The organism is Erwinia sp. MYb416 (assembly GCF_037479575.1).
In the GTDB taxonomy this organism is placed as follows: domain Bacteria; phylum Pseudomonadota; class Gammaproteobacteria; order Enterobacterales; family Enterobacteriaceae; genus Erwinia; species Erwinia rhapontici.
Genome location: NZ_JBBGYT010000438.1, coordinates 1,374,735 through 1,490,077 on the forward strand (window position 1 = coordinate 1,374,735; position 115,343 = coordinate 1,490,077).

89 protein-coding genes, 1 other RNA gene, 19 pseudogenes and 1 other annotated feature (2 of these 110 cut by a window edge) are annotated in these 115,343 nt (G+C 54.0%); of the genes and pseudogenes, 57 read left to right on the forward strand and 52 right to left on the reverse strand.

Annotated features, from left to right (window positions below; all coding sequences use genetic code 11):
- The 9 genes and pseudogenes from WH277_RS15970 to WH277_RS16010 all read right to left on the reverse strand — a co-directional run.
- A protein-coding gene (locus tag WH277_RS15970) for a hypothetical protein (protein WP_339505938.1) crosses the window boundary here: on the reverse strand, positions 1-1,615 show its 5' portion. The gene continues 878 nt to the left of window position 1, outside the view; the window shows 1,615 of its 2,493 coding nt (coding positions 1-1,615); it begins with the start codon at positions 1,613-1,615; the stop codon falls past the left edge of the window.
- Between the two features lie 125 nt (positions 1,616-1,740).
- Complete coding sequence (locus WH277_RS15975; protein ID WP_339505939.1) at positions 1,741-2,820, reverse strand: hypothetical protein; 1,080 nt, start codon at positions 2,818-2,820, stop codon at positions 1,741-1,743.
- Positions 2,820-3,119 (reverse strand): GPW/gp25 family protein, encoded by a 300-nt coding sequence (locus WH277_RS15980; protein WP_339505940.1) that lies wholly within the window; start codon positions 3,117-3,119, stop codon positions 2,820-2,822. The genes WH277_RS15975 and WH277_RS15980 overlap by 1 nt, the downstream gene beginning before the upstream one ends.
- 50 nt (positions 3,120-3,169) lie before the next feature.
- Positions 3,170-3,310 (reverse strand): annotated as a pseudogene (locus tag WH277_RS15985) (PAAR domain-containing protein); the annotation flags it as partial.
- A complete protein-coding gene (vgrG, locus tag WH277_RS15990; RefSeq protein WP_339505941.1) occupies positions 3,250-5,082 on the reverse strand; it encodes a type VI secretion system tip protein VgrG in 1,833 nt (610 codons plus the stop codon). The pseudogene WH277_RS15985 and the gene vgrG, both read right to left, overlap by 61 nt.
- Positions 5,083-5,096: 14 nt before the next feature.
- Entirely contained in the window at positions 5,097-5,750 is a 654-nt protein-coding gene (locus tag WH277_RS15995) for a CIS tube protein (RefSeq protein WP_339505942.1), read from the reverse strand.
- 25 nt (positions 5,751-5,775) lie between these two features.
- Positions 5,776-5,946: a hypothetical protein gene (locus WH277_RS16000; RefSeq protein ID WP_171148647.1), complete on the reverse strand. Its 171-nt coding sequence runs from the start codon at positions 5,944-5,946 to the stop codon at positions 5,776-5,778.
- Between the two features lie 77 nt (positions 5,947-6,023).
- Entirely contained in the window at positions 6,024-7,691 is a 1,668-nt protein-coding gene (locus WH277_RS16005; RefSeq protein WP_339505943.1) for a phage tail protein, read from the reverse strand.
- Between the two features lie 854 nt (positions 7,692-8,545).
- Complete coding sequence (locus WH277_RS16010) at positions 8,546-8,926, reverse strand: hypothetical protein (RefSeq protein ID WP_339505944.1); 381 nt, start codon at positions 8,924-8,926, stop codon at positions 8,546-8,548.
- A 387-nt stretch (positions 8,927-9,313) separates the two neighbouring features.
- Between WH277_RS16010 and WH277_RS16015 the strand changes: the two genes are divergently transcribed.
- Both WH277_RS16015 and WH277_RS16020 read left to right on the forward strand, forming a co-directional pair.
- On the forward strand, positions 9,314-9,778 hold the full coding sequence (locus WH277_RS16015) for a hypothetical protein (RefSeq protein ID WP_339505945.1): 465 nt from the start codon (positions 9,314-9,316) through the stop codon (positions 9,776-9,778).
- A 182-nt stretch (positions 9,779-9,960) separates the two neighbouring features.
- Positions 9,961-10,221: pseudogene (locus tag WH277_RS16020) on the forward strand (hypothetical protein); the annotation flags it as partial.
- A gap of 335 nt (positions 10,222-10,556) precedes the next feature.
- Here the strand turns inward: WH277_RS16020 and ychF are convergent.
- Entirely contained in the window at positions 10,557-11,648 is a 1,092-nt protein-coding gene (ychF, locus tag WH277_RS16025) for a redox-regulated ATPase YchF (RefSeq protein WP_133845438.1), read from the reverse strand.
- A gap of 351 nt (positions 11,649-11,999) precedes the next feature.
- On the opposite strand from ychF, the gene WH277_RS16030 reads away from it, so the two are divergent.
- Together WH277_RS16030 and WH277_RS16035 are read left to right on the forward strand one after the other, a co-directional pair.
- Entirely contained in the window at positions 12,000-13,481 is a 1,482-nt protein-coding gene (locus WH277_RS16030) for a SulP family inorganic anion transporter (RefSeq protein WP_159337253.1), read from the forward strand.
- Between the two features lie 137 nt (positions 13,482-13,618).
- Positions 13,619-14,299, forward strand: a complete 681-nt coding sequence (locus WH277_RS16035; RefSeq protein ID WP_133845434.1) for an EAL domain-containing protein — start codon at positions 13,619-13,621, stop codon at positions 14,297-14,299.
- Positions 14,300-14,347: 48 nt separating this feature from the next.
- On the opposite strand, the gene pth is transcribed toward WH277_RS16035, so the two are convergent.
- A complete protein-coding gene (gene pth / locus WH277_RS16040; RefSeq protein ID WP_339505946.1) occupies positions 14,348-14,875 on the reverse strand; it encodes an aminoacyl-tRNA hydrolase in 528 nt (175 codons plus the stop codon).
- Positions 14,876-15,004: 129 nt separating this feature from the next.
- On the opposite strand from pth, the gene ychH reads away from it, so the two are divergent.
- On the forward strand, positions 15,005-15,316 hold the full coding sequence (gene ychH / locus WH277_RS16045) for a stress-induced protein YchH (protein WP_339505947.1): 312 nt from the start codon (positions 15,005-15,007) through the stop codon (positions 15,314-15,316).
- Here ychH and WH277_RS16050 read toward each other — a convergent pair.
- Both WH277_RS16050 and WH277_RS16055 read right to left on the reverse strand, forming a co-directional pair.
- Entirely contained in the window at positions 15,311-16,300 is a 990-nt protein-coding gene (locus tag WH277_RS16050) for a GGDEF domain-containing protein (RefSeq protein ID WP_339505948.1), read from the reverse strand. The genes ychH and WH277_RS16050 overlap by 6 nt on opposite strands.
- A gap of 100 nt (positions 16,301-16,400) precedes the next feature.
- Positions 16,401-17,858 (reverse strand): MFS transporter, encoded by a 1,458-nt coding sequence (locus WH277_RS16055; RefSeq protein WP_339505949.1) that lies wholly within the window; start codon positions 17,856-17,858, stop codon positions 16,401-16,403.
- 110 nt (positions 17,859-17,968) lie between these two features.
- Here WH277_RS16055 and WH277_RS16060 point away from each other — a divergent pair, with 110 nt between their 5' ends.
- Positions 17,969-18,859: a LysR family transcriptional regulator gene (locus WH277_RS16060; RefSeq protein WP_339506377.1), complete on the forward strand. Its 891-nt coding sequence runs from the start codon at positions 17,969-17,971 to the stop codon at positions 18,857-18,859.
- A 120-nt stretch (positions 18,860-18,979) separates the two neighbouring features.
- On the opposite strand, the gene prs is transcribed toward WH277_RS16060, so the two are convergent.
- The 3 genes from prs to lolB all read right to left on the reverse strand — a co-directional run bounded on the left by prs (position 18,980) and on the right by lolB (position 21,671).
- A complete protein-coding gene (gene prs / locus WH277_RS16065) occupies positions 18,980-19,927 on the reverse strand; it encodes a ribose-phosphate diphosphokinase (RefSeq protein WP_085939527.1) in 948 nt (315 codons plus the stop codon).
- Between the two features lie 263 nt (positions 19,928-20,190).
- Entirely contained in the window at positions 20,191-21,048 is an 858-nt protein-coding gene (ispE, locus tag WH277_RS16070; protein WP_133845424.1) for a 4-(cytidine 5'-diphospho)-2-C-methyl-D-erythritol kinase, read from the reverse strand.
- On the reverse strand, positions 21,045-21,671 hold the full coding sequence (gene lolB, locus WH277_RS16075) for a lipoprotein insertase outer membrane protein LolB (RefSeq protein WP_339505950.1): 627 nt from the start codon (positions 21,669-21,671) through the stop codon (positions 21,045-21,047). Before lolB ends, ispE begins: the two co-directional genes overlap by 4 nt.
- Before the next feature lie 212 nt (positions 21,672-21,883).
- On the opposite strand from lolB, the gene hemA reads away from it, so the two are divergent.
- The 7 genes and pseudogenes from hemA to WH277_RS16110 all read left to right on the forward strand — a co-directional run bounded on the left by hemA (position 21,884) and on the right by WH277_RS16110 (position 27,724).
- Positions 21,884-23,140 carry a glutamyl-tRNA reductase gene (gene hemA, locus WH277_RS16080; protein WP_133845481.1) on the forward strand — a complete coding sequence of 419 codons (1,257 nt, stop codon included), beginning with the start codon at positions 21,884-21,886 and terminating at the stop codon, positions 23,138-23,140.
- A 39-nt stretch (positions 23,141-23,179) separates the two neighbouring features.
- Positions 23,180-24,261 (forward strand): annotated as a pseudogene (prfA, locus tag WH277_RS16085) (peptide chain release factor 1).
- Complete coding sequence (gene prmC / locus WH277_RS16090) at positions 24,261-25,094, forward strand: peptide chain release factor N(5)-glutamine methyltransferase (protein WP_339505951.1); 834 nt, start codon at positions 24,261-24,263, stop codon at positions 25,092-25,094. The pseudogene prfA and the gene prmC overlap by 1 nt, the downstream one beginning before the upstream one ends.
- 12 nt (positions 25,095-25,106) lie before the next feature.
- The gene (locus WH277_RS16095) at positions 25,107-25,505 is read left to right on the forward strand and encodes a SirB2 family protein (RefSeq protein ID WP_133845416.1); all 399 of its coding nucleotides are present in this window, start codon (positions 25,107-25,109) and stop codon (positions 25,503-25,505) included.
- Positions 25,502-26,311 carry an invasion regulator SirB1 gene (gene sirB1, locus WH277_RS16100; RefSeq protein WP_133845414.1) on the forward strand — a complete coding sequence of 270 codons (810 nt, stop codon included), beginning with the start codon at positions 25,502-25,504 and terminating at the stop codon, positions 26,309-26,311. The genes WH277_RS16095 and sirB1 overlap by 4 nt, the downstream gene beginning before the upstream one ends.
- A gap of 28 nt (positions 26,312-26,339) precedes the next feature.
- Positions 26,340-27,194, forward strand: coding sequence for a 3-deoxy-8-phosphooctulonate synthase (kdsA, locus tag WH277_RS16105; protein ID WP_133845412.1), 855 nt, complete (start codon positions 26,340-26,342; stop codon positions 27,192-27,194).
- Positions 27,195-27,316: 122 nt separating this feature from the next.
- Complete coding sequence (locus tag WH277_RS16110; protein ID WP_339505952.1) at positions 27,317-27,724, forward strand: META domain-containing protein; 408 nt, start codon at positions 27,317-27,319, stop codon at positions 27,722-27,724.
- A 141-nt stretch (positions 27,725-27,865) separates the two neighbouring features.
- Here the strand turns inward: WH277_RS16110 and chaA are convergent, their stop codons facing one another.
- The gene (gene chaA, locus WH277_RS16115) at positions 27,866-28,957 is read right to left on the reverse strand and encodes a sodium-potassium/proton antiporter ChaA (protein WP_133845408.1); all 1,092 of its coding nucleotides are present in this window, start codon (positions 28,955-28,957) and stop codon (positions 27,866-27,868) included.
- 156 nt (positions 28,958-29,113) lie between these two features.
- Here chaA and chaB point away from each other — a divergent pair, with 156 nt between their 5' ends.
- Positions 29,114-29,341, forward strand: coding sequence for a putative cation transport regulator ChaB (chaB, locus tag WH277_RS16120; protein WP_159337243.1), 228 nt, complete (start codon positions 29,114-29,116; stop codon positions 29,339-29,341).
- Between the two features lie 42 nt (positions 29,342-29,383).
- Here the strand turns inward: chaB and WH277_RS16125 are convergent, their stop codons facing one another.
- From WH277_RS16125 to WH277_RS16145, 5 genes and pseudogenes are all read right to left on the reverse strand, one after another.
- Positions 29,384-30,403 (reverse strand): substrate-binding domain-containing protein, encoded by a 1,020-nt coding sequence (locus tag WH277_RS16125; protein ID WP_133845405.1) that lies wholly within the window; start codon positions 30,401-30,403, stop codon positions 29,384-29,386.
- Between the two features lie 28 nt (positions 30,404-30,431).
- Entirely contained in the window at positions 30,432-31,841 is a 1,410-nt protein-coding gene (locus WH277_RS16130) for a sucrose-6-phosphate hydrolase (RefSeq protein WP_339505953.1), read from the reverse strand.
- Complete coding sequence (locus WH277_RS16135; RefSeq protein WP_133845479.1) at positions 31,838-33,211, reverse strand: sucrose-specific PTS transporter subunit IIBC; 1,374 nt, start codon at positions 33,209-33,211, stop codon at positions 31,838-31,840. The genes WH277_RS16130 and WH277_RS16135 overlap by 4 nt, the downstream gene beginning before the upstream one ends.
- 32 nt (positions 33,212-33,243) lie before the next feature.
- Complete coding sequence (locus WH277_RS16140; RefSeq protein WP_339505954.1) at positions 33,244-34,773, reverse strand: carbohydrate porin; 1,530 nt, start codon at positions 34,771-34,773, stop codon at positions 33,244-33,246.
- A gap of 804 nt (positions 34,774-35,577) precedes the next feature.
- Positions 35,578-36,421, reverse strand: a pseudogene (locus tag WH277_RS16145) (aminoimidazole riboside kinase); the annotation flags it as partial.
- A gap of 236 nt (positions 36,422-36,657) precedes the next feature.
- On the opposite strand from WH277_RS16145, the pseudogene WH277_RS16150 reads away from it, so the two are divergent.
- Positions 36,658-37,164: pseudogene (locus WH277_RS16150) on the forward strand (gamma-glutamylcyclotransferase); the annotation flags it as partial.
- Between the two features lie 68 nt (positions 37,165-37,232).
- Here the strand turns inward: WH277_RS16150 and WH277_RS16155 are convergent.
- From WH277_RS16155 to WH277_RS16190, 8 genes and pseudogenes are all read right to left on the reverse strand, one after another.
- Positions 37,233-38,511: pseudogene (locus WH277_RS16155) on the reverse strand (serine/threonine protein kinase).
- A gap of 34 nt (positions 38,512-38,545) precedes the next feature.
- Positions 38,546-39,496 (reverse strand): hypothetical protein, encoded by a 951-nt coding sequence (locus tag WH277_RS16160; RefSeq protein ID WP_159337239.1) that lies wholly within the window; start codon positions 39,494-39,496, stop codon positions 38,546-38,548.
- Positions 39,497-39,510: 14 nt separating this feature from the next.
- On the reverse strand, positions 39,511-40,287 hold the full coding sequence (locus tag WH277_RS16165; protein WP_159337238.1) for a PP2C family protein-serine/threonine phosphatase: 777 nt from the start codon (positions 40,285-40,287) through the stop codon (positions 39,511-39,513).
- The gene (tagH, locus tag WH277_RS16170) at positions 40,284-41,456 is read right to left on the reverse strand and encodes a type VI secretion system-associated FHA domain protein TagH (RefSeq protein ID WP_133845388.1); all 1,173 of its coding nucleotides are present in this window, start codon (positions 41,454-41,456) and stop codon (positions 40,284-40,286) included. The genes WH277_RS16165 and tagH overlap by 4 nt, the downstream gene beginning before the upstream one ends.
- A gap of 38 nt (positions 41,457-41,494) precedes the next feature.
- Positions 41,495-42,095 (reverse strand): annotated as a pseudogene (gene tagF / locus WH277_RS16175) (type VI secretion system-associated protein TagF).
- A gap of 28 nt (positions 42,096-42,123) precedes the next feature.
- Positions 42,124-44,125: pseudogene (gene tssM / locus WH277_RS16180) on the reverse strand (type VI secretion system membrane subunit TssM); the annotation flags it as partial.
- A pseudogene (icmH, locus tag WH277_RS16185) lies at positions 44,125-44,925 on the reverse strand (type IVB secretion system protein IcmH/DotU). The pseudogenes icmH and tssM, both read right to left, overlap by 1 nt.
- A gap of 116 nt (positions 44,926-45,041) precedes the next feature.
- Positions 45,042-45,554: an SH3 domain-containing protein gene (locus WH277_RS16190; RefSeq protein WP_339505955.1), complete on the reverse strand. Its 513-nt coding sequence runs from the start codon at positions 45,552-45,554 to the stop codon at positions 45,042-45,044.
- A gap of 358 nt (positions 45,555-45,912) precedes the next feature.
- Here WH277_RS16190 and WH277_RS16195 point away from each other — a divergent pair, with 358 nt between their 5' ends.
- The 3 genes and pseudogenes from WH277_RS16195 to cobA all read left to right on the forward strand — a co-directional run bounded on the left by WH277_RS16195 (position 45,913) and on the right by cobA (position 50,605).
- The gene (locus WH277_RS16195; RefSeq protein WP_339505956.1) at positions 45,913-46,584 is read left to right on the forward strand and encodes an ANTAR domain-containing response regulator; all 672 of its coding nucleotides are present in this window, start codon (positions 45,913-45,915) and stop codon (positions 46,582-46,584) included.
- A gap of 359 nt (positions 46,585-46,943) precedes the next feature.
- Positions 46,944-49,754, forward strand: a pseudogene (nirB, locus tag WH277_RS16200) (nitrite reductase large subunit NirB); the annotation flags it as partial.
- A gap of 8 nt (positions 49,755-49,762) precedes the next feature.
- A complete protein-coding gene (gene cobA / locus WH277_RS16205; protein ID WP_159337234.1) occupies positions 49,763-50,605 on the forward strand; it encodes a uroporphyrinogen-III C-methyltransferase in 843 nt (280 codons plus the stop codon).
- Here cobA and WH277_RS16210 read toward each other — a convergent pair.
- Positions 50,548-51,339, reverse strand: a complete 792-nt coding sequence (locus WH277_RS16210) for a DeoR/GlpR family DNA-binding transcription regulator (protein ID WP_159337233.1) — start codon at positions 51,337-51,339, stop codon at positions 50,548-50,550. The genes cobA and WH277_RS16210 overlap by 58 nt on opposite strands.
- A gap of 379 nt (positions 51,340-51,718) precedes the next feature.
- On the opposite strand from WH277_RS16210, the gene WH277_RS16215 reads away from it, so the two are divergent.
- The 12 genes from WH277_RS16215 to WH277_RS16270 all read left to right on the forward strand — a co-directional run bounded on the left by WH277_RS16215 (position 51,719) and on the right by WH277_RS16270 (position 65,029).
- Positions 51,719-52,522 carry a transketolase gene (locus WH277_RS16215; RefSeq protein WP_133845475.1) on the forward strand — a complete coding sequence of 268 codons (804 nt, stop codon included), beginning with the start codon at positions 51,719-51,721 and terminating at the stop codon, positions 52,520-52,522.
- 2 nt (positions 52,523-52,524) lie between these two features.
- Positions 52,525-53,439: a transketolase family protein gene (locus WH277_RS16220; RefSeq protein WP_133845372.1), complete on the forward strand. Its 915-nt coding sequence runs from the start codon at positions 52,525-52,527 to the stop codon at positions 53,437-53,439.
- A 13-nt stretch (positions 53,440-53,452) separates the two neighbouring features.
- On the forward strand, positions 53,453-54,250 hold the full coding sequence (locus tag WH277_RS16225) for a GolD/DthD family dehydrogenase (protein WP_167864585.1): 798 nt from the start codon (positions 53,453-53,455) through the stop codon (positions 54,248-54,250).
- 148 nt (positions 54,251-54,398) lie between these two features.
- On the forward strand, positions 54,399-55,334 hold the full coding sequence (locus WH277_RS16230) for a D-ribose ABC transporter substrate-binding protein (RefSeq protein WP_339505957.1): 936 nt from the start codon (positions 54,399-54,401) through the stop codon (positions 55,332-55,334).
- A 55-nt stretch (positions 55,335-55,389) separates the two neighbouring features.
- The gene (locus tag WH277_RS16235) at positions 55,390-56,001 is read left to right on the forward strand and encodes a DUF2291 family protein (protein WP_159337231.1); all 612 of its coding nucleotides are present in this window, start codon (positions 55,390-55,392) and stop codon (positions 55,999-56,001) included.
- Between the two features lie 10 nt (positions 56,002-56,011).
- Positions 56,012-57,562, forward strand: coding sequence for a sugar ABC transporter ATP-binding protein (locus WH277_RS16240; protein WP_374760127.1), 1,551 nt, complete (start codon positions 56,012-56,014; stop codon positions 57,560-57,562).
- 20 nt (positions 57,563-57,582) lie between these two features.
- Positions 57,583-58,650, forward strand: coding sequence for an ABC transporter permease (locus WH277_RS16245; protein WP_133845363.1), 1,068 nt, complete (start codon positions 57,583-57,585; stop codon positions 58,648-58,650).
- Entirely contained in the window at positions 58,643-60,148 is a 1,506-nt protein-coding gene (locus WH277_RS16250) for an FGGY family carbohydrate kinase (protein ID WP_339505958.1), read from the forward strand. The genes WH277_RS16245 and WH277_RS16250 overlap by 8 nt, the downstream gene beginning before the upstream one ends.
- A gap of 395 nt (positions 60,149-60,543) precedes the next feature.
- Positions 60,544-61,341, forward strand: coding sequence for an SDR family oxidoreductase (locus WH277_RS16255; RefSeq protein WP_339505959.1), 798 nt, complete (start codon positions 60,544-60,546; stop codon positions 61,339-61,341).
- 181 nt (positions 61,342-61,522) lie between these two features.
- A complete protein-coding gene (gene lpxO / locus WH277_RS16260) occupies positions 61,523-62,407 on the forward strand; it encodes a lipid A hydroxylase LpxO (protein ID WP_339505960.1) in 885 nt (294 codons plus the stop codon).
- 127 nt (positions 62,408-62,534) lie between these two features.
- Positions 62,535-63,977 carry a YchO/YchP family invasin gene (locus tag WH277_RS16265; RefSeq protein WP_445235321.1) on the forward strand — a complete coding sequence of 481 codons (1,443 nt, stop codon included), beginning with the start codon at positions 62,535-62,537 and terminating at the stop codon, positions 63,975-63,977.
- 146 nt (positions 63,978-64,123) lie between these two features.
- Positions 64,124-65,029: a bestrophin family protein gene (locus WH277_RS16270; RefSeq protein WP_339505962.1), complete on the forward strand. Its 906-nt coding sequence runs from the start codon at positions 64,124-64,126 to the stop codon at positions 65,027-65,029.
- A gap of 199 nt (positions 65,030-65,228) precedes the next feature.
- Here WH277_RS16270 and WH277_RS16275 read toward each other — a convergent pair.
- A pseudogene (locus tag WH277_RS16275) lies at positions 65,229-65,723 on the reverse strand (porin); the annotation flags it as partial.
- Between the two features lie 506 nt (positions 65,724-66,229).
- Between WH277_RS16275 and WH277_RS16280 the strand changes: the two are divergent.
- The 6 genes from WH277_RS16280 (at position 66,230) to spy (ending at position 73,176) form a co-directional block, all read left to right on the forward strand.
- Positions 66,230-67,450, forward strand: coding sequence for an aspartate aminotransferase family protein (locus tag WH277_RS16280; protein WP_133845473.1), 1,221 nt, complete (start codon positions 66,230-66,232; stop codon positions 67,448-67,450).
- The gene (astA, locus tag WH277_RS16285) at positions 67,447-68,481 is read left to right on the forward strand and encodes an arginine N-succinyltransferase (RefSeq protein WP_339505963.1); all 1,035 of its coding nucleotides are present in this window, start codon (positions 67,447-67,449) and stop codon (positions 68,479-68,481) included. Before WH277_RS16280 ends, astA begins: the two co-directional genes overlap by 4 nt.
- The gene (gene astD / locus WH277_RS16290; protein ID WP_339505964.1) at positions 68,478-69,944 is read left to right on the forward strand and encodes a succinylglutamate-semialdehyde dehydrogenase; all 1,467 of its coding nucleotides are present in this window, start codon (positions 68,478-68,480) and stop codon (positions 69,942-69,944) included. Before astA ends, astD begins: the two co-directional genes overlap by 4 nt.
- On the forward strand, positions 69,941-71,269 hold the full coding sequence (gene astB / locus WH277_RS16295; RefSeq protein ID WP_159337227.1) for an N-succinylarginine dihydrolase: 1,329 nt from the start codon (positions 69,941-69,943) through the stop codon (positions 71,267-71,269). Before astD ends, astB begins: the two co-directional genes overlap by 4 nt.
- A gap of 72 nt (positions 71,270-71,341) precedes the next feature.
- Positions 71,342-72,346: a succinylglutamate desuccinylase gene (astE, locus tag WH277_RS16300; RefSeq protein ID WP_159337226.1), complete on the forward strand. Its 1,005-nt coding sequence runs from the start codon at positions 71,342-71,344 to the stop codon at positions 72,344-72,346.
- Positions 72,347-72,687: 341 nt separating this feature from the next.
- Positions 72,688-73,176: an ATP-independent periplasmic protein-refolding chaperone Spy gene (spy, locus tag WH277_RS16305; protein ID WP_159337225.1), complete on the forward strand. Its 489-nt coding sequence runs from the start codon at positions 72,688-72,690 to the stop codon at positions 73,174-73,176.
- A 40-nt stretch (positions 73,177-73,216) separates the two neighbouring features.
- Here the strand turns inward: spy and cho are convergent.
- From cho to WH277_RS16325, 4 genes and pseudogenes are all read right to left on the reverse strand, one after another.
- Positions 73,217-73,917, reverse strand: a pseudogene (cho, locus tag WH277_RS16310) (excinuclease Cho); the annotation flags it as partial.
- Positions 73,918-74,009: 92 nt separating this feature from the next.
- Positions 74,010-74,837 (reverse strand): ammonia-dependent NAD(+) synthetase, encoded by an 828-nt coding sequence (nadE, locus tag WH277_RS16315; RefSeq protein ID WP_133845336.1) that lies wholly within the window; start codon positions 74,835-74,837, stop codon positions 74,010-74,012.
- Between the two features lie 115 nt (positions 74,838-74,952).
- Positions 74,953-75,945 (reverse strand): annotated as a pseudogene (locus tag WH277_RS16320) (Bcr/CflA family efflux MFS transporter); the annotation flags it as partial.
- A pseudogene (locus WH277_RS16325) lies at positions 75,935-76,464 on the reverse strand (TetR/AcrR family transcriptional regulator). The pseudogenes WH277_RS16320 and WH277_RS16325, both read right to left, overlap by 11 nt.
- A 201-nt stretch (positions 76,465-76,665) precedes the next feature.
- Between WH277_RS16325 and osmE the strand changes: the two are divergent.
- A complete protein-coding gene (gene osmE, locus WH277_RS16330; RefSeq protein ID WP_133845331.1) occupies positions 76,666-77,001 on the forward strand; it encodes an osmotically-inducible lipoprotein OsmE in 336 nt (111 codons plus the stop codon).
- 66 nt (positions 77,002-77,067) lie between these two features.
- On the opposite strand, the pseudogene katE reads toward osmE, so the two are convergent.
- The 5 genes and pseudogenes from katE to hxpB all read right to left on the reverse strand — a co-directional run.
- A pseudogene (gene katE, locus WH277_RS16335) lies at positions 77,068-79,197 on the reverse strand (catalase HPII); the annotation flags it as partial.
- Between the two features lie 145 nt (positions 79,198-79,342).
- On the reverse strand, positions 79,343-80,584 hold the full coding sequence (locus WH277_RS16340; RefSeq protein ID WP_339505965.1) for an L-cystine transporter: 1,242 nt from the start codon (positions 80,582-80,584) through the stop codon (positions 79,343-79,345).
- 165 nt (positions 80,585-80,749) lie between these two features.
- On the reverse strand, positions 80,750-81,340 hold the full coding sequence (locus WH277_RS16345; protein WP_133845325.1) for a metal-dependent hydrolase: 591 nt from the start codon (positions 81,338-81,340) through the stop codon (positions 80,750-80,752).
- A 149-nt stretch (positions 81,341-81,489) separates the two neighbouring features.
- Positions 81,490-82,251, reverse strand: coding sequence for a 2-dehydro-3-deoxy-D-gluconate 5-dehydrogenase KduD (gene kduD / locus WH277_RS16350; RefSeq protein ID WP_133845323.1), 762 nt, complete (start codon positions 82,249-82,251; stop codon positions 81,490-81,492).
- 189 nt (positions 82,252-82,440) lie between these two features.
- Positions 82,441-83,112: a hexitol phosphatase HxpB gene (hxpB, locus tag WH277_RS16355; protein WP_133845321.1), complete on the reverse strand. Its 672-nt coding sequence runs from the start codon at positions 83,110-83,112 to the stop codon at positions 82,441-82,443.
- A 170-nt stretch (positions 83,113-83,282) separates the two neighbouring features.
- Here hxpB and WH277_RS16360 point away from each other — a divergent pair, with 170 nt between their 5' ends.
- Positions 83,283-83,822: a YniB family protein gene (locus tag WH277_RS16360; protein ID WP_159337223.1), complete on the forward strand. Its 540-nt coding sequence runs from the start codon at positions 83,283-83,285 to the stop codon at positions 83,820-83,822.
- 33 nt (positions 83,823-83,855) lie between these two features.
- On the opposite strand, the gene WH277_RS16365 is transcribed toward WH277_RS16360, so the two are convergent.
- Complete coding sequence (locus tag WH277_RS16365; protein ID WP_339505966.1) at positions 83,856-84,668, reverse strand: fructosamine kinase family protein; 813 nt, start codon at positions 84,666-84,668, stop codon at positions 83,856-83,858.
- A 99-nt stretch (positions 84,669-84,767) separates the two neighbouring features.
- On the reverse strand, positions 84,768-85,058 hold the full coding sequence (gene ghoS / locus WH277_RS16370) for a type V toxin-antitoxin system endoribonuclease antitoxin GhoS (protein WP_133845471.1): 291 nt from the start codon (positions 85,056-85,058) through the stop codon (positions 84,768-84,770).
- Positions 85,059-85,510: 452 nt separating this feature from the next.
- On the opposite strand from ghoS, the gene WH277_RS16375 reads away from it, so the two are divergent.
- From WH277_RS16375 to WH277_RS16440, 14 genes and pseudogenes are all read left to right on the forward strand, one after another.
- Positions 85,511-86,266 carry a DUF481 domain-containing protein gene (locus WH277_RS16375; RefSeq protein WP_133845315.1) on the forward strand — a complete coding sequence of 252 codons (756 nt, stop codon included), beginning with the start codon at positions 85,511-85,513 and terminating at the stop codon, positions 86,264-86,266.
- Between the two features lie 334 nt (positions 86,267-86,600).
- Positions 86,601-88,529, forward strand: coding sequence for a threonine--tRNA ligase (thrS, locus tag WH277_RS16380; RefSeq protein WP_133845313.1), 1,929 nt, complete (start codon positions 86,601-86,603; stop codon positions 88,527-88,529).
- A 3-nt stretch (positions 88,530-88,532) separates the two neighbouring features.
- The gene (gene infC / locus WH277_RS16385) at positions 88,533-89,084 is read left to right on the forward strand and encodes a translation initiation factor IF-3 (RefSeq protein ID WP_072277407.1); all 552 of its coding nucleotides are present in this window, start codon (positions 88,533-88,535) and stop codon (positions 89,082-89,084) included.
- Between the two features lie 134 nt (positions 89,085-89,218).
- Positions 89,219-89,368: pseudogene (locus WH277_RS16390) on the forward strand (50S ribosomal protein L20); the annotation flags it as partial.
- 109 nt (positions 89,369-89,477) lie between these two features.
- Positions 89,478-89,603: a sequence feature (Phe leader region), on the forward strand.
- On the forward strand, positions 89,484-89,528 hold the full coding sequence (gene pheM, locus WH277_RS16395; protein WP_133845469.1) for a pheST operon leader peptide PheM: 45 nt from the start codon (positions 89,484-89,486) through the stop codon (positions 89,526-89,528). (Overlaps the previous feature by 45 nt.)
- 84 nt (positions 89,604-89,687) lie before the next feature.
- Complete coding sequence (pheS, locus tag WH277_RS16400) at positions 89,688-90,671, forward strand: phenylalanine--tRNA ligase subunit alpha (protein ID WP_133845311.1); 984 nt, start codon at positions 89,688-89,690, stop codon at positions 90,669-90,671.
- 15 nt (positions 90,672-90,686) lie between these two features.
- Complete coding sequence (gene pheT / locus WH277_RS16405) at positions 90,687-93,074, forward strand: phenylalanine--tRNA ligase subunit beta (RefSeq protein WP_339505967.1); 2,388 nt, start codon at positions 90,687-90,689, stop codon at positions 93,072-93,074.
- A 4-nt stretch (positions 93,075-93,078) separates the two neighbouring features.
- The gene (ihfA, locus tag WH277_RS16410) at positions 93,079-93,378 is read left to right on the forward strand and encodes an integration host factor subunit alpha (RefSeq protein WP_017802142.1); all 300 of its coding nucleotides are present in this window, start codon (positions 93,079-93,081) and stop codon (positions 93,376-93,378) included.
- Between the two features lie 269 nt (positions 93,379-93,647).
- Positions 93,648-94,431: pseudogene (locus tag WH277_RS16415) on the forward strand (iron chelate uptake ABC transporter family permease subunit); the annotation flags it as partial.
- 57 nt (positions 94,432-94,488) lie between these two features.
- Positions 94,489-95,031 (forward strand): glutathione peroxidase, encoded by a 543-nt coding sequence (locus WH277_RS16420; RefSeq protein WP_133845306.1) that lies wholly within the window; start codon positions 94,489-94,491, stop codon positions 95,029-95,031.
- Between the two features lie 3 nt (positions 95,032-95,034).
- Complete coding sequence (btuD, locus tag WH277_RS16425) at positions 95,035-95,775, forward strand: vitamin B12 ABC transporter ATP-binding protein BtuD (RefSeq protein ID WP_171148623.1); 741 nt, start codon at positions 95,035-95,037, stop codon at positions 95,773-95,775.
- A gap of 72 nt (positions 95,776-95,847) precedes the next feature.
- Positions 95,848-96,306, forward strand: coding sequence for an NlpC/P60 family protein (locus WH277_RS16430; protein WP_133845302.1), 459 nt, complete (start codon positions 95,848-95,850; stop codon positions 96,304-96,306).
- A gap of 365 nt (positions 96,307-96,671) precedes the next feature.
- A complete protein-coding gene (locus tag WH277_RS16435) occupies positions 96,672-97,415 on the forward strand; it encodes an EAL domain-containing protein (RefSeq protein ID WP_133845301.1) in 744 nt (247 codons plus the stop codon).
- A 90-nt stretch (positions 97,416-97,505) separates the two neighbouring features.
- Positions 97,506-98,945, forward strand: a complete 1,440-nt coding sequence (locus tag WH277_RS16440) for a protein adenylyltransferase SelO (protein ID WP_339505968.1) — start codon at positions 97,506-97,508, stop codon at positions 98,943-98,945.
- Here WH277_RS16440 and WH277_RS16445 read toward each other — a convergent pair.
- From WH277_RS16445 to ppsR, 6 genes and pseudogenes are all read right to left on the reverse strand, one after another.
- Positions 98,942-99,718 carry a heme ABC transporter ATP-binding protein gene (locus tag WH277_RS16445; protein ID WP_339505969.1) on the reverse strand — a complete coding sequence of 259 codons (777 nt, stop codon included), beginning with the start codon at positions 99,716-99,718 and terminating at the stop codon, positions 98,942-98,944. The genes WH277_RS16440 and WH277_RS16445 overlap by 4 nt on opposite strands.
- Positions 99,711-100,549: pseudogene (locus WH277_RS16450) on the reverse strand (FecCD family ABC transporter permease). The gene WH277_RS16445 and the pseudogene WH277_RS16450 overlap by 8 nt, the downstream one beginning before the upstream one ends.
- Positions 100,550-100,584: 35 nt before the next feature.
- Positions 100,585-101,354: pseudogene (locus WH277_RS16455) on the reverse strand (heme/hemin ABC transporter substrate-binding protein).
- Complete coding sequence (locus WH277_RS16460; protein ID WP_133845296.1) at positions 101,351-102,382, reverse strand: hemin-degrading factor; 1,032 nt, start codon at positions 102,380-102,382, stop codon at positions 101,351-101,353. The pseudogene WH277_RS16455 and the gene WH277_RS16460 overlap by 4 nt, the downstream one beginning before the upstream one ends.
- Before the next feature lie 248 nt (positions 102,383-102,630).
- Entirely contained in the window at positions 102,631-103,677 is a 1,047-nt protein-coding gene (locus WH277_RS16465) for a 3-deoxy-7-phosphoheptulonate synthase (RefSeq protein ID WP_133845295.1), read from the reverse strand.
- A 147-nt stretch (positions 103,678-103,824) separates the two neighbouring features.
- Positions 103,825-104,658 (reverse strand): posphoenolpyruvate synthetase regulatory kinase/phosphorylase PpsR, encoded by an 834-nt coding sequence (gene ppsR / locus WH277_RS16470; protein ID WP_167864599.1) that lies wholly within the window; start codon positions 104,656-104,658, stop codon positions 103,825-103,827.
- 473 nt (positions 104,659-105,131) lie between these two features.
- Here ppsR and ppsA point away from each other — a divergent pair, with 473 nt between their 5' ends.
- Positions 105,132-107,510 (forward strand): phosphoenolpyruvate synthase, encoded by a 2,379-nt coding sequence (gene ppsA, locus WH277_RS16475; protein ID WP_133845291.1) that lies wholly within the window; start codon positions 105,132-105,134, stop codon positions 107,508-107,510.
- A gap of 137 nt (positions 107,511-107,647) precedes the next feature.
- On the opposite strand, the gene rprA is transcribed toward ppsA, so the two are convergent.
- Both rprA and ydiK read right to left on the reverse strand, forming a co-directional pair.
- Positions 107,648-107,751: antisense sRNA RprA (gene rprA, locus WH277_RS16480), an RNA gene on the reverse strand.
- A 264-nt stretch (positions 107,752-108,015) separates the two neighbouring features.
- Complete coding sequence (gene ydiK, locus WH277_RS16485; protein WP_339505970.1) at positions 108,016-109,140, reverse strand: AI-2E family transporter YdiK; 1,125 nt, start codon at positions 109,138-109,140, stop codon at positions 108,016-108,018.
- A gap of 241 nt (positions 109,141-109,381) precedes the next feature.
- On the opposite strand from ydiK, the gene ydiJ reads away from it, so the two are divergent.
- Together ydiJ and WH277_RS16495 are read left to right on the forward strand one after the other, a co-directional pair.
- Positions 109,382-112,438 carry a D-2-hydroxyglutarate dehydrogenase YdiJ gene (gene ydiJ, locus WH277_RS16490; protein ID WP_339505971.1) on the forward strand — a complete coding sequence of 1,019 codons (3,057 nt, stop codon included), beginning with the start codon at positions 109,382-109,384 and terminating at the stop codon, positions 112,436-112,438.
- Positions 112,438-112,851 carry a hotdog fold thioesterase gene (locus WH277_RS16495; RefSeq protein ID WP_133845285.1) on the forward strand — a complete coding sequence of 138 codons (414 nt, stop codon included), beginning with the start codon at positions 112,438-112,440 and terminating at the stop codon, positions 112,849-112,851. The genes ydiJ and WH277_RS16495 overlap by 1 nt, the downstream gene beginning before the upstream one ends.
- Before the next feature lie 63 nt (positions 112,852-112,914).
- Here WH277_RS16495 and WH277_RS16500 read toward each other — a convergent pair whose 3' ends face one another.
- Entirely contained in the window at positions 112,915-113,319 is a 405-nt protein-coding gene (locus tag WH277_RS16500) for a hypothetical protein (RefSeq protein ID WP_133845283.1), read from the reverse strand.
- A gap of 391 nt (positions 113,320-113,710) precedes the next feature.
- On the opposite strand from WH277_RS16500, the gene sufA reads away from it, so the two are divergent.
- Together sufA and sufB are read left to right on the forward strand one after the other, a co-directional pair.
- Entirely contained in the window at positions 113,711-114,085 is a 375-nt protein-coding gene (gene sufA / locus WH277_RS16505; RefSeq protein ID WP_133845281.1) for a Fe-S cluster assembly scaffold SufA, read from the forward strand.
- 5 nt (positions 114,086-114,090) lie between these two features.
- Positions 114,091-115,343 carry the 5' portion of a Fe-S cluster assembly protein SufB gene (sufB, locus tag WH277_RS16510; RefSeq protein ID WP_133845279.1) on the forward strand. The gene runs 241 nt beyond the window's last position, so 1,253 of the gene's 1,494 nt are visible here — the first part of the coding sequence; it begins with the start codon at positions 114,091-114,093; its stop codon lies off the right edge, out of view.

Below are 115,343 nucleotides of genomic sequence, written 5' to 3' on the forward strand. Positions count from 1 at the left end.
GGGTAATGCCATCGTCGGCAAGGGGCGCGCCTTTACCCGTGACTTCTACGACATGCGTGGCGACATGCAGACAGTCAGGATAATGGTCTATTCCCTTACTGGTACTCACGCGCAGCCAAAACAGGCCCGAAGGCATCACGGTGTGGTCCGTGTTGATTTCATCCGGCAGGTCTAAGGTGACAATACCGGTCGTGAGAAAGTTGAGGGTTGTGTCATGAATAATCTGGTGCGGGTTGAGTGCCTGCCATTCATTATACACCAGGTAATACCAGCAATAAGCGGTAGACGGGTAGGGCATCAGCAGTCGGGAGTTACCGTCAAATACAAAGAAAATATTTAAATATCCCGATAGTTCCGTCGCAGTGATACCGATAAAGCAGTGGCTATCCTCTTGGTAATTTGGGAAGAATCGCGGTCTGTGGCGCTGGTGAGTTTGCTTTGGCGGATAAATGATGTTTTCGCCAAAAGGGTGCAAGTGAACGATTTCACTCTGGTTATGACGGTCGGTACTTAATAAATCGATGGTTGATTCCGCTGAATAGTCGATGGCAATACGGGTAACTAACGGCGTATAGGGCTGATCAGGCAAGGTTCTTTTATGCTTTTTGGCCACGTTATACGTCAGGGTATCGCTCAGTAAAGGGGCATAATCTTTGTGACCAAATGCCGGTTCCGGGCCTGTGAGCATCAGCTTAAACAGCCCGTTTCGTAAGCCAGACTGGTTGCTATGGGGCACCCTGGGCCAGGGCTGCGTCACTGGCGTGTAGCCGTTTTTCATATTGGGAAAATGAAGGTGTCTGTTATGGTGAAGCGCACCACTGGCTGGCGTAAATAACGGTATATCAGCGGGGCCGAACTCAACCCACTGCCCATTATTGAGCACTTCTGCGTGAATTCTAAAACTGGTATTGGTGTATCGGTAAGGATAGTGAGCATAGTGCTGCCTGAAGCCATCTGAACCTCGCGGCAGGTTCCCCCAGTCAAGGTGCAATGACAATTGGTTAAGGGATTTGCGGGCAATCTCTTCGTTAGCTATCACCATATAAGCATCAAGATAAGGCTGAGAGCCAAATATGAAGAAGGGCTGTGAGGAGTCTACTTGCCCCTCGGGGTTAAATAATTGCATTTGAGTTACGCCGCTCACCTGCGACGACATCGCCAGCTTTGATAATTCAAAATCGCGGAAAATCGCATACGGGAAGCAGTTACTTTGCCGCTTCAGCGTGATCCTTAGCGATGCACTGTGCGGGAGATGCGCATGGCGAGGGATGATGGGCGCAAAGCCGGTATCCACATGACATTTTACCTTGAATCCTATTTGGCACTCATGGGCGGCGCAGGGATAAAGTTCCACGTTATCAAGCTCCTCCCAACCATTTTCAGTGGAGGCTTCAATATGGAAAACGCCCTGGAACAGTTGATAAAAAGCCGCCGTAGCGGAGTGGCTGAGCAGCTCTTTGATTGTGGTGTAAGCCGTTGCCTCTTGCGCAATCATCGGTGTTAAACGGGCAAGGACTGCCGCAATATCTGATTCGGTTAACCATGGCGCTGTGTAAAGGCAGCGTCGGCTGACGATCTGACCGATGACACGAAACAGAAGGTGTCCATAGGGCATCCCTTCATCCGGGGTAGAGCCGATAAACTGCAGTATTTGCAGATAAAATAATTTATAGGCTGCCCAAACACGCAGTGATGGTTTGAGACGTCGAAACTGGCCGAGTTGCTCCGGCGTGATCGGTTCTACCAGCTTGCTATAGTAAATTGCTGCTCTTTCGGGAAATCATCCCCAGCTGCGCTGGTCGATATCATCCGGCGCTGTCCGCTGACACCGCAGACCAAGCCCGTTTCCTTTTCAGGCGAAACGAGCGGGTCGCGCTGTAGCGTGAGGTTGAGGATGTGAGAAACCTCGGCATCCGTGACTTCAATCGGGTAAAGGCTACGATAAACGATCGGGTTAAAGTCAGGGTCATCGCCAGGGCTGAACCCGGCATCTCGCTCAAATTGAAGGGTATTATGGGTTCGATTGTTTAATGAGAGCTTCAGGTATACCGAATTCTCTGGTGTGGCTTTCTTACCTTGTTGCAAAACCTGCTGGTAATAAAATTGCAGATGTTTTTCCGTGAATTGATTAAGGCTTTGCTGGGCCCGTTCAAACAATTTCAGAAAGGCAAAATAGAGCGCCTGCTGCGGATTATTTTCCTGATGTACTAACGCGGCCTGCAGTACCTGCTGGCTTTGCTGTTTTATCTGTTCAATGACATAAACGATTTTCGCAAAGCAGTGGCGCGTTTGTTCACTAAAGCTACTGTGCTGTAATACCGGCGATGCGGTATCCAGCGTGTGTTGATCAAGATTCCATAACGGATCAAGCGACTGTACGCTATGAAGGAATTGCTCGGGTAAGCGGGTTATCACCAGGCTTAGCGGCAACGAGAGGTGATACTGATATTCATGCAGCAGGTAGTATTTAAACTGGTAAGCGCTTTCCGGGGTGCCTGGAAGGTGTTGATACCACTCCTGCAACCGTTTTAGCAGGATAAGTAAAAAGTCGACGGTCACATTTTCACCCTGTTCCTGGGCTTGCTTAAATTGTGCCTGAATATGTTTGGTATCACAGGTGGCAATCGTGGCACACACCACGACTTCACTTTTTTGAAATAAACTTCCCCAGTGACCGTCAGCCTGATCCTGCAGGTTTCTGAAAGGTAACTGTTGGGCAAATTGTTGTGCCCAGACCACCAACTGCTCGAAGCTCAGCTCGTGTGGGTGAACGATGGATGAATTTATCGCCTCATCCTGCCGCTGTTGCCGTGAGGTCATTATGTGATATCCCACTCGTCAGGTAACGGGAGGAGTTTCTGTGATATCAAGGTGCCTTCGTTTAAATAGAAGGGATAAACCATATTACTACGGGTATTAGTGGTGATAACGCTGTAGTCAATTTGAATAATCAATTTTCCCGAGAGGGGATCGGGTAAAAAATAAATATCCTCGACATTGATGCGCGATTCGAAAAATAAAATGGCATGGCGAATTTCAGAAGTGAGCTGAGTTAATACCGTCTGCGTGAGTTCTTCAAAGACAAACTGATTAATCCGGCAGCCGAAATCAGGCGTCATCAGGCGCTCCCCAGGGGTCGTGGAGAGGAGAATGGTTAAGCTCTGTTTGATGGCGGCCCAACGCAGGTGCAGCTATCCCCCATGACTGCGGCGGGTAACGATCCAATTAAGACCGTTGGTACACCCGGTCCTATGATGGGCCCGCCAACATGAGGAATTGGAGGGAGCGCCGGGGTTGCCATCGGACACATTTGTAAGTCGTCGTCATTCCTGAACAGGAAAGTTCAGCAGTTGCATTTCCTTTCAGCGTTAATCCGGTATTAGCTTGGGCTGAAATATTTAGAGCGGAAATTTTAGCGTCGCCAGTGGCCTTAACGGTTGTATCACCCGTAGAGTTGATATTTATCGTTCCTTTCGCTGAGAGAGTGATGTCTTTATTACTGCTTATCGCAATGCCGTTTTCACCCATATTTATCGTATTGCTGTTTTGGTCGGTCAGGGTGATGGATTTTCCTTTGTCGCTAATCTCAATGGAATTTCCGTTGGGTGTTTTTAACGTCATGATGCTATTTTCATCGTCAAAGATGATTTTCATCTTACTTTTGGTGACGATGGTTTTGATATGGTTATCTGACGTAATCTCTTCAGGCATTTTATTTTTACTGCTATACAGTGAACCAAGAATAATGGGATTGCTGGGATCCTGATTTATACAGCCCACAATCACCTCATCACCGACTTCAGGAATGAAAAAATTCCCGAAACCTGATGATGCATAAAAAGTGGCTAATCGCGCCCAGATTAAATTAGATTCACTGTTCAGCGTCGGGAGTTTTATCTGGATGCGATAATTTGAATCCGGATCGCCATCTAATTTGACCACGACGCCGATTTGCAGTCCATCGACGGGCGGTAAGTACCCTGAAGCCGGTGGCGCACCAATATCACGATGATCCGCCGACCACATCGGCGACATCCCCAGTTCGGCCGTGGTAATCCACTGGCCTTTCTCAATACTGTGATGAATGCCGCCCACATAATGTGAACCGTTATAGCGCTCACCAACGCCAACAAGCTCCAGTAAGCTGTTAATGGTGGCGCTGGCGTTTCCCTGAAAAGTGACGCTGCCCCGAACTTTACTTAGCATGGCTTTAACCTGCTGACCATTAGCCCAGCGGGTCAGAGAATCCGTGCTGATAGTGGAGGCGGTTTGCAGCTGGTAATCACTAATGCCAAATACCTTGGCTAAATCTGCGCTGGTGAAATTGCCTTGCCCTGAGATGGACTGAGCTGAACCGGAGCCTGTCAGCATGTTTTGCGTAGTCGAATCCCAGGCGGTAGCGGTGACCGAACTGAGCTGGTTTCGCGCATCCACTTTTGCCGAGAACGACATTAAATCCGTTCCATAGGTTACAACGAGGGCCGCCGCGCCGCTGATTGCCGGTTTATCAACGGTGACCTTATTGGACTGGTTGGTGATCACAAAACCATTTGCTTCAGCGCGTGCGAGGATAAAATCCCAGTCAGTGCTGTTGAACTGGACAAGTTCAGGGTAGGGGTCGGCAATGCTGCCGACGGAGCCGGAGACATTGGGGTATTTTGCGATCAGACTGCTCATGATTTTACTGTCAGATTGAGCGAGGAAACATTGGCTGTGCTTAGCGATAGTCATCGCAATGGCCTGATCTTTACATACAATATTGAGGAATGAGCTGTTATTCGCCGTGATTTCTATGCCATGACTGATAATAATGCCGTCGAAAATAGTCGTTTCATCACTTGCATAGCCAGCAGAAATAGAAATGACTGATCCTGGTTTAAACGTATCGGCATCGCTAACATCAAAACGTTGGGAGGGCATATCACCATCGCTAATGGTGATCTCTGCTGTCGCAATATGATTGATGTGGTAATGAACATGGATGGCGATAACGCCAATGGAACTGTCAATCGCTTTGCCACCAATTTTAATGGTGTAGGAGATTACGCCAGTGCTGTCATTGCTTAATGGTGATGTGGCCATAATTAACCCGATGTCTACGTTAAAGGGGGGAAGTAAATTTTTGTTCCGGGTTTTATCTGTCTTGCACTGATTAAATTATTTGCACGGGCAACCTCAACATAATAACTGCTGTCGTTATAGAGTTTATGACATAGCATCGGGAGGGTGTCTCCCGCTTTAAATTCAATGATGTGGGTTAAGTCAGGAGAGGACTGCTTTTTTAACGCACTTTTTTCTTGCTGAGTTAAGTACTTTGCAAAACTAAGCGATACCGTCGCACGCAATGGATTGCCAGAGGAATCAAAGAGAGAGTAATTGATGCTGATAGAGGTTACGCGACCCCGGAAGCTTACCGATGAACCCCATGATATCACTACCGGGTAGGGTTCATGCTGCTCACCATTGTAGGCGTAGGTCACTTTTTTAAGCGTGGCAAGCTGCTTCTGCACGGTGTTTGTGCTTGTGTTGCCCGTTACTCCGGTTCCATCGAGCAGAAGTTCGAAGTCCAGCTTTTCGGTCTCATAGCCTTTAAACGTTGTAGTAGGCGAGATATCACCCTGCTGCTGCGGACCTCTATTGGTGTAGGTAATACCAAAATTATGCTTAATGCTGTTAGGATTTAACGTTGCCGAAAAAGTTTGTGCGACATTACCCTTAGACGTCACTGACTTTATTGTGATTTTTTCCATGCCGCACTCCCTTTATTGAAATCACTTATCTTTCTCTTGTGGTATCAGGCGACGTCATAAAGTGATAGGGCAGCTTTTTTTCCGGCAGGTCTTCTTCAGCATCATAGTTTGACCGCTCAGAGTCGAAAGACGCTTTTTTAGTATCGTCATTGATTGTTTTTGATTTAATCACAAGTTGCTTTATTTCTACTGGCACGGTTATAAGTTCCTTTTTAAATGATTAAAACAAATTTCTATTTCTTCAATGGCTATGTTGTTGCTCAATGAACGAAATCAGACGGAGATTTCTAAACCTTCATGGGCAAGTTCAATGGTTTCAACCGCCACTTCATTACTGTCCGACTTTAAATCGGTGCCGGTAACTTTGGTGGGCCAGGCATTTTTTAGCTTCCAGCTCATTACGGGGAAGGTGATTTCGATAAACTCAGCTGGCCGAACCATAGCGACCAACACGGTAATACGCAGAATTCCTTCCAGAATATCATTACCGGTCATCGTTTTACCCAGACCAACGCTGACATTGTAAGCTTCGATCGGCGTGGAACCGGCTAATCCGCCTCGTTTCCAGATACCGTAGAGGAAGTTACCCAGCATGCTTTCCATAGAAACCCAGGTGTTGGCGACATTCGGCTCAAAGACATAGGCTTTGGACGCCAGCTTAATTGACTCCTGTAGCATAATCATCGTGCGTCTGACGTTGATATATCGCCAGTCTAAGCTATTACCATCAAGCGTTCTGGCCCCCCAGACTAATGTGCCTTCACCGATAAATGGCCGGATAGCGTTGATCGATTTACCCTGGGTTGTGACGTTTAAATCTTCCTGTTCATCATCGCTGATATTAACGGTGGGAGAGATCACCGCATTGACGCTGACGTTAGCAGGGGCTTTCCATACGCCGCGCGAGTTGTCGACCATGGTATAAATACCGGCCATCGCCGCAGAGGGTGGCAAGATATTTTGCTGTAATTTGATGTCCGCCATAATGGTTTGGTATAGCGAACTCATATTCGAAAGGATTTTATGCAGCAGCACTGCATCAGGCCGTGCTATCTCGCTGCTTAATTTAGCAATTTCATCAAGCATGGCCTGTTTGCGCGTTGCTCTCAGCTTGTTGCCGCCCGTACTGAGTTCTTCTTCCGAGAGGCCCTCTAAGTCACTGAATACCGCTGCGACTTCGCCATTCAGCAGTTCTGCCAGCTTATCGACATTGCTGATGTTGAGGAAACTGACGTCGCTGTCCTGCACGATTGAGGTGTTCAGCCACGGGTAATAGGCGGAAGAGTAATCGAGATAATTAGTACCCAGTTTAGAACGGAAGTTTTCAATACAGTCACCATCAGGATGCTGACGGTCTTTGTAGCCGTTCCAGATATCTAAGATAGCAATACGGTTTTTCATCTTGCCGCCGCAATGGCCCAGCATGGCCTGTTCGACGTTAATACAGTCGTCTTCTGCCAGTTGTATTGCTTCAGGGATGAGCAGCATGGTGGGTTCAGCTTCTTTAATTAGCGGCGTAATCCCCCCCTTTAATGCCCCGGCATCGATATCGTCGGCATAATTACCTACAGAAACGATATAACAAGGGCCGCCACCATTTTGAAAGAAAAATAGCATGCTGTAGTAAAGATGATGGCGGGTGTTTGATTGCGTTATCTGGTAGGTTTTTCCTGACTGCTTGAATGCTTCTCGGGTATTAGCATCGGGAGTTTTGCTGACTTCGGATATTTCAAATAAGTGCTGAGGTTCCCCGCCAAAATACTGACGATATTCCGACATGGACGTAATACGCCATCCTTGGTTGCTTAGGGATTTGCCGCCATTGTCCGCTTTCTCCGTATATCCAATAAACGCGGGAACCGCAGTGGCAACTTCAACAACAGAGTTCGGGAATGCATTCTGCTCAACAATATATACGCCTGGTGTTTTCATTACGCCCATAGTTTGGACCTTCATGTCGTTGATTTGCAATCATGCCAACTGTTAACACACAGGAAAAAACGTTGTTAAGAAAGGCATTCAATAAGAACTATCTGATTAAATATATTGATGTATCTGGTATAACGTTTTCTGTGTTTTCTGTCAACTGTTGATGTTGATGTAAAGAAATCCCAACCACATTTTTTCATTTTTACCCATGCAGGCATTGCGCAGTACGGGACCTGTTCTGACGTGAGTGTTGGATGGGTTTGTTGTTAATTAATTGAAATTAATGAAAAAAAATAAGATTGCGGCGGCGAGGGATTGTATCATGTACTAACTACGGCTAGCGAAAGTGACGCAATCAAACAGGCTGTACCGCGCTTATCCTGATACCGATAACCCGGTATCACTGAGTTTTTTCTGGCCTGGTATTCCTAAGTCACTTAAGCATCAGCCTGCATTACTAAGAAGGTGATTACATTTTTTTAACACTGCAGGTGCATAGCACTTCATGATTCTCCCCCATTGATACGTATCCCGGCTCAGCCGCTGTTAGTTAACGTAGATATGAGCAATAGCGTTTTTTATCTCTCCGGCAATAAATGTTGAGATATTATCTGGCGCAGGCAGGGGAAGGGATTTAATAATAACGTTCTTATCATCTGACAGTGAGAAATATTCTGTATATACTTTCCTTAAGGGTATTTGATTGTTGGATAGAAAAACCCTTGCGGTTTTATTGGCGATCTGTTCCTGCTGCTGCTCAGTGAACAAGGGAGAAATATTGAGGCTTTTTTTACTACTTAACGAAAATAGATAATATTTCCAATAGACCGGGATGGCGTTGAACCGAACCGTGATGGACTTTTTCTCTAAGGTGAGGTGCTGCTTTGGCAGCGTGATGGTGAGTATGCGCTAAACTGTTCAGCATCGGCAATCAGTTGTGTAAATCCCCGCGCAGATTTCAGCAGAATGCGGTATTGCCTGAGTAAGCATGCTGTTTCCCGGTCGGGGATGAGATCAAAGGGGGCTAATTCCTCGCTGTTTGCATTGTAATATTCATGCAGCGGCTGCGATGATATCGATTTTCTATTACTGGTGTGGCTGAACTCTGGTCGGTAATTTTTTGAAAAACCATCTTTTTCAATATTGCTAACAAAAATTACCATCACCAGGTCCTCGGCTAAATCAAAAACGTGTTTAACGGATTGGTTCATCCTTTCTTTTAAGTAATCTAAGCATAGATCCAGCATGAGATGTTCCTGATCAAGAATAGACAATGGCGATCCGAACTGGGATTTCATAGCTATAGCGCATAATAAGAGGGGAGAAAAAACGTGTTCTGACGCCCGGGAAAAATCAAAAGCAATACATTGAAGGGGTAATTTGTTGGTAGATTGTGATGTCAACTGTATCCACAGACCAGTCTCATTTATCCGGTGCGTCTAAACCCATTGGCGGACTGCTGCAGATTGAAACGAAAAGACTGTGGGTGATGTGTTGTTTTATTTCGGAGAACATGAATTATATAACGAAGGGGCTAACACGGAAATATTACGTAAAGCCATTCAAAAAGCCAGGCCCGTAGTGGATTTTATTCGTCAGGAAGAGTGGGGCAGCTTGAGAGTGGGGACACCGTAGTGTTAGTTACCGATGTGTTTGGTGGGTTATCAAGAATTGCTTCAGCAGACATTTACGGCAATGTATTAAATGTTTCTCACGGCATTGAGCTTTTATCTACTTCTGTTTTTGATCAGTTCTCGGTCTACAAACCAGATATTGATGAAACCGGGAATATAGCTTTGCATGCGATGCGTTTATATTCTTCTGCGCTGGAAAGTCCTGGTCCGACGGAAAAGTTTATTGAATTCATGCGTATTTTCGAGTTTATAGCATTTCCATATGATTACGAAAAATTTCAAAAGGTTAGGGCTCAGATAACTCAGCATTTGGCTCGCAATAGTTACGATGAAACTCGACTGGAAACGGAGTTCCGTTCATATACAGGAGGAACAGCAAACGATGGATTGCGGACAAAAATTATACATATGGGTGTGCAATTAGACGATTTGCTCAATGCAGGGAATATTATCTCGATTTCTTGATGGAAGAATTTGCTGAAACGTACGATTTTTATCAGGATCCTGATCAGCAACTTTCAGCGCTGATTATGTCAGAACGCCGTACAGTTAACTTCATCAAAAATCAGAATCATAGCCATAAATTGTTGGCAAATTTCGTTGCGGCTTCGCAAGTCCTGGGAATATTAATTGGTGTCTCAGCCAGTGAATTGTATAAAGTGGAGTCAGGCATAGCCTACGTACATTATATCAGACAGAGTGATAGCACTCGGTGGGCCATTAAATGCAAACTCATCGGCGATCAAGTCATATGGGCATCTGACAACCCAGACAATTCCGGACGCTGGAGAGATAATCCGGCAGATAGCACTGTAAAATATGCCGTAAATGGTGAAAAAATCATCATCACCGAGGTATACAGCGACGGTTCAAGCACCTCTAATTCTTACCCTCTAAACCAACTATAGTGACTTCAATCACCCTGCAAGTTTGTCGGGCAGGGTGATTTTATGAAAAACTCAAACTTAGGTGCTTACATTTGAACTCAGCGCAGTTCATTTCAGTCTGGGAATGTAAGCACACCTGTTTAAATTCCACTTTGAAGGTTCGAAAGCGCTTGCCACTTGTGCATAAAGTCGATGGATCAGCTCTGGTTAAGTGCTTCTGGCGTCGCCAGCAGCGCCGGATTACGCACCGACAGACCCAAGCTTTTTAATAAAAAACCCACGCAGAAGCGTGGGTTTTATGTATTGCCGTTGATCTGTTACATCATCCGCAGATGCACTCAGACAACAGAAGAGATTTACACGTTAAACAGGAAGTTCATCACATCGCCATCTTTCACGATGTAGTCTTTCCCTTCTGAACGCATTTTACCGGCTTCTTTCGCGCCTTGTTCACCCTTATAGGTGATGAAGTCATCAAAGGCGATGGTCTGAGCACGGATAAAGCCTTTCTCGAAGTCGGTGTGGATTTTACCGGCAGCCTGCGGAGCCGTTGCGCCCACCGGGATAGTCCATGCACGCACTTCTTTCACGCCCGCGGTGAAGTAGGTTTGCAGGTTCAGCAGGGCATAACCGGCGCGGATCACACGGTTCAGACCCGGCTCTTCAATACCCAGCTCGGCCATAAACTCTTCGCGGTCACCATCTTCCAGCTCAGCAATGTCGGACTCTACGGCAGCACACACTGGCACAACAACAGAGCCTTCTTTCTCAGCAATCGCACGCACGATATCGAGGTACGGGTTATTTTCAAAACCGTCTTCGTTCACGTTAGCAATGTACATGGTGGGCTTCAGGGTCAGGAAGCTCAGGTAGCGAATGGCGGCTTTATCATCGTCGTTCAGATCCAGCGCACGCAGCATCCCGGCTTTTTCCAGATGCGGCAGGCACTTCTCCAGTGCAATCTGTTCTGCTTTCGCGTCTTTATCGCCACCTTTGGCTTTCTTCTGCACGCGCTGCAACGCACGCTCACAGGTGTCCAGGTCGGACAGCGCCAGCTCGGTATTAATGGTGTCGATGTCGTCAGCCGGATCCACTTTATTATTCACGTGGATAATATTGTCGTTCTCGAAGCAGCGCACCACGTGGCCGATAGCTTCAGTTTCACGGATGTTGGTCAGGAACTGGTTACCCAGGCCTTCACCTTTGGACGCGCCTTTTACCAGACCGGCGATATCAACGAATTCCATCGTGGTTGGCAGAATGCGCTGTGGCTTGACGATCTCAGCCAGCTGGTCCAGACGTGAATCAGGCATCGGCACGACGCCGGTATTTGGCTCAATGGTACAGAACGGGAAGTTCGCAGCTTCGATGCCCGCTTTGGTTAACGCATTGAACAGCGTGGATTTCCCGACGTTAGGCAGGCCCACAATACCGCATTTGAATCCCATGTTGAATCACCTTAATAGCTTGATAATCAACGCACTTTTACGTGCCCTGATAGTGTCACAGACGGTTGTCTTAAAAGTTTCCGCGCATTATACACGTAATTACCGCCCGGAGGCGGGTGATTTCTCAGGCACGGGTGAAGTTATCTCTTGAGATCGAACTCACATTTTTTCATACTGACGTGTCTTTACAGAAACCGGAGAACCACGCAGATGCATCGCTTCCTGCTTACGCCACCTTAAGAGTCCCCCGCCAGCGCAATGCCTGTTGCCGCCACTCGTCACTCTGACGAGCCAGCTGTGCCCGAACGCCGGGGCGCAGAAAAACGATCACATTAAAATAATGGAAAGACCATGTTTAACCTGAGCAATTTCAGGGCGAGTGACGTCAAAAATGACGTACTGGCCGGTGCTGTGGTGTCTGTCGCGCTGATCCCCGAAGCGACCGCATTTTCTCTGCTGGCGGGCCTGTCACCGACCATCGGCTTACATACCGCTTTTATTCTCGGGCTGGTGACGGCCTTTTTCGGAGGTAAACCGGGGATGATCTCGGGTGCAGCCGGGTCGATTATTGTGGTGCTGATCAGCCTGATTACTCAGCACGGCTACGAATATGTTCTGCTGGCGACCATTCTCGCCGGGCTGATTCAGCTGTCGATTGGCGTCTTGCGGCTGGGCAAGTTTATCCGTCTGGTGCCACAACCGGCGATCTACGGCTTTGTGAACGGGCTGGCGATTGTCATCATGCTGGCGCAGTTCCCGATGATCAAAGGGCAGGGGCCGGTGATGTATGCCCTGGTGGCGCTGGCAATGCTGATCGTCTGGTGGTTCCCAAAACTGACAAAAGCGATCCCCGGCTCGCTGGCCGCCTTAATTGCCATCAGTGCACTGGCAATTGGTCTGGGGCTGGACACCAAACGCGTGGGTGATCTGGCGGATATTTCCGGCACGCTACCCTCGTTCCATCTGCCCACCGCGCCTCTGAGCTGGGAAACCCTGAAAATCGTGCTGCCTTACGCCGTGGTGATTGCACTGGTCGGGCTGATTGAGTCGTTGTTAACGCTGGCCGTGCTGGATGAAATGGGCAGTAAGAAGGGCGCGGGAAATCAGGAATGCGTAGCCCAGGGTATTGGTAACACGATCTGCGGCTTCTTTGGCAGCTTTGCCGGGTGTGCGATGATCGGCCAGTCGATTATCAACTTTACCTCAGGTGGGCGCGGGCGCATTTCAAATCTGGTCGGGGCGGTGCTGCTGATCCTGTTTGTCGTTAGCCTGTCACAATATATTGCCTTACTGCCGGTTGCTGCGCTGGCCGGGATCATGTTTGTCGTCTGCATCAACACCTTTGAGTGGAGCTCGCTGCGTCGTCTGAAGCGGATGCCGAAAGCGGATGCGGTGATCATGGTGGCGGTGACGCTGGTGACCATTTTTACCGATCTGGCGATGGCGGTGATCTGCGGGGTGATTATCTCTGCGCTGGTTTTCGCCTGGCAGCACGCGCGCATCAGTATTCTGGCGCAGTCTGAGGAGGAAGGGCAGAAAACCTATCAGCTTGAAGGGCCGCTGTTCTTTGGCTCAACGGCCAGTTTCCAGGAGCTTTTCCACCCGGAGCAGGACCCGGATCATGTGGTGATTGATTTTGCTCGCACTCGGGTCATGGATTCCAGCGGCGTGGAGGCGATCGATAAATTAACGGCACGCTATCTTGAAGCGGGAAAAAGCCTGCGTCTGCGTCATCTTAGTGAGGATTGTATCAGTTTACTGCAACAGGCCGGGCCGTTTTGCAGCCATGAACTTGATGATCCCGATTATAAAGTTGCTAGCAATGATGTCTGAACCATAAAGCTGGCGCTGGTCCTGCCGATAACCTAAAAATCGTCGTTCTGCGACGGCGAATACAGAATTTACTTCTATAGTTTATCTGTGCGGCGATTGTATTCACTGGCAGGATGCCCGTTAACTGGCCCGACGGCATGAAAAACGATTTTTTTTGTACTCCTGTTCATACGCTTACCGGTGAGTTGATCGCTATCGATCTGAGCTACCGGCCGCAGCCCCAGGCCGTCACCGGCCTGTCAGGGGCTGTTCTTACGTCTCTGTCGCCACAGGAGCGGTTGTTAAATCAGTTGCTGATCGTTGAAGAGTATGCGGACTATTTTCGTCAGCACGGCTTGCTGTGTAGTGTCGCCATTGATTTTCAACTGGCGCGTGCCGTCACCGAGTCATCGTTTATTCAGCAAATCCTCAGCCAGCTGCCTTTTGTGCGGCTGAAACTGTCGGAAGATTTTCCCAATCTGCATGATGGCATGAATAATCCGCTGTTGCGGACCTTGATTGAGCAACTGAATATTATCTGGCTTGATGATCTGGGCGCAGGCGATGCCAATCTCAACGCACTGCAGTCGAACATGTTTGAAGCGGTGAAACTTGATCGGCAGTTTTATCTCGAAAACGTCGATAAACCGTTTTTTACCGTACTGATTAACCATATTCGTCAGTACACCAATCGGGTGATTGTTGAAGGCGTGGCCGGAGATGGGCAACTGGAGACATTGCGTAACAGCAAAATCTGGGGCGTGCAGGGTTATTTCAGCCCGGCACTGACACTGGAAAATCTGGAGCACAGTGACTGTCAGCGCTGTGAAAATCTGTAGCCTCGCTGTGGCAAAGACCCCAGCGATGGCTCAATCAATAGCAACGGATCAGACGGCTTTGTAGCTGTGCAAACGGTTCATGGCCTTCAGTTTGTCTTCTTTTAACCATACCTCAGTACAACGCGCGGCTTCATCGATAGCGTTATCAATCAGGGTCTGTTCCGCAGCCTGGGGTTTGCCCAAGACAAATCCTACCACTTTGTTACGGTCGCCCGGATGACCAATGCCAATGCGCAGACGATGGAAGTCCAGGTTGTTACCCAGTTTGCTAATAATATCTTTCAAACCGTTATGCCCTCCGTGCCCCCCTCCCTGTTTAAACTTCGCCACGCCAGGAAGCAGGTCGAGCTCGTCATGCGCCACCAGAATTTCTTCAGGGGCAATGCGATAAAAAGTGGCCATAGCCGCTACGGCTTTCCCACTGAGGTTCATAAACGTGGTGGGGACCAGCAACCGCACATCTTCGCCACCAATATTGAGGCGCGCGGTATACCCGTAAAATTTGCTCTCTTCTTTTAACGACTGATTATGGCGTTCAGCCAGCAAGTCAACATACCAGGCACCGGCATCCAACAATCAGTTTGATGCTGCTCACGAGTAGATTTTCCTGAAACGTGCGGGGTGACATCAGAGCAGTTAAAGATTGCCTAGACTGATCGCATCTGGCAACGGAGTTTGCCTTTTTACACTGACTGGAGGTGCGCAATGAAACGTAAACATACACATGTACTGGGTAACACCCTGATGGTGCTGGGCCTGGTGGTGATGATTGGCGGGGTAGGTTACTCAGTGGTGAATCAAATACCGCAGTTCCACTTACCGCAGTTTATGGTGCATGGTGCACTCGGCAGTATCTTTATCGGTGCGTTGCTGTGGCTGGCGGGGGCGAGAATCAGCGGGCGTGAGAAAATTGCCGATCGCTATTACTGGGTGCGCGCATCATCTGCCGCCGCCATCAAGCTGTCGATAGCATCACGGTCTGGCTGGCAGCTTGCCACGCCAATGCTGACACTATAGCTCACGTTCTCGGGGCAAGATCGCTCCACTACTTTGCGGATACGTTCGGCTACCTCCACACATTCCCTTCTGCGCACATACACGGCGGCAAATCTTCCCGCCAGACGCGCAAAATAGCTTCGCGGGTAACTGGTGCGCCACCTGTTGGCAAAAATCGGTCAGCACCCGGTCACCCTGCGAATGACCATAGCGATCGTTAATCGATTTAAAGTGGTCGAGGTCAAACAGCATCACCGATAAGGGCTGCTGGCTGCAACTCCAGCTGGCGGTCAGTTTTTCAAACAGTGCGCGGCGATTCCAGACTCCGGTTAACGGGTCGAGCAGTGACGCCTGGCGGTAGATAATCTGCGTACGTTCATTCACCATCGCCATCATGGTAAAGCTCAGGCCAATGACCACCAGGATCGACTCCAGAATGACATACACCGAGAAGGTTGAGCCACCGATGGCACCATGTACCGGGTTAGGGATCCCGCCGTCCAGTAACACCCGCAGGATATTAAAGCCAAGGTGGATACCCAGCAGCAGCTGGGCGGGCCACCAGGTTACCGGAAGCAGGGTGCGTGAACGATGCAGTTCATACAACATCGCCGAGGTATAAATAATGCACAGCAGGCTGCTGGCCAGGATCCGCATGGGTAGCGAGGTGTAGAAAGAGGGGAACAGGCAGAGTACCGCCCATGCCACCATCCCGGGCAGCCACAGCCAGCCGCTCCGCGCCCCGCGCAGCGCACGGAATGCATTCAGTTGCAGGCCGTACGCGCACAGGACAAGCAGGTTGCCCACCACTATCGGCAGAAACATAAAGCCTGAGCTACGCAGGCTGCTGAGGCCGACAGCGACAATGCTCAACAACAAAGAGAGACAGTTAAACCCCAGTACTCTGCTGTACTGCGCTCCGCGCCACGCGAACACCATGATAATGCTGAGAAAAGCCAGCACATAGAGTTCACAGACAAACAGCGTATAAACATCGAGTACCATTTTAGGATTATTCCTGGATAAGCTATTAGAGCAAAATATCACTAATGAATACTTACCAACAGGGGGGCTGAACCGTTACAGTCAAAAAATGAATGTGAATTCAGGAAAGTGACCCACGCGCAGGTACCAGACAGCGCCAGATGGCAACGGCACAAAGCAATGTCACGACCATCAGGACCAGCAGTAACTGGTGAAAAGCGGTCTCTGCCAGCTGCAGAAGATCCGGGCTGCTGACATGATAGCTGGCCAACTGACGCGCTTCTTCGATCGATTTACCCTGCTGTGACAGTTGGCTAACCAGCAACTGGCTGAACAACGTACTGACGCTTGCCAGTGCGACCCCTTCGCCTGCTACGCGCACGGTACTAAAGATACCGGTTGCCATCCCGGCGCGCTGCGGTGGCACCACGCTAACCGATAAATTATCCATCAACCCCCAGGGCAGACCGCTGCCGCTGCCGATCATCACCATCGCCAGCAGGGTCAGCGCCAGTGAGCTGTGCGGCGTGACCAGGCTGAGCAGGCCAATACCCGCGGCGGCAAGCACTAAGCCCGCACCGCTCACGCTGCCAGGGTGAAAGCGGCGCGTCAGCGCAACGGCAAGAGAGGGTACCACCAGCATCGGCAGCGAGATTGCCAGCATCAGCAGGCCGGTGGTCAGGGCGTCATAGCCGTAGAAGCCCATAAAGCGCAGTGGCAGCAGCACCAGAAGCACCACAAAGCAGTAGCAGGTGGCGACGGGCAGCAGCTGTACGCCGATAAACCGGCCGTAGCGGAACAGGCTGAGGTCAAGCATCGGGTGTGCGCTGCGGCGTTCTATCCAGACAAACAGCAGCGCCACGAGCAGCGAAGCCAGCAGCAATCCTGTTGCCAGCGGACCCGCACCGCTGTCAGCCACCTGTAACATTCCCCAGGTAAACAGAGTGAGCGTGGTGCTGAAGCTGATAATCCCCGACCAGTCCAGCGCACTGGCGTCCGGGTTGCGTGATTCTGGCAGGGTACGCATACCGATAACGAGCGCCAGCACGCCAAAAAGCGCGCAGCAAAGAAAGACGCTGTGCCAGCCGGCGATGGACATCAGCATACCGGCAATCACCGGGCCAGCCGCCAGACCTACGCCAAAGCTGGTGCCCAGCAGACTGAATGCCCGCGCGCGTTCGGCCCCGTCAAAGGCATTCGCCAGCGCGGCACCGCCGCCAGCCAGCGCCGCCGCTGCCGCTGCGCCCTGTAGAGCACGTACCACGTCCAGCCAGACGATGGAGGGCACCCAGCCGGTCAGCAACGACAGCATAGTAAAAACGCTGACGCCGCTGATAAACAGGCGTTTACGGCCATAACGGTCGGCCAGTGCACCTGCCGCCATCAGCAGACTGCCAAAGCTGAGCAGGAACGCGTTGGTGATCCAGCTCAGTGCCAGCGCCGATCCGCCTGTTTGCAGGGCAATGGCCGGGGTGGCGATCACCCCGGCAGAAAAACTCAGGGGCAACATCAGTGCAGCGCTGCACACCGCCAGAATGCTCCAGCGGCTGCTTTGTGCCGTCAGTGTCAGGGAACTCATGGGTAACTCTCCGCTTTCTTCCAGTGAAGAAGCAGGATAAATTGGCGTTACCGGGTGATAAACAGGCCGAATGGCCGCAGATAAAGGACATAAAGTCGCGAATGAGCAGCGTGGAAAGTTTGAGTGGGCTCAATGCATTTGTGAAAGCCGCCCAGCTTGGCAGCTTTGTCGCGGCCGCAGAGCGGCTGAGCGTCTCGGCATCGGCCATCGGGAAAAGCGTTGCGCGGCTGGAGGCCAGCCTCGGGGTGAGTCTGTTTAATCGCAGCACACGAAGCCTGAGCCTGACAGAAGAAGGCCTGCTGTTTTTTGAACGCAGCCAGCGCATTGTGATGGAGCTGGAAGAGGCGGAGCAGGAGCTGTCAAGGCTGATGGCGGCCCCGCGCGGGCGGCTGCGTCTGAGTTTTCCCGCGATTGGTTATCGTTTGCTCCTGCCGCTGTTGCCGGGTTTCACCGCCCGTTATCCGGAAATTGAGCTGGATCTCGACTTTAACGATCGGCTGGTGGATGTTATCGGGGAAGGGTATGACGCGGTTCTGCGCAGTGGCGAGTTTGCCGATTCACGGCTGAAGGCGCGACGGCTGGGCGGTTTTCGCTTTCGTCTGGTGGGCGCAACAGACTATTTCGCACGACACGGCGTGCCGCAGGGGCCGGAAGACCTGGCGCAACATGCCTGCCTGCTGTATCGCTTTTCCGGCAACAGTCAGCTTCAGCCCTGGCAGTTTGACGGTGCTGACGATCGCACACTCTCGCTGGCCGGGCCGCTGGTGTTTAATAATCTTGAGGGGCAGATCTCGGCCGCGCGCCGGGGGCTGGGGCTGATCTACGTACCGGATTTTGCAGTGACGGAATACCTGGAGAGCGGGGAGCTGCAAAGCGTGCTGGATGAACACATCAGCGCAGGAGGGCAGTTTTCGCTGCTCTGGCCGGGGAACCGGCATCTGCTGCCTAAATTACGGGTACTGATTGACTATCTGGCAGAGCATATTGCATTGAGCAAATAAAAAAGGGACAGGCGTTAACCTGTCCCTCTTATGCAGCATGGCCTGACGGGGCCGACCGAAAAAAAAGGTCAGCCCCTACACCTGTTAACTGTAGGGGCTGCCCGCCAGGTCACGCCACGATCAATGCTCAAACATCGCAGAAATAGACTCTTCGTTGCTGATGCGACGGATCGCTTCAGCCAGCATGCCTGACAGCGTCAGGGTACGCACGTTTGGCAGGGCTTTGATCTCTTCTGGCAGCGGAATGGTATCGCACACTACGACTTCATCAATCACCGAGTTACGCAGGTTTTCGACCGCGTTACCGGAGAAGATAGGGTGAGTCGCATAGGCGAATACGCGTTTAGCGCCACGTTCTTTCAGCGCTTCAGCGGCTTTACACAGCGTGCCACCGGTATCGATCATATCGTCAACCAGCACACAGTCACGGCCAGCAACATCACCGATGATGTGCATCACCTGAGAGACGTTGGCGCGTGGACGGCGTTTGTCGATGATGGCCATATCGGTATCGTTCAGCAGTTTAGCAATAGCACGTGCACGAACCACACCACCGATGTCCGGAGAAACCACAATCGGGTTCACCAGGCCAATCTGCAGCATATCTTCGAGCAGGATCGGGCTACCAAATACGTTATCAACCGGGACGTCAAAGAAACCCTGAATCTGTTCAGCATGCAGATCCACAGTCAAAACGCGGTCAACACCAACGCTGGAGAGAAAATCGGCAACCACTTTGGCAGTAATAGGGACACGGGCGGAGCGCACGCGGCGGTCCTGACGTGCATAACCAAAGTAAGGAATAACCGCAGTAATACGACCCGCGGAAGCACGACGCAGGGCATCTACCATCACAACCAGTTCCATCAGGTTGTCATTGGTGGGGGCACAGGTGGACTGGATGATGAAAATATCACCACCGCGTACATTTTCGTTAATTTGTACGCTCACTTCACCATCACTGAAACGACCGACGGCGGCGTCGCCCAGGCTGGTGTAAAGGCGGTTGGCAATACGTTGTGCTAGTTCCGGGGTGGCGTTACCAGCAAAAAGCTTCATATCAGGCACGAGAAGAACCTCAGGCTTTGCGTCCAGAGAATGAAATACCATAAATCGCACTGGGCGGTATACGACTTATGCTTTCATACGGGTGTCTTAACCCTGTGTTCTTGACGCCGTAGCGGCGTTGGCTGCATGTATTCATCCCGGTGACTTACTCAAGTAAGCTCCCGGGGACTCATCCACTTGCCGCCTTGCCACAGCGCCAATAGCTTGGGTTATATCAGAGCAGTGGTGCAGCGTCTGGAACAGGTGACACTGTCACATCAACTCTATTGCTCTGAAAGGGTGCGGTGCAGTGGCGAAACGTTAACGCCTCGCGCAACAAACCCCTGCAACCCTTTCGGAGCCAGCTCAAGCACCTGTCTTGCGGCGTACTCGGTGTCAAATTCTGCAAACACACAAGCACCCGTTCCAGTCAGGCGCGACGGCGCGTATTCTAGCAGCCAGGAAACGAGCTGTTCAACCTCGCGAAAACGATTTCTTACTGCTGCCTCACAATCATTGCGGAATTCGGCTGCTAATAAGGCGCTGATTTCCCTTTTTGGCGTGTTTCTGGTCAATTCAGGATCGTTAAATACCACGGGTGTCGCAACGCTGACACCAGGATGCATCACCAGATACCATTTTTCTGGTGGCGAAACCGGTGTCAGTTGTTCACCCACCCCCTCAGCGAAGGCAGAAAATCCGCGCACAAAGACAGGCACGTCGGCACCGAGTTGCAGGCCAAGCTCGGCCAGTTGTTCAAAACTGAAGCCGGTTTGCCATAAATGATTGAGTGCCACCAGTACGGTGGCGGCGTTGGAGGAGCCTCCGCCCAGTCCACCGCCCATGGGTAACCGCTTCTCTACCGCCAGGGTCGCCCCTGCGCTGGCGGGCAGCACGCCCTGATCGAGCGCCCGTTCGCGCAGCAGTTGCGCGGCACGGACGATCAGGTTCTGTTCATCAGGCACGCCATCGACGGGTGTCAGCAGACGCAATTCACCCTGACTGTTGGTTTCAATCTTCAGCGTGTCACCATAATCCAGAAACTGAAACAGCGTCTGGAGGTCATGGTAGCCGTCAGCGCGGCGGCCGGTGATGTAGAGAAACAGATTCAGTTTTGCCGGGGCAGGCCATGTTGTGATCATTTTACAGTCCAGCTATCCATTTTCAGCTTAATACGCTGGTCGCCTTCACGCAGTTCGAGGTTCGACGGTAGCGGTGGATTCTGTTTACTGTCGTAGCCCTGATAGGTCACTTTCCACTGTTTACCGTCCTGGTTGTAGTTCACTTCACGCAGACGATACTGGTCATCCAGGGTGAAATCGGTGGCATCACCCGGCAAGCCAAGGATCCACTGGCGCAGGTTATCCAGAGGAATACTCATGCCCGTGAGCTGAGAAATCATTTTAGCCGCATCGTTGCTGACATAGCGCTTGCCTTTATTGTCAACGATCTGTGCAACTTGTCCTTGCTGGTCAAGCTGCAGCTCTGTGCTGCCCAGGGGATTGGTCAACAGCAGGCGATAGCGATCCGCTGCTGTCTGTTGCCAGTTGTAGCGGGCATAGACTTTTTGCCGATCGGAAAGGTAGGCAAAGGCGCCACGCGTCTGGTACTGAGTGATTTTTTCCACCGCCTGCTGATGGTCACGCCATTGCGGGGACGTCGGGCTTTGGCCCGGAGTTTGCGCTGGTTCGTTAAGAACACACCCGGTTAGCAGCAGGGCGGCAAGGGGAAGAAGCCGCAGCAGGCGGCGATTCGACGATAACATGTTCAGGTCAGCTCCTAAGACTCAGTTCGCAATCAACCGCCCACGCTAACCAGCTAAAACGGCGGCGTCAATGCTCAAATTGTCTCATTTGACCCGCAAGAGGTATATCTTGTTACAGGGATAGGCGAAGCATGGCTTTTATTGATCTCGCTCATCTTGTAGAATGCGCCACACAAAACCCTGACAACTGTGGGATTAACCCAACCTGCACCATGACGTTACTGGCTCTCGGCATCAATCACAAAACGGCACCTGTGTCTCTGCGCGAACGCGTGACGTTCTCGCCGGATCAGCTGGAACAGGCGCTCACTAGCCTGTTGGCGCAGCCGCTGGTTCAGGGCGGCGTTGTGCTGTCTACCTGTAACCGTACCGAGTTGTATCTGAGCGTCGAACAGCAGGAAAACCTGCAGGAACAGCTGGTGACCTGGCTCTGTGATTACCACAAGCTCAGCGTCGATGAAGTGCGTAAAAGCCTCTACTGGCATCATGATAACGATGCCGTCAGCCACCTGATGCGCGTCGCCAGCGGGCTGGATTCCCTGGTGCTGGGTGAACCTCAAATTCTTGGTCAGGTCAAAAAGGCGTTTGCTGATTCCCAGCGCGGCCACTCGCTTTCCAGCGAACTGGAGCGCATGTTCCAGAAATCGTTCTCCGTGGCCAAACGCGTGCGTACCGAAACCGAAATCGGTGCCAGTGCCGTCTCCGTGGCATTTGCTGCCTGCACGCTGGCACGCCAGATCTTCGAGTCCCTCTCCACGGTTAACGTGCTGCTGGTGGGCGCGGGTGAAACCATTGAACTGGCTGCCCGCCATCTGCATCAGCATAAGGTGAAGAAGTTGATGATCGCCAACCGTACCCGCGAACGTGCACAAGCGCTGGCGGATGAGGTCGGGGCTGAAGTCATTAGCCTGCCGGAAATCGATTCCCGTCTGGCGGAAGCCGACATCATTATCAGTTCTACAGCCAGCCCGCTGCCGATTATCGGTAAGGGGATGGTGGAGCGTGCGCTTAAACAGCGCCGTAATCAGCCTATGCTGCTGGTGGATATTGCCGTACCGCGTGACGTGGAGCCGGAAGTGGGTAAATTGCCCAATGCCTATCTCTATAGCGTTGATGACCTGCAGGCGATTATTGAAAGCAATATGGCCCAGCGCCAGGCGGCGGCCGTGCAGGCTGAAACTATCGTGGTGCAGGAAAGCAGCGAGTTTATGTCCTGGCTACGGGCCCAGAGCGCCGTTGAAACTATCCGCGATTACCGCTCACAGGCGGAACAGGTGCGTGCTGAACTGGAAGCGCGTGCCATAGCGGCCCTGCAACAGGGAGGCAACGCTGAAGAGGTGTTGCGCGACCTGGCCCATAAGCTGACCAACCGTTTGATCCACGCTCCTACCAAATCTCTTCAGCAGGCCGCACGCGACGGCGATGGCGAACGCCTGCAAATTTTACGCGACAGCCTCGGGCTGGATTAGCGTTTCAAGCCTCTTTTCTTACAAGGTAAAAGACTACGAATGAAGCCTTCTATTGTTGCTAAACTGGAAGCCTTGCAGGAGCGCCACGAAGAAGTGGAGGCGATGCTGGGCGATGCCGGAGTGATTGCCGATCAGGAACGTTTTCGTGCACTCTCCCGCGAATATGCCCAGCTTACCGACGTCAGCCAGTGTTTCCGTCAGTGGCAGCAGACCCAGGAAGATATCGAAACCGCTGAAATGATGCTCAGTGACCTGGAAATGCGTGAGATGGCTCAGGAAGAGCTGAAAGAAGCCCGTGCCGCCAGTGACGTGCTGGAGCAACAGTTACAGGTGTTGCTGTTGCCGAAAGATCCGGATGACGAACGTAACTGCTATCTGGAAGTGCGTGCCGGAACCGGTGGTGATGAAGCCGCTATTTTCGCCGGCGATCTGTTCCGTATGTACAGCCGTTATGCGGAGTCAAAACGCTGGAAAGTGGAAGTGATGAGCGCTAACGAAGGCGAACATGGCGGTTATAAAGAGATCATCGCCAAAGTGATCGGCGATGGCGCCTATGGCCGCCTGAAGTTCGAATCTGGCGGCCACCGCGTGCAACGTGTGCCGGAGACGGAGTCACAGGGGCGCATCCACACCTCAGCCTGTACGGTTGCGGTGATGCCCGAACTGCCGGAAGCCGAACTGCCGGATATCAATCCGTCTGATTTAAAAATCGATACGTTCCGCTCCTCCGGGGCTGGTGGTCAGCACGTTAACACCACCGATTCCGCTATCCGTATTACCCACTTGCCCACCGGTATCGTGGTCGAGTGCCAGGACGAGCGTTCACAGCATAAAAACAAAGCGAAAGCGTTGGGCGTGCTGGGTTCGCGTATCCGTGCTGCCGAAATGGCACGTCGTCAACAGGAAGAGTCCTCACCCGCCGTAACTTGCTTGGCACTGGCGACCGCTCTGACCGTAACCGTACCTATAACTTCCCGCAGGGCCGCATTACTGACCACCGTATCAACCTGACCATTTACCGTCTGGATGATGCGATGGAAGGGAAGCTGGACGCGCTGATTGAACCTGTGGTTCAGGAGTACCAGGCGGATCAGCTGGCCGCACTCGCCGGGCAGGATTAATGCAGATCCGTGTCTGGCTGCGTAACGCGGTCGCTCAGTTGCCGGACAGTGACAGCCCGAAACGCGATGCTGAAATTTTGCTGGGGAAAGTGCTCGGTAAATCCCGCGCCTGGCTGATCGCCTTCGACGATGCCACGCTGGATGACTCGCAGCTTGCGCAGCTGGATGCGGTGCTGGTACGCCGTGCCGCTGGGGAGCCAGTGGCATACCTGACAGGGGAACGTGAGTTCTGGTCTCTGTCGCTGACGGTATCGCCCGACACGTTGATCCCCCGCCCGGATAGCGAGGTGCTGGTAGAGCAGGCGCTCGCGCGTCTGCCTGCTGAGCCTTGCAAGGTGTTGGATCTCGGCACCGGCACCGGGGCGATTGCCCTGGCGCTGGCCAGCGAACGCCCCCATTGCCAGGTCACAGGCGTGGATCGTATTGCTGCCGCAGTGGCACTGGCACAGCACAATGCCAGCAAGCTGGCGCTGGCTAATACCGGTTTTTTGCAAAGCCACTGGTTCTCCGCCCTCGAAGGACAACAGTTTGCGCTGATTGTCAGTAATCCCCCCTACATTGATGCCGATGACCACCATCTTTCACAGGGCGACGTGCGTTTTGAACCCGCCAGTGCGCTGGTGGCAGGCGATCATGGCCTGGCCGATATCCGAATCATTGCCGCAGAAGCAGGGCGCTATTTACAGGATAATGGCTGGTTATTACTGGAACACGGCTGGCAGCAGGGCGAAGACGTCAGGAAAATTTTGCGCGAAAACAGCTTCCACGCAGTGGAAACCTGTCAGGATTATGGCGGCAATGACCGCGTAACCGTCGGGCAAAGACAAGGATAATAAGGAATTTATATGGCTGCCTGGTACTTCCCGCTAAAACATTTTCATCTGTTAACCGTGGCGATCACTGCACTGATGTTTGTGCTGCGCTTCTACTGGTACCAGACCCATTCTTCGATGCTGCAACGCCGCTGGGTGCGCATCGTGCCTCATCTGAATGACACGCTCTTATTACTGTCGGGTGGGTTACTGGTCGCCATAACGCATTTTTACCCGTTCAGCCCACAAGGTGTCTGGCTGACTGAGAAGCTTTTTGGCGTTATTATCTATATCGCGCTGGGTTTTATTGCCCTCGGACGCCGTCCGCGCGCACAAAAAATACGCTGGATAGCGTTTATTGTGGCGTTAATCGCCCTTGTGGTCATCGTGAAACTTGCCACAACTAAAATGCCACTGCTGGGGTTTGTATGACGTCTATCGCTGATTTTGATTTTACCGCCGGAACGCTGAGTGACGCGGTGATTACTGCATCGCTCGCGGTCCGTCGCGACTTTCCGGCTGATGATGTCAGAGCGCGCTTAGCGGCGCTGGTTGCCGAAGCACGAGCTGAAATTCCGTCAGAACTTGCCGCGGATTTACAGGTTGAGCAATTGATCGCCCTGTTCTGGGGCCGCTGGGGTTTTGGCGGCGCGAGCGGGGTTTATCGGTTGTCTGATACGCTGTGGCTGGACAATGTATTGCGAACCCGTCAGGGCACCGCTGTGTCGCTGGGCGTCATTTTTTTGCACATTGCGGATCAGCTCGACCTGCCGATGATGCCCGTGATTTTTCCGACACAGCTGATTCTGCGAGCCGACTGGATCGATGAAGATATGTGGCTCATCAACCCCTTTGATGGTGAAACGCTGGATGAACACCAGCTGGAAGTGTGGCTTCAGGGCAATATCGGGCCAGGGACCGAACTGTATGATGACGATCTGCAGGAAGCCGAGCCGCTAATGGTGCTGCGCAAAATGCTCGACACACTGAAATCCGCGCTGATGGATGAGAAACAGATGGAGATGGCGCTGCACGTCAGCCAGGTGCTGGTGCAGATGGACCCGGAAGACCCGTATGAAATCCGCGATCGCGGTCTGATTTTTGCCCAGCTAGAGTGCGAACATGTGGCCCTCAATGATTTAACGTATTTTGTTGAGCAGTGCCCCGAAGACCCGATCAGCGAGATGATTAAAGTCCAGATCCACTCAATTGAACAGAAACAGATTACCCTTCACTAACTGAAGTGAACTCTATAAAGGCGAAAACATGAAACAAAAAGTGGTTAACATTGGTGATATCAAGGTCGCTAACGATCTGCCGTTCGTCCTGTTTGGTGGTATGAACGTGCTGGAGTCGCGTGATTTGGCGATGCGCATTTGTGAGCACTACGTCACTGTGACCCAGAAACTGGGCATTCCTTATGTGTTCAAAGCCTCATTTGATAAAGCTAACCGCTCTTCCATTCATTCGTATCGTGGCCCGGGCCTGGAAGAAGGCATGAAAATCTTCCAGGAAATCAAACAGGCTTTCGGCGTGAAAATTATCACCGACGTCCATGAAGCCAGCCAGGCGCAGGCCGTGGCCGATGTGGTGGATGTGATTCAGTTACCGGCCTTCCTCGCACGTCAGACCGACCTGGTTGAAGCGATGGCGAAAACCGGTGCGGTGATCAACGTGAAGAAACCTCAGTTCGTCAGCCCAGGCCAGATGGGCAACATCGTTGATAAATTCGCTGAAGGCGGCAACGACAAAGTGATCCTGTGCGATCGCGGTGCTAACTTCGGTTATGACAACCTGGTGGTCGACATGCTGGGCTTCAATGTGATGAAGCAGGTCTCTAACGGTAGCCCGGTGATCTTCGACGTGACCCACGCATTGCAGTGCCGTGACCCGATGGGCAGTGCGTCCAGTGGTCGTCGCGCGCAGGTATCTGAGCTGGCACGTGCGGGTATGGCAGTGGGTATTGCTGGTCTGTTTATTGAAGCCCACCCGGACCCGGCAAACGCTAAGTGCGACGGCCCGTCTGCACTGCCGCTGGATAAACTGGAGCCTTTCCTGGTTCAGATGAAAGCGATTGATGATTTGGTGAAAAGCTTCGCTGAACTCGATACCAGCAACTAAGTTTGTTTGATCCTCAAAACGAGCCAGAAAACTGGCTCGTTTTCTCTGCGCAGTATTCTTCAACCCGCCTGAATCTACAGTGTTTTTGACCTACAATGGAAAGTACATAAAAAGGAGTTCCTATGAAAAAAACGTTTGTTTTGCTATTGGGTGCGATTGCGCTCAATGGTTGCAGCCAGACCCCACACTCTGATGCCGGACAGTTAGCAAACCGTCTGTTTGCGCTCAGTGCTGTTGATGGTCAGAGCGTAAAATCTCATGAAGGGATGAAACCGGGGATCGGGTTTAATGACAGTCTCCGGGTCAGCGGTGTGATGTGTAATCGTTTCTTCGGGCAGGGGCATCTGGAGCAGGGGCGACTGATTGTACCCATGCTGGCCTCGACGAAAATGATGTGCAGCGACCCACAGCTCAATCAGTGGGAACAGACGTTATCGGTGGTGCTGACGAAAGGGGCAGAGGTGAAATTGACTGAGCAAACGCTGACGCTGACGGGAAGTGGTCATACGCTGGAGTATACCGCACAGTAACGCGGACCTGACCCGTGTTGCACACCATCAGCACGGGTCGACCGTAAAAAAGGTCGACCCCTACAGGAATGACAGACCGTCTGCTCACTCACCGCTTTTCTGTTCCGGTCGGCCAGCACAGCACGATCTACCCGCGCAAATTTACAGCATTATCGTCATCAGATAGGCAATGAATAACGCCAGATGGGCGGCGCCATTCAACACATTCGTGCGTCCGGTCGAAAACGAAATCTGACACAGTAACAGCGCGGCAATCATCACCACCATCTGCGGTGGTTCAAGGCCAAAGATCAGCTGCTGCCCTGTCAGGGTCGCTATCAGCGTCACCGCAGGCACTGTCAGTGAAATTGTCGCCAGCACGGACCCGAAGAACAGGTTCATTGCGCGCTGCACCTGGTTCGCCAGCACCGCTTTAATTGCCCCCAATCCTTCCGGTGAGAGGATCAGTAACGCCACCAGGAAGCCGGTGAACTGTTCCGGTGCTTTCACCTCGGTCAGCAATGACTCCAGCGTATTCGCATTCATCTTAGTGACGGCAATCACCGCGACCAGATGCACCAGCAACCAGACGGTGTGCCAGGTGCTGGAATGCGCCGATGGCTTGCCATGATGCGGATCATCGCCTTCATCTTCATGCTCATAAACAAACAGACTCTGATGTGTTTTGGTCTGGATCAGCAGGAATACCCAGTACATAGCGGCTGAAATCCCGGAAACCAGCAGCGCCTGTCCAATGGAAAAGTTACCGCCGGGCAGGGCATTCGGAAACACCAGTACAATAATGCCAAGCGGAAAAATTGCGATAAGATATTGTTTGACCCCGGCCAGATTCACATACTGCGTGGCGAATTTACGCCCACCCAGCAACAGGGCAAAGCCCACCAGGCCACAGGTCACAATCATAATGATGGAGTAGAGGGTATCGCGCATCAGTGCCGGGGCAGCGTCGCCGGTCGCCATCAGCGCGGATATCAGACTCACTTCAAGAATAACAACGGAAAGGCTCAGGATCAGCGAGCCGTAAGGTTCGCCCAGACGATGTGCCAGTACGTCCGCATGACGTACCACGCTGAAGGCGCTGCTGAGGATGGCAACAAGGGCTATCAGGTTAATGCCGATGACTAGTGGCAGGGAATCTGTAGTGCCCCAGAACCACAAAATAATCAGAGCGATGACAGGGAAGGTAAGGGAATACTCGGTGTGGCGGGTTTTACTGCTCTCGTGCGCACTCATAGGCAAACGCTCCTTATCTGTATCCTGTTGGCCCGAATTGGCGAGGATCGCCACAGGCCTATTAAACATAGTCTGACAATATGAAAGACAAGTGGCGAGCTGGAAAAATATTCTGCTTGTACCAGGCTTATCAGAGGCCCTGAAAAGAGATAAAACATGCCCTATAATAATCGCAGTGCGTTACCCGACAGCGTCAGACATGTTCTGCCTGCGCATGCCCAGGATATCTATCTGGAAGCCTTTAACAGCGCCTGGGAGCAGTATAAAGATAAAGAGGACAGGCGCGGCGATGACTCACGTGAAGAGGTGGCGCATAAAGTCGCGTGGGCGGCTGTGAAGCACCAGTATCAGAAGGGGGATGACGACAAGTGGCATAAGAAATGACCAGGCGTTGCATCGATGAGGTGAACGCCCGGGAGGTATGGCTTAGCCTGCAGCGGTTGCACGCCGCCATTTCAGGCGCGCCGGCAGCCAGCGCTGGGTGACCTCCGGCGTCTGCTCGTCAATAAGCTGCGTCACCATCTCAAAACAGTTCCAGGCCAGCAGCCGCTCATCCTGGGCAACGGTATCAATACGTACTGATAATGCATCATACAGATAGTGGTCGTCGAAGCTGCTGAGGTGCATCGGCGTGTTCAGCAAGTCATGCTGGCTGAGGTAGCGCAGTACGCCTTCCTGAAGCCCGCAGGCGGCACAGAACAGCGCCTGAGGCACACGTCCCAGCCGTGAATAGAGTTCTGCAAATAACTCATAGCCAGAGCTGGCATGATAATGACCGTGCATAATCCATTCCGGTTTCACCTCGACTCCCGCACGCTCCAGCCCGAGACGGAACCCGGCCAGGCGATCGCGGGTGGGAGAAATGCGCGGCTGGCCACCAAAGAAATAAATCTCGTCATACCCTTCGCGTGCGACCGCTTCCATCAGCGTGGCGGTGGGGCCGGTCGCATCGGTGATCACCAGCGGCAGCGTCGACTCGCCCAGATGACGGTCAAAAAGCACCACTGGCAGCTGCTGGTTAATTTTCTGGTACTCGGTATCGTTTAGCTGACTTGAGGCGACAATCAGGGCGTCGACCTGGCGCTGGATCAGGTTATTGACCGCCAGCGTTTCCTGGCTGGCATTTTCTGCCGTGCAGGCGATCAGCAGCTGTAAACCTGCATCACGGCACAGCATCTCGAGTTCGTGAGAGAAACGGGCAAACCCCTGGTTGGTCATTTCCGGTACGACCAGCCCGATGGTGTTGCTGCGGGCAGAGTTGAGGGCGCGTGCGTGGATACTTGGCTGATAATGCTGCTGACGGGCGATCTCCAGCACGCGTTCACGTGTCGCTTCGGCCACGCGCAGCTCTTTCCCACGGCCATTGAGGACCAGACTGGCGGTAGATTTAGAAACGCCCGCCAGCCGGGCAATATCGTTAATCGTGATACGTTTGTTTTTAGTCACAGTGGCTTACGTGTGAGGGCTCATCGGCTTATTCTATCATGCATTGCTGCAAGCTCCAGTGACGCAGCCCGATCTCTCCCGTGCCGCTAAAATGCAACTCAGGGTTTGCGGACGGGAAATAGCGTGACGACATGACGGCTTCCCCCTCGTTAATGAAGATTTCTACGCTGGAGCGATCGCACATCAAGCGCAGCGTACGCACCTCACCCCGCCAGTGACGTTCTTCGGATTCACCGCTGCGCAGATTGTTGCGCCGCAGCGTCATGCCCTGAGCATGGATCGCCAGGTGTAATTCCCCCGCGAAATCAAGTTCACAGGCGCCGCTAACGGTCAGCGCCAGCTCGGCGCTGTTAACGGGCAGGGCAGGCAGCGTTTCCGCGCTGCCCGTACACTGGGTCTCTTCACCGCGCAGCTGTTGCAGTTCACGGGCGGGCTGCTGATACAACCGGTCACCTTGTAGCGTCAGCTCACGCGGACAGGTCATGATATGCATCCAGCCATTTGCCTGTGTGGGCTGGAAGAACTCATCGCCGTCAGGGATCCCCATCCAGCCAATCAGCATACGGCGACCGTCGTCGCTGAGGCAGGTTTGCGGTGCGTAAAACTCAAACCCCAGGTCAAGCTCGTGGAACTCATCATGACGGAACTGATGGGTGTTGTAGTCGAAGGAACCGCAGAAATAGCCACTCTGGAAGGTATTGCGCCAGCGCCACTCTTCAGACGGCAGCCCCTGCGGGCAAACCACCAGCACGCTGCGGCCATCCAGTTCAAACAGGTCAGGGCACTCCCACATATAGCCGAACTCGCCCAGCCCGTTCACGTGGCTTCCGGCAATTTCACCCAGCGATGTCCACTGATGCAGATCGGGGGAACGGAACAGCAGAACCTTGCCCTGCAACGCCAGATCCTGTGCACCCAGCACCATGTACCACAGGCCGTCGTGCTGCCAGACTTTCGGGTCACGGACGTGGCCAGTGTAGCCTTCCGGTAAGGCCAGCACCGGGCCATGCTTATGGAATTCACCCTGTTCGTCACGCGTGGCCAGGCACTGCCAGGCGGTGCGGCTGCCATCGTCAAACTTGACGTTTCCGGTGTAGAGCAGCGTCATCACCCCCTGGTTATCGACCGCGCTGCCGGAGTAACAGCCGTGGCTTTCATAGGATTCGGAAGGCGCCAGCGCCAGCGGTTCATGCCGCCAGTTGACCAAATCCGCCGAACTCCACTGGCCCCAGAACTTGGCGCCATGCGCGCAGGCCAGTGGGTTCCACTGATAGCACAGTACGTAACGCTGATTGAAGTGGATAAATCCGTTCGGGTCGTTCATTAACCCGACCGGCGGGGCAAGATGCCACGCCGGTCGATGATGATCGGCTGCCGCACGCTGCTGGCCGGAGAGGACCGCCCGCAATGCCTGTTTGAGCAGGTGGGCTTCACTCATGCTTTCACCTCGAATTTGATTTTCAACAGCAGTGACAGGACAAACGCCGTGCCGAAGGCGATAACCATGCCGATGAGATAATTGAGCATTGAACTGGCCTGCACAATCGCCATGCCAGGCAGTGCGGTTAGCCCTACGGCGGTCATATTCACGTGCATCGTCACGACCCAGGCACCGCCGAGCGCGCCACCCACCAGTCCGGCGATAAACGGTTTAATATAGCGCAGATTCACCCCGAAAATGGCGGCCTCGGTAATGCCCAGCATCGCCGAAAAAGCGGAGGGCAGTACGATACTGCGCACTTTGATATCACGGGTTTTAAACCACACCGCCAGGCAGGCCCCTCCCTGCGCCACATTCGCCATGGACCAGATCGGTAACAGGAAATTGACGCCAATCGACGGGTTGCCGAGTAATCCGGCCTCGATGGCATGGAAACTGTGGTGGATGCCGGTGATGACAATCACCGAATAAAGACCACCAAACAGCAATCCGGCCAGCCAGCCCGCATGGGCGATCAGCGTACTGAGAACCAGTGAAATGCCATCCCCGAGCATACGTCCTGCCGGGCCGATGATCAGCAGGGCGATAAAGCCGGAGATAATCACGGTCAGGAACGGGGTCAGGATAATATCCAGCGCATCCGGGATCACCCGACGCAGCCGCTTCTCGCAGTGGCTCATAAACCACACGGCCAGCAGCACCGGGAACACCGTTCCCTGATAGCCGATCATCGCAATTTCCAGCCCAAAGAAATTCATGGTATGGAAACCGCTGGCCACGCCCCAGGCATTGGTCAGCGCCGGGTGCGTGAGGATGCCACCCAGCGTGGCACCCAGATAGGGGTTGCCGCCAAACTCACGGGCGGCGGTAAAGCCGATCAGGATGGGCAGAATGATAAAGGCTGCCGAGCTGCACATATCCAGCATGATAAACAGCGCGCTACCGGCATCTACCCAGCCGTAGGTTTTCACCATCCCCAGCAGGCCCATCAGCAGGCCTGAAGCGACGATCGCCGGAATAATCGGCACAAAGATATTCGATAATACCCGGGCGATCCGCTGGAACGGATTCAGCTTCTGTGCTGCGATATCGGCCGCTTCGCTCTTGCTGGACTCGTTAATCCCGGCTTCCTTTACAAAGGCGGCGTGGACTTTGTTGACGATGCCGCTGCCGAAGATCACCTGCATCTGTCCGGCGTTGCGGAAGCAGCCTTTCACCCCTTCCAGCGCCTCAATGGCGTCTTTCTGCACTAACTCATCATCGACCATCACCAGCCGCAGACGCGTGGCGCAGTGCGCAGCGCTGGCTATATTTTCCCGACCACCGAGTAACGGCAGCAGTTCCCGGGCAATTTTTTCAAAATCCATCATGTCACCTTTTATTTATTGTGATGAGGTCATCAGAACCAGGTTTCCATCTGCACACCGAAGTTCCATTCGCCGCCTGCGCTGAAGCCGCTGCTGCCGAATGAATCGTCGCTGGCATAGCGATCAAGCGAGCTGTTCCAGTCCATCCAGCTGGCGAAGAGGCGGATCTCCGGACGGGTAAAGAAATCACCTATATCAGCCACTTTAAAGGTGGGGGCAACGGTGAGCTTCCAGAAACTGCCGGATACTGCCTGACGATCTTTATAGCCTTGCGGATCGAGGTCCATATACTGATAGCTGCCTTCGTAAGCGAGGGCAAAGTTTTGGTTAATCTCCTGGATCAAACGCGCATTGAGCGTGGTCCAGCGATAGTGGTCACCGGCGGCATAACGATCGCTGCTGGTTTGCGCCAGCACGGCCGGGGCAAAACTCCATGTTTTATTCAGCGGCGTGACGCCGTAGCTGGCGAGGCGCCAGGTTTCTGCCTGCTGGGTCAGATTGCCGTCAGAGCCGATGCCTTTCACTTCGGCCCCGAGCCCGCGACCATACAGCAGGGCGGTTTTCGCCGATCCTTCGCGCAGGCCCCAGAAACTGTCGTTGTGCAGTGCCAGCATAGCGTGAACACCGCTGTCACCGGCATTGTCATTCTCGCGGCTCGGATTCAGGCGCTCATCGTTATCTTTTGCCCGCAGCCCGCTGACCATCAGCTGGAATGGACCGGCAAAGTTATTGCTGGTGACAATGTAGTTCTGAATGGTGTTATCAATCGCTTCAATATCGCCGAAATTACGCCCGTACAGCGAGAAGTTACTCTTCAGGCCATCTGCCCACTGGACGTCATAGATCCCGCCCCCGGTGCCGGCAAGGAACACCACATCCGAGTCAAGCCAGTGAATATCGAAGTTATCGCGGTCAAAGCGTTTACCCGCCCACAGCGTGCTCTGGTCAAACACACCGGTGAATTCCGGTAAATTGCCCAGTTCAACAAACGCCTGACGAATGTTCAGTTCGCTGGTACTGCCTGTCCAGTCGTTATAATCCCGCTGACCGTCGGCCAGCATCGCTTTGAAGCGGGTGGTGGCACCGTTGGCAAGCTGCTGCTTGTGTTCAAAGTTCAGCTCAACGTAGGTGTTGTTTTCGTTACCCAGTCGCCCAACGGCACCGCCCGTGTCCCCGGCGGGTGTCAGGTAGGGGCCACTTTGCGTTCCCGCTGCGGAATCATTCATGATCAGACCGGAACGTGCATAGCCGTGGAATTCGAAACCGTCAGCGAAATTGCTGGTGCTGGTGGTCGCGGCGGTGGTGGCAGGAGCGGGGGCGCTGGCCGCTACAGGCAGGGCGGCGGGCTGTTTCTGTTGCTGTGTTTCCAGTCGGACGATTTTTTTCTCTGCTGTCTCGGCACGGTTTTCCGCGATCGCGGCACGATCTTCGGCTTTTTGCAGACGCTGCTCCATGGCCATCAGTCGCTCTTCCAGGCTGGTCAACGTGGGTGCGGCGAAGCTGAATGTCGGTACGGCTAAAGCGAGGCCAATGGCGGTCGCCAGAATACGAGGTTTGATCATTTGCACGGTTCCCAGTGTGATTGTTTTGTTTTTTTGCTAAACCGGTTCGATGCAGAGAGTAAGCGAAGCGGATTATGTATTTCAATCACATTGGCTAACCCGGTTTAGGAAGTGTGATCGGGTTGGCACTTTAGCGTCTGTTGGGGGGCTTGCGGCAGGCGGGGTTAAGGTTAAGGTCAACGTCAACGTCAACGTCAACGTCTTAAGGTCAAGGGCATTTCGCTTTCCCGCTACGCGGGCTGAGCGACCCAGGGCGGCCAGTCGCCGCCGCCCTGGGAACCCGGGCTTGCGGCAGGCGCATCGCCCGCTTGACGCGGGTTCCCTCAGTCGATCGGCTTTCCCGCCGGATCGGGCGTGACGGGACATCCCTGTCCCGGCTCACCCTCTCGCCGACGTCCTGTAGGCTCGTCCTGGAAATCCGCTCTCCTTCGGCGAGGCTTAATTGCCGCTCAAAAGGTCAACGGCCAGGTCAAAAGAACAATCAAAGACGGACTAAAAATAAACCAAACGCCAACGAACCATTCTTGGCTTTTGTTGGTGTTTTAATTTCTTAGATTTTTGTTTTGATGTTGAGGCGGCAATTAAGCTGCGCTGAGGAAGTGATGTGAACCAGGATGAACCGCCAGGACGGCGGTGAAAGCTCGGGCCGGCACAAGGATGTGCCGTCACGAGCGTTCCGTCGGTGAGCAACGCTTGCGAAGGCACCCGCTGAAAGCGGGCGCAGCGCCTGCCGCAAGCCCGGATTCCAAAGGGCGGGGCGACTGCCGCCCTTTGGTCGCTCAGCCCGCGCAGCGGGAAAGCGAAACGCTCTTGATCACCAGCATAAGGCAGGGCGGTCATCGCCCCTTTAGCGGTGGTCGCAGCCGCACCACTGCGCTGCGCCTGTTGAATGGCATCATCAAGCCGCTCCGGCACCAGCGGATGTGCTTCGGTCGCCAGCGCAGCCAGCAGACCGGCCACAAATGCATCACCCGCACCCGTGGTATCCACTACGTCAACGCGGGGAGCGGCAAAGTGCTGAACAGATCCGTCCTGCCACAGGTAAACGCCTTTACTGCCACAGGTTCAGGGCAGAAAGCTCATCTTCTGACAGCTTGATAATGTCAGCCAGCGCAAACGCATCGGCCAGTACAGCAGCCATTTCCACAGGGTCTGACCATAAATCATCGCGTAGATTCGGATCGAAACTGACCCATCCTCCAGCCATTTTTATCGCGCGCATCGCCTGCATCGCCGCGCTGCGTGAGGGTTCTGCACTCAGGGCGATGGAGCATAAATGCAGCCCTTCACCGGCATGGAAAGGAGGCAAACGGTCGGCACTGAGAAACAGGTCAGCCGCAGGACGCACCATAAACGTAAACTGGCGTTCTCCCTCAGCATCCAGACTGACCAGTACCGTCGAGGTACGCTGACCCGGGGCGCGGTACATCCAGTCGATATTCACGTTTTCATGGTGCAGGGTCTGTTGCAGGAATTCACCAAAGGGGTCATCGCCAACGCAGCCGATAAAGGCGCTGTGGCCGCCAAGGCGGGCAATACCCACGGCCACATTGGCAGGGGCACCGCCGGGGCACTTCAGCAAATGTGTTTCCCCCTCGGGCAGGAGGTCTACTACCGCATCGCCCAGTACCCAAATTTTCTTGCTCATTGTCATTATCCTGAAGTGGTTATCTGACGAAAAGCTAAACTGGTTTAGCAAAAAAATCAAAATTCTTTTATCGTTTTGACGAGGGTTGGGTGAGAGAAGGCGTAAAGATTTTCCTCTGGCTGCCGATCACCTTAAGTGAAACTTTTTTCTTTTGTGATCGCCTTCAAACTTGATTGCGTACGCGGAAATGCATAAGGTCGTTAGTAGCATTCAGATGTTGCTGAAAACGAGACAGGAACCCGGTATTTGAAGCGGATGAAGTCGCTGCCGGTACGCTGAAAGGCTGGCACCGGGCGTTCTGTCTGCGGCTGACCGCCGGGCGCGGCACCGCCAGCCAGCCAGGACGTATGCTGGCGCTGAAAGAGGGCGGCCAAACCACCGGACTGGCATTCTGCCTGCCCGAGGAAAAGCTGCACGAAGAGCTGGAACTGCTGTGGAAGCGTGAGATGATCACCGGCTGTTATCTGCCGACCTGGTGTGACATGGCGCTGGATGACGGGCGCACGGTAACCGCACTGGTGTTTGTGATGGACCCGCGTCACGCTCTGTATGAGCCGGACTCCTGCCCGAAAACCATCGCGCCTTTGATCGCACAAGCGAAAGGGCCATTGGGTACCAACGCGCAGTATCTGTTTTCGCTGGAAACAGAGCTGAAGCAGCGGGGGATGCATGACGACTGTCTGACAGATCTGGTGCAGCGTGTGCGTGAATTACAGCAGTGCCACAATGGATTGGTGGGATAACCGCATCGCGATGACCCACACGGAATAACGTCAAACGTGCATCCCGTGTGGGCATCGATCTCGCAGAACTAGCGGCCCGGGTTAATTAACCAGGTGCCTGCATGATCAATCTTCAACTGCTGACTGTGAACACCGGTTGATGTACGCACTTCCAGATGATAATCCCCCGCCGCCAGGTTCAACGACGCGTAACCGCTGTTGTTAGGCTTGACCTCCATCACGCTGCCGTTCAGCAGCAGAGAGTCGTTACCGCTCAGCTTCAGGTAGACGGTTGCCATTGCCGGCGCGCTGGCGACAGGTGTTTGCACGGTGGCGGTAACGCTGCCGGGGGTATTGCTGGCGGCAGCAGAATGCTCGGGTGCCACATTATCGCCACGATTCAGTCCCCACACCAGGGCCGCTACCGCGATGACCGCCAGACCGCTGACGCGCGGTGCCATAACCTTCACTCACCGGAGAATCGAGCAGGGCGGCCAGGTCATCAATGGACTGCGGACGCTGTTGCGGGTCCATCTGTAACGCCTGGTCAATCGCATTGAGCAGCGACAGGGAGTAGCCTTCCGGGCGTAATGTGCTGAGCGGCTGGTAGTGATCTTCGATGCAGCGCACCACGCTGACCGGCGGCGGATTGCCCGTAATCAGCGTATGCAGCACGGCGCCCAGCGCATAGATATCGGTCCAGGGACCCTGATCGCTGTCGCCTTCTTCGCTGTACTGTTCAATCGGCGCATAACCCGGTTTCAGCATAATCTCCGTTTCATCGGAAAGGTTACCGATCTCTTTGCGCGCCGAACCGAAGTCGAGCAAGACCGGCAGTTGATTTTCCTGAATCTGAATATTATCCAGCGAGATATCACGGTGCAGATAACCGGCGCGGTGGAGGGTATTGATGGCACCGAACAGCGGCGGGAGCAGCTGGCGTATCCATGCCTCGTTAATGCTTTCCGGGCTGCCCTGTTGCCACTCTTTCAGCGTCATCCCACTGTAAAACAGCGTCCCCATATACGCGGTGCCGTTCTCTTCCCAGAAACGCAGGACGTGCAGCAGTCCCGGGTGATTAAACCGTGCCAGCAGACGTGCTTCCTGGATAAAACTGTTCAGTCCGGCGTTAAATAAGCGCTGGTAGCGTTCGCCGCGCAGCTGGATGGCGAGATCATCGTTGCGGCTGGCCAGTGACACCGGCAGATACTCTTTGATCGCAATCGTCCGTTCCAGCAGGTGATCCCAGGCGCGGTACACAATGCCGAAACCGCCGCCACCGATCACTTCCTTGATTTCAAACTCATTAAAACGGTAGCCCGCCGGGAGGGCGTTCGGGACATTTTTTTGTTGTTCGTTTGCCGACATAGTGAAACGCTCCTGGCGTCCTGATAAACGGGGTTTAGTTAACGGTGCGCCAGGCGCCAATCGCCGGGTCGGCCAGGTCGGCGTGCAGGTCATCCACCAACAGCACGTTCACTTTCACACCTGCGTCGATGATGCCTGACCAGGTTTTGCGTACGGCATCCACCGTTGCTTTCAATGCAGCCCCATCGCTGGCCTGCGCTTTGTCCATTTTCACCAACAGCGCACCATCAAATGACCACACATGCAGGTTATTATTAAAGGGCAGCACCAGCCAGCTGTTAGGGGCATCGCGCCGTGCCAGCACCAGGCGCTGGTTATTCACTGCCACCACATCCAGGGAGTCTGGCTTCGGATGCAGATGCGTCAGCGGATAGCCCTGATAGAAACTGACGGCCAGCGGTTCGCGCGAGTTACCCTGAGCCAGCGTCAGTGTACTCGAGCCTTCCAGCCAGCCTTCGGTAGAGCAATTCATCGTTTTATCGTCAGGGATAAACAGCGACTGGCCGTTATCATCCCACCAGGTACGGAAATGGCAGCCGCCGGGAAGATCGAAATGCTGCAACGGCTCGGCGTTAGCCGGCTGCGAGAGATCGAGTGGCGAGGCATTACTGGCCGTTGCCGTCGCGGTGGCATCCGCGGTGACAATCGGGCGCCAGCTCTGCTCTTTTGCCGCCGTGCCGGTCGCCAAAACCGTGCCTTTACCATTGGTCATCTGCCAGGGCAGTTCCAGCAGTTTGCCACATTGATTTTGCAGTAAATTTCCCACGCGCGGTAAGAAGCTGGTCAGCACGCCCGATTCGGTACTTTTACCGGAAACGATGCGCAGGTTAAGCGTCTCCTGGCACCATGCCGCAGGCGTGTTGCTGGTCACATTATCGATAAACACTTCCAGCTCAAGGCTGGGGGAATAGACCACTCGATAGTCTGCCGCCTGGGCCGTGGTGGCGAACAACAGAGTCAATGTAGCTGGCAACCAAAATTTCATAGCATTCCTTGGTGTTAATCGCGTGGCGGCAGAAAACGGGCAGAATCCGCCATGGAAAAGAGTAATGTGGTCTCTTGAGGTGAACCCACCCATACCGCCACGGCGCTCAGATTATCTGTTTTTGCGCTACGGTCGATGGCTTTTTGCATCAGCGCCAGCCACTCGGCAGGGGAATTAACCATACGAAGCGCCTGCTCCATCTCGGCGGGCGTCAGGTTACTCCAGAAACCATCCGTGCAAATTAAAAATGCGTCACCATCTTCCAGCGCCATCACTTCGCTGTAACCATGCGGACTCGCGGTATCAGCACCCAGGGCGTTATACAGTAAATTACTGTTAATTCCCGTATTTTCGTAACCTGCATCCTGCAACTGCTGTACCAGACTGTGGTCGCGGGTGACGCTATGGACGACCCCGCGACGGAAGAGATAGACCCTGCTGTCCCCGGCATGTACCCACCAGGCGTGCAGGGCATCACGGTTAATAAACAGCGCAGCCAGCGTGGTGCTCATCTGGTGAAATTTCGGATTAATCTCCTGCACATGGCGAATAGCTTGCTCGGTATTGTCTATCAGCGTAGCCGTATGCTCGGGGTGCAGGGGCGCTTCGCCGTCCAGCTGACCAAGCAGGGTATCGCGGGCAATCTGCGCGGCCAGTTCGCCACCCGCACTTCCTGCCACACCATCGCAGACCATAAAGCAGGCACTGTGTTGCCCCAGCAGGGCGCCAGTGGTGTCTTGATTGCTTTCACGCTGGCCGATCTGGCTGGTGGCAAAATAATTGATATTCATGCATCTTCCGGGGGAGTTTGCGAATCTTTATATTGATTAACTTCCACATCGTAAGCGTGCAGGAATGCTTCACCAAACAGGGTGTGGAAGTCATCCTCAATTTCCCCCGCGGTCTGCTGATAGTGGCGCATAAAATAGTCCCAAAGTGCCGCTTTCTTCGTGCTGCTCAGCGCCAGACGTGGCACCACGCCATCGCGACGGGCCAAATCTTCCAGCCGCTGCGGATTAAAGGATTGCAACATTGCGGCAATAATGGCGCGAATACCGGCGATCATCCCCAACTGGTGGGCCTGTAAATCGACCAGCGCATCGCGTACTGCCTGCTCCGGTGGCATAAAGCCTGGCATCTGGCTCTGGTAAATCTGCATCAATACGGTTTTACCGGAGGGGAGGATCTTAAAGGGATTATTCGCCTCATTAAGGATCATGGTCATCTCTGCCTTAACCCCGCGCTTGAGGATCGAGCGTGACGAGAGCAACGCAACCGTTCCCTGTGAGAACAGGCTCAGCATACGCCCGGTGGTACGCATCTGGTCTTCAGTTAGTGGGGTTTTCTCCAGCGTGGTATCCAGCCCCATACCGTCCAGCAGGGCGGCCAGCAGACGCTGTTCACGCGAGCCCTCAGCACTGCTGTCATGAGCGCCAGCGGGCGCATCGTGACTGACCGGATCGATGCCCAGCCGGGCCACCGTCTGGCGCGCCGATCGCAGCCCAAGCGCCTCGGCAGTGAGGCTTTCCATCTGCGGCACGATAAGGTCATCAGCGGTGTGCTGCATTCTTAAGGGATCGTCATTGCTGCCATCATCGTCAGCAAACAGCGACAGCGGATCAATATGTTGCTCTGTGGGGACCGTAACGCGCTGCGGGTCGCTGACATCAATCTGATAAGGGCCAATGGCTAAGGTATCGCCGTGATCAAGCATCACCTGGCTGCCGCGCATCAGTTCGCTGCCGTTGTGGATCACCGCGATCACACTGCCCTGGTTGGTCAGACGGCAGTCGCCGTTTGCCGCCACATGCACCAGCGCCTGTAAACGAGAGATTGCCCGGTCAGGGTCGGGCAGCACCAGATCGTTATCAACGCTGCGGCCAATCGTGCCGCCTGGTGGCAAAAAATCACAGGCGGTTACCGGAACATCGGCCTGATTCTGCAAAATGGTCAATCGCATGCGTTTTTCCTGCAATGAGGCACGAAGGCCTGATCACTCTATTCAAACATCGGCGGATAGAGTCCGTGACGGCCCGACAGCGATCCGGCTGCCGGATGAAATAACTGCGAAAACAGCTGAGCGGTCAAATTACCGCTGTGCTTATGGCTGGCAAGCGGATAGCCATCGCTCTGATTAGTCCACCAGTAACTGGTGTACTGTAAGGGGTCAAAGCGCGTGGCGACTTCCCGCCAGGCCAGCGTACACGGCAGATCCTGATAGCCAATCACATCCATAATATCGGAGCGCCCGGTGTCCGGTAACGACAGCGGTGGGATGCCCCGCAGCGCCTGTTCCAGCCAGTCGGCGGAGTGCATCTGTTGTATGGCCTGATTCATCGTGGCGCCCAGCTCCTGGAACCATTCCCCGGAGATGGACAGCTGAGCCGGGTGCCAGGCTTTTACCGGCACGCTCTGAATAACCAGCAACGGCCATGCGCGCCCGACTCTGTCGCGCGACGGCATCATGCAGCCGATCTGCACGCGTTGTACGCCCAAGGTGGCGGGCAGCGCGAATCAATACCTGCGGCATCCGGCGCAGTAAAAAGTCGCCTGCCGTAGGAAGCTTGCCATACCATCCCAGGTCATTTTTTACTGCCATGACGACGACCTTCTCAGTGAGCTGCGGTGAGTTGTCTGACCATCAGCGCGTTATCACGCATATAAGGCGAACTTAGTATCTGACGATCCAGTAACTGACTTAAATGCCAGTCCAGCTGCTGGATTTGCTGTGTCGTGACGCTGGACGGCAGGCTGCGTTGCAGATTCTGCATCACCCAGCCGCGCAGGAACTCGCCGTCATAGCTGCGCGGCTGGTACAGCATCTGATAAGCGCGCAGGGCATTACGGCTGAACTCAGCATCTTTGCCGTCATCATTGCGTAGGGTTTGTGCGATGGTCTGCGCCACACGCGGCAGCAACAATGCTCTCAAAGCCCCCTGATACAGGCCCCAGGTCGCCTCACTGATCTGGTCCCCCCGGTACAGTCCGCCACGCAGGCTGAGCGGAGGAGCATTCAGTGAAAACTGGCTGCTTTCAGGTAATGCCACCAGACGGTTTAAGAAGGGTAGCAGATCCAGGATGTTGCCGTGATTATTGCCGGTCAATTGCACCGCTTCCCGCGTCACGGCAGGTAAGCGTGTGGACACCTGTTCCAGATAGTGCTGATTCTTATAATAGCTGGTGATCCACAAGGCTGACGCCGCCACTAACGCCACGCCGAGCACCGCATAGCCTGCCCGGTGTAGCAGACGGTTGCGCTGTTCCCAGGAGCGATCGCTGCCCGCCAGGCGGCGCTCTTTAAACACTACATCACGCAGCAGGCCGTGAATAAAGTAGCTCTGTCCCTTATTCGCCGGGATCGGAGCGCTGCGATTCACACTGTCCCAGCTGGCAATCGACTGCCCCTGAGGTTGTGGCAGTTGCAGCTTGCGTGACAGTTCGCCCATCACCCGGTCAAACGGCAAGCCTTCTTGTGTCCCGCTGGTAAAGAACAAACCGCGTGCAGCCCAGGGTGTTTCGCTGTTTTCCGGCGAGAAAACAATATCCAGATATTCAGCCAGAAGGGGACGCAGCGCGCTGAACTCCTGAGGAAACTGGAAACATTCAGCACGCAGGGTAAGGTCGCTTTCCTGTGCCATTTTGTCGCTGAGATCGGCCATCAGCCGGGATAAAAGGCACTGAAACTGCTGTTCAAATTGAGCGTGAAGTCGGCGATCGCCCAGGCCTGGCTCCCAGGGGAAAGTGAAGCCCCAAATCTGTTCACGTTGCTGCTTATCCAGCCGGGCGAAGTAACGCATAAAACCTTTGAGCAGGTCGGTCCATGATATACACCGGGAAGGGGATACCAGTTTGCTGGTGTAATTCTGCCATGCGCTGGCGTAGCGCCGTGGCCTGCGCATGGCGGGCCTCTGCTGAGTCGCTCAACAGCTCCGCCACGCTGATGGTCATGATCACGCCATTGATGGGCTGGCGCGGGCGATAGCGCTTTAACAGGGTGATAAAGGTTTGCCATTCGCTTGCATCGCGTGCGCGCTGGTTCTCTTGCAGGGTATAACGCCCGGCAGTATCCAGCAGTACGGCCTCGCCGGTAAACCACCAGTCGCAGTGGCGGGTGCCGCCGATACCGCGCAGCGCGCTTTTCCCCATCGCATCACTGAGCGGGAAGTCGAGGCCGGAATTAATCAGTGCTGTGGTTTTACCGGCACCAGGCGCACCGACGATCAGATACCAGGGAAGCTGATAGAGATACTGCGCGCTGAAACGCTGTAGCCAGCCTTTACGTTTGCCAAACTGGGTTTTCTTTAACAGCATCGCCGCTTCACTGAAGCGGTTATTGAGCATTTCACCCGTAGCCTGTAATTCCGCGTGGTCGATATTGCTGAGTTGCAGGCGTGTCAGCAACTTGCTGTTGAACCAGGCGCGGTAAAGCTGAGGGATAAGCTGAAAGAGTATCCACAAAAAGTAGCACAGACCGATTAACAGCTGGCGATTTAATGGGCTGTCCAGCGACTGGAAACGGGTAAAAGGCAGCAGCGGTCCCACCATCCAGATCAGGGCAGACAGCGCGGTAACACCGACCAGCCCCCATAACAGGCGGCTGGAGAGCAGTGAAAAGAAAGTCTTCAGCATTAATTTTTCCCCGGAGTGTGGCTGTCGTCTGACTCAGGGGCAGCGAACAGGGTGATTTCAACGCGGCGGTTCTGCGCGCGATTTTCGCTACTGTCGTTCGGTAACAGTGCACCGCTATCACCCCGGCCCTGTGCGCGCACGTTGATGCCTGGCTGGGCGATCAACTGCGCCATCATGCTGCTGATGGCGCGCGCCTGGGTGGCAGAGTATTCATAGTTTGAGGGAAAACGGCTGGACAGTATCCGCTCGTCATCCGTAATAAGCGATTGGCGCTGTCGGTGACATCAACCTTACGTTCGGCAATCAGATCGCTCAGACGCAGGCGTAAATCGAGCAGGGCCTGCGGAGCTGCACCGCGCTGTCCTGCGACCACTTTTGGCAGCGGCGTTTGCCAGATCTGCCGCAGTAGCGGTTCTGCTGCATAAACAGAAATGGATCACTTCCAGTAGCCAGAGGTGCTGGGTGGGATTCTGGGAAATGCGTGCGAGCAGCTGAAAGACTTTTTCGCCGCCCCAGCTTTCATTATGGAACGTGACCAGCAAACCATTGCCGGACCAGACGCCACGGCTGCCCCAGGGGGTTTGTGCTGCGGCTTCGTCCATCACCGCGCAAAGTGTATAGCGGGCACCAATAATCATTTCAAACGGCATGCCAGTCTGTTTGCAGCGTGTTTCGAACTGGCGTATTTCATCGATCAGCTGATGGCGTAAACCGGCCGGATCGTCATGGGTGGCCGCCAGACGAATTTGTACAATGGCATTGAGCAGCGGAGCTGGGTCAACGGGAAATTCCGACGTCATCAGGATGTGTTAATCTCGGCTGTGTGCCAGCAGGCAAATAGGGTCAACTTCACCGTAGAGTGAATAAAACGCTTTTGCTGCCATCCGTGGCAACGGTGAGGCCTTATCCGGCGCGCTTACTCCAGAATCCAGGTCGCCGTATTATTGTTGCGGCAGGCTTTGCTCTTACCGCCAACATCGACGCACACTTTCTTGCTGTTTTTACGCGGGCGCGGGCGGTCACTGCGCAGTGTGGCATCGTACATATCGCTCTTCACCCCAGCTTTCAGCGGCACGTAGCCAATCAGCTGTTGCTCATCAACGTCAGCAATGGCGAACCAGCGGTTCTCCACTTCACCCAGCACCAGGAACGGCTTACCGTTTTCCAGATAGCGCACCACTTTGCCACTATAGTCGGGACGGGTCATGACAGACGCATTATACAGGGCGCGATAATTCTCATTCACTGGAGTGAAGGATGCGGGGGCTTTCACCGCATAGCGATGCGTTAACGTTACGCCATCAACAACGCTGCTGACGACGGTGTCATCAGTGACAGGCGGTGGAGGCGCTTTGCATCCCGCTAAAGTGAGCACGGCCAGCAGGGTAAACGCGATGCTAATTTTCACATTGGTCCTCGTTAATATCATCTATAAATCGGGTTCTTTACAGACGCGACAGGGCGGCATTAAACGACGCCATATCGTGTTATTAAAAGTCAATTACTCTGTACGTTCCAGGAAAAAATCTCACAGGTTTACATAAAGATAATTCTCATGTCAGTTTACCTGACGCTTTTGGGAATGGAAACCATTGCAGGTTGCTTAGAAACCACACGCTGGCTGACTATCACGTAATTGAATGAATAAATATGACTAATTGATTCCGTATCACTCCAGTAAACAGGCACTATGCCTTTTTTCAGTGAAATGCCAGTCAGGTTCGTCGCGCCATCCCGGCACGGTAATTGCTTAGCCAGACCTTTTGAATGCTAGCGGAGTTAAGTCGATGACAGATCATTATCCTTCTGCGCTGGCGTATCTTCTGGCATCACGGCAGCGGGAAATCGCCAGCCTGCGCTCCCTTTTACAGAGCGGAAGGCGGCGTATTGCCTGCACGACTGCACGAACTGATGAGCAGGGCGCGGCAATGGCGCTGCGCTGGCATCAGTCTTTGAGCCAGCGGATCGATGGGCTGAAAACGGTGGAAGATTGTCTTGCTCGCGCACTGATGCAGCGCTGCCGCCAGAGTATTGCTGCGGCTGAAGCTCAGCGGGATATCACCCCGATCGACCTGCAACAACAGATGCAAAAAAGTGCCCGTGAGCCGGCCTGGAGCGTCTTCATCGCTGGAAATGACGGACGGGCACCTGTTTCGTCAGGCACGCAGGAGCCCGGTGGGCTGACACCTCAACTGGGACGGTCATTACTGGCGCTGATCCAGCAGCAGTCACAGCGGCTTCAGGATCAGGATAATGAGCTGGCCGCCATGCGAGCCAGTATTGAGGATCGTAAGCAGATCGACCGCGCCAAAGTGTTACTGATGCAGCACCACGGCTACAGTGAAGAGCAAGCCTGGCAGGCGCTACGTAAAATGGCGATGAATCAGAACAAGCGCATGGCGGATATTGCCAGCGCACTGCTGGCGGTGGCTTCTGCATTTGCGTCTCAGGACAACTAAGCGTGTGCACAAAGATTGTGCACCTTTTGCTTCACCGCAGCGCACAACGACGTGCCTGGCGGCGGAAGCCGCGCTTAACGTGCGTAGTCGAAAGCTAAAGTACTGATCGCACAGCGGCATATAAACAGCTGTACCGGACCCGGTTCTGGCACAGTGTTTGCAAGTTATCTTGCAGTTGTTAAGACAAAATAACATGCATTTGTTCCACCAATGGCGGTGCAACGAGTGCTTTGGATAAAGGCGTCCAACCGCATGCATTACGCATGTCGGTGGACGCCTTTTTTTATGGTTTTTTTCAGGGCAAGGCAATGATGAGCAAAGAACAGAGCAACGTACCCGTGGTGAATACAGCGGTTGAGGCAGCAGATAAACCCACGCTGGTGGTGATTGGGCATGGCATGGTCGGCCAGCACTTCCTTGAGCAGATGGTCAGCCGACAGCTACAGCAGCAGTTCCATATTGTCGTGTATGGCGAAGAGCGCCATGTCGCTTATGACCGCGTGCATTTATCGGAATACTTTGCCGGGAAAGGGCACGCGGAACTCTCCCTGGTCCCCCCCGGATTTATTGAACAAAGCGGCATTGAACTGCGAACCGGGCGGCAGGTGGTCTCTATCGATTGCCAGCGGCGGCAGGTGCACGAAGCAGATGGTCGTGTTCAGGCGTACGACCAGCTCGTGCTGGCCAGCGGCTCCAGCCCATTTGTGCCACCGATCCCCGGCAGCGAACACGCGTCCTGTTTTGTTTACCGGACGCTGGACGACCTGGATTCCCTCGCCGCGAAGGCCACCGGGTCGACGCGTGGTGTGGTGATTGGCGGGGGCTTGCTGGGGCTGGAGGCGGCCAATGCACTGCAAAAACTGGGTCTGGAAACCGCGGTGGTCGAGCTTTCCTCGCGGCTGATGGCGGTGCAGTTGGATGAGGGGGGCGCTGCGATGCTGCGCCGGAAAATCGAAGCGCTGGGGGTTGCTGTTCATACCGGTAAGCAGAGCCAGAGCATTGACGCTCAGGAAGATGGCACGCTGCGGCTGAATTTTGCCGATGGCAGTGCCCTTGAGACCGATCTGATACTGTTTTCGGCCGGTATCCGCCCACGCGATCACCTGGCCGCTGCGGCAGGCCTGATGCTGGGCGAACGCGGTGGCGTGGTCATAGACGATTGCTGCCGGACGTCAGACCCAGCCGTCTGGGCCATCGGTGAGTGTGCTGTATGGCAGGGGCATCTCTATGGCCTGGTGGCTCCCGGCTATCAGATGGCGCGCGTGCTGGCGGCAACGCTGGCAGGAGAAGCCGTGGCATTTAGCGGGGCGGATATGAGTACTAAACTCAAGCTGCTGGGAGTCGAGGTGGCATCAATGGGGGATGCTCACGGAGAAACGGCGGGCAGCCAGAGCTATTACTGGACCAATGAACCCCGGGAAATCTATAAAAAGATTGTCGTTTCGGCTGACGGTAAAACGCTGCTGGGCGGCGTGCTGGTCGGTGACAGCAGCGAGTACAGCCTGCTGCTACAAATGATGCTGAACGGCATGGCGCTGTCTGATGCCCCTGAAAGTCTGATCCTGCCGCAGAGTGCCGGGGCTCCGTCGAAAGCGCTTGGCGTGGCGGCTCTGCCGGACAGCGCGCAGGTCTGCTCCTGTCATAACGTGACCAAAGGGGATATCTGCGCCGCGGTCAAAGCAGGATGCAGCGATATGGCATCGCTGAAAGCCAGCACCAAAGCGGCCACGGGCTGCGGCGGCTGTGCCGCGCTGGTCAAACAGGTCATGGAGTACCAGTTGGCGGATCTGGGCGTAGAAGTGAAGAAAGATATCTGCGAGCACTTCCCGTGGTCACGTCAGGAGCTGTACTCACTGATTCGCATGGGCAATATCAAAAGCTTTGAAGAGTTGCTGGCGAAGCAGGGACGCGGCAACGGCTGTGAAATCTGTAAACCGCTGGTGGGATCGATGCTGGCCTCCTGCTGGAATGACTATCTGCTGACGCCCGCTTTGTTACCCCTGCAGGATACCAACGACCGTTATTTTGCCAATATCCAGAAGGACGGGACTTATTCGGTTGTACCCCGGATGCCGGCCGGTGAGGTCAGCGCAGAGGGGCTGATCGCCATCGGTGAAATTGCGCAAAAATACAATTTGTACTGCAAAGTCACCGGGGGCCAGCGTATCGATCTGTTTGGTGCCCGGCTGGAGCAGTTACCGGTTATCTGGCAGGCGCTGGTGGACGCAGGTTTTGAAACCGGGCATGCGTACGGCAAATCGCTGCGCACCGTGAAGTCCTGTGTCGGATCGACCTGGTGCCGCTACGGCGTGCAGGATTCAACCAGTTTCGCGACCCGGCTGGAAAACCGTTACAAGGGGCTGCGAACCCCCCATAAGTTTAAAATGGCCGTATCGGGGTGCACGCGCGAATGCGCAGAGGCCCAGAGTAAGGACATTGGCGTGATTGCCACCGACAAAGGCTGGAATCTGTACGTCTGCGGCAATGGCGGGATGAAGCCGCGTCATGCCGACCTGTTTGCCAGCGACCTGGATGCAGAAACACTGGTGCGCTATGTCGACCGTCTGCTGATGTTCTATATCCGTACTGCCGATCGTCTGCAACGAACCAGCGTATGGATGGATAACCTTGAAGGGGGGCTGGAGTATCTGCGTCAGGTGGTGATGGATGATGTGCTCGGGATTGTTACCGAACTGGAGCAGGAGATGCAGCGCGTCGTTGACCGCTATCAGTGTGAATGGCAGACCACGCTGGCCAGCCCCGATCGTCTGGCGCTGTTCCGTCGCTCGGTAAATGACGTGCAGCCCACATCGCTGTGGAATAAGGTCTGCACCCTTAAGGAGATCCCCCCGCAGGCCGGGATCGGCGCGCACCTCGGCTCACAGGCGATAGCCCTGTTCCGGCTTGATGATACGGTTTACGCGCTGGATGACCATGAACCAGGAACGGAAGCCAATGTGCTGTCGCGCGGGCTTTTGGGTGACAGTCAGGGTGAACCGCTGGTGATTTCGCCGTTATACAAACAGCGATTCCGACTGAGAGACGGACAGAGCCTGGACAACCCGGCGCTTTACCAGCGCTGCTGGCCAGTGAAAATTGAACAGGGGCTGGTCTGGGTTGCCAGCATGCCGCTGGTTCAGACTCCGGGCGACACCGCCCTGACAGTATGAGGCCGAAAATGACTGTAAAAATACCTGCTCTTGATCGTTTGCTGGCCGGGGGCTTCCCCCCCGGCCAGCAGGGAGATGTCTGGCTGGTGGGGGCCGGGCCGGGAGCCGTGGACCTGTTGACGGTGCGCGCGCTGCGTCTTATCGAAAAGGCTGAGGTGGTGGTCTGCGATCGGCTGGTCGGGCCGGATATTCTGGCACTGATCCCCCCAACGGCACTGAATATTGACGTGGGAAAAACGCCGGGTTTTCATGGCATGAAGCAGTCACAGATCAACCAATTGCTGGTGGATCTGGCCCGTGCCGGGCGGCAGGTGATCCGTCTTAAAGGCGGCGATCCCTTTATTTTCGGCCGGGGAGGGGAAGAGATGCAGTGGCTGCAACAGGCGGGAGTGACCTGCCATATTGTGCCCGGCATTACCGCCGCTACCGGCTGTGCGGCCGCCACTGGCATCCCGCTGACGCACCGCGACATGGCCCAGTCGGTGCGCTTTATCACCGGTCATGGACGTGACGGCAAACCCCAGCTTGACTGGGAAAGTTTACGTGATGCCCGCCAGACGCTGGTGTTTTATATGGGATTAACATGGTGTGAGGCATTAAGCGAGCAGATGATCCGGCACGGACGCGATGCGCATACGCCGGTAGCGATTATCGAGCGGGGCACACGTCACGATCAGCGCACCCACATTACCCGCCTTGACCGGCTGGCGCAGACGGTAGCGGAACGGCAGCCACAGTCACCGGGCCTGTTGATTGTCGGTGACGTGGTGCGTTTATACCGAACTGACGCCGATCAGGGCGCCACCAGCACCTTCACCCCCAGTGCTTCAAAGGCGTCAATAGACGCCTGAGTAATGCCGCTGTCGGTGATCAGATACTGGATTTTGCTCCATTCGCAGGGCAACGCAAACATCGACACCTTGTCGATTTTACTGGAGTCAGCCACCACGTAAACGGTGTTCGCAGAGTGGATCATGGCGCTTTTCACCTTGATATCCGTCTCGCTGGGAAAACTCAGACCGAGGCGGGGAGAAATGCAGGCCGTGGCGAGAAACAGCTTCTCCGCCAGCACGTTTTCAAAAAAACTGGCGGCCTTTTCACCTGACGTCGACAGGGTGGGGAACTTAAAGGTGCCGCCGGTCAGCAGGATATTAATCCCCGGCTCACCGCCCAGCTTCAGGGCAATATTCACGGCGTTGGTCACCACCGACAGGCGCCGGATGTGATTCATATGATTGGCGATCGCCGTCGTCGTGGTGCCCGAATCGAAAATGACCGTATCGCCGTTTTCGATATGCTGTGCCGCCAGACGCCCAATGGCATCTTTTGCGTCGAGATGGGTTTGCCGTTCCAGCAGCAATGCGCCGGTATTTTGCTTACCTGTAATCAATGTTGCACCGCCGTGATAACGCTGCACATACCCCTCTTTTTGCAGCATACGCAGGTCGGTACGGATAGTGGCTTCGGTCAGTCCGAAAGTCTCCGTCAGCATTTTTACCGTGACGGTGCCATCCTCACGGATCATCTCCAGGATCTTTTCCCGCCGTTGCTGCATATCAGCCAGTTGTTCATTTTTGCTTTTCAAGTCAATCACTCCCTTTGCCTGAATGCGGGTTGCCTGCCCCGTCAGCCGGGCTGTTGCGATAAATAGTAACCCTCGTTCGCATCAATTGCGAGATCTGCAAAAGTGACTTTCAATTTTCGAATGAAAGTCAAAAATTGCCATTCAATTGATTTAACTGATATTTAACATTGTCTTCATCGCAATACTCGCCGCGAATTCTCGCTACATTGCTGTTTTATAATGCATTAATATTATTTTTGGCTTTTGTTTGAAATATGATCCACCCCACAATATGATTACAAACGATAGCGTATATTTTTATTCGAAAATGAAATTGCCGCTGTTGACTGTCATATCAACACGCTATCCGGCCCGCGGCGTCATAGATGAAGAGGTAATGATGGACTTTCAGGCAATCAAACAGACTGCGCGTCAGGCCCGGCGCTATGTACTGCAAATGAATCATCGGGCAGGCAAAGGTCATACCGGTGCCGACCTCTCTGAGGTGGATATCATCTGTACCTTATTTATGGCGGTGATGGATCGCAGCCGTCCGCGTCCCGATCAGGACCGTTTCATCCTCTCCAAAGGTCACGGGGCAGGCGGGTTGTATTGCAGCGCGGCTGCTATGGGCCTGATTGACCCGGCGATCCTCGACCAGTTTATGGGGGACGATACGCTGCTGGCGGGCCATCCCATCCATCAGAAGCTGCCAGAGCTGGTGGAAATTAACTCGGGTGGTTTAGGCCACGGGTTATCGATTGGTGTGGGTCTGGCGCTGGGCAACAAACTCTCTGGTCGTGCTGACCGTCGTGCTTTTGTCCTGCTCGGAGATGGTGAACTGGCGGAAGGTTCTAACTGGGAAGCGGCGATGTCGGCCAGTAAATTCAAACTGGAAAACCTGGTGGCGATTGTTGACCGTAACCGTTTGCAACTGGCCGGGAAAACCGAAGATATCATGCCGCTGGAGCCGCTGGCCGACAAATGGCTGGCATTCGGTTTCGAAGTGCTGGAGTGCAACGGGCACGATCCTGCCGCCATTGCCGCCGCCGCTAACCAACCCGGCATCGGTAAACCCCGCGTTATTTTAGCCAATACCGAAAAAGGGCACGGTATCTCGTTTATGGCCAACGTCCCGGCCTGGCATCACGCCGTACCTAATGATGAGCAACTGGCCCTTGGGCTGGCCGAGCTGGAGGATTAACCATGCAAGACTTACGTGACGCCGTGATTGCCACGCTGGTGGAAGCCCAGAATGAGGGAGCAGACCTCAGTGTCATGGTGGCCGACTCCACCTCAACATCAAAAATTGCCCCGTTTGAAAAAGCCTTCCCGGATCGGGTCATCAACGTGGGTATCGCTGAACAGAATATGGTGGGAATGGCGGCGGGAGTGGCACTGAGTGGCCGTACGGTATTCACCGCTAACGCTGCACCGTTTCTGTTTGCCCGCTCGAATGAGCAATTGAAAAATGATGTTTGTTACTCAGAAACTAACGTCAAGATGCTCGGCCTGAATGCCGGTTTTGCTTACGGTCCGTTGGGTGCCACGCACCACTGTACTAACGACATTGCTATCGCCCGTTCGATGGGCAACCTACAAATTTTCGCGCCAGCAGATGCCATTCAGGCCAGCGCGATTGCCCGCCATGCCATCAGCCATAAAGGGCCGGTTTATATCCGTATGGACAGCGATAAAGTGCCGCTGCTGCATGATGCCGATTACCAGTTTGTGCCGGGTAAACCAGAGGTGTTACAGCAGGGTAAAGACACCGTGGTGTTCTGTCTGGGAACGCTGGCTCATGAAGCCCTGGCCGCTAAAGATGACAGCATCACCATCGTCTCACTGCCTTCTCTGTGGCCGCTGGACGAAGCGGCGGTCATCAAGCTGATTACCGCACACCGTCAGGTGATCACCATGGAAGAACATGTGTTGAGTGGCGGTCTGAGCAGCATTATCGGTGAGCTGCTGCATCAGCACAGCCTGCGTCAGCGCTTTATTCCGCTGGGTATCCCGCCGTATGAATTTACCCATAGCAGCAGTCGTGTTGCCCTGCGTCGCCAGTTCCGCATTGATGCCGAAGGCCTGCGCGCCACGTTAGAAAATCTTGTTGCCGCTTAAGGAGAGTCTGGAAATGAGTAACGAATATGACGTCAATCTGCGCTACGGCGTAGATATCAACGGGGATCTCAGTGGCAAGGTGGCCGTGGTCACCGGGGGGCTGGGGGGGATTGCGATGGCCAGCAATCAGATGCTGCTGGAGAAAGGCGCGAAGCTGGCACTGCTCTATCCGGCGTTTGAACAGAGCAAAGTGGCGGATGTTGCCGGGCAGTTCGCTGCCGATCGCGTCCAGTTTGTTCAGTGCGATGTCACTGACCCGGACTCTGTGGAGCAGGCAATAGCACAGGTTGAAGCGCACTATGGCCAGATCGATATTCTGGTGAACTGTGCGGGCTACGTGATGTTGCAGCCGGTACTGGAAACGGAATTTGCCGAGTGGCAGAAGCAGGTGGCAGTCAATCTGACCGGGCCATTCCTCTGTTCTCAGGCGGTGGCAAAACGCATGGTGAAAGCGGGTAAAGGCGGAAAGATCATCAATATTGCCTCGCAGGCGGCATCCATCGCCATCGATAACCATGTGGCCTATACCTCGGCGAAAGCCGGGCTGTTGGGGATGACCAAAGTGATGGCGAAAGAGTTTGCGCCCCACAAAATTAACGTGAATACCCTGTCGCCTACCGTGGTGCTGACGCCAATGGGCGAGAAAGCCTGGCGTGGGGAGAAAGGGGAGGCGATGAAGCAACTGATCCCAATGGGACGTTTTGCCTACACGGACGAAATTGCCGCCGCCGTGCTGTTTTTTGCCAGCAACGGTAGCGACATGATCACAGGCGCAGACCTGATGATCGATGGCGGTTTCACTATTTGGTAATACCGATTACTGCGCCAACACCAGAGAATTCGAGATGTTATCCCGACTGTCGGTCGTTGCAGCAAGGCGGTAAGTAAACGCAACTGCGGCATCCGATACCAAGGTTAAAAAGCTGTACCTACACATAACAACATAAGAGAACATCAAAATGAAAATGCGTTTAACTCTGTTAGCTCTAGCGACCGCCTGCTCCTTCTCTCATGCCGTTACTGCCGCAGAGAAAGGCACCATCATGATCCTCGTTAACTCGCTGGATAACCCGTACTACGCCTCTGAGGCCAAAGGGGCCAACCTGAAGGCACAGGAACTGGGTTACAAAACCACCGTGCTGTCCCACGGTGAAGATGTGAAAAAACAAAGCGAACTGATTGATGCCGCCATCGGTAAAAAAGTGCAGGGCATTATCCTCGATAACGCTGACTCCACAGCCAGCGTTGCCGCCATCAAAAAAGCCAAAGATGCCGGTATTCCTGTGGTGTTGATTAACCGTGAAATCCCGGTTGATGACGTCGCGCTGGAGCAGATCACCCACAACAACTTCCAGGCGGGTTCCGATGTGGCGAACGTTTTCGTTGAGAAGATGGGCGAGAAAGGCACCTATGCCGAACTGACCTGTAACCTGGCCGACAACAACTGCGTCACCCGTTCGAAATCCTTCCACCAGGTACTGGATCAGTACCCGGATATGAAAAGTGTGGCGAAGCAGGATGCGAAAGGCACCCTGATCGACGGTAAGCGCATTATGGACAGCATTCTCCAGGCGCACCCGGATGTAAAAGGGGTGATCTGTGGTAACGGTCCGGTGGCGCTGGGGGCCATTGCTGCCCTGAAAGCGGCCGGTCGTAGTGATGTGATTGTGGTGGGTATTGATGGCAGTAACGACGAACGTGATGCGGTCAAAGCCGGCACGTTGAAAGCCACCGTGATGTTGCAGGCGCAGGCGATCGCCGCGCAGGGCGTCACCGATATCGACAATTTCCTGCAGAAAGGCACCAAACCCGAGAAACAGCGCGTGATGTTCCGCGGCATCCTGATCAACCAGGGCAACGCAGACAAAGTGCAGGACTTCAATTTCAAATCCTGAGTTAACGCTTCATAAGATGTGACTGCGCCCCTGCGGGGGCGCAAAGGAGAGAATTATGTCCAGGCGAGTCTGGCTGGCAATGGCCACTTTAGCCCTCGGGGGCTGCCGTATTGTGTCACAGCAGGAGCTGGCCGATTTAAAAAATCCGCCCAACCCCGCGATGGCAAATGTCACCGCCACGTATCAGCAAAAAATCGTGCCACAAATTGTCAGCGAGGCAAAACCGCTCGACGAACTGATGAAGTCGCTGGCCACAGCAAAAGATTTTGATGCGGCCTGTAAACAGTGGGGATACCGCAGTCAGGATGAGAATCCGTGTGTGTTCAGCGTCAAAATTCAGGGCACGGTTACTGAGGTGAACACCACCTCACGCAGTGGAAAAATGACCATTAAAGACGTCAGCGGCCAGCAGGTCGTGGTGCAGATTGGCCCGATCATTCGCGGTACCGCGCTGCGCGACGCTTATAAGGGGGCCAGCTATCAGGACTTCAACGATCAGGTGCTGTTTGGTGATTATGGTAAGGCGATCAATAACCTGGCGTCAGATGAGGTGAAAAAGCTGCAACCGAAAGTCGGTGAAAGCGTTGAGGTTGATGGGGTCTTCAGCAGTTGGGATGTGCCGCAAACACCACCGGATGTCACCCCGGCTCACGTGGTACGCAAGTAGAGGGCTCATGATGGCTGAATATCAAATCGACCCGCTGTTATCGCCGGATCAGCTGCCCGAAGTGGTGATTGAAACGCGTGATGTGTCGCGTATCTATCCTGGCGTGACCGCGCTGGACCAGGTGAACTACCGCGTGTATCGCAACAAGGTCAATGTATTAATCGGTGAGAACGGTGCCGGAAAATCCACCATGATGAAAATGCTGGCCGGAGTGGAAGTGCCGTCCTCCGGGCAGATTTTTCTCGACGGAGAACCCGTGTCGCTGCACTCGACCCAGCAGGCTGAGAAGCACGGGATCAGTATCATTTTTCAGGAACTGAATCTGTTCCCGAATATGAATGTGATGGACAACATCTTTATCGGTAATGAGTTTTTCCAGCGCGGCCGGATTAACGAAAAATATCAGTACCAGCTGGCGAAAGCCCTGCTGGAACGGCTGGAGCTGGATGTGGACCCTTATGCGCCGCTCGGTGAGCTGGGCATCGGTCACCAGCAGCTGGTGGAAATTGCGCGTGCACTGTCGAAAGACACCCGGGTACTGATTATGGATGAACCGACCTCGGCGCTCAGCCAGTCGGAAGTCAAAGTCCTGTTTAACGTGATTGCGGCGCTGAAGCGGCGTGGCGTCACCATTATCTATATCTCGCACCGTCTGGAAGAGCTGATGGAGATCGGCGATCACATCACCATCTTCCGTGACGGGCGTTTTATCAGCGAACGTGATGTGCGCGATGCCAGCGTGCCGTGGATCATCGCCCAGATGGTAGGCGATAAGAAAAAACAGTTCGACTATGCCGCCGCAACGCAGGGAGAGGTGGTGCTGGACGTCAGCGGACTCACCGCGCTGCGTCAGGATGGTGGCTACAAGCTGAACGATGTGACGTTCTCACTGCGGAAAGGTGAAGTGGTGGGCATTTACGGCCTGCTGGGCGCCGGGCGTACCGAGCTGTTTAAAGGTCTGATAGGACTGATGGGCTGCCAGAGCGGCCGCGTGGTGTTGAACGGCGAAGTACTGGACAAGCGTGATTTTCAGTACCGATTGAAAAAGGGCATCGCGCTGGTGCCGGAAGACCGTAAAGGCGAGGGGATGATCGGCATGATGTCGATCAAAACCAATATGACCTTGAGCGATCTCAGTCTGCGCGGCTTTCGTCGGGCGCTGGGGCTGTTGCGTCCGCAGCAGGAGAGCGAAAAGGTGAACGACATGGTGCAACGCCTGGCGATCAAGGTCAGCGATACCGATCTGCCCATCACCTCTCTGAGCGGCGGTAATCAGCAAAAAGTGGTGCTGGGCAAGGCACTGATGACCGGCCCGGAAGTGGTGCTGCTGGATGAACCGACGCGGGGGATTGATGTCGGTGCCAAAACCGATGTGTATCAACTGATCGGCAAAATGGCCCAGGAGGGGCTGGCCGTGATGTTTTCGTCCTCGGAACTGGATGAGGTGATGGCGCTGGCCGACCGCATTTTGGTGATGGCGGATGGGCGTATTACCGCTGACCTGCTGCGTGCTGATGCCACGCGCGAAACGTTAATCACTGCGTCGACACCGCACGAATAAGCGGGCTTGAGGAAGAAAAAATGAATCAAAAATATCTGCTGTATATGTACCTGCTGAAAGCCAGAACGTTTATTGCCTTGCTGATTGTGGTGGGCTTTTTCAGTGTGATGGTGCCGAACTTCCTGACCCTGTCCAATGTGCTGATTATGACGCAGCACGTGGCGATCACCGGCCTGCTGGCGATTGGCATGACGCTGGTGATTCTGACGGGCGGGATTGACCTCTCCGTTGGGGCGGTGGCGGGCATTTGTGGAATGGTGGCCGGGGCGCTGCTGACCAGCGGTGTCCCTCTCTGGGGCGGACAGGTGTTGTTTCTTAACGTCCCGGAAGTGATCCTCGCGGTGGCGTTGTTCGGGGTGGTGCTGGGGTTGATCAACGGTACGGTGATCACCCGTCTTGGCGTCGCGCCCTTTATCTGTACGCTCGGCATGATGTATATCGCCCGCGGCGCGGCGCTGCTGTTTAACGACGGCAGCACCTACGCCAACCTGGTTGGCGTGCCGCAGTTGGGCAATACCGGGTTTTCACTGCTTGGTTCGGGCAGCTTCCTTGGCGTCTACTTTCCGATCTGGCTGATGATCGGTTTCCTGCTGATTGGGCTGTATATCACGCGTAAAACCCCGCTGGGCCGCTATATCTATGCGGCGGGTGGCAATGAATCTGCCGCCCGTCTGGCCGGTGTGCCGATTATCAAAGTGAAAGTCTTTGTCTACGCCTTTTCCGGTCTGTGTGCCGCGCTGGTCGGGCTGGTGGTGGCGTCGCAGCTGCAAACTGCGCATCCGATGACCGGGAATATGTTTGAGATGGATGCCATTGGGGCCACGGTGCTTGGTGGTACGGCACTGGCCGGGGGACGCGGACGTGTGTCCGGATCGATCATCGGTGCCTTTGTGATTGTCTTCCTGGCCGATGGCATGGTGATGATGGGCGTCAGCGATTTCTGGCAGATGGTGATCAAAGGGCTGGTGATTGTCACCGCCGTTGTCATCGACCAGTTCCAGCAGAAGCTGCAAAGCAAAGTGGTGTTGATGCGTCGCCATGAAAAAAAGCAGGCGGCCGCGCCGCTCTCTGAGGTCAGCCATGGCTAGAGAACTGATTGTTGCGCTGGATGAAGGGACCAGCAATGTGAAAGCGGTGGCGATTGATGCTCGCGGTGAAGTGGTGGCAAAAGCGTCCCGCCCGCTCACGGTTGCCACGCCGCAGCCGGGCTGGGTTGAACAGGATGGGCTCACGCTGCTTAACGCATCGCTGACGGTGCTGCGCGAAGTGCTCAACACCGTGGGCGAAAATCGGGTGGCGGCACTGGCCATCAGCAATCAGCGCGAGACGGCCATCGGCTGGGAGCGCCACAGTGGTCGCCCTATTGGGCCTGCGCTGACCTGGCAGTGTTCACGCTCAGGTGTCTTCTGCGATCGGCTCAAACGCGATAATCAGGAGGGGCTGATCCGTGCCATTACCGGGTTACCGGTGGCACCGCTGTTTTCAGCATCGAAAATGCGCTGGCTGCTGGATAACACGCCGGAGGGGCATTCGCGTGCCGACAGCGGCGAGATTTGCCTCGGTACCATCGATGCCTGGCTGCTATGGAACCTGAGCGGCGGGCAGCAGTTCCGCTGCGATACCTCGAATGCATCACGTACCCAGCTGTTAAATCTGCACAGCGGCGGCTGGGATGAATCGATGCTGGCGCTGTTTGGCATCCCGCGTGCCGCGCTGCCGGAAATTTGCCCCTCAGGTAGCCTGTTTGGCGTGACCCTCGGTCTGGCCGGTATTCCCGATGGGCTGCCCATCATGGCCATGGTCGGGGATTCCCATGCCGCATTGTACGGTCACGGACTGGGGGCACCGGGCGGGGTGAAAGCCACCTATGGCACCGGATCGTCGGTGATGGCACCTCTGGGCCAGGCGGATACCAGTATCACCTCGCTGGCAACCACCGTGGCCTGGCATGATGGCCAGCGGCTGGTTTACGGTCTTGAAGGCAATATTCCTCATACTGGGGACGGCGTGGCGTGGATGGCGCAGGCGACCGGACTGACCGATGGTAAAGGTCTGGTGCTGAGCCGCGCGCTACATGAGCTGCCCGCCAGTATCGATTCGACTCTCGGCGTCTATTTTGTTCCGGCGCTGACCGGAACCGGCGCTCCCTGGTGGGATGAGCAGGCGCGCGGCGTGATTTGTGGGCTCAGCCGGGGCGTAACGCCAGCACATTTGATCCGTGCGTCACTGGAAGCGATTGCCTACCAGATTGCCGATGTGATTGAGGCTATGCGCCTTCACCCGGGATTCCGTCTGGAGACACTGATGGTGGATGGTGGCCCCACGCAAAATCCGTGGCTGATGCAGTTTCAGGCTGATCTGTTGGGTTGCCCGGTGGCCCGCAGCAGTACGCCAGAGCTGTCGGCGCTCGGTGCCGGGCTACTGGCACGACGGACGCTCGGCCAGCTTAATGACGAACAACTGCTGGCGCTGATACCAGAACATGATCTCTGGCAGCCCGATCCGGGCCGCCATGAACGTTGCCAACAGAGCTGGCTGGGCTGGCAGGATGCGGTGAAACGTACCCTGTGGCAGCCGTCGCGTTAACTGCCGTGCAGTGTGGTTTGGTCGGGCGAGGCATGCCTCACCCCTACAACACAGAAGGCTGTTACGGCCAGGTACCGATTTCCGTAGGGGTCAGGCATGCCTGCCTGCCCCTACAACACAGAATGGCGTCACAGCTTTGTATCGAATTCCGTAGGGGTCAGGCACGCCTGCCCGCCCCTACAACACAGAATGGCGTCACAGCTTTGTATCGAATTCCGTAGGGGTCAGGCATGCCTGACCCGCCCCTACAACACAGAATGGCGTCACAGCTTTGTACCGAATTCCGTAGGGGTCAGGCACGCCTGACCCGCCCCTACAACACAGAATGGCTTCACAGCTTTGTACCGAATTCCGTAGGGGTCAGGCATGCCTGACCCGTCATAAAGGAGCAACAGATGAAACGTAATTTCAGTAATAAAACCGTGGTGATCACGGGAGCATGTCGCGGTATTGGGGCGGGTATTGCCGAACGTTTTGCCAGAGACGGTGCAAACCTGGTGATGGTCTCCAACGCCGAGCGCGTGTTTGAAACCGCTGATCGGATAAAAGCCGCCTGGGGCAGTGAGATTCTGGCATTGCAGGTGGATGTCACCGATGAAGAGCAGGTGCAGGGGTTGTATCGCCAGGCTGCAGAACGTTTCGGGACGATTGACGTGTCGATCCAGAACGCCGGAGTGATCACCATCGACACGTTCGACAAAATGCCCAAAGCTGACTTCGATAAAATCCTTGCGGTGAATACCACGGGCGTCTGGCTTTGCTGCCGCGAAGCCGCGAAGTATATTGTGAAACAGCAGTCCGGTAGCCTGATCAATACATCGTCAGGGCAGGGGCGTCAGGGCTTTATATATACGCCGCATTATGCCGCCAGCAAGATGGGAGTGATCGGGATTACGCAGAGCCTGTCACAGGAGCTGGCACCGTGGAATATCACCGTCAACGCGTTTTGTCCCGGCATTATCGAAAGCGAAATGTGGGATTACAATGACCGCGTATGGGGTGAAATCCTTAGTACCGACAGTAAAAAATATGGCAAAGGCGAGCTGATGGCGGAATGGGTGCAGGGTATTCCGTTAAAACGCGCGGGGCAGCCGGACGATGTTGCCGGGCTGGTGGCTTTCCTCGCCTCTGATGATGCACGCTATATTACCGGGCAGACGATCAACGTCGACGGTGGTCTGATTATGTCCTGATGCGTTGCGGTGGCCGATTTTGTTCCATTCGTGCCACCGTCATTCTGCTCCGCCGAAAAGTCTTTATACTCTCTCCGGTCATGCACTACCCGGCGAAAAGTCGTCTTCGCCTGCCTGACACATGCTGACATTTATCTACGGGATCACAGGATGATCCCGGTCACCTGACGAGTAGAGCAACATGAAATACTTCATTTTATTGATGTGGATAATTACCGTACTGTATGTGCACTGGAGAGGGAAGGTTCGTTACGGTTTCTGGCGTCAGCTGGCTGACCACCCTAACTGTTTTATGTATCTGTTTTCCCGCATTCCCACCACGCCCTTTCTTTCACCTCATCACTTCCCCGAGCTTGCTGAGCTGCGTGACAACTGGCAGTCGATTCGTGACGAAGGCGAGGCGCTGCTGGCGTCAGAGCAGATTAAAGCCTCGGACCGCTATAACGATGCCGGGTTTAACTCGTTTTTTAGAACCGGTTGGAAACGCTTTTATCTGAAATGGTATGACGAGGCACATCCCTCTGCGATGTCTCTCTGCCCGCGTACCACCGCGCTGTTGCGCGGTATTCCATCGATCAAAGCCGCCATGTTTGCCTCACTTCCGGACGGCAGCCGCCTGCCGCGCCACCGCGATCCGTATGCCGGATCGCTGCGCTACCACCTTGGCTTGATCACCCCGAATGATGACCGCTGCTTTATTGAAGTGGATGGTGAACGTTACAGCTGGCGTGACGGCGAGGGTGTGGTGTTTGATGAAACCTATATTCACTATGCTGAGAATCACAGCGGGCAGCCTCGATTGATCCTGTTTTGCGATATTGAGCGGCCGATGATCTGGCGTTGGACGCAGGCAGTGAATCACTGGCTTGGCCGTCATCTGGTGGGGGCGGCTGCGGCCCCCAATAATAACAGTGACCGTACCGGGGGCATTAACCGGGTGTTCAAATATCTCTATGCGGTGCGCAAGGTCGGGAAACGCCTGAAGGCGTGGAATAAGCCGATATATTATGTGATCAAATGGCTGCTGTTCGGTGGTATCGCTGTCTTGATCTGGCGAGCACTGTAAGTTTTGGGCGGTCCTTCGCGCGGGCCGCCCGATTTTCGCGTTGGGAAGAGATTCTGTGCTAAGGTTAGTTGTATGATTTTGTGAACAAACTCACACTCGCGCAGATAAAAAATATTGCTTTGAGCTTATGATTCTATTTAGTCGTTATTTGTCCCACGTTTCCAGCCTGATGTTTTCCCTTGCCGTGATCGGCCTGCCGATCACGGCGGCACGCGCTTTTGATGAGTCCACACGCGTTCCCGATGCTCCCTTTGATGATCCCGGTCGTTTCCGGCAGATGCAGCAACAGCTGCCGGGTATGGGTATCACCGATCATGATAACGGGCTGGCACAGAAAATCGCTGAGGCGGCAAAAAGCATCGGTGAAGCCAGCATGAACAACGACAGTGATAAATCGCTGCGTGAGGAAGCCGGTCAGTGGGCGTTTAATCAGTTCCGTACTGCCGCCAGCGAGCGTGCCGCCAGTGAAGGTGAACTGCTTCTGTCACCTTATGGCCTCGCCAGCGTGTCGCTGGCCGTAGATGATGCCGGGAGTTTTAATGGCACCTCCGCTCAGTTGATGACGCCGTGGCAGGACAATTATCAGTATCTGACTTTCAGCCAGTTAGGGGTGGAGCAAACGGAATATGGCACTGTAGGCAACGCCGGGCTGGGCCAGCGTTGGATCGCCGGGAGCTGGCGTGTGGGGTATAACGCGTTCGTTGACGATGTGCTCACTACCCACCAGCAGCGCGGTTCTCTGGGGGCAGAAGCCTGGGGAGAGTATCTGCGTTTTTCCGCCAATTATTATCATCCGCTATCGGGCTGGCGTAATCACAACAGCACAACACAGATGCGGATGGCGCGCGGTTATGACATCACTACACAGGGGTATCTGCCCTTTTACCGCCAGTTAGGGGTTAGCCTGAGTTACGAGCAGTATCTCGGCAATCATATCGATCTGTTTAACAGTGGCAATGCAACGGCAAACCCGACGGCGGTTTCCCTGGGCGTTAATTACACGCCAGTGCCGCTGTTTACCCTCTCTGCCAGCCATAAAGAGGGCGATGGTGGAGAGTCACAGGACCAGTTTGCGTTGAAGATGAATTACCGCATTGGTGTGGCGCTGAGCCAGCAGCTTTCGGCCAGCAATGTCGCGGCGGCGAAGTCGTTAAGTGGGAGCCGTTACGATCAGGTTAACCGCAATAATTCCCCGGTGATGGAGTTCCGCCAGCGTAAAACGCTGTCAGTCTTCCTCGCCACGCCACCGTGGCAGGTGCAGCCGGGTGAAACACTGGCGCTGAAATTACAGGTTCGTAACAGCAATGCGATTAAAGCGGTGAGCTGGCAGGGGGATACGCAGGCATTGAGCCTGACACCTCCGGCAGATAATGCGAGCCCTAACGGCTGGAGTATTATCGCTCCGGCGTGGGACAGCAGCGAAGGGGCCAGCAATGAATATCATCTGTCGGTCACGCTGGAAGACAGTAAGCAGCAGCGCGTGACTTCTAACTGGATCACGCTAAAACTGGCGCAACCCGTCACGTTACAGCCTGCGGATACCGGGAGTTTCGACCTGATGTCCCCTTGAATACAGGGGATTCTGCTATCCGCTGAAAACGTGATTTTTGTCAATACACTGTCTCGAAATATATGTGACTAAAGTCACAAAAAACCACTTCTCAGGCGCGAGGATTTTCTGCACAATCTGCGAAAAATCTCACTCGCCTGCACATCATGATCATCCGTCCTAATAGTCACTGGTTTATCCGCCTGTTCGCCTGGCACGGTTCGGTATTACCCGGAATCTGGTTCCGCTTAACGCTTAATCTGCTGATGTCCCTGATCGCTATTTTCTGTCTCGACTGGTATGAAACGCTGGGTATCAAGCTGACGCTGGCACCGTTCAGCCTGCTTGGGGTTTCCATTGCGGTATTTTTGGGTTTTCGTAACAGCGTCTGCTTTGGCCGCTTTATTGAAGCACGTATGTTCTGGGGCAATCTGCTGATTGCCTGCCGCACGTTACAACGTCTGGCACTGGCGATTTCGCCCGCTGATGCGCCGCGTGTCACATCGTTGCTGCTGGCGTTCTCTTACAGCCTCAAGCATCAGTTGCGCCACAGTGATGCCCGTGAGGATCTGCGTCGTTACCTTGGGGATGAAGCGGATGAAGTGCTGAAACGTCGTTCGCCGACCAATTTCATTGAGCTGCAACTGTCGCAGTGGCTGGCCGACCAGCGCCGCCGCGGTAACCTGTCCGACATTCTCTATATGCACATGGACAGCAATATTAATCAGCTGTCACAGGTGCTGGGGGGATGCGAGCGTCTGGCGAGTATGCCCGTGCCGTTTGCCTATGGTTTGCTGCTGCACAGAACGGTATATCTGTTCTGCACGCTGTTGCCTTTTGCGCTGGTGCCGGATTTACACTACATGACACCGTTGGTGTCGGTGTTTATTGCTTATACCTTCCTGTCGCTGGATACGCTGGCGGAAGAGCTGGAGATGCCGTTTGGTTTTGCCAACAACCATCTGCCGCTGGATGCGATGTGTACCAATATTGAGATTAATCTTCGGGAAATGAATCTGGAAGAGGCGTTGCCGGATACGCCACGGCCGGACTGTCGTTATCGGTTGACGTGAGGGATTTGCTGGCGGGTGGGGCGGCTTCAGGTATGAGGTCAGTTTGAGCACGCCGGATCGCAAAAAACGCCTCCGTGCGTGCCTCGGCTCGCGGCATCCCTGCCGCGTGACGTCCGGCTTACCTCAAACTGGCCTCATCCCCGCAAGAGCGTGCCCGCTGTCAGTGTTAAACCCTGCCTGTTGTGGTCAGGTTTCCCCATCAGAACTGATAGTTCAGACCCACACCCGCCACATCATCATCCGCCAGCGCTAACGGATTGTTATCCTTCAGCAGATTGAATTTGTACTCGGCATAGACCAGGAAGTTTTTGTTGAAGTAGTAGTTCGCACCCGCAGAGGCATATTTAACGATATCGGCATCACCCACGTTCTCAATGTCTTTACCACGTGAGCTGACATACGCCAGAGAAGGGCGGAAACCATTCAGGAACTGATACTGGGCGATAGCTTCAAAATTCACCGCCTTGTTGGCAAAGCCACCCGTAATTGGCGTGGCGTTGTGCGTGTTACCGTACATCGCGGCCAGGTAAATCTGGTTAGCATCATATTTGATTGCCGTTGCCCAGTGCTCTGCGCGATCACCTTTACCGGTGGCATTGTTTTGTGTTCCGGTACGGCCCAGGTTGGCATAGCTGCCGACAATGCCGAAACCAGAATCGGCCGTCCAACTGACCGATGTGGCGTAACCATCGCCTTAACTATAGGGTTTCTTTATGCCTGGATAATTTTATCTTATATTAAAAATTGCATTGGCTTATTTTTTGAACGTTTGTTTTTCATGTTTTTTCCATAGGGGAATGAAACTCCACTCAACCGCTTCTTTTACTGTTATGCACCCTCACTGCGCGCCATTTTGGTGCGGTTGACGTCTTTTGGGGCGTTAACTGACTCTTTTTAAAACCAAATCCCGGCATTGATCACACATTCGATATTTTATTTTACCACTGCATAATTCTGCTTTTTATTGTGCTGTAAAGGCAGGTTGTTCAGATTGTTATTCACTTTCTATGCATTAACAATGAATAGGATAATGATGTAACTCATTGATATTTGGTGGTTGAGAACGGTTTATGCATTTTTTTCTCTGGATGGCACGCGGCGTGCAATCTACAGTAGAGCTGCAATGAATCATCTCATTAACATTTTTTAAACTTTTAATTCACCCTGCCTGAGGCGGGGAATGTGCAAAACGAGGCCGATATGCAACCGTCAGTGACCCGTGAAAACTTCGATCAATGGATTGTTCCCACCTATGCCCCGGCCAGCTTTGTTCCGGTAAAAGCAGAAGGTTCGACGCTGTGGGATCAGGAAGGGAAGTCATATATCGACTTTGCCGGCGGTATTGCGGTCAATGCCCTCGGCCATGCGCATCCCGACTTGCAGCTTGCGTTACAGCAGCAGGCAGCACTGTTGTGGCATACCGGGAATGGTTACACCAATGAACCCATTCTGCGGCTGGCCAAACAGCTTATTGATGCCACGTTTGCCGACAGGGCGTTCTTTTGTAACTCCGGTGCGGAAGCGAATGAAGCGGCACTGAAGCTGGCGCGTAAGGTGGCGATGGATCATGGCCACTCGCAGAAAAGCGGTATTGTGGCATTTAACAATGCGTTTCATGGGCGCACGCTGTTTACGGTTTCCGCGGGGGGCCAGCCGGCCTACTCGAAAGATTTTGCACCGCTGCCGCAGGGCATTCAGCACGCGGTGTACAACGATCTGGCATCGGCTGCTGCGTTGATTAACGACCAGACCTGTGCAGTGATTGTCGAGCCGATTCAGGGTGAGGGCGGTGTGGTTCCGGCCGAGCCGGCCTTCCTGCGTGGTCTGCGCGAACTGTGTGATAAACACGGTGCGCTGCTGATTTTCGATGAAGTCCAGACCGGGGTGGGCCGAACCGGATCGCTGTATGCCTATATGCATTATGGCGTCACACCGGATGTGCTGAGCACCGCGAAAGCACTGGGTGGCGGCTTCCCGATTGGCGCGATGCTGACGACGGAAACCCTGGCTGAGCACCTGAATGTGGGCAGTCATGGCACCACCTACGGCGGCAATCCATTGGCAGGCGCAGTGGGTGGCAAGGTGATGGAACTGATCAATCGCCCGGAAGTGCTGGCCGGCGTGGCAGAACGCCATCGGTGGTTTGTTGACGGACTGAATGCCATCAACCAGCGCTTGCAGTTGTTCAGTGAAATCCGCGGACTGGGGCTGTTAATTGGCTGTGTGCTTAATCAGGACTATAGCGGCAAGGCGAAACTGATTAATCAGGCTGCCGCCCGTGAAGGGTTGATGGTGTTAATCGCGGGTGCCAGCGTGGTGCGTTTTGCTCCGTCGCTGATCATCACCCGGCAGGAAGTTGAGGAGGGGCTGGCGCGCTTTGAACGTGCCTGCCTCGCCGTCACTGAAGGAGCCCGCGCATGATGTATATTCGTCCCGTTGAACGAGACGATCTGGCGCAGTTAATGTACCTCGCCGGGAAAACCGGCGGGGGGTTGACCTCGCTGCCTGCTGACAGTGACACGCTGTCAGCACGTATCGATCGTTCACTTTTAACCTGGCAGGGAAAACTGCCGCGTGCAGAACAGGGATACGTATTTGTACTGGCAGACAGTGAGAGCAAAAAGGCCGTGGGTATCTGCGCCATTGAAGTGGCGGTGGGTCTGCAGGACCCGTGGTACAACTTTCGCGTCGGTACTCAGGTGCACGCCTCGAAAGAGCTGAATGTTTACAATATGTTGCCCACGCTGTCGTTAAGCAACGACCACACGGGCAGCAGCGAACTGTGCACACTGTTTCTTGACCCGGATTACCGAAACGGGAAAAACGGCTATCTGCTATCAAAATCACGCTTTCTGTTTATGGCCGGATTCCGCCAGCACTTTATGCAGAAAGTGGTGGCCGAAATGCGGGGTGTGATTGATGAACAGGGGCAATCGCCCTTCTGGGATAGCGTGGGCAGTCGCTTCTTCTCGATGTCATTTTCCGATGCTGACTATCTGTGCGGCACCGGGCAAAAAGCCTTTATTGCCGAGCTGATGCCGAAGCATCCGCTGTATATCGATTACCTGTCGGATGAGGCAAAGTCCGTGATTGGGCAGGTCCATCCGCATACTGCGCCCGCGCGTGCCGTGCTGGAAGCCGAAGGTTTTCACTTCCAGAATTACGTCGATATTTTCGACGGCGGCCCGACACTTGAGTGCGACATTGATCGTGTCCGCGCCATCCGGAAAAGCCGTGTGCTGACGGCCTTGATCAGTGAGGAGCAAGATGACGCGCTGCCCCTGTGCCTGGTCGCTAATGAGAACTATCAACAGTTCCGTGTGATGTTGTTGCCTGCCGATCCGCAGAGCAACACCGTTTGTATCACGGCCGCTCAGGCCGACATTTTAGGGTGCCAGCCGGGTGATAACCTGCGGGTGGTTACCCTTAGTCGTGAGGAGAAAAAAGCATGACGCACTGTATTAATGGTCAGTGGCTGACCGGTGGTGGCGAGAACTTCAGTAAAACCGATCCGGTGAGCGGTGAACTGTTATGGCAGGGCAAAGCCGCCACGGCAGGGCAGGTGACATCGGCCTGTGAAGCGGCGCGCGCGGCGTTTCCCGCCTGGGCACGCCGCCCGTTCTCTGAGCGCCAGGCCATCGCGGAGAAATTTGCCGGGTTGCTGGAAAAAAACAAAGTTGAGCTGAGTGAAACCATCTCGCGTGAAACCGGCAAACCGCGCTGGGAAACGCAGACAGAAGTGCAGGCAATGATCAACAAAGTGGCGATTTCGCTGCGCGCCTGGCATGCCCGCACCGGTGAGCAGGCGGAAGGCGAAAGTTCGCTGCGCCACCGTCCGCACGGGGTGATGGCGGTCTTTGGCCCGTATAACTTCCCCGGTCATCTGCCCAATGGTCATATCGTTCCCGCTTTGCTGGCAGGCAACTGTGTGGTCTTTAAACCCAGCGAGCTGACACCGATGACGGCTGAGCTGACGGGAAAATTATGGCTCAGTGCCGGGCTGCCCGGCGGCGTGTTTAATCTGGTGCAGGGCGGCCGTGAGACCGGACAGGCGCTGGCGCAGGAACCCCAGGTGGATGGTGTCCTGTTTACCGGCAGCGCAGCAACCGGCTATCAGCTGCACCGCCAGCTGGCCGGACAGCCGGAAAAAATGCTGGCGCTGGAGATGGGCGGTAATAACCCGCTGATCGTCGAAGATCCGGATGATATCGACGCCGCGGTGCATATTGCCGTTCAGTCGGCCTTTATCAGTGCCGGACAACGCTGTACCTGCGCACGTCGTCTGCTGGTGAAACGCGGCGCCGCCGGGGATGCGTTCCTCGATCTGGTGGCCGTGGCGGCAAAAATTCGTAGCGGGCGCTGGAACGATGAGCCTCAGCCTTTTATGGGCAGCGTGATCTCACTCCAGGCGGCAGAGAAGATCTTCAGCGAGTGGCAGGCACGTATTGATGCGGGGGGCAGGGTGTTGCTGCCGATGCAGTGGCCGGATCGCAGCAGTGCCATTCTGACACCGGGAATTATTGATGTGACCGGGCTGCAAAATCTGCCGGATGAAGAAGTCTTTGGTCCGCTGCTGGCGGTGATTCGCTATGACGATTTTGACCGCGCAATCCGACTCGCTAATCACACCCGCTACGGGCTGGCATGCGGGTTGATTTCGCCGCAGCGCGACAAATTTGAACGCCTGCTGATCGAAGCACGCGCAGGGATTGTGAACTGGAACAAACCGCTGACCGGGGCGGCGAGTACAGCACCGTTTGGCGGAGTGGGTGCCTCAGGTAACCATCGTGCCAGCGCCTGGTATGCTGCGGATTACTGCGCATGGCCGATGGCGTCACTGGAATCGCCTGACTTAACGCTGCCCGCCAGCCTGTCACCGGGTCTGGATTTTAGTGCACAGGGAGAAACGCCATGAGCGCCCGTGAAGTGAATTTCGATGGTTTACCGGGTCTGACGCATCATTACGCGGGACTGTCGTTTGGTAATGAGGCCTCAACGCGTTATCAGCACCAGGTCTCCAACCCGAAGTTGGCGGCGTTGCAGGGGTTGATGAAGATGAAAGCCCTGGCCGATATGGGCTTTGCCCAGGGCGTGATCCCACCGCATGAGCGCCCCAATATTGCGGCGTTGCGCCAGATTGGCTTCAGCGGCAGCGATGAACAGGTGCTGGCGCAGGCGGCCAAACAGAATCCGGCCCTGCTGTCTGCCGCCAGTTCCGCCTCAGCGATGTGGGTGGCTAATGCTGCCACGGTTTCGCCATCAGCCGACAGCGCCGATGGTCGCGTGCACCTCACCGTGGCGAACCTGAATAATAAATTCCACCGCGCCATGGAAGCGCCAACGACAGGCGCGCTGCTGCGGGCTATCTTCCGCGATCCTGAGCACTTCAGCGTGCACGATGCTTTACCTCAGGTGGCAATGTTCGGTGACGAAGGGGCGGCAAATCATAACCGCTTTAGCCGGGGTTATGGTGAGGCCGGTGTGCAGATGTTTGTCTATGGTCGTGCCGAGCTGAACGGTGGCGAGGCTCCAACGCGCTACCCGGCGCGTCAGACGCGTGAAGCCAGCGAAGCGGTAAGCCGCCTGCATCAGCTTGATGCGGCGCGCACGGTGTTTGCCCAGCAGAATCCGGCGGTGATCGATCAGGGCGTGTTTCATAACGACGTGATTGCGGTCAGCAACCAGCACGCGCTGTTTTGCCATCAGCAGGCGTTCTTACACCAGCCGCAGCTGCTGGCTGAACTGGCCGAAAAAATACCAGGATTTATCGCGATTGAAGTGCCTGACGAGCGCGTCAGTGTGGCGGATGCGGTGGCAACCTATCTGTTTAACAGCCAGCTGTTAAGTAAGGACGATGGCAAGATGTTACTGGTGCTGCCTGATGAAGCACGGCGTCATGCCGGCGTCTGGTCATATCTGACGGAGCTGGCGGCCAGCGGCGGCGTGATTGATGAACTGAAGGTGTTCGACCTGCGTGAAAGTATGTGCAACGGCGGCGGCCCGGCCTGTTTGCGACTGCGTGTGGTGCTGAATGCACAGCAGCAGGCGGCAGTTAATCCGGCGGTCATGATGAACGATCGGTTATTCGCGACCCTCAATGCCTGGGTGGAGCGTCACTACCGCGATCGGCTGTCGCAGGCTGACCTTGCCGACCCTCATTTGCTGCGCGAAGGACGCGAAGCACTCGAAGAGCTGACGAAGCTGCTAAACTTAGGCAATGTGTACCGTTTTCAGCAGTAAAGCGATGATCGCAGGGCCGGAGATCTTCTCCGGCCTGTCAGGGCTGAACGGCGATTATTCTAAGGAGTATCGATGCAGGATTTCCTCACATTAACCCTCAACGGGCACAGCCCTGCGCATTCGGAAGGGCAGAATGCGCATCTGAGCTGGCGCTGGATTGACGTGGGTATTCTTGAACTGACGCCGAATGAGACGGTGTCGATGGCGCTGGTGGTCTCCGCGGGCATTCATGGTAATGAAACGGCCCCCGTAGAGATCCTCGAGCAGCTTCTCGAGCCGCTGTTGCGCGGTGAGCAGCCGCTGTTAACCCGCTTACTGGTGATTTACGGCAATCCGGCTGCGCTGCGCCAGAATAAGCGTTATCTGCACGGCGACATGAACCGCATGTTTGGCGGCCGCTGGCAGCAGTATGAGGATTGCCCCGAAGCGCGTCGTGCCTGGCGGCTGGAGCAGGCAATGGAAAACTTCTGGCAGGCGGGTGAATATGAAGAGGTGCGCTGGCATATCGACATGCACACGGCAATCCGTGGTTCGTATCACACCCGTTTCGGTGTGATGCCGCTGCGTGAGACGCCGTGGCCTGAAACCTTTATGGACTGGCTGGCCGCTGCCGGACTGGATGCACTGGTGTTTCACCGGGCACCGGGCGGGACGTTTACGCATTACAGTAATCAGCATTTCCAGGCTGCCAGCTGTACGCTGGAACTGGGTAAAGCGTTACCCTTCGGTGAGAACGATCTGAGCCAGTTTGCGGCTTCTGCGCAGGCGCTGCACGCATTGATCAGCGGCGGCGCATTACCTGAGGTGGCAGAGCCGCCACGCCGCTATCGCGTGTCACAGCAAATTACCCGGCTTTCCGAAAAATTTGTATTACATATGAGTCCTGAGACGCTGAACTTCACCGCTTTCCCGCAGGGGGCGCTGTTGGCGGAAGATGGCGATAAGCGCTATTACGTCCAGCAGGCGCAGGAATTTGTTCTGTTCCCGAACCCTGCTGTCGCCACGGGCTTACGTGCCGGGCTGATGCTGGTGGAAGACAGTGCGCATAACGAGGCGCTGGGATCGACGTTACCCTAAGGGAATGCGATAGAATGCGGCCGGACCACGGTCGCACTTTTATTGCGCTCTGCTGGTGTGGTTCATTGCACAGTAACAGGTAAAGACGCTAACTTTTTCCTTCCGCTATTCTGCCTTCCGTATTACACTTCTCCATAATCTCTGCATAAATCCCCGTAAATTCATACTCTTTTGCAATTCCTCACCGAATCCTTCGCATTGTCTCCATGATTGGCGATAGATTGTCTTTTATGCTTTCACGGCTTTACTCTGCCTCTGAGTACTTGACGTTCAGCGTCGTAAACTTGCTTTCGACATCACGACAACTGAATTGCCACAGACTGAAATATAAGGACAATATTATGCGTAAATTATCTTCTTTCGTTGTAGCCGCTACACTGGCCTTGGGTACTGCTGGTATCGTTCATGCCGCAGCGGATACCTTAACCCCCCCGCCAGCGGGCGCTGAAAAACCGATGATGCATAAGCCACCACGCCATGGCGGTATGCATGAAATGTTCAAGGGGCTGAATTTGACGGATGCGCAGAAACAACAGATGCGCACCATTATGAAAGAGTCGCACAAAGAGATGAAGCGTCCTTCCCTGGAAGAGCGTCGTGCGATACACAGCATTATCGCAGCAGACAGCTTCGACCGGACTAAAGCGGAAGCCCAGGCAACGGAGATGTCGGCGAACGGCAAAGCGCGCGCACTGTCGATGCTGGAAACGCAGAACAAACTGTATAACGTGCTGACTCCTGAGCAGAAAAAACAGTTTAATCAGAATTTTGAGAAACGTCTGACAGAAAAACCACAGCATGAAGGTAAAATGCTTCCTGCAGACGACTAAACCTCGCTGACATAGATTGGAGACCGCGACGGCGTCTTCCAGTCGTGACCGATCCCAGATACAGCCAGTTATTGATCACATGTATGGCCAGCACTGAAGCCGTACGGCTTCCAGCGCGGCCAGTAAACGCTGCTGATGTTCCTCGGGTGGCTCTTTACCGCAGCAGGCACCTGCACAGCGCTTCAGGGCAAAACGAAAGCAGGCTCGTCCTTTGCTTAACGGCTCCAGACCCAGCAGGCCGTAACAGAGCTGTTGTTCATCGGCGATCTTCTGCAGCGTAGCCAGCGCAGCGCGGCGATGTGCATACAGACCAAACAGATTCGATGTATGGGAAAAATCGACCTCTTTGGCATAGACTACGTCGGGCCGACCCTCACGGATTTGCAGTGCGCAGAGCTGGCGGTTTTTGCGCAGGCGCTTATTAAACAGCGGTTGCTGTAGCTTGATCATCTGTGCTTCCAGCAACAGAGCGCCCATCTCTCCGGCGGTAGGAATAAAACTGATGCGCCTGGCCTGATACAGCATTCTTGCCTCGGCTGGGGTGCGCAGGTGCGACAGCACGCGGCTGCGGATATTGACACTTTTGCCGATATAGAGCGGCAGTCTGTCGCTTTCGCCGTGGAAGGTATACACACCGGGCAGGGCGGGGAGACTGGAAAGCCACGGACGGAGTTGCTCGGGGTATTGGTAGAGGGTTTCTGCCTCGAAAACAGGGCGACGGCTGGCTATTTTTTTTGTCACTCACGACTCCACTTACTGGTTACTTGTACAGTGTAGCAGTGAATGCAGGGATGAAAAAGCAGCGGGGTGGCAGGATGCCGCCCCGCTGAGGGTTATTTCTTCCAGAAATCGTCGAAGACGGTGATCGGTGGGCGACGTTTATGCTCCGTTTTCAGATACCAGCTTTCAATGGTTTTCGCCGCGCTGGCATCGATCGTTTCGCCTTGAAGATAACGATCGATCATCTCATAGGTCACGCCCAGCGCGACTTCATCCTGCAAACCTGGACGGTCATCTTCCAGGTCGGCCGTAGGCTGTTTCAGATAGAGATGTTCCGGGCAACCCAGCGCTTTCAATAGCTGTTTTCCCTGGCCTTTGTTGAGACGGAAAATCGGGTTAATGTCCGTACCGCCATCGCCATACTTGGTGAAAAATCCAGTGACCGCTTCGGCAGCATGATCGGTACCGACCACCACACCTGCTGTCATACCCGCGATGCTGTACTGAGCTTTCATACGCTCACGGGCTTTCTCATTACCACGAATAAAATCAGACAGCGTAATACCTGCCTCGCGCAGTGCCTGCTCGCTGGCCTGCACCGCCGCCTTGATGTTAACTGTCAGTACGCGGTCTGGCTGGATAAACGTAATCGCATCCTGGCAATCTTGCTCGTCAGCCTGAATGCCGTGCGGCAGACGTACGGCGATAAACTGGTAAGTCGTATCGCCGGTTTCGTCACGCAGTTCGTTGATGGCGGTCTGGCACAGTTTTCCGGTTAACGTAGAGTCCTGACCGCCGCTGATCCCCAGCACGAGCGTTTTCAGGAACGGATAGGTTTTCAGATACGACTTGAGAAACTCTACGCTGGTGCGAACTTCTTCACGGGCATCAATAGTGGGTTTGACGCCCAGCGCCTTGATAATGTCCTGTTGCAAAGCCATTGACCTCTCCTCAGATTCAGCGCCGACAGACGGCGGCCAGATGCATTTTTGTCTGTTAAAGCTAACCTGCATGGCGCGAAACAACAAATACTTATTCGCGCCACACGCTGATATATCAGGCGTTTTTCGGTTTCACTGCCAGCAGGGTAAACATCAATATGGCCAGCATATAGCAACCGAATATGGTGGCGGTCATGGTCAGTACCGATGTGCCGCCAATGCCAGTTACCGGCACGCTGATGCCGCCCAGGGTAAACATGGTGACGCCAATCACCGCTGAGGCGCTGCCCGCCCGGTGGCCCTGGCTTTGCATCGCCAGCGATGACGCGGTGACGGAAATGACCCCGTTACTGGCCACGCTAAAGAACAGCGCGACCAGCACCAGCGGCAGAGCCGCGCCGCTTAAACCTGCCAGCAGCAAACTACTGGATGAGATAAACGCCAGTGTCAGACCACCTTTCAGCACCCGGTATTCACCCCAAAGCGGGCAGAGACGGGCACTGACCTGTGATGCAATTATCAGGCCGACACCGTTCGCAGCAAAACATAAACTGAAGGCCTGCGGCGACAGTTGGTAGATTTGTTGCAACACGAAAGGGGAGGCGCCGATGTAAGCGAACATGCCGGACATCATAAAGCCCTGAGTCAGGCAGAATCCCATAAACGGACGATGAGTGACCACCTGACCTAAGGCGGCCCACGCAGAGAAGATACTGCCCTGGCTACGTCGTTCCGGGGGCAGAGTTTCATGCAGCTTGATACGTGCCAGAATAAACAGCAGCAGTGCGATGAGTGCGATGACCATAAACAGGCCCCGCCAGTCGAGGAAGGCCATCAGTGCGCCACCCATCACCGGGGCGGCAATCGGGGCCAGTCCGTTCACCAGCATCAACAGGGCGAAGAAGCGGGTTAACTCGTGCCCGCTATACATATCGCGAGCGATAGCACGTGACAGAACCGCGCCGCCGGCGCCGGACAATCCTTCAAACAGGCGTGCCAGCAGAAGCTGGTGGATATCCTGCGCCAGCGCACAGCCGATCGATGCCACCAGCAGCAATACCAGTGACAGCAGCAAAGGACGAATGCGGCCATATTTATCACTCAGGGGCCAAGGCATAGCCAAGACGTTTGAAGGTGTAGAGGCGCTCGGGTGAGGCTTTTTGCGGTGTCAGCCGACGATAAGAGGTGCCTTCAACCATCACGGCGAGGATCTCGACGCTGGCCCGAACCCGTTCGGCACTGAATTCGGGATGCAGGCGGGCAACTTTCTGACAGGCATGGCTGAACATGCGCTCATCAGCATCAGCTATCATTTGTGCCACGCGCGGGTTACGGGTGGCTTCGGCAGCCACTTCCACCATCAGCGCTTCATCATCTTCATCCTGAGCTTCACGCCATGCCAGCATCTTGCCAGATGAATATTGCTGCTGGTGGGAGCATCTCCTGCACACGGAGTCATAATTCGCTTACGATTTCCTGGATAATCGCATCTTTATTGGTGAAATAACGATAGCGCCATACTGGCGGCATGAAAACCATGCTGACGGAAACAGCGACGGGCAGCGATAATGATTTCATCCTGGCGCAGACGATGGCGGGCATCACGGGCTTCTGTTTGTAGGCTCACTGGTGCTCCACTGTCAGGTAAAACGGTCCTGTAAACGCGGATGACGCAGATCAGGATAGTCAGTGCGAATGTTCATTCTCAATCTGTAGATTATAAGCACCCTACGGAGGTAACTGATAATAATTTGACGCCAAAAAGTTGAAAAATCTGTATTTCTATTCCAGGCTTAACGTTACACGGATAAGACACGAGGAAGAATAAATGCGTAAAATGACGGGATTGATAGGTGCCGCAGTAGCACTGGCTGTGTTATCTGGTTGTACAGCTTACGACCGCGCTGAAAGCTATGCGACGAAACCAGTCGTACAGGATGTGAAAAAAGGTATGACGCGTCAGCAGGTTCGTGATATTGCCGGCCCACCATCAACCGAAATTACGATGGTACATGCGCGTGGTACGTGCCAGACCTATGTGTTGGGTGAACGTGACGGCAAGCAGCAAACCTACTTCGTTAGCTACGCTGACACCGGTCGCGTAATGAACTACGGCTTCCAGAGCTGTAAAGAGTACGATACCGATCCTCAGGTTAATCAGTAGCAGATTGTCTGAATAAAAAGAGGCCACATCGGTGGCCTTTTTTTATACGGAGTTTTCTTCTGTCGTTTATGCCGGAACACTTAATGCTTTCTGGCTGCGTGACCAGATGCGGTGCATCGCCAGTGCCGCGACAAAATCGCTCATTAATTTACCTTCCGCTTTGCTCTCCGTAATAATGCCTTCCTCCTGTTCGTCGTCAGCCAGACCAAAGTGCGCCGCAAAGCGCCGTGCATCTCCACTCAGACCGATCACTTTCAGGTGTTTATAAGCCTCCAGAAGGAAATAGCACGCATCGCCGCGCAGCAGCAGCGCATCGATATTGCCATCCGGAACGATGACAGCATCAAAAGCGAGTGAGGGCAACGCGCTAAAGGTGCCATCCACGGGAAGTGAGGAACCATCGCTGGCGGTCACCTCGCCCATGTGCGCCGCCAGCAGTTTTGCATGTACGCCATGTTGTTTAAGTGCCAGAAAAATAGCCAGCGTATCAGCAGCATCAACGCCATCGCTGACAAACAGAGCAACCTGCCGGCCTTTGATATTGCCGCTGGGAACAGCATAAAGGCTCAGGCTGGCATCTTTTTTCAGACCATTAATGTCCTTAGGAGGGGCGGTCTGCATCTGCTCATCGGACAGCGTCACACCCAGATGTTCAGCCACACCGGTGGCGAGAGAGATATCAATATGCGTCAGCTGATCCACCACGCGTTCGCGGATAGCACTACTGCTCACCTTACTTAATTCAAAGGAGAAGGCTTCAATAATGTGCTGCTGTTCTACGGGCATCTGGCTGAGCCAGAACAGCCGTGGCTGAGAGTAATGCTCATCAAATGTGGGGCTGCGCTCACGGACTTTATGACCCTCAATGCGTTCCTGGTAGCTTTCGAATCCACCCCGCTGAGCCGCAGGAGGGGTTTCCCTCGGCCAGTTGTCATTAATCGAGTTAGGTTCGTAGTTGGCCGGGTTGGTATCGATATCCATGCGATGCATACCCTGACGCTGAAAGTTGTGATAAGGACACACCGGGCGATTGATGGGAATTTCGTGGAAGTTAGGCCCACCAAGACGACTGATTTGCGTATCGGTGTAAGAAAAAAGGCGTCCCTGAAGCAACGGGTCATTGGTGAAGTCCATGCCAGGAACGATATGGCCTGGATGGAAGGCGACCTGTTCAGTTTCGGCGAAGAAGTTATCCGGGTTACGGTTCAGTACCATCTTGCCAATCAGCTCTACGGGGACCAGTTCTTCAGGGATCAGCTTGGTGGCATCCAGCAGATCAAAATCAAAAGCAAACTCATCGCTCTCTTCTACCAGCTGTACGCCCAGTTCGTACTCAGGGAAATCACCGGCCTCAATAGACTCCCACAGATCACGACGATGGAAATCCGGATCGCGGCCGCTGAGTTTCTGGGATTCATCCCATAGCAGTGACGCTTTACCTGCCACCGGTTTCCAGTGAAAACGCACAAAGGTGGCGTGACCTGCGGCATTGATAAAGCGGAAGGTGTGAATACCAAAACCTTCCATAGTGCGATAGCTGCGCGGGATGCCACGGTCGGACATTGCCCACATAACATTGTGCAGGGTCTCGGGCTGAAGCGAGACATAATCCCAGAAACTGTCATGAGCGCTACCGCCTTGCGGCATTTCATTATGCGGTTCGGGCTTCACTGCATGGACAAAGTCAGGGAATTTGTGCGCATCCTGAATGAAGAAAACCGGGGTATTGTTACCCACTAAGTCGAAGACACCTTCATCGGTATAAAACTTGGTGGCGAAACCGCGAATATCGCGCACGGTATCGGCGGAACCCGCACCGCCCTGAACCGTTGAGAAACGGACAAAAACGGGGGTAACAGTATCAGGTGAGGTCAGAAAACTGGCTTTAGTGATATCACTCATATCACGGTAGGGCTGGAAATAACCATGTGCAGCCGAACCGCGCGCATGAACAACCCTTTCCGGAATTCGCTCATGGTCAAAATGGGTGATTTTTTCGCGCAGAATGAAGTCTTCGAGCAGGGTTGGGCCTCGAGTCCCTGCGCGCAGTGAATTCTGGTCATCCGCGATCCGCGTGCCCTGATTGGTGGTCAGGGGCTGATTTTTTCCGCTCTTGCGAAAGGGGTCAAGTGCATCAACTTTAGTGTTGGCAGGTGAGGAAAGGTGGCCGCTATCCGGGCGTTCGTTTTTTTTTGACATAATACACTGCTCCAGTGACGGGCTTTCGGGTACCAGTAACTATAGAACAGTGAGCGGTATACGCCTGCAAAATGGAGGGATAAGTCAAATTGATGGCAGGAAATAAAAAAGGGCCGGCAGGATACCGGCCCGTAAACGGCAATTAACGGTGAGCTAATTCGGCTTCGTTATCCGCATCGGTATTCAAAATCTTCTTATCCGTTTGCTTCAGCCACTGACTGGTCAGCGTTCCGGCAGTCATGGAGCCGTTAACGTTCAGCGCAGTACGCCCCATATCGATCAGCGGTTCGATGGAGATCAGCAAAGCGACCAGGGTGACAGGCAGGCCCATCGCCGGCAGTACGATCAGAGCAGCAAAGGTGGCACCGCCGCCAACGCCTGCCACACCCGCAGAACTGAGGGTGACAATGCCTATCAACGTGGCAATCCACATCGGTTCGAACGGGTTGATGCCAACGGTTGGCGCAACCATCACTGCCAGCATGGTCGGATAGAGACCGGCACAGCCGTTCTGACCGATAGTGGCACCGAATGAGGCGGCAAAGCTGGCGATGGATTCAGGAATACCCAGACGGCGGGTTTGAGCCTCAACGCTCAGCGGGATAGTGGCGGCACTGGAACGGCTGGTGAAGGCAAAGGTAATCACTGGCCACACTTTGCGGAAGAAGCGCAGTGGATTTACACCGTTAACCGACAGCAGCAGGGCGTGCACGGCGAACATAATCGCCAGGCCAAGATAGGATGCCAGCACGAAGCTACCCAGTTTAATAATGTCGCTGAGGTTGGATGTGGCGACGACTTTGGTCATCAGCGCCAGCACGCCGTACGGCGTCAGCTTCATAATCAGGCGGACCAGCTTCATCACCCACGCTTGCAGCGTATCGATGGCTTTCAGAACACGCTGACCTTTTTCGGCATCATCCTTCAGCAGTTGCAGCGCGGCAACACCGAGGAAGGCCGCGAAGATCACCACGCTGATAATTGACGTCGGATTGGCACCGGTCAGATCGGCAAACGGATTCTTCGGAACAAAAGAGAGCAACAGCTGCGGCGCACTGAGGTCAGCAACTTTGCCGACGTAATTATTTTGGATCGCAGCCAGACGCGCACTTTCCTGCACACCCTGCACCAGCACCAATGTCAGCAGGCTGATTTTACCCAGTGATGACGCGTTGTGCAGACGGGCAACTGCGCTGAGGATAGAGGCAAATACCAGCGGCATAACAATCATTTGTAACAGCTGAACATAGCCGTTACCGACGAGGTTAAACCAGCTGACCGACTCTTTAATGATCGGGCTGTTTTCGCCGTAGATCGCGTGAAGGGCCAGCAGCAGCAGCAGGGCGACAAACGCCACAAGGTTAATGATTAGCGGAAAGTTCATTCCCATTTTCTCCCAATAAATACGGACTACAATGTCGCCATGCTGGTGACAATTAATTTTTGACGCGCAGAAAGTAAAAACAGTGGCGGAATGGTATCAGCTACTTATGGTGCAGCCTTATATCCAGATGGAATTATTTATAACTTTTCGGTGTTATTTGAACACTTAATCAACCCTTCGTTTATTAATTAATCGCTCAATGTGATATTGCGCGGAGCTGACCACCTGGTTTGTCCAGCCGGATGCACCAAAAGGTAGCGAGCTGGGGGGGAACCAGATGGCATAGCCGACTAAAACCAGGCACAGGGCGCGCTCCAGCTGATTGCCTTTTTGGCTGTTCAGCACGGGCAAACGAAAGCGCCAGCGACAGGGCCAGAGCAGCGGCACGCCAGCGGGTGTCAGCATGTCGGCGACGATGTGGCTCAGATAACCCAGCACCATCCCCTGAAAAGCATCCGCTGGAATCAGCCAGGCGTCCGGGAGCTTTAACTGCAACAGGGCAACGCCCCCGACGACTGCCAGCAGGCTGTGGGTGAACCCCCGGTGGCCAAACGCACGGGCGATAGGATGCGATAGCCACCTCAGGCGCTGGCCCAGAAACGACTTCGGATGGTCGATATCGGGCAACAGGCAGGTCAGCAACGTAGCGGGGATAATGTGCCACCAGTCTGCGCTGGCCAGAACGGGAGTGAGTTCGGCACGTTTCGCAAAAATTGCACTGGCGATGGCAAAAATAAGATGGCCTTCGGCCGTCATGGGAGTACCTGGCTGCATAACTGTCAATGCATCCAGTATAGGGAATATATACAGTAGAATAAATATGTGACGCTGTAACGAAAGATAAATAATTTGGCATTAATCGTGCGGTGAACAAAGCGTGAGCGGCTTTTGTTCACCGCAGCGCATTAACGTGCCAGCCAGCCACCGTCTACCGCCAGCGTATAGCCATTGACGTAGTCAGCGGCCGCAGAGGCGAGAAATACCACCGGGCCCATCATATCGTCACTTTGACCCCAGCGTCCGGCAGGGATGCGATCCAGAATTTGCTGATTCCTGTCTTCATCGTCACGTAGCTGTTCCGTGTTATTGGTGGCCATATAACCGGGGGCGATGGCATTGACGTTGATACCATACTGCGCCCATTCATTGGCCATCAGGCGCGTGAGCCCCATCACGGCGCTTTTTGACGCCGTGTAGGACGGCACCCGGATCCCCCCCTGATAAGAGAGCATTGAAGCGATATTGATGATTTTACCCCCACGCCCCTGGCGAACAAACTGGCGGGCTACCGCCTGTGAGAGGAAAAACAATGTCTTGCTGTTAACGTTCATTACGTCATCCCAGTCACGTTCGCTGAAGTCGAGCGCGTCTGCCCGGCGAATAATCCCGGCATTGTTGACCAAAATATCTAACTGTGGGCAGGCGGTCAGCGCCTGATCCATCACGCTCTCAAGGCAATGGCTGTCGGAAAGGTCTGCTGTGATGCTGACAAACCGTCGCCCGGTGGCCATGACTTTTTGTGCAGTCTCGCTGGCAGAGGAGCGATTAACACCAATAATATCGCATCCTGCCTGGGCCAACCCAAGCGCCATTCCCTGACCAAGACCGGTGTTACAGCCGGTAATCATGGCCACTTTGCCTTCAAGATTAAATGTGTTCAGGATCATCGTGGCTCCTTATAGATAAGTGGGCACGCGCCATGGCAGAGATGACATAACGGATATGCGCGAGCCGGTTAACGGAGCATAGGCAGAAGCGGGGATGAATTCAACAAAAATGAAACGATGTTTTATTTATTTTGACGGCAATGAGTGAAAATAAAAAACCAGGCGGACGTGTTGCCGCCTGGTACTGACTCAGCGTCCGTGCAGATGCTGTGCTGTAAGCTCTTCAAGGCTGGCGAGTTTTACGTCAGCCAGTGACCAGCGCAGATCGGCGGCATGAGCGGCATCCGGGACGACGATAGAGCGCATACGTCCTGCTTTGGTGGCGATCATGCCGTTAAATGAGTCTTCCAGCGTCACGCAGTTGAGCGGATCCACGCCCAGGCGGGCGGCTGCATCCAGATAGACCTGCGGGTGGGGTTTACTGTAAGGCAGCGCCTCTGCCGAGGCCAGGACCTCAAAGTACTGGCGCAGGTTGAACATCTCCAGCACACGTTCCAGCATAAATAGCGGTGAGGCAGACGCGAGGCCGATCTTCAGTCCCTCGGACTGACAGAGCTGTAATGCCTGTTCAACACCGGGCAGGAGCGGCCGGGTTTCTTCGACCAGACTCAGTGCCCGTGCGATGACTCGCTGGGTGACTTCGGCCTGGGAGGGGCCTTTCCACGGCAGGTTTTCATACCACATGCGTACCACCTGATCGATACGCAGACCCAGCGCATCCGGCATTTCACCGCGACGGCTGAGGTCAACATCAAGGGTGGTTAAGATATCCAGCTCGGCTTGTTGCCACAGGGGCTCGGAATCAATCAGCAGACCATCCATATCAAAAATGGCGGCGAGTACAGGGCGGTGATAAGACATGCTACGGCTCCATTTAACAGTTTATGGCAGCTTAGCACGAAGTGTTGATGAAAAAATTATCATCGCGGCAGGCTGTCTGTGTAAACCTGGCATTAACTCTGCATTTTGCAGGCACTTTTATGTCACTACAGGTAAACTGACAGGCAGACAACAGATGGACTGGAGAAAGCATGACATATCAACAGGCTGGCAGGGTTGCGATTATAAAGCGCATCGCGGGCTGGATTATTTTTATTCCCGCGTTGTTATCGACGCTGATTTCACTGCTGGGTTTTCTGGAAAAGAGTCGTGAGCAGCGCGAAGGTATCAATGCGGTGATGCAGGATTTCGCCCATGTGATGATTGATATGATCCGCTTCAATACTGGTTTTCTCTCTGGCTTCTGGGCAAATTCGCCCATACCGGATTTTAATCAGGGGACGAATGTCCTGTTCTGGATAATTTATGTGCTGATTTTTGTTGGTCTGGCGTTACAGGCCTCGGGAGCACGTATGTGGCGGCAGACGCGTTTTCTGCGTGAGAGTCTGGAAGATCAGATGATCCTGGAGAAAGCGCGCGGCACAGAAGGGCAAAGCCGGGAACAGCTGGAAGCAAAAATTGTGGTGCCACGGCACACGATTTTCCTGCAAATCTTCCCGCTCTACATCCTGCCGGTGATCATCATAGTGGCCGGATATTTTGTGTTGAAACTGGCTGGCTTCATCTACTAAGCCAGCCCTCATACCCACGTTTGCGTTCTGCCATCAGGCAGGGCGCGCGTGGCGTTTTACCCGCTCATCGGTATCCAGCAATGCGCTTGTGGCCCGTTGCGCCTCTCCCAGCCAGCGTCCGCCAAAGACATTGGCGCGGTTAAGCAGGTAATAGAGCTGATAGACAGGCTGCCGTTGCAGGAAGTCGCCAGGCAGCGGCCAGACTGACTGGTAACCATCATAAACCTGCACCGGAACATCCGGGAACCAGGACAGCATCGCCAGATCGCATTCACGATCCCCGGACGGCTGAGGGTGATGTGATTCCAGAATCGCTTGTGCACAATGGACAATCAGTTCGCTGTCACCATACTGAATGCCTTTCTCTGCGGCGAGCTGAAGCTGCCAGCCGATGCGCTGTTCGGCAAAGAATACCGACCAGCGGCGTAACCAGCTGTTCGGCTGCAGGGAGGTGGTGATGTTATTGTCGAAGTCGAGGCCAAACTGCGGTTGTTCACTCCACTGATGAAGGTGCGCCAGCTGCTGACCCAGTTGAAAAGCACCATGGGCATCAAGCGGCCTGACCGGGATGTACTCAAGCAGTAAAAAGCTGGTATCGCGATCGCTACCCACCCCGTATACCGCCGGTACGCGCACTGTCTGACTGCGTGCCAGCAGCTGTAACTGATCGGCTTCCCATGTGAACAGGTCCTGCATGTCACGCTGGTTACATTTAACGAAGATTTCATGCTCACCATAGCGCAGATACCAGGTGGGATGAACATCACCACCGGGCAGCTCGCTGCGTTCGGTGATCTCTGCCGGCCCCAACTGTTCACTCAACAGACGACGAATGGCTGACCACATAGGACACTCCTCTTTTTCGCTGTGATTGCACTATGATAACGCTTAAAGAATAACCAAAATCTGCGTTTGCGCACGTTAAGCGCCCGTCTTTACAAAAACTTAGTCGGTGTTACTGCGGAAGTCTTCCCAGTGCTGAACGTCAAGTTGCGGTACTTCTCCCAGTACCTGTTCACCGATCCCCACCGCTTGCTGGTGGATATCCTCTTCTGACAAAGCGGTAATGATACCGAAACTGTTGGTGCCAAGCTCGTGTGGATGACCATCGTCATCTTTCAACGTGGTAGAAAATCCACTACTAATCAGCGCACTACTGAGTTCCAGCACATCTGACAAACCTTTTTCATCGTAATGAAAAGTCACAACATACTGATGGATCCCCTGATTACTCATCATTCACCTCATTGTAAAAAAACATGTTTTCAGCGTAGCCCATCCTGAAGGGGGCGCAGTAAAATCAGCATATCGTAGGGGGGATGTGGCGCATTAACACATTTGTGCGTGCTGCAAATCAGAGCAGGGGGGCTTGAGAAAGAGGTGAAGAAGAAAGCAGCCCGTTGACTGGGGGGATTTTACATTTAGTCACATTGCTGACGGTTTTCGGTGAGAAAATGCCCGTTACTAAAGATATTTCTTATTTACAGCCAGGTGTTTTCTCACCAAATACCCTCTATAATGCGCCGCGTTAATGGGAATGTTCTCAATAACGGTGCTGTTTTGTCATGATGCTTTGTAAAAAGAGCGAATTAACAAATTGTTACGAATATTACCGTAAAATGCGTTGATCGTCCTTCAAAACGCTTCAGACTCACTCTTTTAAAAACTGTCGTACGGGTCACATTTAAATGAAAGCGCTTAATAAGCTGTCTGTAGTTCTGCTGCTCTCCGGGGGAGCACTGTGTCAACAAGCCCTGGCGGATAATAACGTCTTCACGGTTATGGATGACCCTTCCACGGCGAAAAAAGATTTTGAAGGCAACGCCGCTGCGGGTTATCTGGCGCAGTCTGGCAACACCACCAGCTCCTCTGCAACGGCAAACACCAACCTGACCTGGTATACGCCAAGCTTTGCATACAGCCTTTGGGGCAACGCCAGTAACACCTCTTCCAATGATGAGCGCTCTTCAGAGACTTATCAGGTGGGTGGCCGTACGCGTTACAACATGAACAGTGCCGATTACCTGTTCGGCCAGGCAAGCTGGTTAAGTGACCGTTTCAATGGCTACGATGGTCGTTCCATCCTGGCGGCAGGTTATGGTCGTCAGCTGCTGAATGGCCCGGTGCACTCACTGCGTGTGGAAGCCGGTCCTGGTGTGCGTTATGACGATTACCATCAAGGTGGCCATGAAACTCAGGCGCTGGCTTACGGTGCATTTAGCTACCAGTGGCAGTTAACCGATACCACCAAGTTCATTCAGGGTGTTTCCGTTCTGGGTAGCGACGATACTACCGTCAACTCAGAAACCGGTCTTCAGGTGGCGATTAATGAACATTTCGCCCTGAAAATGGCTTACAACGTGACCTGGAACCAGAATCCTCCAGAGTCTGCGCCTGATCATACTGATACCAAAACAACGATCATGCTTTCCTACGCGATGTAATCCTCAGACGAGCCGCTGCCTGCGGCTCGTTTTTCTCCTGCCTCGAATCCTCCTGCTTCGTTTCTGAACGGTTTCTCTCTGATCCTAAAGCCATTTGATGACGTATCCGTTCATTGCTTAAGACACGCCCCCGTGCAATTGACCTCTATGAAGTGTAAGATGTTCCTCCTTCTGAAGTTTCTGATAAACAGACACTTTTGAATATGTGTACCAGGCCTGTACCAAATCGGCAAATGTGAGTCGGTTTCAAGTGCAAAGTGCTTGTTGTATAACGTAAATTTTAATTTTGCATGTAATCTTACGTGTGGGTTACCACTGCAATTAAGGATGTTTCATGCCTGTTATTACTCTTCCTGATGGAAGCCAGCGTTCGTTTGACCACGCCGTAAGCGTGATGGATATTGCTCTGGACATCGGTCCTGGCCTGGCGAAAGCCTGTATTGCCGGACGTGTCAATGGCGAACTGGTTGATGCGGTTGACCCGATCACCGAAGACGCACAAGTTGCCATCATCACGGCGAAAGACGATGCGGGTCTGGAAATTATTCGTCACTCCTGCGCCCACCTTTTAGGGCACGCGATCAAGCAACTGTGGCCAGATACGAAAATGGCTATCGGTCCTGTTATCGACAACGGTTTTTACTATGATGTTGATCTCGACCGTACGCTGACCCAGGAAGACATTGAGCTGCTGGAAAAGCGTATGCACCAGTTAGCTGAGACGAATTACGACGTCATCAAGAAGAAAGTCAGCTGGCAGGAAGCGCGTGATGCCTTCGCTGCACGTGGTGAGACTTATAAAACCACCATCCTTGATGAAAATATCAGCCACGACGATCGTCCTGGTCTGTATCATCACGAAGAATATGTGGATATGTGCCGTGGCCCGCACGTACCCAATATGCGTTTTTGTCATCACTTTAAGCTGCAGAAAATTTCTGGTGCTTACTGGCGTGGTGACAGCAATAACAAAATGCTGCAACGTATCTACGGCACTGCATGGGGCGATAAGAAGCAATTAGCCGCCTATCTGCAACGTCTGGAAGAAGCAGCAAAACGCGACCACCGTAAAATCGGTAAACAGCTCGACCTGTATCATATGCAGGAAGAGGCACCAGGTATGGTGTTCTGGCACAACGATGGCTGGACAATTTTCCGTGAACTGGAAGTGTTTGTTCGTACCAAGCTGAAAGAGTATGAGTACCAGGAAGTGAAAGGTCCGTTTATGATGGACCGTGTGCTGTGGGAGAAAACCGGGCACTGGGAAAACTACAAAGAGGCGATGTTTACCACCTCTTCTGAGAACCGTGAATACTGCATTAAGCCAATGAACTGCCCAGGGCACGTGCAGATTTTCAATCAGGGTCTAAAATCATACCGCGACCTGCCGTTACGTATGGCTGAGTTTGGCAGTTGCCACCGTAATGAGCCGTCAGGTGCGTTGCACGGTCTGATGCGTGTACGTGGTTTTACCCAGGATGATGCCCACATCTTCTGTACCGAAGAACAGGTACGTGATGAGGTCAACGGCTGTATTAAGATGGTGTACGACATGTACAGCACCTTCGGCTTTGAAAAGATCGTGGTGAAACTGTCTACCCGTCCTGAAAAACGTATCGGTAGTGATGATCTCTGGGACCGTTCAGAGGCCGACCTGGCCGCTGCGCTGAAAGAGAACAATATACCGTTCGACTATCAGCCGGGTGAGGGCGCATTCTACGGTCCTAAAATTGAATTTACCCTGTATGACTGCCTCGACCGTGCATGGCAGTGCGGTACCGTTCAGCTCGACTTCTCTCTGCCGAGCCGTCTGAGTGCCTCTTATATCGGTGAAAGTAATGAACGTCAGGTGCCAGTGATGATTCACCGTGCAATCCTGGGGTCCATGGAGCGCTTTATCGGGATTTTAACCGAAGAATATGCCGGTTTCTTCCCGACCTGGTTAGCTCCTGTACAAGTTGTGGTGATGAATATCACCGATGGTCAGTCCGAATATGTTGCAGAATTGACTCGAAAACTGCAAAATGCGGGCATTCGTGCAAAAGCGGACTTGAGAAACGAGAAGATTGGCTTTAAAATCCGTGAACATACTTTACGACGTGTCCCTTATATGTTGGTCTGTGGTGATAAAGAGGTGGAAGCTGGCAAAGTTGCCGTTCGCACCCGCCGCGGTAAAGACCTGGGAAGCATGGACGTAAACGAAGTGATCGCTAAGCTGCAGGGTGAAATCCGCAGCCGCAATCTTCATCAATTGGAGGAATAAAGTATTAAAGGCGGAAAACGAGTTCAACCGGCGCGTCCTAATCGCATAAATAGAGAAATTCGCGCCACTGAGGTTCGTCTGACTGGCGTCGATGGCGAACAGATTGGTATTGTCAGTCTGAATGAAGCTTTGGAAAAAGCTGAAGAAGCGGGCGTGGATCTGGTAGAGATCAGCCCCAACGCCGAGCCGCCCGTTTGTCGTATAATGGATTACGGCAAGTTCCTTTACGAAAAAAGCAAATCTTCTAAAGAACAGAAGAAAAAGCAAAAGATTATCCAGGTTAAGGAAATTAAATTCCGTCCTGGTACCGATGATGGCGACTATCAGGTAAAACTACGCAACCTGATTCGCTTTCTGGAAGATGGCGATAAAGCCAAGATCACGCTGCGTTTCCGCGGTCGTGAGATGGCGCACCAGCAGATCGGTATGGAAGTGCTTAACCGCGTCCGTAAAGATCTGTGTGAAGATATTGATCTGGCAGTTGTCGAATCATTCCCTACAAGGATTGAAGGTCGTCAGATGATTATGGTGCTCGCTCCCAAGAAGAAACAGTAGGCCCTAAAGTAATCTTGCTGCGTGTTTCGGCACGCGGCGTGATTCGCCTGTCTGGTTCATTTTATTAACAATGCGAAGTGGATATTTTTTAAATGCCAAAGATTAAAAATATTCTGACTAAAAAATCTACTAAGCGCACTAACGGTATCTCTTACAGCCGCTTCATCAATGGCCTGAAAAAGGCTTCGATCGAAATCGACCGTAAGATTCTGGCTGACATCGCAGTATTCGACAAAGCAGTATTTGCTGCTCTGGTAGAAAAAGCGAAATCAGCTCTGGCGTAAGCCAGATTGAAGAGGGAGCTCGTCTCCCTCTTTTTTATTATCTGAAATGATTGACTTTTTTCCCCTCCGGCCTTTCAATAGAGCGGTCCGAAACTGCATTTAAGGTCAGCTAACCATGAATACTGCTATTTTCCGTTTCTTTTTTTACTTTAGCGCCTGATCATCGGGGGCTTTAGCGCAAAGAAAAGAAACGAAAAATCGCGCTGAAAGCCTCCCTCGTGGAGGCTTTTTTCGTTTTAGCGCACGTTAAATAACGACCGGGCGGCTATTCGTCCTGAAAAAAACAGATCAGCCAGCGTGGCTGGAAGAAGAGGAAAGCATGTCACATCTCGCAGACCTGGTGGCGAGCGCGAAAGCCGCCATCAATGATGCTCAGGATGTCGCCGCGTTAGATAACGTTCGCGTCGAATACCTGGGTAAAAAAGGGCATCTCACGCTCCAGATGACCTCCTTGCGTGAACTGCCTGCGGAAGATCGCCCGGCAGCGGGTGCGGTAATCAATGAAGCAAAACAACAGGTGCAGGAAGCGCTGAACGCGCAGAAAAACGCACTGGAATCTGCAGTGATGAACGCCCGTCTGGCGCAGGAAACCATTGATGTTTCTCTGCCGGGCCGTCGCATTGAAAACGGTGGGTTGCATCCGGTCACGCGCACCATTGACCGCATTGAAACCTTCTTTGGCGAACTGGGCTTCTCTGTCGAGACGGGCCCGGAAATTGAAGATGACTATCATAATTTCGATGCGCTGAATATTCCGGGCCACCACCCGGCGCGCGCCGATCACGATACCTTCTGGTTCGATGCCACCCGCCTGCTGCGTACTCAAACGTCAGGCGTGCAGATCCGCACGATGAAAAACCAGCAGCCGCCAATCCGCATTATTGCGCCAGGTCGCGTGTATCGTAACGATTACGATCAGACTCATACCCCCATGTTCCACCAGATGGAAGGCTTGATTGTTGATAAAAATATCAGCTTTACCAATCTGAAGGGCACCCTGCACGATTTCCTGAACAACTTCTTTGAAGAAGATTTGCAGGTTCGTTTCCGTCCGTCCTACTTCCCGTTCACTGAGCCTTCTGCTGAAGTGGATGTGATGGGTAAAAACGGCAAATGGCTGGAAGTGCTGGGTTGCGGCATGGTGCACCCTAACGTGCTGCGCAATGTGGGTATTGATCCGGAAGTGTACTCAGGTTTCGCCTTTGGTATGGGAATGGAGCGTCTGACCATGCTGCGTTACGGTGTGACCGATCTGCGTGCCTTCTTCGAAAATGATTTACGTTTCCTCAAACAGTTTAAATAAGGGCGGGTAAAACCAATGAAATTCAGTGAACTCTGGTTACGTGAATGGGTCAACCCGGCCATTGACAGTGCAGCCCTGTCCGATCAAATCACCATGGCCGGCCTTGAAGTGGACGGTGTCGATGCGGTTGCCGGTGCTTTCCATGGCGTGGTAGTAGGTGAAGTCGTTGAGTGCGGTCAGCATCCTAACGCCGACAAACTGCGCGTGACCAAAATCAATGTGGGCGGCGAACGCCTGCTGGATATCGTCTGCGGTGCACCCAACTGCCGCCAGGGGCTGAAAGTGGCCGTGGCAACCGTGGGTGCGGTACTGCCGGGCGATTTCAAAATCAAAGCCGCAAAACTGCGCGGTGAGCCGTCAGAAGGCATGCTGTGCTCTTTCTCCGAGCTGGGTATTTCCGACGACCACAACGGCATCATTGAACTGCCGCTGGATGCGACTATCGGCAAAGATATCCGCGATTATCTCAAGCTGGATGACAACACCATTGAGATCAGCGTGACGCCTAACCGTGCCGACTGCCTGGGCATTATCGGCGTGGCGCGCGATGTGGCCGTGCTTAACAAGCTGCCACTGACGGCGCCGGAGATGGCCCCCGTCGCCGCGACCGTGCAGGATACTTTCCCGATCCGTGTGGAGGCGAGCGAAGCCTGTCCGCGTTACCTTGGCCGCGTAGTGAAAGGCATCAATGTGAAAGCTGCTACGCCGCTGTGGATGAAGGAAAAACTGCGCCGCTGTGGAATTCGCTCAATCGATCCGGTTGTCGACATCACCAACTATGTTTTACTGGAGTTGGGCCAGCCGATGCACGCCTTCGACCTCGATCGCCTTGAGGGCGGTATCGTGGTGCGTATGGCAGAAGAGGGTGAAACCCTGGTTCTGCTGGATGGTAACGAAGCTAAATTGAGCAGCGATACGCTGGTGATTGCGGATCAGAAGAAAGCGCTGGCGATGGCCGGTATTTTTGGTGGCGAACATTCCGGTGTGAATGAAGAAACCCAGAACGTGCTGTTTGAATGTGCCTTCTTCAGCCCGCTGTCGATCACCGGTCGTGCACGCCGTCATGGTCTGCATACGGATGCTTCGCATCGCTACGAGCGCGGTGTTGACCCGGCATTGCAGCACACGGCGATTGAGCGTGCGACCCGCCTGCTGTTGGATATCTGCGGTGGTGAAGCGGGCCCGGTCATCGATGTGACCCACGAAGCAACCTTGCCTGTGCGTGCCACCATTACGCTACGTCGTGAAAAACTGGACCGTCTGATTGGCCATGTGATTGCCGATGCTGAGGTGGGCGATATTCTGCGCCGTCTGGGCTGCACGGTGACAGAAGGCCAGGGTGAGTGGCAGGCAGTGGCACCAAGCTGGCGTTTTGACATCGCCATTGAAGAAGACCTGGTAGAGGAAGTCGCCCGTGTTTACGGCTACGACAATATTCCTGACGTGCCTGTACAGGCCGGTCTGGTGATGACGAAGCATCGTGAAGCGAATCTTTCGCTGAAGCGTGTTAAAGCGTTACTGGTGGACAAAGGCTATCAGGAAGCGATTACCTACAGCTTCGTTGACCCGAAAATTCAGGCGTTACTGCACCCGGGCGAAGAAAATCTGGTGCTGCCAAGCCCCATCTCCGTTGAGATGTCAGCAATGCGTCTATCGCTGTGGAGTGGCCTGCTGGGTGCGGTGGTGTATAACCAGAACCGTCAACAGTCTCGCGTGCGTCTTTTCGAGAGCGGGTTGCGCTTTGTGCCTGATACACAGGCAAACCTCGGTATCCGTCAGGACGTTATGCTGGCTGGCGTGATCAGTGGTCATCGCAACGAAGAGCACTGGGATCTGGCGCGTAACCCGGTAGACTTCTATGATTTAAAAGGTGATTTAGAGTCCCTGCTGGAATTGACCGGCAAACTCGATGAGATTCAGTTTGTGGCTGCCACTAACCCGGCGCTTCATCCGGGGCAGAGCGCCGCGATTTATTTACGTGGCGAACACATCGGATTTATTGGTGTGGTGCATCCGGAACTTGAACGTAAACTGGATCTTAACGGCCGTACCGTGGTGTTTGAACTGTTGTGGGATAAGGTCGCAGACCGCGTCCTGCCTGATGCCAGCGGCATTTCGCGCTTCCCGGCGAACCGTCGTGACATCGCTGTCGTTGTCGCTGAAAACGTGCCAGCAGCAGATATTATCACCGAGTGTAAGAAAGTTGGCGTAAATCAGGTAGTTGGCGTAAACTTGTTTGACGTGTACCGTGGTAAGGGCGTAAATGATGGTTTTAAGAGCCTCGCTATCAGCCTGATTTTGCAAGATACCAGCCGGACACTCGAAGAAGAGGAGATTGCCGCTACCGTTGCAAAATGCGTAGAGGCACTGAAAGAGCGATTCCAAGCATCCTTGAGGGATTGAACCTATGGCGCTTACAAAAGCTGAAATGTCTGAATACCTGTTTGAGAAGCTTGGTCTTAGCAAACGGGATGCCAAAGAGCTGGTTGAACTGTTTTTCGAAGAAGTGCGTCGTGCTTTGGAGAATGGTGAGCAGGTCAAACTGTCTGGATTTGGCAATTTCGACCTTCGCGACAAAAATCAACGTCCGGGACGTAACCCCAAAACGGGTGAAGATATTCCCATTACGGCTCGCCGGGTTGTGACGTTTCGACCTGGTCAGAAACTGAAAAGCCGGGTTGAGAACGCTTCACCGAAAGAAGACTGATTTCTGCTATTCAAAAGGCCGCGCAAGCGGCCTTTTTCATCATGAGAGCAGACCGAAAGGCGGCGATCACCCTAAGCCGAGACCACCAAAGCAAAACCAGCATCATTAATCCACTCAGAGCCAGCGTTGCTGGCTCTTTCTTTTTGCCGATTTCCCTCTACAATTAACCCTCTGTTTTCTTTTAAAAAACGTCGGTTATGACTCGCTCACCGTCGTTCGGCTTCTGGCTGTGCGGGCTGGGGATATTTTGTCTGTCGCTGCTGCTGCTGAGTCTGTGCGCGGGTGAACGCTGGATCTCGCCTGCCGAATGGTCAACCTCCGACGCACAACTCTTTGTCTGGCAACTCCGCCTACCGCGTTCGCTGGCGGTGATGCTGGTCGGTGCCTCGCTGGCGGTCGCAGGTGCGGCAATGCAGGCACTGTTCAGTAATCCACTGGCGAACCTGGCCTGCTGGGCGTATCCGGCGGCGCAGGCGTAGGGCTGGTGATGTGCATCCTCTCCGGTGTCGGTAGTCCCTGGTTGATGAGTCTCAGCGCCATTCTTGGGGCGCTACTGGTCACCGTGATTCTGCTGCGTTTTGCCCGTCAGCATCTCTCCAGTAGCCGTCTGCTGCTGGCCGGGGTCGCGCTGGGGATATCGGCATTGACTGGCGCTATGGCTGGCTGATGCTGGCATTGATCCCCGTGCTATTGTGGTTGAGCAGTCGGGTTCGTGTGCTTAACCTGCTGGCGCTGGGTGAGATCTCTGCGCAGCAGCTGGGTCTGCCACTGGTGCTGTGGCGTAATCTGCTGGTACTGGCGGTTGGCTGGCTGGTGGGTGTCAGCGTTGCTCTGGCAGGGGCTATCGGCTTCATCGGCCTGGTGATACCGCATATCCTGCGGCTGAACGGACTGAGCGATCATCGTATTCTTTTGCCGTGCTGTGCGCTGGCTGGCGCAGGTGTATTGCTGGCTGCTGACATTATTGCCCGCGTGGCGTTGACCTCCGCTGAACTGCCGATCGGGGTGGTGACGGCGACATTGGGCGCACCGGTGTTTATCTGGCTATTATTGAGCAACCGCTGACAGTCTGAAGGCTGTCGTGTTCTTACGTTAAAACAGGAAAAGACGATGAGTATTTTCGAAACAGAACTGGTCACGCTGGATGGTGATAAGACGACATTAGCGCAATGGCAGGGCGATGTTCTATTGGTGGTTAACGTGGCTTCTAAATGTGGGCTCACCCCACAGTATGAGGAGCTGGAGACGCTGCAAAAAGAGTTACATGAACAGGGGCTGACAGTACTGGGCTTCCCATGTAATGCATTCCTTGAGCAGGAGCCAGGCACAGACGCTGAGATTAAAACCTTTTGCAGCACCACCTACGGTGTAACGTTCCCGATGTTCAGCAAAATTGAGGTAAACGGCCCGCAGCGCCATCCGTTGTACGCCCAGCTGGTGGCCGCACAGCCTGAAGCCACTGCGCCGGAGGGGAGTGGTTTCCTCGAGCGTATGACCAGCAAAGGGCGTGCGCCGAAGGTGCCGGGAGACGTTTTATGGAACTTTGAAAAGTTCCTGGTGGGCCGTGACGGTAAGGTGTTACAACGCTTCTCGCCGGATACGGCACCGAATGATCCGCAACTGATCGCCCGCATCCACCAGGCGCTGGCGTAACCGATGCTGCTGGAATTAACAGGTGTCGCGCTAACCGGGCGCCTGTTTCCGTTCAGTGCGCAGGTAAAGGCCGGGCAGGTTATTCATCTGGTCGGTCCCAATGGTGCAGGAAAAAGCTCGCTGCTGATGGCGATAGCCGGGCTGCTGTCGGCTCGCGGTAACGTGCTGTTTGCCGGACGTGCGCTGGCTGACTGGCACGGCATGGCGTTGGCCCGCCAGCGCGCTTATCTCGCCCAGCAGCAGTCTCCTCTGGGGCAGATGCCCGTCTGGCATTATCTGCTAATGCATACGCAGCAGCAGGGAGACGTGCATCATGCAATGCTACTCACGCTGGCCCAGGCCTTACAGCTGAGTGATAAGTTGTCCCGGCCTCTTACGCAACTTTCTGGCGGCGAGTGGCAACGTGTGCGACTGGCGGCGGTACTCTTGCAGGTCAGTCACCCGGATGGCAAGTTGCTGCTGTTAGATGAGCCCCTGACGGGGCTGGATATTGCCCAGCAGGCCGCGTTTGACCGCTTGATCCCGGCGCTAACGCAGCAGGGGGTCAGTGTGATCATGAGCAGCCATGATATGAATCACTCCCTGCGATATGCGGATTGTGTCTGGCTGATGCGGCCAGGGCAGTGTGCATTACAGGGTAATCCGCAGGACGTGCTGACTCCGGAACATCTCAGCGCGCTTTATCAGGTCTCATTCCGGATGCTGGATATAGAAGGGCAGGCGATGCTGACAACGCTCAGTTGAGCAGGGTGTCGCTGTTGCCTGTTTCGGGTATTACCGTTAGATTACAGACTGTTGCTATTGAGAGGCATTGTTATGCGTTACTGGCTTCTGCTTATTGTTGTTGTTCTGGCGGGTTGTAGCAGTCGTGCCCCGGCACCTGACGGGCGTCTCTCCGATTCCATTACCGTTATTGCCCAGCTTAATGACCAGCTCGGTCAGTGGCGCGGTGCGCCTTATCGCTATGGAGGGATGAGCCGCAGTGGCGTCGACTGCTCTGGTTTTGTTTATCTGACCTTCCGAGATCGCTTTAATTTGCAGTTACCACGCACCACCTCCGCGCAGACCGATATCGGTACCCGCATTGATAAGGCCCAGCTTTTACCGGGCGACCTGGTGTTCTTCAAAACTGGCAGCGGAGAAAATGGCCTGCATGTCGGCATTTACGACACTGATAATCAGTTTATCCATGCGTCGACCAGTCAGGGCGTCACCCGTTCTTCACTGGATAATGTTTACTGGCGAAAAGTATTCTGGCAGGCGCGGCGTATTTAATCGCCAGATTAAGACGTGGCCTGCTGTTTTAATTAGCGTTTAATTTATGTCCGCATAAATAGGGTTTGCGGAATTTAAAATACCACTTCAACTCAAATTTACCTTAAGTCAATTTTTCGCTGGTGCCGAAATACGCATTCGTAAAGATAGCGTTACCGGAAACGACGACGCTTATTTTTACGCATCAGGAAAGTGATATCAGTAAGCATCGTTTATGTCAGTTTTGTGTTAGCTTAAGGATATGGATTACAAGCAAAAGCACACTGCAATTGAATTTCCGCAGGGTGACAGTCTGTTGACACTGTTGCTTGTCCTATTTTGTTGATATAGGATGCGGTGAGTGCCGCTTAATAATGGCGATTAAGATGAACATCTTTTTGGAAGCTGATTATAAAACTTACACAGCATTCTGCCCGGTTTACAGCCCAGGCGGGCTGTTGACGTCTGTTGAGATGTTAACCCACTTTACTCATGCCAGTGCCAATGTGGCCATGCCTCAGGAGATTCTTACGCCGCTATTAAATGACCGGCAGCGTGTCCTGTTGTTGCAGGAACAAATTAACGTTATTGAAAAACATTACGATTTTTTTAGCGACAACGACCTGAAAGTAGCGATTAATATTGATAAACCGCTGGCTGAGACCATCCTCGAGAGTGAGTTTATTCTGAAAAAAATGTGTCAGCTGGATTGCCTGGAACTGGAAGTCAGCGAAAGCTTTCCTGATTTAACGTTGGGGCGAAATAATAATTTTCTGAAAGCGCTGAGTGAAAAATTTAACTTAAGTCTGAATAATTACGGTGCCGGTAAAGCGACCTCAAAAGCTGTTTTTGACGATTTGTTTTATCGTATTAAGCTGGATAAAGGATTTATTCAACACAATATTAAACGCTTATCTTTTCACCCGTTTATCAACGCTATCCTTGATCACGTCAAACCCCACTGTCAGGAGATTGTTGTGCAGGGCGTGGATGATATCACCGGGTTACAGACTGTTCGTGACTATGCCTTCGATGGTATTCAGAGCGCGCTATTCCCGCCGGTCGGTGAAGAGGCGTTAATTCATCTGACGGAACCCCCTTATCAGCTGCGGGAACGCATACTGCAATAACCCTGAAAACTCTCCGTGTTTTCCAGCACCGTGGCGCTTTACACTAGCAGTATTATCGGGAATGTTCCCGGTGGCACTGATGGAGGCGCCATGCAATTCAATAATACCTGGTATCAGGAGCTGAGTGGTTTTTACACGGCTCTTGAACCGACGCCGTTAAAAAATCCTCGTCTGCTCTACCACAGTGCGCCACTGGCGCAGGAACTGGGTCTGGATAGCCGCCTGTTTGACGCAGAAAATGTCGACCTGTGGAGTGGTGAAACACTGATGGACGGCATGCAGCCTCTGGCGCAGGTTTATAGCGGTCACCAGTTTGGCGTCTGGGCGGGGCAGTTGGGTGACGGGCGCGGTCTGCTGCTGGGCGAACAGCAACTGCCTGACGGGCGCAAGTTCGACTGGCATCTGAAAGGGGCAGGGTTAACGCCCTATTCACGCATGGGGGATGGCCGCGCGGTGCTGCGCTCCACACTGCGAGAGTTTCTCGCTTCTGAGGCAATGCATGCCCTCGGGATCCCCACATCGCGTGCGTTGACGGTAGTCACCAGCGATGAGCCGGTCTACCGTGAAAGTGCCGAACCGGGTGCGATGCTGCTGCGCGTGGCCGAGAGCCACCTGCGTTTTGGCCATTTTGAACATTTCTACTATCAGGGGCAGCAGGAAAATGTCACCCGACTGGCGGATTATGCGATCCTTCATCACTGGCCGCAGTGGCAGCAGGAGCCGGATAAGTACCTGCTGTGGTTTAGCGATGTGGTGAGGCGCACGGCACGCCTGATTGCAGGCTGGCAGAGCGTGGGGTTTGCTCACGGTGTGATGAACACCGACAACATGTCGATCCTTGGACTGACGCTGGATTATGGCCCTTACGGTTTCCTTGATGACTATCAGCCTGGGTTTATCTGCAACCATTCTGATCACCAGGGGCGTTACAGTTTCGAGAATCAGCCGATGATCGGACTGTGGAACCTGAATAGCCTGGCGCACGCGCTGTCAGGGCTGATGAGCACTGAACAGCTGAAGCAGGCGCTGGCGCTGTATGAAACCGAGCTGATGCGCTGCTGGGGCGAAAAAATGCGTGCCAAACTGGGGCTGATGACGGCCGGTAAAGACGACAACAATATTCTGACCGGACTGCTATCACTGATGACGAAGGAGAACAGTGATTACACACGGACTTTCCGTCAACTGAGTGCAGTGGAACAGCAACAGTCGCGTTCACCGCTGCGGGATGAGTTTATTGACCGTGAGGCGTTTGATAGCTGGTATAACGTGTATCGTCAGCGCCTGTTGCAGGATGAGCAGAGTGATGAACAGCGCCAGCAAGCCATGAAACAGGCTAACCCGGCGCTGGTGCTGCGTAATTATCTGGCACAACAGGCAATTGAGCAGGCAGAACAGGATGATGTCAGCGTGCTGGCGCGTCTTCATCATGCACTGCTGCAGCCGTTTGATGATGCGCCAGAGTTTGCTGACCTGACGCGTCGTCCGCCTGACTGGGGTAAGAAGCTGGAAGTGAGCTGCTCCAGCTAGCGGCGCAGCGCCACCTGAGGCACACCCTCAATAAGATGAGGGTGAACCATCACATCGGCGTGATACCAGCGCGTCAATGTGGCCTCATCCAGTACCTGTGCCGGGCTGCCCTCCGCCACCAGTTTCCCCCCGGCCAGTAGCATCACACGATCGGACCACAAAGAAGCGAGGTTGAGATCGTGCAGAACACAACAAACACTCAGGGGATACTGTTTCGTCAGTTGTGATAGCAACCGCAACAGATGCTGCTGGTGGTAGAGATCCAGCGCCGACGTCGGTTCATCAAGGAACAACCAACCCTGTGGGCCATCCGGACGCCACAGCTGTGCCAGCGCGCGGGCAAGCTGCACCCGCTGCTGTTCACCGCCGGAAAGTTGCAAATAGTCGCGTTCTGCCAGTCCGTCACAGCCCGTCAGGGCCATCACTTCCTTCACCACCTGCTGCGCAGATCCAGGCCAGGGCGCGCGGCCCATCGCCACTACATCCACCACACTGAGTGGAAATGCCATGCTGCTTTGCTGGCGCATCACGGCGCGCTGCTGCGAAAGCCGTGCAGCAGACCACTCGGCCAGCGGCTGATCGTTCAATACACAGCTGCCGCGCTGCGGTGTGATAAACCCGGTAAGCAGCCTCAACAGCGTGGATTTACCCGCGCCGTTCGGGCCAATCAGGGACACCAGCTCGCCGGGGCACAGGGTCAGTGAAATATCGTCAATCAGCCAGCGTGTATCCAGCTGATAGCTCAACCCACTGGCAATCAGGGCATCAGCCATTGAGACCTCCACGACGACGCAAGATCAGCCACAGGAACCAGGGGCCGCCAATCAGGCTGGTCAGCAGCCCGACCGGCATCTCTGCCGGGGCCACGACTGTGCGTGCAAGGGTATCGGCCAGCAGCAACAGGATGGCACCGCTTAACAGTGAAGAGGGCAGCAGCCAGCGGTGATCGCCACCGAGGCAGAAGCGCATCAGATGCGGTACCACCAGACCAATAAAACCGATCACGCCACTGACCGCGACAGCAGACGCGACCAGAAACGCACTCAGCACCAGTAAATAGCGCTGGGTACGTGGCACATCAACGCCCAGATAATGCGCCTCTTCTTCGCCGAGTTGCAGCAGGTTGAGACGCGTAGCCAGGCGTTGTACCAGAACCATGCAGGGCAGCACCACAGAAGCGCACACCAGCACCGTTGGCCATTGTGCCTGACCGAGGCTGCCCATACCCCATAATGACAGCTGGCGCAGTTGCTGATCGTTGCTGATCCAGGACAACACACCGACCGCCGCACCACAAAGCGCATTAATTGCAATCCCGACCAGCAGCAGACGGCTCAGGCCAGTCAAACCCTGGCGGCTGAGCAGGAAGATCACCAGCGTCACGACACCGGGCAGGAAGAAGACGATGGAGATGCACGCCAGCGCGCACCGCGCTGATCCCGAGCAGCACACACCGGAGAGGCCAGCGCCCCCCACCATAGACGAATAGTGAACCAGATTTGCCACAGGCGGCTGTCTGTACCTGCATCCCACAGCATCGGCAGCGACAAATGCATCGCACCGATGTTGGCGGCGCTGACACCCAGTACCAGCAATAACAGCATTAAAGCAGCAAGCCAGCTGCGAGATCGCGCTGACCTCACTTCAGCGTTTCTGCGATCTGACGAAGTTTCAGGATCGCGGCTGGCGTATCAATGCCAAAGCCCAGCAGCGCCATGTCATCCACCACCAGCAGCTGATGATTTTTCCCCGCCGGAGTCAATGCGAGACCGGGCAGTTTCCACAGATTATCTTCGCCGCCCAGTGTACGGATGCCGTCCCGGGTGGCCACAATCAGCTGGGGTGCACTGGCGATCACACCTTCCTGGGATAGCGGTTGATAACGCTGAATGCCGGACATGGCATTTTGCAGACCGGCTGCACGGATGGCGGCATCGGCGGAGGTATCGCGTCCGGCCCCCATCGCTCCCATGCCCTGATGTGCCAGAATAAACAGCACGTTGACCGGCAGTGGATTTGTCGGCACGCTGGCCAGCTGCTTGCGGACGTCTGGATCTTTTCATTGATGGCTGAAATGTCTGTCTTCCCGGTCACATCCACCACTTTCACGCCATTTTGCTCAACCTGTTGCAGCGCCAGCGCCGGTTTTGCCAGCTCACTGGCGATGACCAGCGTCGGCTTCAGGGCCAGAATGCCCTCGGCGTTTAACTGGCGCATATAGCCTACGTCAGGCAGTTTTTTGACCACTTCAGGGTGCAGGCTGGTGCTGTCACGCGCCACCAGTTCCTGCTGCGCATCCAGCGCATAGATGATTTGGGTGACATCGCCACCGATACTGACGATGCGCTCAGCGGCAGCGGCGTGGAAGGCCAGCGACAGAGCAATCAGAGCGAACAAGCGTGATTTCATACGGTTGCACCTTCCGTGCTGAGTGCGGCTAACTGCTCACGCCACTGCGTTTGTTCTGGCTGGCCTTCGCTGCGTTGACCGTACAGTTGGGCAATCTGCGTGCCGTCGGCAGCAAACAGTTCCAGGCTGGTGACAATGCCGTCAGCGGTGGGCTTACGTGTGATCCAGCTCTCCGCAATCAGCTGATCCTGCAAATGCAGGGTGAAAGCCGGGTTGAAGATGTTCAGCCAGCCGTGCATGGGCATCAGCTTTTCAATCTGACCCGTAAAGATCTGCACACAGGCGCGGTTACCGACGAAAATCATAATTTCGTTGCCATCCTGACGCACTGTTTCCAGCAGCGTGGCCAGTGACTGATTGCTGACCTGCTGCGCCAGATCGTCGCTGACGGCGTGGAAGGCCTGCTGGCGTGAGGCGTTATGCTTTTTCAGCAGACGGAAGAACTGATGCACATCGGTCATCGCCCGCCATTCCGTTTCCAACGTGGCACCGTCGATCTCGTCGGCAAAGGCGGCAGGCGTAGCCGGGCTCACACTGAGTGAGGTGACGGGTTCTGCACGGTAGTCTGCGATCAGCTGCTGCCAGGCTTCAGAGTGAGTGTTCTCAGTGGCATAAACTTTCAGTACCGCATCACCGTGCTGATCGAAGAACTGAATGCTCTGACGTTCGCCGTGACCGGTCATCTCCTGCAGGTGAAAAACACTGGCCCACTGATTAACAAACACCCGCAGATCCAGTGCTCGTGGATTCAGCACGATGCCGGCATGTTCATTGATATGAATATTGCTGAAAACGCCCAAATGCTCGTGTACGGCGTATTCGTTGCGGGTAATACATTTGGTTTCACCCACGGCTTCCAGCGCGTGCAACAGTTCTCGCATCGCAGGGCGTAACGGTTGTGCCTGATGGCCGACACGCGCTGCGGTCAGTTCCGCTTCACTGATCCCCATCAACGCGGCCAGATCGCGCGCATATTTCTTAGGATGCTGTTCTTTTAATTCGCTGTATTGTTGATAGTGCGCAGTCATTGCTGTTGTCCTCACGGAGCCGCTAATAGGGAAGGGTATTCATTATCAGAATGATAATCATTATCAATGAAAGAAAGCCGCGTGCAAGCAGAAATTAACCTTCAGGTAACAGTTTGCATAAAGAAGGGCATATACCCGTCATACTTCAAGCTGCTTCAGCGTTGGATTCCTTCCATTGCCGCCTTGAAGCCGCTCGAATTATTTAGGGTATAAAAGAAAGCAGGCCCGTTAAGGGCCTGCCAAAGGTGTCAGAAGCGGCTATCGACGGCATCCGCCAGCTGTGCTAAGACGCTGGCTGTATCGTCCCATCCGAGGCAGGGGTCGGTAATTGACTGGCCATAAACCAGCGGGGTTTCTGCTGTCACTTTCTGCGTGCCTTCCTGCAGGAAGCTTTCGATCATCACACCCGCAATGGCGCGCGAGCCGTCGCGGATCTGCTGCGCTACGCTGGTGGACACCTCTTTCTGTAGGCGATGCTGCTTCAGGCAGTTCCCATGGCTGAAGTCGATCACCAGGTGCTCCGGCAGGTGGAATTCCCGCAGGTGTGCGACCGCAGCGGCAATATCCGCCGGGTGGAAGTTTGGTGCTTTGCCGCCGCGCATAATGATATGCCCGGAAGGGTTGCCGCTGGTCTGATAGATGGTCATTTGGCCGCGTTTATCCGGCGACAGGAACATATGGCTGACGCGGGCAGCACGAATAGCATCCACGGCGATGCGCGTATTGCCATCGGTGCCGTTTTTGAAACCCACCGGGCAGGAGAGTGCCGAAGCCATTTCGCGGTGGATCTGGCTCTCCGTGGTGCGCGCACCGATGGCACCCCAACTGATCAGGTCGGCAATAAACTGTCCGATCACCATATCCAGAAATTCAGTCGCCGTCGGCATTCCCAGCGTGTTGATATCCAGCAGCAGTTTACGTGCCACTGCCAGCCCATGATTGATGCGGAAACTGCCATCGAGATCCGGGTCAGAAATTAATCCCTTCCAGCCGACCACCGTGCGCGGTTTTTCAAAATAGGCGCGCATCACGATCTCCAGGCGGGATTGGTATTTATCACGCAGCACGTTCAGACGTTCCGCGTATTCCAGGGCGGCAACCGGGTCATGCAGCGAGCAGGGACCGACCACGACCAGCAGGCGTGGATCTTCACCGGAGAGAATACGGGCGATGCGTTTACGTGACGCTGTCACGTTTTCGATAATGGCAGACGTGATCGGCAGCTGCGCCTGCAGTTCTGCAGGCGTCACTAAGCTGTCGATGCGCGCGGTCCGCAGTTCATCTGTTTTGTTCATGGGGATCTCTAAAATTTTGTCTTCACAACGGCAGGAATACCGGGAAGTAATGGCGTTCACCTTAAACCAAACCGCGATGATTTCAACCGTAAAACAGCAGGGGAATTGCATTTCCGGCTCGCTGCGAGCAAGCCGGAAACGCAAAAATCAGTACATACGGCGCGTAAGACCCATGATATCGAGGATTTTGGTGGCGATCTCTTCCACCGAATAATTCGTACTGTTGAGGTAGCGAATCTGATGGGTACGGAACAGCGCTTCAACTTCGCCCACTTCCAGCCTGCACTGGCGCATTGACGCATAACGGGTGTTTTCTGCCCGCTCCTGGCGGATGGCGGCCAGGCGTTCCGGGTCAATGGTTAACCCGAACAATTTATTCTGGAAGGGTTTCAATGCCGGGGGCAGTTTCAGGTTATCCATATCATCCGCGATAAACGGATAGTTAGCCGCGCGAATGCCGAACTGCATGGCGAGATAAAGGCTGGTAGGGGTTTTACCACAGCGCGAAACGCCCAGCAGGATCACCTGCGCGTCTTCGAGACCGCGCAGTGAGATACCATCGTCATGGGCCAGCGTGTAATCAATCGCGGCAATACGCGCATCATATTTACCGAGGTTGTTGGCGGTCAGACCGTGCGTACGGTTCGCCACAGGCGCAGGGTCAACGCCTAACTCTTGCTGGAGCGGGGCGACCAGCGACTGGACAATGTCCTGGCAGAAGCCATCGCTTTGCAAAATGATCTCGCGGATCTCCGCGGAGATCACCGAAATGAACACCAGCGGACGCACACCGCTTTGCTGGTACAGCGCATTTATCTGCGCTTTCACCGCTTGAGCGCGCTGCACGTTTTCCACAAAGGGCAGGGTGACACTCTGCGTTGCCACCGGGAACTGTGACAGGACCGCATGACCTAATACTTCAGCCGTGATGGCGGTGCCATCTGAAATATAAAAAACACTACGTTCGGCGTTCACGTCCATTTTATCTCCGCTGGCGGGTATGCAGTGCAGACTAAATTAATCTGCCCTGTTAAAGCAAATCGTGATTCAGTCTACAAAACAAAATAAAAAAACCATTAACTAATGATTTGAACTTTTTATTTTTATAAAATCAGAGAAATCGCACTTTTATCATAAAATGAAATGATGTTTCTGTTCACTATTCATCTTTATCGCCCTTTCAATTAAAAACATTCTAATATGGAATCCTTTTTTGTTGCGCAAGTGGCGATGCGATTTTATTTTGTGATTATTTTCAATTTGCTGATTTATAAGGTAAATTATTATTTTATTTGTTGCGCAACGCTGTTTTATTACGCGGAGAAATCTTAAAAATAAAAAAATCATCTGCTTGAACGATTCAACACTTTATCAATCCGGCTTAACTGTGCGAGTCTCAAGAAGCATTACTGTACTCCTCATATTTTTAATTAAATCTTACAAGGATTGCTTCAATGTCCAATAAAGGCCAATTGCCGCTAGTGCTCTGGTATAACCAGCTTGGCATGAACGATGTGGATCGGGTGGGAGGCAAAAATGCCTCTCTGGGTGAAATGATTACTAACTTGTCATCGTTGGGTGTATCAGTGCCGAACGGATTTGCGACAACCTCGGAAGCGTTCAACCTGTTCCTCGACCAAAGCGGCGTCAATCAGCGTATCTATGATCTGCTGGATAAGACCGATATTGATGATGTTGATGAGTTGGCGAAGGCGGGTAAACAGATCCGTCAGTGGGTGGTAGAAACGCCGTTTACGCCAGAGCTGGAACAGGCGATACACGAGGCGTACAACCAGTTGTCAGCCGATGATGCTGATGCATCGTTTGCGGTGCGTTCTTCCGCCACCGCAGAGGATATGCCGGATGCCTCCTTTGCCGGGCAGCAGGAAACCTTCCTCAATGTGCAGGGCTATGATGCGGTGCTCATTGCCGTTAAGCATGTCTATGCCTCTCTGTTTAACGATCGTGCGATCTCGTACCGTGTGCATCAGGGATACGATCACCGTGGTGTGGCACTCTCCGCCGGGGTGCAGCGCATGGTGCGTTCTGATCTCGCCTCTGCCGGCGTGATGTTTACTATTGATACCGAGTCGGGCTTCGATCAGGTGGTATTTATTACTTCTGCGCTGGGCCTGGGTGAGATGGTGGTACAGGGTGCGGTTAACCCGGATGAGTTTTACGTGCATAAACCGACGCTGGCCGCAGGTCGCCCGTCCATTGTGCGCCGTAATATGGGTTCGAAGAAAATCCGCATGGTCTACGCAGATTCGCAGGAGCATGGCGAGCAGGTCAGGATCGAGGACGTGCCAGAAGCAGAGCGTGACCGTTTCTCCCTGACGGATAAAGAAGTGGAAGCACTGGCGGCGCAGGCCGTGCAGATTGAGAAACACTACCAGCGTCCGATGGACATTGAGTGGGCGAAGGATGGCCATACCGGCAAACTGTTTATCGTACAGGCTCGTCCGGAAACCGTCCGTTCTAACGGTTCAGTGATGGAGCGTTACACACTTCAGGGCAACGGTAAGGTGGTGGTTGAAGGCCGCGCCATCGGTCACCGTATCGGTGCCGGTGAAGTGAAAGTCATTCACGACATCAGTGAAATGAACCGCATTGAAAAAGGTGACGTACTGGTGACCGACATGACCGACCCTGACTGGGAACCGATCATGAAAAAGGCGTCTGCCATTGTCACCAATCGCGGTGGGCGTACCTGTCATGCGGCGATCATTGCCCGTGAATTGGGGATCCCGGCGGTTGTCGGGTGCGGTAATGCCACCGATATCCTGAAAGACGGTCATAAAGTGACGGTGTCATGTGCGGAAGGCGACACCGGCTATGTCTATGATGAACTGCTCGACTTCGAGGTCAAAAGTTCGCAGGTTGATGAAATGCCATCGCTGCCGCTGAAAATCATGATGAACGTGGGTAATCCCGATCGTGCATTTGATTTTGCCTGCCTGCCGAATGAAGGGGTGGGACTCGCGCGCCTGGAGTTTATTATCAACCGAATGATCGGTGTACATCCTAAGGCACTGCTGGAGTTTGACCAGCAGACGCCGGAGTTGCAGAAGCAGATCCGCACCATGATGAAAGGGTTTGACGACCCGATTGAGTTTTATATTGGCCGCCTGACCGAAGGGATTGCCACTCTGGGGGCGGCATTTGCGCCGAAACGCGTGATTGTGCGTCTTTCAGACTTCAAGACTAACGAATATGCCAATCTGGTCGGTGGCGAACGTTATGAACCTGAAGAAGAGAACCCAATGCTCGGCTTCCGTGGCGCCGGTCGCTATGTGGCGGATAGCTTCCGTGACTGCTTTGCACTGGAGTGTGCGGCGGTCAAACGTGTACGCAACGATATGGGGCTGACCAACGTAGAGATCATGGTGCCGTTTGTGCGCACCGTAGCCCAGGCGAAAGCCGTGGTGGAGGAACTGGAACGCCAGGGACTGAAGCGGGGTGAGAACGGGCTTAAGATCATCATGATGTGTGAGATCCCGTCCAATGCGCTGCTGGCTGACGAGTTCCTGCAATACTTTGACGGCTTCTCGATTGGCTCAAATGATATGACCCAACTGGCGCTGGGGCTGGACCGCGACTCCGGTGTGGTATCCGAGCTGTTTGACGAGCGTAATGATGCCGTAAAAGCGCTGTTGTCGATGGCAATCCGCGCCGCGAAGAAGCAGGGGAAATATGTCGGTATCTGCGGGCAGGGACCTTCAGACCACGAAGACTTTGCCGCCTGGCTGATGGAAGAGGGCATTGACAGTTTGTCACTGAACCCGGATACCGTGGTTCAGACGTGGCTGAGCCTGGCTGAGTTGAAGAAGTAAACGCGGGTGGTTGCGGGGGGGGGCGGGCCCGACCCCTACGATTAACCAGATATCCTTAGAGGCGTGGCATACCGCGTCCGGGATCGATGCAAGGGATAACCGCGCTGCGGTTATCCTTTTTTTATGCCGAATTTCAGACAAAAAAAAGCCCATCACAGGGGATGGGCAAAGACTACACACAGCAATTCTTTACTCAGGGAAATAACATTGTTCAGAAACCAGTGGGGTGATTTCAAACTTGATATCCATACTATGCAACCGCGTTTATGGCGTCTTTAAGAATCATCTTATTAGTTTAAAACTCATAATATTTCCCGGTGCAGGTGGCGGTTTTTAACGCAAATTGATGTGCAAAATATCAGCAATTTGGTGATGCAAGGGTTGGAAAGCGTGAAAAGTGGGATTTAGTGATAAATTCCATTAATGAAAATCAGGATTTATGATGCGGAAATATTCCATGCGCTAATGTTTGCAGTCAGCGAACTGACTGCAAACGAAGGGGGGATTATGCTTTTGGCTGGTGCGCTTCTGCTTCAATTTCGGCGAGTTCTTCAACCACTGCCAGCGGGTCTTCTTCCGGTGCCGGTGACTCATGTACCCAGACAGAAACCAGGCGGTAAGAGACGGCCAACACGACCGGGCCAATGAACAGACCAATCATACCAAAGGCAATCAGGCCACCAATCACGCCTGACAGAATCAGGATCATCGGTAAGTCAGCACCCATACGAATCAGCATGGGCCGCAGCACGTTGTCCAGAGTACCCACCACACAGCTCCAGACCAGCAGGACTGTGCCCCAGGTGGTGTCTCCGCTCCAGTAAAGCCAGATGATAGCGGGTACCAGCACAATCAACGGACCGAGCTGAACCAGGCAAGAGAGAATCATCAGTACCGTCAGTATGGTGGCATAAGGAATACCGGAGATTGCCAGTCCAATTCCTCCCAGAACACCCTGAACTAACGCGGTGACGACAACGCCGAGGGCGACCGCTCGAATAGCCTGACCAGCCAACAAGACGGCAGCATCCCCGCGACGAGACGCCAGACGGAAGGCGAAATGACGGATACCGTGCCCCACCTGCTCACCGCGCCAGAACAGCAGCACGGCAAAGAGCAACATCAGACCGAGATGCATCATAAAGCGGCCAAAGTGGCCCGCCTGAGCAAAGAAGAACCCGGTAGTGCGGCCAATATAAGGCTGTACCTGCGTAATCAATGCTGACCCGCCGCCGGCTAGCAGATTGTGATAAGCCGAATAGAGCTTTCTGCCAACGAGAGGAATGCTGCGCAGCCAATGCAGATCCGGCATTTGCAGATGGCCCGAACTGAGCCACGAAAGCAGCGGAGGGACGTTTTCAATCAGGCTGTTAACCAGTACGGCAACAGGAATAATAAAAACCAGAATCAACAACAGCGTCATGACCAGCACCGCCAGCCCGCGGCGACCCCACAGCAAACCCTGAATTTTGATCATTAATGGCCAGGTGGCAATCACCACCATGCTGGCCCAGGCAAACCCCATAATAAACGGCTGAACCACCCAAAAACACGCGACAATCGTCAGGCTGATAAACAGCAGTGAAAACACGATTTGCGGTAAGTCCCAACCTTTTTGCGCGTTCTTCATCGATTAACAATGACCTCAAGTAAAATGCGATTTGTCTCTTAAAATCAGCGCAGGCGCATCGGTTACGCTAACCCTGACGTTTAAATCATGATGTATGAAACGATTTAGCGACAGAAACAACAGGTTATTCTTTTGCTTCGTTTTTTGAAATAACGGCAGGTCATAAAAAAATGTGATAAAACGGATAACTGCGCTATTTGAGCAACGCAAACGATTCACATAACTTTTTGGTCACCCGATAATGATCCCACAGATTTCCCAGGCACCGGGTCTTGTTCCGTTGGTGCTGAGTTTTTTGGATGCCTTAAAACAGGATGGTTTTACTGGCGACACAGCGACAAGCTATGCCGACCGTCTGATTATGTCCACTGACAACAGTATCTATCAACTGTTGCCCGATGCGGTTATTTTTCCCCGATCCACGGCTGATGTGGCACTGATTGCACGCCTTGCGGCAGACAGTCGCTTCGATTCCCTGACCTTTGCGCCACGCGGTGGCGGCACCGGCACCAACGGGCAGTCACTCAATCAGGGTATTGTGGTGGATATGTCGCGCCATATGAAGCGCATTCTGGATATCAATGTCGAAGAGGGGTGGGTAAAAGTTGAAGCGGGCGTCATAAAAGATCAGCTCAATGATTACCTGAAACCTTTTGGCTACTTTTTCTCCCCGGAACTGTCCACCAGTAACCGCGCCACACTTGGCGGCATGATTAACACGGATGCCTCAGGCCAGGGATCGCTGGTGTACGGCAAAACTTCCGATCATGTGCTGGGCCTGAAAGCGGTCCTGCTGGGGGGAGAGGTGCTGGATACGTATGCGATGCCCGTCAGCGAAGCGGAAATACGCGCGCAGGCACCCGGTGCGGAAGGTAATATCTATCGTGTGGTGCTGGACCGCTGCCGTGAGCAGCGTGACGTAATCATCGACAAATTCCCTAAACTTAACCGTTTTCTCACCGGTTACGACCTGCGTCATGTGTTGAGTGACGATCTGCAACAGCTGGATCTGACGCGCATTTTATGTGGCGCTGAAGGCACGCTGGCGTTTATCGCCGAAGCCACCCTGGATATCACTCCGATCCCAAAAGTGCGCCGGCTGGTTAACATTAAATACGACTCCTTTGACTCTGCGCTGCGCAATGCGCCATTTATGGTGGAGGCCAAAGCGCTGTCGGTCGAAACCGTTGATTCTAAGGTGCTGAACCTTGCCCGTGAAGACATTGTCTGGCACTCCGTCAGTGAACTGATTACGGATATTCCTGACAAAGAGATGCTTGGCCTGAATATGGTGGAGTTTGCTGGCAACGATAAATCCCTGATCGACAGCCAGGTGGAATCGCTGTGCCAGCGACTTGAAACGTTAATGTCACTGCGCGAGGGCGGGGTCATTGGCTATCAGCTCTGTGATGACGTTTCCGGTATTGAGCGTATCTACGGGATGCGCAAAAAAGCCGTGGGGCTGTTGGGGAATGCCAAAGGGCGTGCCAAGCCGATTCCGTTTGTTGAAGACACTTGCGTGCCGCCGCAGAACCTCGCTGACTATATTGTCGATTTCCGTGCACTGCTCGATGGGCATAACCTCAGTTATGGCATGTTTGGCCATGTGGATGCCGGGGTGCTGCACGTGCGCCCTGCGCTGGATATGTGCGACCCGCAGCAGGAGATGCTGATGAAACAGATCTCTGATGAAGTCGTGGCCCTGACAGCGCGTTATGGCGGCCTGCTGTGGGGGGAGCACGGGAAAGGATTCCGCGCGGAGTACAGTCCGGCGTTCTTTGGCGAGGTGCTGTATAACGAATTGCGCCGCATTAAAGCCGCCTTCGACCCTGCCAACCGTCTGAATCCGGGTAAAATCTGTGCACCGCTGGGCGTCGACGACCCGATGCTCAAAGTCGATGCAGTGAAACGTGGCACGTACGATCGCCAGATCCCGGTTAACGTTCGGACTGACTGGCGTGGCGCGATGGAGTGTAACGGCAACGGCTTATGCTTTAACTTTGATGTGAAAAGCCCGATGTGCCCGTCAATGAAGATCACCAGCAACCGCATGCATTCACCGAAAGGGCGTGCCACGCTGACGCGCGAATGGCTGCGTTTGCTGGCCGAGCAGGGCGTAGATCCACTGGTGCTTGAGCAGCAACTGCCGTCAAAAGGAATCAGTCTGCGCGGTATGATCCAGCGGACCCGCAACAGCTGGCAGGCCAAACGCGGGCAGTATGATTTTTCCCACGAGGTGAAAGACGCGATGTCAGGCTGCCTGGCCTGTAAAGCGTGTTCAACCCAATGTCCGATCAAAATCGATGTTCCTGGTTTCCGCTCACGCTTTTTACAGCTCTATCACACGCGCTACCTGCGTCCGGCCAGTGACTATCTGGTCGCAACGGTGGAGAGCTATGCGCCGCTGATGGCAAAAGCGCCAAAGGCCTTTAACTTCTTTTTACGTCAGCCGTGGGTCAAATCGCTCAGCAAGCGCCATATAGGTATGGTCGACCTGCCGCTCTTATCGTCACCGACGCTGAAGCAGCAGCTGGCCGGTCATCGGGCATCGGGCACGACGCTGGAAGATCTCGAACAGATGAGTGCTGAACAGCGTGCGCGGACTGTGCTGGTGGTTCAGGACCCGTTTACCAGCTATTACGAAGCACAGCTGGTGGCCGACTTTGTGCAACTGATTGAAAAGTTGGGCTTCACTGCTGTGGTACTGCCGTTCTCGCCGAACGGCAAAGCGCAGCATATTAAGGGCTTCCTGCAACAGTTTGCGCGTACCGCACAGAAAACTGCTGATTTCCTCAATCGTGTGGCGCAGTTGAAGATGCCGCTGGTGGGTGTCGATCCGGCGCTGGTGCTCTGCTACCGCGATGAGTACAAGCAGGTACTGGGTGATAAACGGGGGGATTTCCATGTGCAGTTAGTCCATGAATGGCTGCATACTGCGCTGGCGACGCGTGATGCCCAGCCCGCAGCAGAAGGTGAATCCTGGTATCTGTTTGGCCACTGCACCGAGGTCACTGCGCTGCCCGGCTCGATTAAACAGTGGGAAACGATCTTTGCCCGCTTTGGTGCCAGGCTGGAAAATGTCAGCGTGGGTTGCTGCGGCATGGCCGGGACTTACGGGCATGAAGCAAAAAACCTGGAAAACTCGCTCGGGATTTATGCGCTCTCCTGGCAAAATGCCCTGCAAAAACTGCCGCGTCAGCGCTGTCTGTCGACCGGCTATTCCTGCCGCAGTCAGGTGAAACGTATTGAAGGTAGCGGTATACGCCATCCTCTGCAGGCATTACTGGAGATCCTGTAATGGCAATCTGGCAGCGTGAAGCCACGCTTGAGCAGTTAAATCTGCGCAGTCAAAACACGATGGTGGACCATATTGGCATCCGTTTTACGGTGCTGGCGGAGGACCGAATTGAAGCGGTGATGCCGGTTGATCAGCGTACGCGCCAGCCGTTTGGTCTGCTGCACGGCGGAGCATCGGTGGTGCTGGCGGAGACACTAGGCTCAATGGCTGGGTATCTCTGCACCGAGGGTGAACAGCAGGTGGTTGGGCTGGAGATCAACGCCAATCATCTGCGGGCCGCACGGGAAGGCGAGGTCCGTGGTGTGTGCCGTTCTGTGCATCTCGGACGGCGTCATCAGGTGTGGCAAATAGAAATTTTCGACAACAATAATCGCTTGTGCTGTACGTCCCGCCTCACAACTGCTGTGATTTGACCGATAACCCCGCTTAATGCGGGGTTTTTCGCATCACTGGCACGCGGTATAATACTCTGAAGATTACATTATCCACGACGCGTGCTTAACGAATTCGCTTTGCAACACGGTCGCTTTATCCCATTCGCCATTCATTGCCAGCTGATGACAGAGGCGACTCAGGGAGTGGCGTGCCAGTTGCCAGGCTTGCATCCGGAACAGGCGTTCGCGGTCGGTGTTGCTCAGCTCAACAACCAGTCGTTGATGGAGTTTTCCCAGCGCGTGAAGATAGCTTTGATCGTCGCCATTCAGCTGGCAGAGTTCGGCCATGTCGAGGCAGGTATCATTGAACTTACGCAGTTGTTCAATGGAACAGTCGGGCCGGTTTAACTTAGCCTGCGCCATGTAAAAGTCGACGGTGATATCACGTACGGAAAACGTGTACTCATCAATTTTATGTTGCAGCCACGCACTCATCGACAGATTCATTACGGGTTCCAGTCGCGCTAATGATAATCATTATCATATTATAACTGCGATATTATTCAATCGTAACGTGGGAATTTTTATTGATATACCTCACCTGTCAGAAAAATCGGTGATAACGATAACCGCGTCACGGTGAATAACGAGAATGAGTTAGAGAAAGTATTCGGTTTAGATAACAAAATATAAACATCTTATTTTCAAACGCTTATCTTTTGAGACGATGCGTCTTTCAGGCAAAGCGCAATCTTTTTTACAGGGTCTAAACTTAGTCAAGAGTTCCCTAAAAGCACCTTTTGTCCTTTATCCCTGCAAAACAAGAGGTTGAAGTGATTCTGGTAATCACTAACATAGGGGCACTAGCCCGAAGGGCTATCGTATCGCGAGGTAAATTATGCAATCAGCAAATCCTGCCACTTTTTCTCCGGATGAGTACATCTGGAAAGGGCTGACGCTTACTGACAGCGCAGCAAAGCAAATCATCAATCTGGCCGCAGGTGACCCTGAGATTAAGGGCCTGAAGCTGGGTGTCAAAACCTCTGGCTGTGCCGGATTTGGTTACACCATGGATATGGCGAAAGAATCGGCGGCGGATGATTTGGTGTTCAGCCATAACGGTGCGTTGTTATTCGTGCCCCTGCAGGCGATGCCCTATATCGACGGTACGGAAGTGGATTTCGTGCGCGAAGGCCTGAACCAGATTTTCAAATTTAATAACCCTAAAGCTCAACACGCCTGCGGCTGTGGTGAGAGCTTTGGCGTTGAGTGAACCCTATGTCTCGTAATACTGAAGCATCTGACGATGTACAGGTTTGGGAAGGCAGCCCTCAGAACTACAAAGAAGGCTTCTTTACCCAACTGCAAACCGAAGAGTTTGAACACGGCATCAATGAAGATGTGGTGCGCGCAATCTCGGCTAAACGTAACGAACCTGAGTGGATGCTGGAATTCCGCCTGAAGGCCTTCGCTGCATGGCTTGAAATGGAAGAGCCTCACTGGCTGAAAGCCAACTACAAAAAGCTGGATTATCAGGATTACAGCTACTATTCCGCGCCGTCCTGCGGCAACTGTGATGACAGCTGTGCCTCTGAGCCAGGTGCCACACAGGCTTCAGGAACCGATGCGCCCAACTATCTGACCCAGGAAGTGGAAGACGCCTTTAAACAGTTAGGCGTACCGGTACGTGAAGGCCAGGAAGTGGCCGTAGATGCGATCTTTGACTCCGTCTCCGTATCGACCACCTATCGCGATAAGCTGGCGAAAGAGGGCATTATCTTCTGTTCGTTCGGTGAAGCCATCCACGAGCACCCGGAGCTGGTTCAACAGTATCTGGGCACCGTTGTTCCGGCAAATGACAACTTCTTCGCCGCGCTGAACTCAGCGGTGGCCTCTGACGGGACTTTCGTTTACATCCCGAAAGGGGTGCGCTGCCCGATGGAGCTGTCGACGTATTTCCGTATTAACGCGGCGAAAACCGGCCAGTTTGAACGCACCATTCTGATTGCCGATGAAGGCAGTTACGTGAGCTACATCGAAGGCTGTTCAGCGCCGGTCCGTGACACCTACCAGCTGCATGCGGCGGTGGTGGAAGTGATCATCCACAAAGATGCGGAAGTGAAATACTCCACGGTGCAAAACTGGTTCTCCGGTGGCGACTCCGAGGGCGGTATCCTTAACTTCGTCACCAAGCGTGCACTGTGTGAAGGGGCGAACAGTAAGATGTCCTGGACGCAGTCGGAAACCGGTTCTGCAATCACCTGGAAATACCCGAGTGTGATCCTGCGCGGTGATAACTCGATTGGTGAGTTCTTCTCTGTCGCGCTGACCAGCGGACGCCAGCAGGCTGATACCGGCACCAAGATGATCCACATTGGTAAAAACACCAAGTCAACCATCATCTCTAAAGGTATCTCTGCTGGCACCAGCCAGAATACCTATCGCGGCCTGGTGAAAATCATGCCAACCGCCACCAATGCGCGTAACTTTACCCAGTGTGACTCGATGCTGATTGGTGCGGAATGCGGTGC

Excerpts from the sequence above, each read along its gene's own strand:
- WH277_RS16240 (WP_374760127.1), top strand. The coding sequence starts at position 56,012 with ATGGCTGAATATCAAATCGACCCGCTGTTATCGCCGGATCAGCTGCCC.
- btuD (WP_171148623.1), top strand. The coding sequence starts at position 95,035 with ATGCTGCTGGAATTAACAGGTGTCGCGCTAACCGGGCGCCTGTTTCCG.
- WH277_RS16270 (WP_339505962.1), top strand. The coding sequence starts at position 64,124 with ATGATCATCCGTCCTAATAGTCACTGGTTTATCCGCCTGTTCGCCTGG.
- WH277_RS16500 (WP_133845283.1), bottom strand. The coding sequence starts at position 113,319 with ATGAATCTGTCGATGAGTGCGTGGCTGCAACATAAAATTGATGAGTAC.
- hxpB (WP_133845321.1), bottom strand. The coding sequence starts at position 83,112 with ATGTCTTATCACCGCCCTGTACTCGCCGCCATTTTTGATATGGATGGT.
- WH277_RS16445 (WP_339505969.1), bottom strand. The coding sequence starts at position 99,718 with ATGGCTGATGCCCTGATTGCCAGTGGGTTGAGCTATCAGCTGGATACA.
- ghoS (WP_133845471.1), bottom strand. The coding sequence starts at position 85,058 with ATGAGTAATCAGGGGATCCATCAGTATGTTGTGACTTTTCATTACGAT.
- tagH (WP_133845388.1), bottom strand. The coding sequence starts at position 41,456 with ATGCGATTGACCATTTTGCAGAATCAGGCCGATGTTCCGGTAACCGCC.
- WH277_RS15995 (WP_339505942.1), bottom strand. The coding sequence starts at position 5,750 with ATGGAAAAAATCACAATAAAGTCAGTGACGTCTAAGGGTAATGTCGCA.
- astD (WP_339505964.1), top strand. The coding sequence starts at position 68,478 with ATGACGCACTGTATTAATGGTCAGTGGCTGACCGGTGGTGGCGAGAAC.
- WH277_RS16160 (WP_159337239.1), bottom strand. The coding sequence starts at position 39,496 with ATGAAATTTTGGTTGCCAGCTACATTGACTCTGTTGTTCGCCACCACG.
- WH277_RS16195 (WP_339505956.1), top strand. The coding sequence starts at position 45,913 with ATGACAGATCATTATCCTTCTGCGCTGGCGTATCTTCTGGCATCACGG.
- WH277_RS16095 (WP_133845416.1), top strand. The coding sequence starts at position 25,107 with ATGGCTGCCTGGTACTTCCCGCTAAAACATTTTCATCTGTTAACCGTG.
- prmC (WP_339505951.1), top strand. The coding sequence starts at position 24,261 with ATGCAGATCCGTGTCTGGCTGCGTAACGCGGTCGCTCAGTTGCCGGAC.
- ydiJ (WP_339505971.1), top strand. The coding sequence starts at position 109,382 with ATGATCCCACAGATTTCCCAGGCACCGGGTCTTGTTCCGTTGGTGCTG.
- kduD (WP_133845323.1), bottom strand. The coding sequence starts at position 82,251 with ATGATCCTGAACACATTTAATCTTGAAGGCAAAGTGGCCATGATTACC.
- astB (WP_159337227.1), top strand. The coding sequence starts at position 69,941 with ATGAGCGCCCGTGAAGTGAATTTCGATGGTTTACCGGGTCTGACGCAT.
- ppsA (WP_133845291.1), top strand. The coding sequence starts at position 105,132 with ATGTCCAATAAAGGCCAATTGCCGCTAGTGCTCTGGTATAACCAGCTT.
- WH277_RS16010 (WP_339505944.1), bottom strand. The coding sequence starts at position 8,926 with ATGCTGGATCTATGCTTAGATTACTTAAAAGAAAGGATGAACCAATCC.
- ispE (WP_133845424.1), bottom strand. The coding sequence starts at position 21,048 with ATGATCACAACATGGCCTGCCCCGGCAAAACTGAATCTGTTTCTCTAC.
- WH277_RS16140 (WP_339505954.1), bottom strand. The coding sequence starts at position 34,773 with ATGATCAAACCTCGTATTCTGGCGACCGCCATTGGCCTCGCTTTAGCC.
- WH277_RS16035 (WP_133845434.1), top strand. The coding sequence starts at position 13,619 with ATGAAAAACGATTTTTTTTGTACTCCTGTTCATACGCTTACCGGTGAG.
- cobA (WP_159337234.1), top strand. The coding sequence starts at position 49,763 with ATGACTGTAAAAATACCTGCTCTTGATCGTTTGCTGGCCGGGGGCTTC.
- kdsA (WP_133845412.1), top strand. The coding sequence starts at position 26,340 with ATGAAACAAAAAGTGGTTAACATTGGTGATATCAAGGTCGCTAACGAT.
- WH277_RS16055 (WP_339505949.1), bottom strand. The coding sequence starts at position 17,858 with ATGAGTTCCCTGACACTGACGGCACAAAGCAGCCGCTGGAGCATTCTG.
- WH277_RS16360 (WP_159337223.1), top strand. The coding sequence starts at position 83,283 with ATGACATATCAACAGGCTGGCAGGGTTGCGATTATAAAGCGCATCGCG.
- ychF (WP_133845438.1), bottom strand. The coding sequence starts at position 11,648 with ATGGGATTCAAATGCGGTATTGTGGGCCTGCCTAACGTCGGGAAATCC.
- ychH (WP_339505947.1), top strand. The coding sequence starts at position 15,005 with ATGAAACGTAAACATACACATGTACTGGGTAACACCCTGATGGTGCTG.
- astA (WP_339505963.1), top strand. The coding sequence starts at position 67,447 with ATGATGTATATTCGTCCCGTTGAACGAGACGATCTGGCGCAGTTAATG.
- WH277_RS16280 (WP_133845473.1), top strand. The coding sequence starts at position 66,230 with ATGCAACCGTCAGTGACCCGTGAAAACTTCGATCAATGGATTGTTCCC.
- lpxO (WP_339505960.1), top strand. The coding sequence starts at position 61,523 with ATGAAATACTTCATTTTATTGATGTGGATAATTACCGTACTGTATGTG.
- WH277_RS16440 (WP_339505968.1), top strand. The coding sequence starts at position 97,506 with ATGCAATTCAATAATACCTGGTATCAGGAGCTGAGTGGTTTTTACACG.
- WH277_RS16245 (WP_133845363.1), top strand. The coding sequence starts at position 57,583 with ATGAATCAAAAATATCTGCTGTATATGTACCTGCTGAAAGCCAGAACG.
- vgrG (WP_339505941.1), bottom strand. The coding sequence starts at position 5,082 with ATGGCCACATCACCATTAAGCAATGACAGCACTGGCGTAATCTCCTAC.
- WH277_RS16220 (WP_133845372.1), top strand. The coding sequence starts at position 52,525 with ATGCAAGACTTACGTGACGCCGTGATTGCCACGCTGGTGGAAGCCCAG.
- ihfA (WP_017802142.1), top strand. The coding sequence starts at position 93,079 with ATGGCGCTTACAAAAGCTGAAATGTCTGAATACCTGTTTGAGAAGCTT.
- WH277_RS16050 (WP_339505948.1), bottom strand. The coding sequence starts at position 16,300 with ATGGTACTCGATGTTTATACGCTGTTTGTCTGTGAACTCTATGTGCTG.
- thrS (WP_133845313.1), top strand. The coding sequence starts at position 86,601 with ATGCCTGTTATTACTCTTCCTGATGGAAGCCAGCGTTCGTTTGACCAC.
- pheT (WP_339505967.1), top strand. The coding sequence starts at position 90,687 with ATGAAATTCAGTGAACTCTGGTTACGTGAATGGGTCAACCCGGCCATT.
- WH277_RS15980 (WP_339505940.1), bottom strand. The coding sequence starts at position 3,119 with ATGACGCCTGATTTCGGCTGCCGGATTAATCAGTTTGTCTTTGAAGAA.
- ppsR (WP_167864599.1), bottom strand. The coding sequence starts at position 104,658 with ATGGACGTGAACGCCGAACGTAGTGTTTTTTATATTTCAGATGGCACC.
- WH277_RS16460 (WP_133845296.1), bottom strand. The coding sequence starts at position 102,382 with ATGACTGCGCACTATCAACAATACAGCGAATTAAAAGAACAGCATCCT.
- nadE (WP_133845336.1), bottom strand. The coding sequence starts at position 74,837 with ATGGCTTTGCAACAGGACATTATCAAGGCGCTGGGCGTCAAACCCACT.
- WH277_RS16430 (WP_133845302.1), top strand. The coding sequence starts at position 95,848 with ATGCGTTACTGGCTTCTGCTTATTGTTGTTGTTCTGGCGGGTTGTAGC.
- WH277_RS16255 (WP_339505959.1), top strand. The coding sequence starts at position 60,544 with ATGAAACGTAATTTCAGTAATAAAACCGTGGTGATCACGGGAGCATGT.
- lolB (WP_339505950.1), bottom strand. The coding sequence starts at position 21,671 with ATGTTATCGTCGAATCGCCGCCTGCTGCGGCTTCTTCCCCTTGCCGCC.
- WH277_RS16465 (WP_133845295.1), bottom strand. The coding sequence starts at position 103,677 with ATGAACAAAACAGATGAACTGCGGACCGCGCGCATCGACAGCTTAGTG.
- chaA (WP_133845408.1), bottom strand. The coding sequence starts at position 28,957 with ATGAGTGCGCACGAGAGCAGTAAAACCCGCCACACCGAGTATTCCCTT.
- WH277_RS16005 (WP_339505943.1), bottom strand. The coding sequence starts at position 7,691 with ATGGGCGTAATGAAAACACCAGGCGTATATATTGTTGAGCAGAATGCA.
- osmE (WP_133845331.1), top strand. The coding sequence starts at position 76,666 with ATGCGTAAAATGACGGGATTGATAGGTGCCGCAGTAGCACTGGCTGTG.
- WH277_RS16030 (WP_159337253.1), top strand. The coding sequence starts at position 12,000 with ATGTTTAACCTGAGCAATTTCAGGGCGAGTGACGTCAAAAATGACGTA.
- WH277_RS16135 (WP_133845479.1), bottom strand. The coding sequence starts at position 33,211 with ATGGATTTTGAAAAAATTGCCCGGGAACTGCTGCCGTTACTCGGTGGT.
- WH277_RS16420 (WP_133845306.1), top strand. The coding sequence starts at position 94,489 with ATGAGTATTTTCGAAACAGAACTGGTCACGCTGGATGGTGATAAGACG.
- sirB1 (WP_133845414.1), top strand. The coding sequence starts at position 25,502 with ATGACGTCTATCGCTGATTTTGATTTTACCGCCGGAACGCTGAGTGAC.
- WH277_RS16340 (WP_339505965.1), bottom strand. The coding sequence starts at position 80,584 with ATGAACTTTCCGCTAATCATTAACCTTGTGGCGTTTGTCGCCCTGCTG.
- spy (WP_159337225.1), top strand. The coding sequence starts at position 72,688 with ATGCGTAAATTATCTTCTTTCGTTGTAGCCGCTACACTGGCCTTGGGT.
- WH277_RS16225 (WP_167864585.1), top strand. The coding sequence starts at position 53,453 with ATGAGTAACGAATATGACGTCAATCTGCGCTACGGCGTAGATATCAAC.
- hemA (WP_133845481.1), top strand. The coding sequence starts at position 21,884 with ATGACGTTACTGGCTCTCGGCATCAATCACAAAACGGCACCTGTGTCT.
- WH277_RS16345 (WP_133845325.1), bottom strand. The coding sequence starts at position 81,340 with ATGACGGCCGAAGGCCATCTTATTTTTGCCATCGCCAGTGCAATTTTT.
- WH277_RS16215 (WP_133845475.1), top strand. The coding sequence starts at position 51,719 with ATGGACTTTCAGGCAATCAAACAGACTGCGCGTCAGGCCCGGCGCTAT.
- WH277_RS16265 (WP_445235321.1), top strand. The coding sequence starts at position 62,535 with ATGATTCTATTTAGTCGTTATTTGTCCCACGTTTCCAGCCTGATGTTT.
- sufA (WP_133845281.1), top strand. The coding sequence starts at position 113,711 with ATGCAATCAGCAAATCCTGCCACTTTTTCTCCGGATGAGTACATCTGG.
- WH277_RS16230 (WP_339505957.1), top strand. The coding sequence starts at position 54,399 with ATGAAAATGCGTTTAACTCTGTTAGCTCTAGCGACCGCCTGCTCCTTC.
- ydiK (WP_339505970.1), bottom strand. The coding sequence starts at position 109,140 with ATGAAGAACGCGCAAAAAGGTTGGGACTTACCGCAAATCGTGTTTTCA.
- WH277_RS16190 (WP_339505955.1), bottom strand. The coding sequence starts at position 45,554 with ATGATATTAACGAGGACCAATGTGAAAATTAGCATCGCGTTTACCCTG.
- WH277_RS16250 (WP_339505958.1), top strand. The coding sequence starts at position 58,643 with ATGGCTAGAGAACTGATTGTTGCGCTGGATGAAGGGACCAGCAATGTG.
- WH277_RS16130 (WP_339505953.1), bottom strand. The coding sequence starts at position 31,841 with ATGAGTGAAGCCCACCTGCTCAAACAGGCATTGCGGGCGGTCCTCTCC.
- WH277_RS16110 (WP_339505952.1), top strand. The coding sequence starts at position 27,317 with ATGAAAAAAACGTTTGTTTTGCTATTGGGTGCGATTGCGCTCAATGGT.
- WH277_RS16495 (WP_133845285.1), top strand. The coding sequence starts at position 112,438 with ATGGCAATCTGGCAGCGTGAAGCCACGCTTGAGCAGTTAAATCTGCGC.
- WH277_RS15975 (WP_339505939.1), bottom strand. The coding sequence starts at position 2,820 with ATGACCTCACGGCAACAGCGGCAGGATGAGGCGATAAATTCATCCATC.
- WH277_RS16365 (WP_339505966.1), bottom strand. The coding sequence starts at position 84,668 with ATGTGGTCAGCCATTCGTCGTCTGTTGAGTGAACAGTTGGGGCCGGCA.
- astE (WP_159337226.1), top strand. The coding sequence starts at position 71,342 with ATGCAGGATTTCCTCACATTAACCCTCAACGGGCACAGCCCTGCGCAT.
- chaB (WP_159337243.1), top strand. The coding sequence starts at position 29,114 with ATGCCCTATAATAATCGCAGTGCGTTACCCGACAGCGTCAGACATGTT.
- WH277_RS16435 (WP_133845301.1), top strand. The coding sequence starts at position 96,672 with ATGAACATCTTTTTGGAAGCTGATTATAAAACTTACACAGCATTCTGC.
- WH277_RS16165 (WP_159337238.1), bottom strand. The coding sequence starts at position 40,287 with ATGAATATCAATTATTTTGCCACCAGCCAGATCGGCCAGCGTGAAAGC.
- pheS (WP_133845311.1), top strand. The coding sequence starts at position 89,688 with ATGTCACATCTCGCAGACCTGGTGGCGAGCGCGAAAGCCGCCATCAAT.
- WH277_RS16235 (WP_159337231.1), top strand. The coding sequence starts at position 55,390 with ATGTCCAGGCGAGTCTGGCTGGCAATGGCCACTTTAGCCCTCGGGGGC.
- WH277_RS16375 (WP_133845315.1), top strand. The coding sequence starts at position 85,511 with ATGAAAGCGCTTAATAAGCTGTCTGTAGTTCTGCTGCTCTCCGGGGGA.